The sequence below is a fragment of the Actinosynnema sp. NPDC023794 genome (assembly GCF_040639675.1).
Lineage (GTDB): Bacteria > Actinomycetota > Actinomycetes > Mycobacteriales > Pseudonocardiaceae > Actinosynnema > Actinosynnema luteola.
The window spans coordinates 172,058-283,876 of the sequence record NZ_JBFAFR010000006.1; the positions used below are offsets into that span (position 1 = coordinate 172,058).

Annotated in this window: 118 protein-coding genes and 4 tRNA genes (1 of these 122 running past the window's edge); 28 read left to right on the forward strand and 94 right to left on the reverse strand. The window is 70.3% G+C overall.

The window, feature by feature from the left end:
* Positions 1–3: 3 nt before the first annotated feature.
* The 10 genes from glmM to eccCa form a co-directional block, all read right to left on the reverse strand.
* Complete coding sequence (glmM, locus tag AB0H12_RS16250; protein WP_230566542.1) at positions 4–1,338, reverse strand: phosphoglucosamine mutase; 1,335 nt, start codon at positions 1,336–1,338, stop codon at positions 4–6.
* 116 nt (positions 1,339–1,454) lie between these two features.
* Complete coding sequence (gene rpsI / locus AB0H12_RS16255; RefSeq protein WP_372470447.1) at positions 1,455–2,042, reverse strand: 30S ribosomal protein S9; 588 nt, start codon at positions 2,040–2,042, stop codon at positions 1,455–1,457.
* A gap of 26 nt (positions 2,043–2,068) precedes the next feature.
* The gene (rplM, locus tag AB0H12_RS16260) at positions 2,069–2,512 is read right to left on the reverse strand and encodes a 50S ribosomal protein L13 (RefSeq protein ID WP_033436749.1); all 444 of its coding nucleotides are present in this window, start codon (positions 2,510–2,512) and stop codon (positions 2,069–2,071) included.
* 291 nt (positions 2,513–2,803) lie between these two features.
* The gene (locus AB0H12_RS16265) at positions 2,804–3,100 is read right to left on the reverse strand and encodes a WXG100 family type VII secretion target (RefSeq protein ID WP_230566518.1); all 297 of its coding nucleotides are present in this window, start codon (positions 3,098–3,100) and stop codon (positions 2,804–2,806) included.
* 77 nt (positions 3,101–3,177) lie between these two features.
* A complete protein-coding gene (locus tag AB0H12_RS16270; RefSeq protein ID WP_499623666.1) occupies positions 3,178–3,489 on the reverse strand; it encodes a WXG100 family type VII secretion target in 312 nt (103 codons plus the stop codon).
* Between the two features lie 146 nt (positions 3,490–3,635).
* Positions 3,636–4,058 carry a hypothetical protein gene (locus AB0H12_RS16275; RefSeq protein WP_230566517.1) on the reverse strand — a complete coding sequence of 141 codons (423 nt, stop codon included), beginning with the start codon at positions 4,056–4,058 and terminating at the stop codon, positions 3,636–3,638.
* 16 nt (positions 4,059–4,074) lie between these two features.
* Entirely contained in the window at positions 4,075–5,886 is a 1,812-nt protein-coding gene (locus tag AB0H12_RS16280; protein WP_499623667.1) for a type VII secretion-associated protein, read from the reverse strand.
* A gap of 104 nt (positions 5,887–5,990) precedes the next feature.
* Positions 5,991–8,783, reverse strand: a complete 2,793-nt coding sequence (locus AB0H12_RS16285) for an AfsR/SARP family transcriptional regulator (protein ID WP_499623668.1) — start codon at positions 8,781–8,783, stop codon at positions 5,991–5,993.
* Between the two features lie 717 nt (positions 8,784–9,500).
* The gene (locus AB0H12_RS16290; protein ID WP_499623669.1) at positions 9,501–12,260 is read right to left on the reverse strand and encodes an AfsR/SARP family transcriptional regulator; all 2,760 of its coding nucleotides are present in this window, start codon (positions 12,258–12,260) and stop codon (positions 9,501–9,503) included.
* A gap of 188 nt (positions 12,261–12,448) precedes the next feature.
* On the reverse strand, positions 12,449–16,453 hold the full coding sequence (gene eccCa, locus AB0H12_RS16295) for a type VII secretion protein EccCa (RefSeq protein ID WP_499623670.1): 4,005 nt from the start codon (positions 16,451–16,453) through the stop codon (positions 12,449–12,451).
* 307 nt (positions 16,454–16,760) lie between these two features.
* On the opposite strand from eccCa, the gene eccD reads away from it, so the two are divergent.
* Together eccD and mycP are read left to right on the forward strand one after the other, a co-directional pair.
* A complete protein-coding gene (eccD, locus tag AB0H12_RS16300) occupies positions 16,761–18,155 on the forward strand; it encodes a type VII secretion integral membrane protein EccD (RefSeq protein WP_499623671.1) in 1,395 nt (464 codons plus the stop codon).
* Between the two features lie 7 nt (positions 18,156–18,162).
* On the forward strand, positions 18,163–19,596 hold the full coding sequence (gene mycP, locus AB0H12_RS16305; RefSeq protein WP_499623672.1) for a type VII secretion-associated serine protease mycosin: 1,434 nt from the start codon (positions 18,163–18,165) through the stop codon (positions 19,594–19,596).
* A 211-nt stretch (positions 19,597–19,807) separates the two neighbouring features.
* Here mycP and AB0H12_RS16310 read toward each other — a convergent pair whose 3' ends face one another.
* The 3 genes from AB0H12_RS16310 to eccB form a co-directional block, all read right to left on the reverse strand.
* A complete protein-coding gene (locus tag AB0H12_RS16310) occupies positions 19,808–20,869 on the reverse strand; it encodes a WXG100 family type VII secretion target (RefSeq protein WP_499623673.1) in 1,062 nt (353 codons plus the stop codon).
* Entirely contained in the window at positions 20,869–21,225 is a 357-nt protein-coding gene (locus AB0H12_RS16315) for a hypothetical protein (RefSeq protein ID WP_499623674.1), read from the reverse strand. Before AB0H12_RS16315 ends, AB0H12_RS16310 begins: the two co-directional genes overlap by 1 nt.
* A 72-nt stretch (positions 21,226–21,297) precedes the next feature.
* A complete protein-coding gene (gene eccB / locus AB0H12_RS16320) occupies positions 21,298–22,938 on the reverse strand; it encodes a type VII secretion protein EccB (RefSeq protein ID WP_499623675.1) in 1,641 nt (546 codons plus the stop codon).
* Between the two features lie 130 nt (positions 22,939–23,068).
* Between eccB and eccE the strand changes: the two genes are divergently transcribed.
* The 5 genes from eccE to AB0H12_RS16345 all read left to right on the forward strand — a co-directional run bounded on the left by eccE (position 23,069) and on the right by AB0H12_RS16345 (position 27,725).
* A complete protein-coding gene (gene eccE, locus AB0H12_RS16325) occupies positions 23,069–24,406 on the forward strand; it encodes a type VII secretion protein EccE (RefSeq protein WP_499623676.1) in 1,338 nt (445 codons plus the stop codon).
* Between the two features lie 65 nt (positions 24,407–24,471).
* The gene (locus tag AB0H12_RS16330) at positions 24,472–25,125 is read left to right on the forward strand and encodes a hypothetical protein (RefSeq protein WP_238598838.1); all 654 of its coding nucleotides are present in this window, start codon (positions 24,472–24,474) and stop codon (positions 25,123–25,125) included.
* A 247-nt stretch (positions 25,126–25,372) separates the two neighbouring features.
* Positions 25,373–26,935, forward strand: coding sequence for a S8 family peptidase (locus AB0H12_RS16335; RefSeq protein ID WP_499623677.1), 1,563 nt, complete (start codon positions 25,373–25,375; stop codon positions 26,933–26,935).
* Between the two features lie 257 nt (positions 26,936–27,192).
* Entirely contained in the window at positions 27,193–27,603 is a 411-nt protein-coding gene (locus AB0H12_RS16340; protein WP_499623679.1) for a Uma2 family endonuclease, read from the forward strand.
* Entirely contained in the window at positions 27,525–27,725 is a 201-nt protein-coding gene (locus AB0H12_RS16345) for a hypothetical protein (protein ID WP_499623822.1), read from the forward strand. Before AB0H12_RS16340 ends, AB0H12_RS16345 begins: the two co-directional genes overlap by 79 nt.
* A gap of 3 nt (positions 27,726–27,728) precedes the next feature.
* On the opposite strand, the gene AB0H12_RS16350 is transcribed toward AB0H12_RS16345, so the two are convergent.
* Entirely contained in the window at positions 27,729–28,796 is a 1,068-nt protein-coding gene (locus AB0H12_RS16350) for a glycosyltransferase family 4 protein (RefSeq protein WP_499623680.1), read from the reverse strand.
* A 49-nt stretch (positions 28,797–28,845) separates the two neighbouring features.
* Between AB0H12_RS16350 and AB0H12_RS16355 the strand changes: the two genes are divergently transcribed.
* A complete protein-coding gene (locus AB0H12_RS16355) occupies positions 28,846–29,583 on the forward strand; it encodes a PIG-L deacetylase family protein (protein ID WP_499623681.1) in 738 nt (245 codons plus the stop codon).
* A complete protein-coding gene (locus AB0H12_RS16360) occupies positions 29,580–30,518 on the forward strand; it encodes a lysylphosphatidylglycerol synthase transmembrane domain-containing protein (RefSeq protein WP_499623682.1) in 939 nt (312 codons plus the stop codon). Before AB0H12_RS16355 ends, AB0H12_RS16360 begins: the two co-directional genes overlap by 4 nt.
* Here AB0H12_RS16360 and truA read toward each other — a convergent pair.
* From truA to rpsL, 39 genes are all read right to left on the reverse strand, one after another.
* Positions 30,484–31,299, reverse strand: a complete 816-nt coding sequence (gene truA / locus AB0H12_RS16365) for a tRNA pseudouridine(38-40) synthase TruA (protein ID WP_499623683.1) — start codon at positions 31,297–31,299, stop codon at positions 30,484–30,486. The two genes, AB0H12_RS16360 and truA, sit on opposite strands and share 35 nt — an antisense overlap.
* A gap of 59 nt (positions 31,300–31,358) precedes the next feature.
* Positions 31,359–31,943, reverse strand: coding sequence for a 50S ribosomal protein L17 (gene rplQ / locus AB0H12_RS16370; RefSeq protein ID WP_499623684.1), 585 nt, complete (start codon positions 31,941–31,943; stop codon positions 31,359–31,361).
* A gap of 58 nt (positions 31,944–32,001) precedes the next feature.
* Entirely contained in the window at positions 32,002–33,054 is a 1,053-nt protein-coding gene (locus AB0H12_RS16375) for a DNA-directed RNA polymerase subunit alpha (protein WP_230566498.1), read from the reverse strand.
* Positions 33,055–33,196: 142 nt separating this feature from the next.
* Positions 33,197–33,802, reverse strand: coding sequence for a 30S ribosomal protein S4 (gene rpsD, locus AB0H12_RS16380; RefSeq protein ID WP_053718426.1), 606 nt, complete (start codon positions 33,800–33,802; stop codon positions 33,197–33,199).
* A gap of 23 nt (positions 33,803–33,825) precedes the next feature.
* Positions 33,826–34,233: a 30S ribosomal protein S11 gene (rpsK, locus tag AB0H12_RS16385; RefSeq protein ID WP_033436732.1), complete on the reverse strand. Its 408-nt coding sequence runs from the start codon at positions 34,231–34,233 to the stop codon at positions 33,826–33,828.
* 37 nt (positions 34,234–34,270) lie between these two features.
* Positions 34,271–34,651 (reverse strand): 30S ribosomal protein S13, encoded by a 381-nt coding sequence (rpsM, locus tag AB0H12_RS16390; RefSeq protein ID WP_073885904.1) that lies wholly within the window; start codon positions 34,649–34,651, stop codon positions 34,271–34,273.
* Positions 34,652–34,873: 222 nt separating this feature from the next.
* Positions 34,874–34,987, reverse strand: a complete 114-nt coding sequence (gene rpmJ, locus AB0H12_RS16395; RefSeq protein ID WP_010148647.1) for a 50S ribosomal protein L36 — start codon at positions 34,985–34,987, stop codon at positions 34,874–34,876.
* A gap of 53 nt (positions 34,988–35,040) precedes the next feature.
* Positions 35,041–35,262 carry a translation initiation factor IF-1 gene (gene infA / locus AB0H12_RS16400; RefSeq protein ID WP_005166804.1) on the reverse strand — a complete coding sequence of 74 codons (222 nt, stop codon included), beginning with the start codon at positions 35,260–35,262 and terminating at the stop codon, positions 35,041–35,043.
* A gap of 161 nt (positions 35,263–35,423) precedes the next feature.
* Positions 35,424–35,843 carry a DUF1707 SHOCT-like domain-containing protein gene (locus tag AB0H12_RS16405; protein ID WP_499623685.1) on the reverse strand — a complete coding sequence of 140 codons (420 nt, stop codon included), beginning with the start codon at positions 35,841–35,843 and terminating at the stop codon, positions 35,424–35,426.
* A gap of 42 nt (positions 35,844–35,885) precedes the next feature.
* On the reverse strand, positions 35,886–36,359 hold the full coding sequence (locus tag AB0H12_RS16410) for a DUF1707 SHOCT-like domain-containing protein (protein WP_499623686.1): 474 nt from the start codon (positions 36,357–36,359) through the stop codon (positions 35,886–35,888).
* A gap of 350 nt (positions 36,360–36,709) precedes the next feature.
* Positions 36,710–37,483 carry a type I methionyl aminopeptidase gene (gene map / locus AB0H12_RS16415; RefSeq protein ID WP_499623687.1) on the reverse strand — a complete coding sequence of 258 codons (774 nt, stop codon included), beginning with the start codon at positions 37,481–37,483 and terminating at the stop codon, positions 36,710–36,712.
* Positions 37,484–37,533: 50 nt separating this feature from the next.
* A complete protein-coding gene (locus tag AB0H12_RS16420) occupies positions 37,534–38,085 on the reverse strand; it encodes an adenylate kinase (protein WP_230566493.1) in 552 nt (183 codons plus the stop codon).
* The gene (gene secY, locus AB0H12_RS16425) at positions 38,085–39,395 is read right to left on the reverse strand and encodes a preprotein translocase subunit SecY (RefSeq protein ID WP_230566492.1); all 1,311 of its coding nucleotides are present in this window, start codon (positions 39,393–39,395) and stop codon (positions 38,085–38,087) included. Before secY ends, AB0H12_RS16420 begins: the two co-directional genes overlap by 1 nt.
* Positions 39,396–39,648: 253 nt before the next feature.
* The gene (locus AB0H12_RS16430; protein ID WP_499623689.1) at positions 39,649–40,245 is read right to left on the reverse strand and encodes a LysE family translocator; all 597 of its coding nucleotides are present in this window, start codon (positions 40,243–40,245) and stop codon (positions 39,649–39,651) included.
* A gap of 184 nt (positions 40,246–40,429) precedes the next feature.
* Positions 40,430–40,873, reverse strand: coding sequence for a 50S ribosomal protein L15 (gene rplO, locus AB0H12_RS16435; protein ID WP_230566490.1), 444 nt, complete (start codon positions 40,871–40,873; stop codon positions 40,430–40,432).
* The gene (gene rpmD, locus AB0H12_RS16440; RefSeq protein ID WP_053715223.1) at positions 40,870–41,055 is read right to left on the reverse strand and encodes a 50S ribosomal protein L30; all 186 of its coding nucleotides are present in this window, start codon (positions 41,053–41,055) and stop codon (positions 40,870–40,872) included. The genes rplO and rpmD overlap by 4 nt, the downstream gene beginning before the upstream one ends.
* Positions 41,056–41,057: 2 nt before the next feature.
* Entirely contained in the window at positions 41,058–41,663 is a 606-nt protein-coding gene (rpsE, locus tag AB0H12_RS16445) for a 30S ribosomal protein S5 (RefSeq protein WP_037329520.1), read from the reverse strand.
* Positions 41,664–41,697: 34 nt separating this feature from the next.
* Positions 41,698–42,096, reverse strand: coding sequence for a 50S ribosomal protein L18 (gene rplR / locus AB0H12_RS16450; protein ID WP_499623690.1), 399 nt, complete (start codon positions 42,094–42,096; stop codon positions 41,698–41,700).
* Between the two features lies 1 nt (position 42,097).
* A complete protein-coding gene (rplF, locus tag AB0H12_RS16455; RefSeq protein ID WP_053715225.1) occupies positions 42,098–42,637 on the reverse strand; it encodes a 50S ribosomal protein L6 in 540 nt (179 codons plus the stop codon).
* A gap of 17 nt (positions 42,638–42,654) precedes the next feature.
* Positions 42,655–43,053, reverse strand: a complete 399-nt coding sequence (rpsH, locus tag AB0H12_RS16460; protein WP_033428586.1) for a 30S ribosomal protein S8 — start codon at positions 43,051–43,053, stop codon at positions 42,655–42,657.
* A 127-nt stretch (positions 43,054–43,180) separates the two neighbouring features.
* The gene (locus AB0H12_RS16465) at positions 43,181–43,366 is read right to left on the reverse strand and encodes a type Z 30S ribosomal protein S14 (protein ID WP_033436724.1); all 186 of its coding nucleotides are present in this window, start codon (positions 43,364–43,366) and stop codon (positions 43,181–43,183) included.
* 2 nt (positions 43,367–43,368) lie between these two features.
* Positions 43,369–43,932: a 50S ribosomal protein L5 gene (gene rplE, locus AB0H12_RS16470; RefSeq protein ID WP_123745278.1), complete on the reverse strand. Its 564-nt coding sequence runs from the start codon at positions 43,930–43,932 to the stop codon at positions 43,369–43,371.
* Positions 43,932–44,246 (reverse strand): 50S ribosomal protein L24, encoded by a 315-nt coding sequence (rplX, locus tag AB0H12_RS16475; RefSeq protein WP_499623691.1) that lies wholly within the window; start codon positions 44,244–44,246, stop codon positions 43,932–43,934. The genes rplE and rplX overlap by 1 nt, the downstream gene beginning before the upstream one ends.
* Positions 44,247–44,248: 2 nt before the next feature.
* On the reverse strand, positions 44,249–44,617 hold the full coding sequence (rplN, locus tag AB0H12_RS16480; protein ID WP_033436721.1) for a 50S ribosomal protein L14: 369 nt from the start codon (positions 44,615–44,617) through the stop codon (positions 44,249–44,251).
* Positions 44,618–44,684: 67 nt separating this feature from the next.
* A complete protein-coding gene (gene rpsQ / locus AB0H12_RS16485; RefSeq protein WP_230566487.1) occupies positions 44,685–44,966 on the reverse strand; it encodes a 30S ribosomal protein S17 in 282 nt (93 codons plus the stop codon).
* Positions 44,963–45,211, reverse strand: a complete 249-nt coding sequence (rpmC, locus tag AB0H12_RS16490) for a 50S ribosomal protein L29 (protein ID WP_033428581.1) — start codon at positions 45,209–45,211, stop codon at positions 44,963–44,965. The genes rpsQ and rpmC overlap by 4 nt, the downstream gene beginning before the upstream one ends.
* Positions 45,211–45,630, reverse strand: a complete 420-nt coding sequence (gene rplP / locus AB0H12_RS16495; RefSeq protein WP_053715230.1) for a 50S ribosomal protein L16 — start codon at positions 45,628–45,630, stop codon at positions 45,211–45,213. The genes rpmC and rplP overlap by 1 nt, the downstream gene beginning before the upstream one ends.
* Before the next feature lie 3 nt (positions 45,631–45,633).
* Positions 45,634–46,452 (reverse strand): 30S ribosomal protein S3, encoded by an 819-nt coding sequence (gene rpsC, locus AB0H12_RS16500; protein WP_053715231.1) that lies wholly within the window; start codon positions 46,450–46,452, stop codon positions 45,634–45,636.
* Positions 46,452–46,868 carry a 50S ribosomal protein L22 gene (rplV, locus tag AB0H12_RS16505; RefSeq protein WP_053715232.1) on the reverse strand — a complete coding sequence of 139 codons (417 nt, stop codon included), beginning with the start codon at positions 46,866–46,868 and terminating at the stop codon, positions 46,452–46,454. The genes rpsC and rplV overlap by 1 nt, the downstream gene beginning before the upstream one ends.
* A gap of 35 nt (positions 46,869–46,903) precedes the next feature.
* On the reverse strand, positions 46,904–47,185 hold the full coding sequence (gene rpsS, locus AB0H12_RS16510; protein ID WP_033384221.1) for a 30S ribosomal protein S19: 282 nt from the start codon (positions 47,183–47,185) through the stop codon (positions 46,904–46,906).
* A gap of 18 nt (positions 47,186–47,203) precedes the next feature.
* Entirely contained in the window at positions 47,204–48,040 is an 837-nt protein-coding gene (gene rplB / locus AB0H12_RS16515; protein ID WP_053715233.1) for a 50S ribosomal protein L2, read from the reverse strand.
* 22 nt (positions 48,041–48,062) lie between these two features.
* The gene (rplW, locus tag AB0H12_RS16520) at positions 48,063–48,362 is read right to left on the reverse strand and encodes a 50S ribosomal protein L23 (RefSeq protein WP_053715234.1); all 300 of its coding nucleotides are present in this window, start codon (positions 48,360–48,362) and stop codon (positions 48,063–48,065) included.
* The gene (gene rplD / locus AB0H12_RS16525) at positions 48,359–49,051 is read right to left on the reverse strand and encodes a 50S ribosomal protein L4 (protein ID WP_230566486.1); all 693 of its coding nucleotides are present in this window, start codon (positions 49,049–49,051) and stop codon (positions 48,359–48,361) included. Before rplD ends, rplW begins: the two co-directional genes overlap by 4 nt.
* 2 nt (positions 49,052–49,053) lie before the next feature.
* A complete protein-coding gene (rplC, locus tag AB0H12_RS16530) occupies positions 49,054–49,704 on the reverse strand; it encodes a 50S ribosomal protein L3 (RefSeq protein WP_230566485.1) in 651 nt (216 codons plus the stop codon).
* Positions 49,705–49,756: 52 nt separating this feature from the next.
* Positions 49,757–50,062: a 30S ribosomal protein S10 gene (gene rpsJ / locus AB0H12_RS16535; protein ID WP_003938093.1), complete on the reverse strand. Its 306-nt coding sequence runs from the start codon at positions 50,060–50,062 to the stop codon at positions 49,757–49,759.
* Positions 50,063–50,388: 326 nt separating this feature from the next.
* Positions 50,389–51,582, reverse strand: a complete 1,194-nt coding sequence (gene tuf / locus AB0H12_RS16540) for an elongation factor Tu (protein ID WP_230566484.1) — start codon at positions 51,580–51,582, stop codon at positions 50,389–50,391.
* Positions 51,583–51,721: 139 nt separating this feature from the next.
* Positions 51,722–53,824 (reverse strand): elongation factor G, encoded by a 2,103-nt coding sequence (fusA, locus tag AB0H12_RS16545; protein WP_499623692.1) that lies wholly within the window; start codon positions 53,822–53,824, stop codon positions 51,722–51,724.
* 97 nt (positions 53,825–53,921) lie between these two features.
* The gene (gene rpsG, locus AB0H12_RS16550; protein ID WP_053715239.1) at positions 53,922–54,392 is read right to left on the reverse strand and encodes a 30S ribosomal protein S7; all 471 of its coding nucleotides are present in this window, start codon (positions 54,390–54,392) and stop codon (positions 53,922–53,924) included.
* Complete coding sequence (gene rpsL / locus AB0H12_RS16555; RefSeq protein WP_030473471.1) at positions 54,392–54,766, reverse strand: 30S ribosomal protein S12; 375 nt, start codon at positions 54,764–54,766, stop codon at positions 54,392–54,394. Before rpsL ends, rpsG begins: the two co-directional genes overlap by 1 nt.
* A gap of 535 nt (positions 54,767–55,301) precedes the next feature.
* Between rpsL and AB0H12_RS16560 the strand changes: the two genes are divergently transcribed.
* The 4 genes from AB0H12_RS16560 to AB0H12_RS16575 all read left to right on the forward strand — a co-directional run bounded on the left by AB0H12_RS16560 (position 55,302) and on the right by AB0H12_RS16575 (position 57,467).
* Positions 55,302–56,171, forward strand: a complete 870-nt coding sequence (locus AB0H12_RS16560; protein WP_499623693.1) for a phosphotransferase — start codon at positions 55,302–55,304, stop codon at positions 56,169–56,171.
* 38 nt (positions 56,172–56,209) lie between these two features.
* Positions 56,210–56,494: a TFIIB-type zinc ribbon-containing protein gene (locus AB0H12_RS16565; RefSeq protein WP_268995990.1), complete on the forward strand. Its 285-nt coding sequence runs from the start codon at positions 56,210–56,212 to the stop codon at positions 56,492–56,494.
* A gap of 98 nt (positions 56,495–56,592) precedes the next feature.
* On the forward strand, positions 56,593–57,033 hold the full coding sequence (locus tag AB0H12_RS16570) for a hypothetical protein (protein WP_499623694.1): 441 nt from the start codon (positions 56,593–56,595) through the stop codon (positions 57,031–57,033).
* A gap of 158 nt (positions 57,034–57,191) precedes the next feature.
* A complete protein-coding gene (locus AB0H12_RS16575; RefSeq protein WP_499623695.1) occupies positions 57,192–57,467 on the forward strand; it encodes a hypothetical protein in 276 nt (91 codons plus the stop codon).
* A gap of 201 nt (positions 57,468–57,668) precedes the next feature.
* Here AB0H12_RS16575 and AB0H12_RS16580 read toward each other — a convergent pair whose 3' ends face one another.
* The 16 genes from AB0H12_RS16580 to rplJ form a co-directional block, all read right to left on the reverse strand.
* Positions 57,669–58,070 carry a hypothetical protein gene (locus AB0H12_RS16580; RefSeq protein WP_499623696.1) on the reverse strand — a complete coding sequence of 134 codons (402 nt, stop codon included), beginning with the start codon at positions 58,068–58,070 and terminating at the stop codon, positions 57,669–57,671.
* A 299-nt stretch (positions 58,071–58,369) separates the two neighbouring features.
* Positions 58,370–62,266, reverse strand: coding sequence for a DNA-directed RNA polymerase subunit beta' (locus tag AB0H12_RS16585; RefSeq protein WP_499623697.1), 3,897 nt, complete (start codon positions 62,264–62,266; stop codon positions 58,370–58,372).
* 100 nt (positions 62,267–62,366) lie between these two features.
* Positions 62,367–65,849 carry a DNA-directed RNA polymerase subunit beta gene (rpoB, locus tag AB0H12_RS16590; RefSeq protein WP_498776534.1) on the reverse strand — a complete coding sequence of 1,161 codons (3,483 nt, stop codon included), beginning with the start codon at positions 65,847–65,849 and terminating at the stop codon, positions 62,367–62,369.
* Between the two features lie 469 nt (positions 65,850–66,318).
* On the reverse strand, positions 66,319–67,326 hold the full coding sequence (locus tag AB0H12_RS16595; RefSeq protein WP_499623698.1) for a hypothetical protein: 1,008 nt from the start codon (positions 67,324–67,326) through the stop codon (positions 66,319–66,321).
* Positions 67,327–67,335: 9 nt separating this feature from the next.
* On the reverse strand, positions 67,336–67,848 hold the full coding sequence (locus tag AB0H12_RS16600) for an Rv1363c family protein (RefSeq protein WP_499623699.1): 513 nt from the start codon (positions 67,846–67,848) through the stop codon (positions 67,336–67,338).
* A 12-nt stretch (positions 67,849–67,860) separates the two neighbouring features.
* A complete protein-coding gene (locus tag AB0H12_RS16605; protein ID WP_499623700.1) occupies positions 67,861–69,096 on the reverse strand; it encodes an MCE family protein in 1,236 nt (411 codons plus the stop codon).
* Complete coding sequence (locus tag AB0H12_RS16610; protein WP_499623701.1) at positions 69,093–70,250, reverse strand: MCE family protein; 1,158 nt, start codon at positions 70,248–70,250, stop codon at positions 69,093–69,095. The genes AB0H12_RS16605 and AB0H12_RS16610 overlap by 4 nt, the downstream gene beginning before the upstream one ends.
* Positions 70,247–71,416, reverse strand: a complete 1,170-nt coding sequence (locus tag AB0H12_RS16615) for an MCE family protein (RefSeq protein WP_499623702.1) — start codon at positions 71,414–71,416, stop codon at positions 70,247–70,249. Before AB0H12_RS16615 ends, AB0H12_RS16610 begins: the two co-directional genes overlap by 4 nt.
* A 1-nt stretch (position 71,417) precedes the next feature.
* Positions 71,418–72,428 carry an MCE family protein gene (locus AB0H12_RS16620; RefSeq protein WP_499623703.1) on the reverse strand — a complete coding sequence of 337 codons (1,011 nt, stop codon included), beginning with the start codon at positions 72,426–72,428 and terminating at the stop codon, positions 71,418–71,420.
* A complete protein-coding gene (locus tag AB0H12_RS16625; protein WP_499623705.1) occupies positions 72,425–73,453 on the reverse strand; it encodes an MCE family protein in 1,029 nt (342 codons plus the stop codon). The genes AB0H12_RS16620 and AB0H12_RS16625 overlap by 4 nt, the downstream gene beginning before the upstream one ends.
* A complete protein-coding gene (locus tag AB0H12_RS16630) occupies positions 73,450–74,778 on the reverse strand; it encodes an MCE family protein (RefSeq protein ID WP_499623706.1) in 1,329 nt (442 codons plus the stop codon). Before AB0H12_RS16630 ends, AB0H12_RS16625 begins: the two co-directional genes overlap by 4 nt.
* A gap of 34 nt (positions 74,779–74,812) precedes the next feature.
* The gene (locus tag AB0H12_RS16635) at positions 74,813–75,652 is read right to left on the reverse strand and encodes an MlaE family ABC transporter permease (RefSeq protein ID WP_498776515.1); all 840 of its coding nucleotides are present in this window, start codon (positions 75,650–75,652) and stop codon (positions 74,813–74,815) included.
* A 1-nt stretch (position 75,653) separates the two neighbouring features.
* Positions 75,654–76,385 carry an MlaE family ABC transporter permease gene (locus AB0H12_RS16640; RefSeq protein WP_230566541.1) on the reverse strand — a complete coding sequence of 244 codons (732 nt, stop codon included), beginning with the start codon at positions 76,383–76,385 and terminating at the stop codon, positions 75,654–75,656.
* A gap of 50 nt (positions 76,386–76,435) precedes the next feature.
* The gene (locus AB0H12_RS16645) at positions 76,436–77,524 is read right to left on the reverse strand and encodes an ABC transporter ATP-binding protein (RefSeq protein ID WP_230566467.1); all 1,089 of its coding nucleotides are present in this window, start codon (positions 77,522–77,524) and stop codon (positions 76,436–76,438) included.
* 268 nt (positions 77,525–77,792) lie between these two features.
* A complete protein-coding gene (gene rplL, locus AB0H12_RS16650) occupies positions 77,793–78,179 on the reverse strand; it encodes a 50S ribosomal protein L7/L12 (RefSeq protein WP_230566466.1) in 387 nt (128 codons plus the stop codon).
* Positions 78,180–78,240: 61 nt separating this feature from the next.
* Positions 78,241–78,798 (reverse strand): 50S ribosomal protein L10, encoded by a 558-nt coding sequence (gene rplJ / locus AB0H12_RS16655; RefSeq protein WP_230566465.1) that lies wholly within the window; start codon positions 78,796–78,798, stop codon positions 78,241–78,243.
* A 261-nt stretch (positions 78,799–79,059) separates the two neighbouring features.
* Between rplJ and AB0H12_RS16660 the strand changes: the two genes are divergently transcribed.
* Positions 79,060–79,830: a hypothetical protein gene (locus AB0H12_RS16660; protein WP_499623707.1), complete on the forward strand. Its 771-nt coding sequence runs from the start codon at positions 79,060–79,062 to the stop codon at positions 79,828–79,830.
* A gap of 81 nt (positions 79,831–79,911) precedes the next feature.
* On the opposite strand, the gene rplA is transcribed toward AB0H12_RS16660, so the two are convergent.
* The 5 genes from rplA to AB0H12_RS16685 form a co-directional block, all read right to left on the reverse strand.
* Entirely contained in the window at positions 79,912–80,628 is a 717-nt protein-coding gene (gene rplA / locus AB0H12_RS16665; protein ID WP_230566464.1) for a 50S ribosomal protein L1, read from the reverse strand.
* 75 nt (positions 80,629–80,703) lie between these two features.
* Positions 80,704–81,138: a 50S ribosomal protein L11 gene (rplK, locus tag AB0H12_RS16670; protein WP_106616850.1), complete on the reverse strand. Its 435-nt coding sequence runs from the start codon at positions 81,136–81,138 to the stop codon at positions 80,704–80,706.
* Between the two features lie 98 nt (positions 81,139–81,236).
* Entirely contained in the window at positions 81,237–82,100 is an 864-nt protein-coding gene (nusG, locus tag AB0H12_RS16675; RefSeq protein ID WP_499623708.1) for a transcription termination/antitermination protein NusG, read from the reverse strand.
* 65 nt (positions 82,101–82,165) lie between these two features.
* Positions 82,166–82,570 carry a preprotein translocase subunit SecE gene (secE, locus tag AB0H12_RS16680; RefSeq protein ID WP_230566462.1) on the reverse strand — a complete coding sequence of 135 codons (405 nt, stop codon included), beginning with the start codon at positions 82,568–82,570 and terminating at the stop codon, positions 82,166–82,168.
* 31 nt (positions 82,571–82,601) lie between these two features.
* Positions 82,602–82,674: transfer RNA gene (locus AB0H12_RS16685), tRNA-Trp, on the reverse strand.
* Between the two features lie 187 nt (positions 82,675–82,861).
* On the opposite strand from AB0H12_RS16685, the gene AB0H12_RS16690 reads away from it, so the two are divergent.
* The 3 genes from AB0H12_RS16690 (at position 82,862) to AB0H12_RS16700 (ending at position 85,310) form a co-directional block, all read left to right on the forward strand.
* A complete protein-coding gene (locus AB0H12_RS16690; RefSeq protein WP_499623709.1) occupies positions 82,862–84,103 on the forward strand; it encodes a pyridoxal phosphate-dependent aminotransferase in 1,242 nt (413 codons plus the stop codon).
* 125 nt (positions 84,104–84,228) lie between these two features.
* The gene (locus AB0H12_RS16695) at positions 84,229–84,822 is read left to right on the forward strand and encodes an MmpS family transport accessory protein (protein WP_499623710.1); all 594 of its coding nucleotides are present in this window, start codon (positions 84,229–84,231) and stop codon (positions 84,820–84,822) included.
* A gap of 95 nt (positions 84,823–84,917) precedes the next feature.
* Positions 84,918–85,310: a hypothetical protein gene (locus AB0H12_RS16700; protein ID WP_499623711.1), complete on the forward strand. Its 393-nt coding sequence runs from the start codon at positions 84,918–84,920 to the stop codon at positions 85,308–85,310.
* On the opposite strand, the gene AB0H12_RS16705 is transcribed toward AB0H12_RS16700, so the two are convergent.
* The 7 genes from AB0H12_RS16705 to AB0H12_RS16735 form a co-directional block, all read right to left on the reverse strand.
* The gene (locus AB0H12_RS16705) at positions 85,307–85,729 is read right to left on the reverse strand and encodes a MaoC family dehydratase (RefSeq protein WP_499623712.1); all 423 of its coding nucleotides are present in this window, start codon (positions 85,727–85,729) and stop codon (positions 85,307–85,309) included. The two genes, AB0H12_RS16700 and AB0H12_RS16705, sit on opposite strands and share 4 nt — an antisense overlap.
* Positions 85,726–86,175, reverse strand: a complete 450-nt coding sequence (locus AB0H12_RS16710; RefSeq protein WP_230566457.1) for a MaoC family dehydratase N-terminal domain-containing protein — start codon at positions 86,173–86,175, stop codon at positions 85,726–85,728. Before AB0H12_RS16710 ends, AB0H12_RS16705 begins: the two co-directional genes overlap by 4 nt.
* Before the next feature lie 73 nt (positions 86,176–86,248).
* On the reverse strand, positions 86,249–86,413 hold the full coding sequence (gene rpmG / locus AB0H12_RS16715; RefSeq protein ID WP_015105301.1) for a 50S ribosomal protein L33: 165 nt from the start codon (positions 86,411–86,413) through the stop codon (positions 86,249–86,251).
* An 84-nt stretch (positions 86,414–86,497) separates the two neighbouring features.
* A tRNA-Met gene (locus tag AB0H12_RS16720) sits at positions 86,498–86,570 on the reverse strand.
* Between the two features lie 45 nt (positions 86,571–86,615).
* A tRNA-Thr gene (locus AB0H12_RS16725) sits at positions 86,616–86,688 on the reverse strand.
* Positions 86,689–86,754: 66 nt separating this feature from the next.
* Positions 86,755–89,358 (reverse strand): putative bifunctional diguanylate cyclase/phosphodiesterase, encoded by a 2,604-nt coding sequence (locus AB0H12_RS16730; protein ID WP_499623713.1) that lies wholly within the window; start codon positions 89,356–89,358, stop codon positions 86,755–86,757.
* Between the two features lie 175 nt (positions 89,359–89,533).
* Positions 89,534–90,301: a PhzF family phenazine biosynthesis protein gene (locus AB0H12_RS16735; protein ID WP_499623714.1), complete on the reverse strand. Its 768-nt coding sequence runs from the start codon at positions 90,299–90,301 to the stop codon at positions 89,534–89,536.
* Positions 90,302–90,339: 38 nt separating this feature from the next.
* Here AB0H12_RS16735 and AB0H12_RS16740 point away from each other — a divergent pair, with 38 nt between their 5' ends.
* Both AB0H12_RS16740 and AB0H12_RS16745 read left to right on the forward strand, forming a co-directional pair.
* Positions 90,340–91,131, forward strand: coding sequence for a GNAT family N-acetyltransferase (locus tag AB0H12_RS16740; RefSeq protein WP_499623715.1), 792 nt, complete (start codon positions 90,340–90,342; stop codon positions 91,129–91,131).
* 234 nt (positions 91,132–91,365) lie between these two features.
* Positions 91,366–91,608 carry a hypothetical protein gene (locus AB0H12_RS16745; RefSeq protein ID WP_230566453.1) on the forward strand — a complete coding sequence of 81 codons (243 nt, stop codon included), beginning with the start codon at positions 91,366–91,368 and terminating at the stop codon, positions 91,606–91,608.
* Between the two features lie 286 nt (positions 91,609–91,894).
* On the opposite strand, the gene AB0H12_RS16750 is transcribed toward AB0H12_RS16745, so the two are convergent.
* Positions 91,895–91,975 (reverse strand) — tRNA-Tyr (locus AB0H12_RS16750).
* 122 nt (positions 91,976–92,097) lie between these two features.
* Here AB0H12_RS16750 and AB0H12_RS16755 point away from each other — a divergent pair.
* Positions 92,098–92,589 carry a YajQ family cyclic di-GMP-binding protein gene (locus AB0H12_RS16755; protein WP_499623716.1) on the forward strand — a complete coding sequence of 164 codons (492 nt, stop codon included), beginning with the start codon at positions 92,098–92,100 and terminating at the stop codon, positions 92,587–92,589.
* On the forward strand, positions 92,586–93,458 hold the full coding sequence (gene rfbA, locus AB0H12_RS16760; protein WP_499623717.1) for a glucose-1-phosphate thymidylyltransferase RfbA: 873 nt from the start codon (positions 92,586–92,588) through the stop codon (positions 93,456–93,458). Before AB0H12_RS16755 ends, rfbA begins: the two co-directional genes overlap by 4 nt.
* Positions 93,459–93,468: 10 nt before the next feature.
* Here the strand turns inward: rfbA and htpX are convergent, their stop codons facing one another.
* The 4 genes from htpX to AB0H12_RS16780 are packed head-to-tail and all read right to left on the reverse strand — an operon-like array spanning position 93,469 to position 95,820.
* Positions 93,469–94,332 (reverse strand): zinc metalloprotease HtpX, encoded by an 864-nt coding sequence (gene htpX / locus AB0H12_RS16765; protein WP_499623718.1) that lies wholly within the window; start codon positions 94,330–94,332, stop codon positions 93,469–93,471.
* 18 nt (positions 94,333–94,350) lie between these two features.
* Positions 94,351–94,827: a 4Fe-4S binding protein gene (locus AB0H12_RS16770; protein ID WP_499623719.1), complete on the reverse strand. Its 477-nt coding sequence runs from the start codon at positions 94,825–94,827 to the stop codon at positions 94,351–94,353.
* Positions 94,820–95,404: an NADH-quinone oxidoreductase subunit C gene (locus AB0H12_RS16775; protein ID WP_499623720.1), complete on the reverse strand. Its 585-nt coding sequence runs from the start codon at positions 95,402–95,404 to the stop codon at positions 94,820–94,822. The genes AB0H12_RS16770 and AB0H12_RS16775 overlap by 8 nt, the downstream gene beginning before the upstream one ends.
* A complete protein-coding gene (locus AB0H12_RS16780) occupies positions 95,401–95,820 on the reverse strand; it encodes an NADH-quinone oxidoreductase subunit B (RefSeq protein WP_230566447.1) in 420 nt (139 codons plus the stop codon). Before AB0H12_RS16780 ends, AB0H12_RS16775 begins: the two co-directional genes overlap by 4 nt.
* Positions 95,821–96,062: 242 nt before the next feature.
* Here AB0H12_RS16780 and AB0H12_RS16785 point away from each other — a divergent pair, with 242 nt between their 5' ends.
* Positions 96,063–97,100 (forward strand): LysR family transcriptional regulator, encoded by a 1,038-nt coding sequence (locus AB0H12_RS16785; RefSeq protein ID WP_499623721.1) that lies wholly within the window; start codon positions 96,063–96,065, stop codon positions 97,098–97,100.
* 9 nt (positions 97,101–97,109) lie between these two features.
* Here AB0H12_RS16785 and AB0H12_RS16790 read toward each other — a convergent pair whose 3' ends face one another.
* A complete protein-coding gene (locus AB0H12_RS16790) occupies positions 97,110–97,277 on the reverse strand; it encodes a hypothetical protein (RefSeq protein WP_499623722.1) in 168 nt (55 codons plus the stop codon).
* Positions 97,278–97,378: 101 nt separating this feature from the next.
* Positions 97,379–98,140, reverse strand: coding sequence for a DUF6597 domain-containing transcriptional factor (locus tag AB0H12_RS16795; RefSeq protein ID WP_499623723.1), 762 nt, complete (start codon positions 98,138–98,140; stop codon positions 97,379–97,381).
* Between the two features lie 63 nt (positions 98,141–98,203).
* Between AB0H12_RS16795 and AB0H12_RS16800 the strand changes: the two genes are divergently transcribed.
* Positions 98,204–98,773: a TIGR03086 family metal-binding protein gene (locus tag AB0H12_RS16800; protein ID WP_499623724.1), complete on the forward strand. Its 570-nt coding sequence runs from the start codon at positions 98,204–98,206 to the stop codon at positions 98,771–98,773.
* 54 nt (positions 98,774–98,827) lie between these two features.
* Here the strand turns inward: AB0H12_RS16800 and ddaH are convergent, their stop codons facing one another.
* The gene (ddaH, locus tag AB0H12_RS16805; RefSeq protein ID WP_499623725.1) at positions 98,828–99,706 is read right to left on the reverse strand and encodes a dimethylargininase; all 879 of its coding nucleotides are present in this window, start codon (positions 99,704–99,706) and stop codon (positions 98,828–98,830) included.
* Positions 99,707–99,781: 75 nt separating this feature from the next.
* On the opposite strand from ddaH, the gene AB0H12_RS16810 reads away from it, so the two are divergent.
* From AB0H12_RS16810 to AB0H12_RS16825, 4 genes are all read left to right on the forward strand, one after another.
* A complete protein-coding gene (locus tag AB0H12_RS16810) occupies positions 99,782–100,222 on the forward strand; it encodes an Lrp/AsnC family transcriptional regulator (protein ID WP_230566443.1) in 441 nt (146 codons plus the stop codon).
* 10 nt (positions 100,223–100,232) lie between these two features.
* Entirely contained in the window at positions 100,233–100,994 is a 762-nt protein-coding gene (locus AB0H12_RS16815) for an enoyl-CoA hydratase (protein ID WP_499623726.1), read from the forward strand.
* A 218-nt stretch (positions 100,995–101,212) separates the two neighbouring features.
* Positions 101,213–103,114, forward strand: coding sequence for a 2-oxoacid:acceptor oxidoreductase subunit alpha (locus AB0H12_RS16820; RefSeq protein WP_499623727.1), 1,902 nt, complete (start codon positions 101,213–101,215; stop codon positions 103,112–103,114).
* The gene (locus AB0H12_RS16825) at positions 103,111–104,166 is read left to right on the forward strand and encodes a 2-oxoacid:ferredoxin oxidoreductase subunit beta (RefSeq protein WP_499623728.1); all 1,056 of its coding nucleotides are present in this window, start codon (positions 103,111–103,113) and stop codon (positions 104,164–104,166) included. The genes AB0H12_RS16820 and AB0H12_RS16825 overlap by 4 nt, the downstream gene beginning before the upstream one ends.
* Positions 104,167–104,250: 84 nt before the next feature.
* Here AB0H12_RS16825 and AB0H12_RS16830 read toward each other — a convergent pair whose 3' ends face one another.
* Complete coding sequence (locus AB0H12_RS16830) at positions 104,251–106,218, reverse strand: sunset domain-containing protein (RefSeq protein ID WP_499623729.1); 1,968 nt, start codon at positions 106,216–106,218, stop codon at positions 104,251–104,253.
* A gap of 257 nt (positions 106,219–106,475) precedes the next feature.
* On the opposite strand from AB0H12_RS16830, the gene rarD reads away from it, so the two are divergent.
* Positions 106,476–107,339 (forward strand): EamA family transporter RarD, encoded by an 864-nt coding sequence (rarD, locus tag AB0H12_RS16835; protein WP_499623730.1) that lies wholly within the window; start codon positions 106,476–106,478, stop codon positions 107,337–107,339.
* 147 nt (positions 107,340–107,486) lie between these two features.
* On the opposite strand, the gene AB0H12_RS16840 is transcribed toward rarD, so the two are convergent.
* The 4 genes in view from AB0H12_RS16840 to nuoL are tightly spaced (at most 21 nt apart) and all read right to left on the reverse strand, a layout consistent with a single transcriptional unit that may run on beyond the window.
* Positions 107,487–108,488, reverse strand: coding sequence for a polyprenyl synthetase family protein (locus AB0H12_RS16840; RefSeq protein ID WP_499623731.1), 1,002 nt, complete (start codon positions 108,486–108,488; stop codon positions 107,487–107,489).
* A gap of 21 nt (positions 108,489–108,509) precedes the next feature.
* Positions 108,510–110,135: an NADH-quinone oxidoreductase subunit NuoN gene (gene nuoN, locus AB0H12_RS16845; protein WP_499623732.1), complete on the reverse strand. Its 1,626-nt coding sequence runs from the start codon at positions 110,133–110,135 to the stop codon at positions 108,510–108,512.
* A 1-nt stretch (position 110,136) separates the two neighbouring features.
* Positions 110,137–111,699 (reverse strand): NADH-quinone oxidoreductase subunit M, encoded by a 1,563-nt coding sequence (locus AB0H12_RS16850; RefSeq protein ID WP_499623733.1) that lies wholly within the window; start codon positions 111,697–111,699, stop codon positions 110,137–110,139.
* On the reverse strand, positions 111,696–111,819 hold the final stretch of the coding sequence (gene nuoL / locus AB0H12_RS16855; RefSeq protein WP_499623734.1) for an NADH-quinone oxidoreductase subunit L. 1,811 nt of this gene lie beyond the right edge of the window; only the last 124 of its 1,935 coding nucleotides appear in the window; the start codon falls outside the window, past its right edge; the stop codon is at positions 111,696–111,698. Before nuoL ends, AB0H12_RS16850 begins: the two co-directional genes overlap by 4 nt.

Below are 111,819 nucleotides of genomic sequence, written 5' to 3' on the forward strand. Positions count from 1 at the left end.
CGGTCAGTGCACCGAGGAAACCACACCGGCGAGCCGCTGCGCGGCGGACTCCGCGAGCTCGGGCGTGGCCGCCTCGACCATGACCCGCACCAACTGCTCGGTGCCGGACGGTCGCAGCAGCACCCGGCCCGTGTCGCCGAGCTCGGCCGTCACGGCGGCGACCGCCTCGTTGACGGCCGCGTCCTTCGCCACCGCCGCCTTGTCGCCGACGACCACGTTGATCAGCACCTGCGGCAGCCGGTGCATCACGCCCGCCAGCTCGGCCAGCGGCTTGCCGGTCTCCGCCATCCGCGACATCAGCCGCAACGCGGTCAGCAGGCCGTCGCCGGTGGTGGCGTGCGCCGGGAGGATCACGTGCCCGGACTGCTCGCCGCCCAGCGCGAACCCGCCCGCGCGCAGCTCCTCCAGCACGTAGCGGTCGCCGACGGCGGTGGTCTTGAGGGCGATGCCGTGCTCGCGCATCGCCAGGTGCAGGCCGAGGTTGCTCATCACGGTCGCGACCAGCGTGTTGTCGGTCAGCTCGCCGGCTTCCTTCATGCCGAGCGCCAGCACCGCCATGACCTGGTCGCCGTCGAGGTCGTTGCCGTCGGCGTCGACCGCGACGCAGCGGTCCGCGTCGCCGTCGTGGGCGATGCCCAGGTCGGCGCCGTGCTCGACCACGGCGGCACGCAGCTTCGCGACGTGGTTGGAGCCGCAGGCGTCGTTGATGTTCAGCCCGTCGGGCGCGGTGTGGATCTCCACGACCTCGGCGCCCGCGCGGCGGTAGGCGTCGGGTGCGGCCACGGACGCGGCGCCGTTCGCGCAGTCCACCACGACTTTCAGGCCGTCCAGGCGGTGCGGCGTCACCTTCAGCAGGTGCTGCACGTACTGGCCCTCGGCGTCCTCGATGTCGTGGACGCGGCCGATGCCCGCGCCGGTCGGCCGGTGGTCGCGGTCGCCCAGCTTCTGCTCGATCTCGTCCTCGACCGCGTCGGGCAGCTTGTGCCCGCCCGCGGCGAACAGCTTGATGCCGTTGTCGGGCATCGGGTTGTGCGAGGCGGAGATCATCACGCCGACGTCGGCGCCGAGCGCCGACACCAGGTAGGCGACCGCCGGTGTCGGCAGCACGCCCGCGCGCAGCACGTCCGCGCCCGCCGATGTGAGGCCGGCCACGACGGCCGCCTCCAGCATCTCGCCGCTGGCCCGCGGGTCGCGGCCGACGACCGCGACCGGCCGGTGCGAGCGGTCGTGCTCGGCCAGCACCCGTGCCGCCGAGGCGGCGATGGACAGCGCGAGTTCAGGGGTCAGGTCCGCGTTGGCGAGACCGCGTACGCCGTCAGTGCCGAACAGCCGAGCCATGATCGCCGTGACCTCCATGCACACAGGACGATGAGGGGGAAAAACACTGCGGGAGCAGCAGTTCGACGAAGAACTGACTGCTCCCGCAGGATGGTGCTCGCTCGACCAGGGAAAGGTCAGCGCTTGCTGTACTGAGGCGCCTTGCGGGCCTTCTTGAGACCGTACTTCTTCCGCTCCTTGACCCGGGGGTCACGGGTGAGGAAGCCGGCCTTCTTCAGCACCGGGCGGTCCTCGGAGTCGACGGCGATGAGCGCACGCGCGATCGCGAGGCGCAGCGCACCGGCCTGGCCGGTGGTGCCGCCGCCACGCAGGGTCGCGATGACGTCGAACGTCTCCGGCTTCTCCGTCGTCACCAGGGGCTCGCGGATGAGCTGCTGGTGCACCTTGTTCGGGAAGTAGTCGTCCATCGACTTCCCGTTCAGGGTGAACTTGCCGGTGCCGGGGAGGAGACGCACGCGGACGATGGCCTGCTTGCGCCGGCCGACCGTCTGCGCGAGGTGGTGCGCACCCGCGTTGAGGGTGTGCCGCACGACGGGCGTGCCCTCGACCTCGGCGTCCTCGGCTTCGGGGGTCTCGCCTTCGGTGGCGTCGGCTTCGGCGGCTTCCGCCTCCGGGGCCTCGGCCTCGGTGGCCTCCGCCTCGACGGCGTCGGTCTCCACGGCGTCGGTCTCGACCGCGTCGAGCTCGGCCTCAGGGGTCGTCACGTCGATGTCCTCGGTCTGGTGCTCGGTCACTGGGCGACCTTCTTGATCTCGAACGGCTGCGGCTGCTGCGCAGCGTGCGGGTGGTTCGGGCCCGTGTAGACCTTGAGCTTGCCCGCGATCGCGCGGCCGAGGCGGTTCTTGGGCAGCATGCCCTTGATCGCCTTCTCGACCAGCCGGTCGGCGCGGGTGTCGAGCACCTCGCCGAACGAGCGCTGGCTCAGGCCGCCCGGAAAACCGGAGTGCCGGTACACGAACTCCTGATCACGCTTCTTGCCGGTCAACGCCACCTTGTCCGCGTTGATGACGATGACGAAGTCACCGGTGTCAACGTGAGGTGCGTAAGTCGGCTTGTGCTTGCCGCGCAGCAGCGTCGCGGCCTGGGTGGCGAGCCGACCGAGCACCACGTCCTGGGCGTCGATCACGTGCCAGGTTCGGGTCACCTCGCCGGGCTTCGGGCTGTACGTGCGCACGGGTCTACCTCGTCGTCACTTGCGTCTGGGGTCATTGCGGCGGCTGCTCAGGCCAGAGACCCCAGGTGGGCAGAGGACCAGAACACGAGGTACGCATAGTGCGCACCAGTTACCGCACAACAACGTAGGAAGATACCGGTTGGGGTCGGCGCGGGTCAAAACGACCCCTCCCGAACCCCTCCGGACCTGCCTCGACCGACCCGGACCGCACCCTGGCGGACCGGCCGAAACACGTACGCGGGCCCCGGATCCTCGAGGATCCCGGGGCCCGCGGGGGGTCGTGCGGCCGAATCAGGCCCAGCGGCCCTGGTTCTTGGCCTCAGCGGCCTGGTACGCGTCGGTCGCGGACTGGACGGCCGTGCCGATCTGGGCCAGCACCTGCTGGAGACCCGCGGCCGACTCGTCCCACGCGCGCTGCGCCTCCTGGTAGCTCGCCGACGCGCCACCGTCCCACTGCGCGATGACGGGCGTGAGGCGCGACTTCAGGTTGTCGAGCTCGGACTGGATCTTGCCGGCCTGGCTGCTGATGTCGCCCGCTGCGCTGCTCAGCTGCCCGAAGTCAACCTTGATGTTGTTGGCGTCGACCATGATCTCCCCTTGGAAGTGAAGTCAGAAAGAAGAAAGAAAGCGAAAAGATGTGGAACGCGACCTGAATTCGGGATGGATCAGCCGCCGAGCCGGTTGGTGATGGCCGACATCTCCTGCGCCTGCTCCTCTTCCTGCTGGATGTAGGTCGCCGCGCTGCCGTCCATCTGCTCGGCGATGTCCAGCAGGGCCTTCTGCAGCTTGTCGGCGTCCTCGCGGAAGCGCTCCATCAGCTTGTTGAAGGCGATCGCCGCGCCACCCTGCCACGCGCTCGACAGGCCGTCGATCGTGTTGCCCAGCTGCCCCAGGACGCCCTGGACGTTGCCGTTGGTGCTGACGATGTCCTTCGCTGCGCCGACGAGCTCTTCATGTCCGGTCGAGTAACCAGCCATTGGGTGCGACCCCCTTGGTCGAAGTGATCAGGCGTTCTCGGTTCGTACGCCTGTTACGACGCAGACCTTGCCACGTCCGGTTCCACGCTGTCGCGACTTCTCCGGAAGTAGTTGCGGTTGTAAACGCGACGGGTCCCGGAACGGGGTCAGTAGAGGATTCGCGCTTGCGAAAAGTCCTCGTCATCGCCCCTTTCGGGGGGAAGTTGGCCGCTCGGGCCGGCTACCGCGCGGGAACCGAGCGCCGGGCGTGGCGGAACTGCATTTGCATTCGCGTCCGTTTGCTCTCGCGATTTCTCCGGCGCGAGCAGTTCCTGCGCGGGGGGCAACTCCTCCACCGGCAGGCCGCGGTGGTGGCGGAACCCGGTGGCGACCCGCTGGACGTCCGGTGACGTGGGCGCGTGCCGGTCGGGCTGGACCTGCCCGGCCTTGGCCTGCTCGGCGAGCCGCTTGTTGCGGTCGCGCTGGGCCGCGTTCTTCGCGCCCGCGGCGTCCGCCGCGCGCCGGCCCCTGGTCACGGCGGCGTCGAGGTCCGAGCGGAACCGGGCGAAGGCCTCCGGGATGCCGGTCATCACATTCCCCACAAAGTCAGCTGGTCACGGTCAGCGTGCGGACGACCTGCTCGCACGCGGGGCGGACCCGGTCGTGCCCGTCCTGCGGGTACTGGCACCCCACGCTGACCTGCACGTCGTCCTGGAACAGCACGTACCAGTCGATGACGGCCGACTCCACCACTTCCCGGTAGTAAACGACATCCTTGGTGGCGAAGTCGGCGGAAGCGTCGAAATCGGACACGTTCGCCCGCTGGTCGTACTGCTCGCGCAATTCGGTCTCGGCCCGTGCCGGGTCCTGGGTGGCGTTGTAGTTGAGCCGCCGCTCCTCCACCGCGATGACGTCCCGGGTCGACTCGGGCGCCTCGGGCTTGAGCAGCACCTTGCGGCTCTCGACCTGGCCGCCGGTCTGCTGCCACCCGCCCGGCACGGTGAAGCTGTAGTCGTACTGCGCGATGATCTTGCCCTCGGTGTCGCCGGACGTGGTCGTGGAGGACGGGGCGGGCGTGGTCGGGTCGCCGGTCGTGGCGTCGCCCCGGCTCAGCACGTACGCCGTGGACGCGGCGACGGCGACGGCCACGACGGCGGCCACCACGAGCAGCGGCACGCGGCTGCGGCGCGGTGGGGCCTGCACGGGCGCGGGGGTGGGCGGCGGGAAGTACGGCGGCTGGGGGAACCCGGCGGGCGGCGACGCCGTGATCCGCCGGGTGATCTTGCGGGTGTGGTCCTCGGTGATCTTGCGGGTGACGTCGCCCGTGCCGGTGGGCAGCGCGCCGGTGCGCAACGGGTCCACGCTCACCGCTCTGAGCGCGCCGCGGGCCACCACGGTCTCCGGCTGGTCGATGCTCGTCGGCACCACGCCCGACTGCTCCAGCACCAGGCGGGCCACCAGCGGGATGCGGCTGGACCCGCCGACCAGGAACACGCCGGCGAGGCCGCGCGGGTCGAGCCCGGCGTCGCGCACCGCCGTCACCACCAGCGCGGCGGCCCTGGTGAGCGGCGTGCCGATCAGGCGTTCCAGGTCGGTGCGGGTGACGTGGGCGTCGGGGAACGGCGGCGGCATCGGCACGTCGGTGTAGGCGTGCCGGGACAGGGTCTCCTTCGCGCCGCGCACGTCCTGGCGCAGCACCCGGCGCTTGCGGCGGTCGGACAGCTCGCGGCCCTCCACGAACTGCCGCCACGCGTCCGGGTCGCCGGGCGAGACCAGCGAGCCGACGTGCTCCAGCAGCGCCTGGTCGACGTCCGCGCCGCCGAAGCCGGGGTCGCCCTTGGTGGCCAGCACGCGGAACGCGCCGCCCTGGCGGGCCACCACGCTGGCGTCGACCGTGCCGCCGCCGAGGTCGAGCACGGCCAGCGCCGCGCCGTCCGGGATGGCGTGGGTCGCCGAGTGGAACACCGCCGCCGCGACCGGCTCGGGCACCAGCCGCAGCTCCTGGCCGAGCCCTCGTGCCGCGTGCAGGAGCACCCTGGTGCGGATCGCGCCCCAGTCGGCGGGGTGGGTGAGCACGAGCAGGTCGACCCGGGCGCCGCCGGCCACGCGCCGCGCCTCGTCCACCGCCCTGGTCAGCACGGCCCGGACGACGTCGACCACCGGCAGCACGCTGGTGCCGAGCAGCAGCTCGCCCTCGTCGACGCGGCGCTTGGGGTGCGGCTCGTAGCGGGACGGGTCCACCGCGGCCTGCCGTTCGGCCTCCTGGCCGACGAACAGCGTGCCGTCGGCGGCGGCGAACACCGCGGAGGGCACGATCGGCTGGCCGTCGACCACGACGACCTGCGGTTCCCGGCCGTGCAGCGACATCGCGACGCAGGTGCTGGACGTGCCGAAGTCCACCGCCACGTGCAAGCTCATCCGTCATCCCCCTCGTCGGCCGGGGCGGGCCTGCATATGCATACCTCACCGGACCGACGATCCGCCGCCGGGTCGCCGAGCCGATACCCGATGCCCGGCCGGGGTCAGCCGCCGTCCCCCGCGAGGGCCCTGAGCTCCGCCGCGCGGTCGCTGCCGAGCCGTTCGTAGAGGTCGATCGCCCGCCTCCGGTGCTCGGCGGCCGTCACCCGGTCGCCCCGGCGGTCGAAGACGTCCGCCAGGCCGGCCAGCGCGGCGGCGTGCTCCCACGGGATCGTGGCCTGGTCGAGGATGCCGAGCGTGCGCCGGAAGTAGTCCAGCGCCTCGTCCAACCGTCCTGCCTTCAGGTGGATCTCCGCCGCGACGATCGCCGCCTCGGCGGTGCCGGTGGCGTCGGCCAGCCGCTCCAGGACCGCCAGCGCCCTCATGGCGCTGTCGAGCGCTTCGTCCTCCCGGCCGAGCGCGCTCAACGGCCGGGCGACCTCCATGAGCGCGGCGGCCTCGGTGTGCTCGTCGTCGACCTGCGCGCACGCCTCGATCGCTTCCCCGTAGCGCTCGATCGACTCCTCGTACCGACCCAGCTTCATCAACGACGACGCCGTGTTGCACAGGGTCAGCGCGAGGTGCCCCGTGAAGCCGCGCTCCCGCTGGATCCGGACGCCGCGCTCCCCGTGCTCCAGCGCCTCCTCGTGCCGCCCGAGGTGGTCGAGGCAGGCGCAGATGTTGCCGAGCAGCACGGCAGCGGGCGCGTGCTCGCCTGCCGCCTCCATCAGGGCGTGCGCCTCGCGGAACTGGTCGAGCGCCTCCTCGTTCCGCCCGCACGCCCAGTAGCCGCCGGCCAGCCCGCTGAGGATGCGCGCCCGCGCCCGGTCGTCGCCCCGCCGCACGGTGGCGTCGAGGGCGATCTCGTGGGTGGAGATCCAGTCCGAGACGTGGCCGCCGTGGTAGTAGAAGCCCCAGAGCAGGTAGGGCAGCTGCCACGCGTGCTCGTCGAGCCCGGTGCGGGCGGCGTGGCGCACGGCGGCGGCGATGTTCTCGCGCTCCGCCTCGAACCACTCCACGGCCGGGCCGGCGGTGTCGAACCCCGGCAGCTCCAGCGACCCGTCGGTGGTGCGCACCGGCCGCCGCGGCCGGTGCGGGTAGAGCGCCTCGTCGCCCGCCTTCACCACGGCGAGGTAGTAGTCGAGCAGCCGGACGATCGCGACGTCGTCCGGTCCGGCGGTGCCCTGTGCGTACTGGCGGACCAGGTCGTGCAGCCGGAACCGGCCCTGGCGCGGTTCCTCGACCAGGTTCACCTCGACCAGCGCGCCGAGCACCTCGTCCACCACCTGCGCGGGCAGGCCCGACAGCGCGGCGCCGGAGTAGCGGTCCACGTCCTCGCCGATGTGGCGGCCCAGCGCCCGGAACACGCGCCGCTGCACGTCGTCCAACGTCCGGTAGGACACGGCGAACGCCGACGCGACGTCCCGGTCGCCCGCGGCGAACTCGCGCAGCCGCCGCCGCTCGTCGCGCATCCGGTCGATCAGGTACTCGGCGGTCCACGACGCCCGGTGGTTGAGCCTGGCCGCCGCGAGCCGGATCGCCAGCGGGAGGTGGCCGCACAGCTCCACCAGCCGGGTCAGCGCGGCGAGGTCCAGCGTGGTCCGGCCCGCCACCTGCCGGAAGAGGTCGACGGCGACCGGTCCGGGCAGGACCGGCAGCGACAGCGCGTGGCTGCCGTCCAGGCCGACGAGCCTGCGCCTGCTGGTCACGATCACCAGGCAGCCGGGCGTCGACGGCAGCAGCGCCCGGACCTGGAGCGCGTCGAACGCGTTGTCCAGCACGACCACCGCGCGCAGCCCGGCCAGCTCCGAGCGCCACAACGCCACCCGCTCGTCCAGCCCGACCGGGACCCGCTCGCGCGGCACGCCGAGCGAGTACAGCAGCACGGCGAGCGCGTCGAGCGGCTCCCGCGGCTCCTGGCCCTCGGTGTAGCCGTGCAGGTCGATGTAGAACCGGCCGTCGGGGTACCGGTCGGACAGCAGGTGCGCGGCGTGCACCGCGAACGCCGTCTTCCCGACGCCGGCCATCCCGTCCACCGCGCAGACCAGCCCGCGTTCGGCGACCTTCGCGACCGCCGCCAGCTCGTCGGCCCGCCCGGTGAAGTCGGGCAGGTCGCGGGGCAGGTGGTCGCGCAGGCGCACGGCCGGCGCGCCGCCGTCGTCCTCGGTCAGCAGGGCCGCGTGCAGCGCCCGCAGCTCCGGCCCCGGTTCGACGCCCAGCTCGGTGGTGAGGACGGTCCTCATCTCCGCGTAGGCGGTCAACGCCTCGGCGCGGCGGCCGGAGGCCCGCAGCGCGGTCATCAACTGCGCCCAGAACCGCTCGCGCAGCGGGTGCTGCTTGGTCAGCGACCGCAGCTCGCCCACGAGACCGCCGCCGTGACCGGCCGCCAGCTCGGCGTCGAAGCGGCGCTCCAGCACGCCGAGGCGTTCCTCCAGCAGCGGTTCGACCTCGTCCTGGTGCAGCGAGTCCGACGACACGTCCGACAGCGGCGTGCCGCGCCACAGCTCCAGCGCCTCGGCGAACCGGCCCTGCGCGGCCAGGTCGCGGAACTCGTGCAGGTCCAGCGCGTGCGGCTGGAGCTCCGCCAGGTAGCCGCCGGTGGTCGTGCGCACGACGTTCGCCTCGCCCAGGGCTTGGCGCAGGCGCCGCACCACCATCTGCAACGTGGCCTTGGCCCGGTCCGGGTTGGGCGCGCCGCCGTCCCACAGCCGGTCGACCAGCTCGTCGGCCGTCACCGGCTGGTTCGCCCGCAGCAGCAGGACCGCCAGCAGCACCCGGGCCCGCCCGGCGGGAATGGGCACCAGCGCGTCGCCGTGCCGCACCTCGAGCGGTCCGAGGACGTTGAACGTGGTCGTCATGTCCCTCCTCGCCGCGGTCGGACCGGTTCTTCGAGCTCGTCCCGCGCCCGGAACGGGCCGAGGCTTCCCGACTCGATCACCGGGCTCCCCGGACCACTCGGCGGCGACGATCGTTCACGACACGTTCCAGCCGGCTACCCGGTTGCCCCGGCGTCGAGCAATCGCGCGAAGTCGGCAGGCGCGAACCCGACCGGCCGCACGCGGTCGGGCGCCGGAAGCGGCGGGGGCCTTCGCACGCGGCGTCGGCGTCGGCGGCAGGGCGCGCGTGCCCGCCGGGGCGAGGACGAGCCGGCCCGCGTGCCCGGCCTCCCGGCGGTCCGAGCACCCTGAACTCAGTCGTCACCAGGCTCCCCCTGCACGGTGACGAGTGTACGGCGTCGATCACGCGCCGTGACGTGCCGACGACCGTCGGCCCGCACCCACCCCCGACGACCCGATTCTTGGTGAGCAGGCAGTGAGGGGACTGTGAGGCGCTTCTTGCACAGTGAGGACGTTCACCGCCGCGACCCCCAGCGGGCGCGGGACCGGAGGTGCGCACCTGGGGGGATCCGGTCACGGTGGCAGGTGCTCGTCGAGGGGGACGACGCCTGCCCGGCCCACGCCGCGGTGACGACCGGACCCGCGGGCTCCTCCGCTCTCCCCGCCGAGGAGCCCGCGGTGTCGGAGCGGGCGGGGCCGTCACCGCGTCACACCGACGGCGAGCCCGGTCACCCGCCGTCACGGCAGACCGGCCGCCTTCGCCCGCAGCGCCTCGGCCGTGCCGTGGCCGAGCTCGTCCAGGATGCCCAACGCCGCCTGCCACACCTCTCGTGCCGCGTCGTGGTCGCCCGCCAGCACGTGCGTGTCGCCGAGCCGTTGCAGCGTCGCGGCCTCCTCGTAGCGGTCGCCGCTCTCCCGGTAGCGCGGCAGCGCCTCGCGGTAGCAGCGGACCGCCTCGTCCAGGTCGTGCAGGCGGTGGTGGACGTAGCCGAGGCTGTCCCACGTCGCCGCCTCCGCCAGCACGTCGTTGACCTCGCGGAACAGCGCCAGCGCCCGGCCGCAGTCGGCCAGCGCCCGGTGCAGGTCCTCGCCGAGCATCGCGCGGGCCCAGCCGACGGCGTTGAGCGCGCGGGCCGTGCCCGCCCGGTCGCCCAACTCCTCGAACAGCGCCAACGCCCGTTCGGCGTGGTGCAGGGCCTCCGGCAGCATCTCCCAGCCCTCGTACAGCCCCGCCAGGTGGCGGTGGATGTGGGCCCGGCTCTGCCGGTCGCCCAGCTCGCTCGCCAGGTCGAGCGCGGCGGTGAGGTAGGCCGCCGACTCGGCGAACCGCCGCAGCGTGATCAGGATCCGGCCGAGGGCCCGGTTGGTCGTGGCGAGCGCGACCCGGTCGCCCAGCCGCCGGGCCGCGGCCAGCGCGACCTCCAGGCACCGCGCCTGCTCGTGCCAGAACGACCGCAGGCGGGCGAACGCCGTGGTCGTCCACGCCAGCTGCCAGGCGTGGGTGTCGAAACCGTGCGCCGCGGCGTGCCCCACCGCGGCGAACAGCGACGCCTGCTCCAGGTCGAACCAGGCCAGCGCGTCGGCCCGCTCGGTCAGCTCCGTGACCACCGCGCCGGGGGCCGGCTCGGCGATCGGCACCTCCTCGCGCTGCGAGTACAGCAGCCGGTCGGCCGTGTTCGCGGTGTGCAGGTAGTGGTCGAGCAACCGCCGCAGGGCTTCCCGCAGACCGCCCTGGTCCCCGTGCGCGGCGACCAGGTCACGCGCGAAGGCGTGCACCAGGTCGTGCAGCGTGAAGCGGCCCGGCACCGGCTCCGCGATCAGGTGCAGCCTGCTCAGCTCGCCCAGGTTCCGGCGGGCGACGCGCAGCGGCACGCCGGCCAGGCTCGCCGCCGCCGGGATCGACACCTCGGGCCCGGGGTGCACGCCCAGCAGCAGGAACATCCGGGCCGAGGCCGGGCTCAACCGCTCGTAGGACCAGGAGAACACCGTCTTGACGCTGGTCGTCGCCTCACCGGTGTCGAGCGCCTCCAGCCTGGTCCGCTCGTCGGCCAGCTCGCCGGCCAACGCCCGCAGCGCGAAGTCCGGGTGCGCCGCCGCACGTGCCGCGACCACCGACAACGCCAGCGGCAGCCCCGCGCAGTGCGCGATCAGCTCGCGCACCGCGTCCGGCTCGGCGCCGACCCGCTGCGCGCCGAGCTGCCGCACCAGCAGCGTGGTCGCCTCACCGTCGGTCAGCACGCCGAGCGGCAACGGCTGCGCGCCCTCGCGCACCACCAGCCCGTCGAGCTGGTTGCGGCTGGTCACCAGGGCCAGGCAGCGGGAGCCGCCGGGCAGCAGCGGCCGCACCTGCTCGCTGTCCGCCGCGTTGTCCAGCACCACCAGCACCCGGCGCTCGGCCAGCAGGCTGCGGTACAGGCCGACCTGCTCGTCCAACCCGGACGGCACGCGCTCCGGCGCCACGCCCAACGCGCCGAGGAAACCGCGCAACGCCTCGTCCGGGCTCATCGGCTCGCCCGTCGGGTCGAAACCGCGCAGGTTCACGTAGAGCTGGCCGTCCGGGAAGCGGTGCGCGCTCTGGCTCGCCCAGTGCAACGCCAACGCCGTCTTGCCGACGCCGGCCGCGCCGTTGATCGCCGCGATCACCACCGCGCCCGCGCCGCCCGCCGCGGCCGAGTCGAGCAACGCCCACAGCGCGGCCAGCTCGCCGTCACGTCCGACGAAGAACCGGGTGTGCAGGGGGAGCTGCCTCGGCGTGCTCGGGGTGTCCTGCTTGTCCGTGCGCACGGCCACCGGCGCCGCGGTGAGGATCCGCTGGTGCAGCTCCTGCAACCGCGGGCCCGGGTCGACGCCGAGCTGCTCGGCCAGCAGCCGGCGCACCGACCGGTAGGCGGCCAGCGCCTCGGCCTGCCGGTCCGATCGGGAGAGCGCTTCCATCAACTGGCCCCAGAACCGCTCGCGCAGCGGGTGCTCGCGGGTCAGCGACCGCAGCTCGGGCACGACCTCCGCGGACCTGCCCGCCGCCAGGTCCGCGTCGAGGCGCCGTTCCAGCACGTCGAGGCGTTCCTCCAGCAGCGGCGCCACGTCCTCGCCGTGCAGCACGTCGGACGGCACGTCCGACAGCGGCGCGCCTCGCCACAGGTCCAGGGCCTCGGCCAGCCGGTCGCGGTCGACCAGCTCGCGGAACCGGTGCAGGTCGAGCGCGTCCGGCGGCACGTCCGCCGCGTACCCGCCGGTGGCGGTGCGGACCACGTTCGCCGGGCCGAGCGACTGGCGCAGCCGGGTCACCACCATGTGCAACGTCGCCCTGGTGCGGGCCGGGTTCAGCGACCGGCCGTCCCAGAGCCGGTCGACCAGGAGGTCCATCGGCACCACGCTGCCCGCGCGCAGCAGCAGGCTGGCCAGCAGCACCCGCGCCTTGCCCGTCGGCAGCGCCACCTGCGTGCCGTCGTGCCAGACCTCGAGGGGCCCGAGCACCTTGAACTCAGTCTCCACCGCCACCCCCCATTTCGTGCGGGGCGAAGCATAGGACAACGCACCGACACTCCCCGGACACCGAGTGTCAACTTCCCACCACCTTCCCGGGGTGGGCCGGCGAATTCAGGGCGGGCCGGACGGTGGCGCGGACGCTGCCGGACACACGGAAGGCCCCACCGGAGCGGGGCCTTCCGTCGTTCGCGCGGGACCGGTCAGTCCGGGTCGATCCACGCCAGCTGGATGCGCTGCTGCCCCAGCTTGCGGGTGACCAGCGTGCCCCGGCCGGGAGGCTGCGGCGACGCCTTGAGGTTGCCCACGATCGCCCCTTCCTCCTTCGAGCCCGAACCCACCATGATCGGCGCCGAGATCTCCTTCAGCTTGCCCAGGATCGGGTCGTACATCGCCCGCGACGCGCCACCCATGCGCCGCACCGCGACGATGTGCAGACCCACGTCCTTGGCCTGCGGGATGAACTCCGCCAGCGGCTGCAACGGGTTCGGTGAACCCTGCGGCGCGACCAGGTCGTAGTCGTCCACGACCACGAACAGCTCCGGACCCTTCCACCAGGACCTGTTCTTCAACTGCTCCTGGGTGACGTCCGGGCCGGGCAGTCGGTTCGCCATCGAGCCGCGGACGTCCTTGATCATGTCCGTGAGCTGCGCCGAGGACACCGCGTAGGACAGCAGGTGGTCGGTCTCGATGTAGCCGAGCATGGTGCGCCGGTAGTCGACCAGCATGATCAGCGCCTCGGACGAGGTGTAGCCGGTCATGATGCCGCGCACGATGGTGCGCAGCAGGTTGGTCTTGCCCGCCTCGCCGTCGGCCAGCGCCATGAAGTGCGGGTCGGCGTCGAAGTCCAGGTACACCGGCGCCAGCTCGTCCTCGTTGACGCCGATCGGCACCAGGTGACCCCGGTTCGGCCGCTGCTGCTGCACCTGGGCCATGAAGTCGTGGTACGGCAGCAGGTCGGGCAGCAGGCGGACCTGCGGCGCGCGCTGGCCGCGCCACGCGGCGCTCACCTTCGCGATCATGTCCTGCACGCCCGCCGCCACGTTCTCCGCGTCCGACGAGGCGTCCACGCGCGGCAGCGCGGTCAGGAAGTGCAGCTTCTGCGGCGACAGACCGCGACCCGGACGGCCCGGCGGCACGTTGACCGCGACCTTCCGGTCCACCTCGGACTCGCTGACGTCACCGAGGCGCAGCTCGAACCGCGTGCCGAGCAGGTCCTTCATCGCGGGCCGGATCTCCGCCCACCGGTTCGCCGCCACGACCACGTGCACGCCGTAGGACAGACCCTGCGCGGCCAGCGCCTGGACCATCGGCTCCAGCGCCTCGAACTCCTGCCGGAAGTTCATCCAGCCGTCCACGATCAGGAACGCGTCACCGAAGTCGTCGTCGCGGATCTCGCCGCGCCGCCTGCGGTTGCGGAACTCGACCATCGAGTCGATCCCCTGCGCGCGGAACCGCTGCTCGCGCTCGGCGATCAGGCCGGACAGCTCGGCCACCATCCGGCGCGCCTTGTCCACGTCCAACCGGCTGGCGAACCCACCGACGTGCGGCAGGTTCTCCAGCGACGCGAGCGTGCCGCCACCGAGGTCGAGGCAGTAGAACTGCACTTCCTGCGGCGTGTGCGTCAACGCCATGGACGTGATCAGCGTCCGCAGCATCATCGACTTGCCCGACTGCGGACCGCCGACGATCGCGCCGTGGCCCGCGGCGCCGGAGAAGTCCGCCCACAGCAGGTCTCGCCGCTGCTCGAACGGCTTGTCGACCACGCCGAGCGGCACCTGGAGCTTGCCGTTGGAGAAGAAGCCGGGCGCGGTCAGGCCGCGGTCCTCGGTCGCCTGCAACGGCGGCAGCAGCGTGTCCAGCGACGGCGGCTCGTTCAACGGCGGCAGCCACACCTCGTGCGCCGGCGGGCCCTGGCCCACCAGCCGCTCGACGATGACCTCGAGCTCCGAGGGCTCGTTGGAGTCCTCTTCCTTCTTCGCCTGCTTGACCGGCTCGACCGGCTTGATCGGCTCCTTGGGGATCTCGATGTAGTCCGGCACGAAGTAGCGCGGTCGCTTGTCGCTGGTCACCGGCGCGGACGGGCCCGCGACCTGCAACCCGGCGGGCCGGTACGGACCGGACACGTACAGCGCCTTGAACCGGGTCAGCGGCGAGCCCTGCACGCCCAGGTAGCCCGAGCCCGGGATGGGCGGCAGCTCGTAGGCGTCCGGCACGCCGATCGCGGCGCGCGACTCGGCGGCGGAGAACGTCTTCAGACCGATCCGGTAGGACAGGAACGTGTCCAGGCCGCGCAGCTTGCCCTCCTCGAGCCGCTGCGACGCCAGGAGCATGTGCATCTGCAGCGACCGGCCGACGCGGCCGATCTGGAGGAAGATGTCGATGAAGTCCGGCTTCGCCGTCAGCATCTCGGAGAACTCGTCGATGCAGATGAACAACGCCGGCAGCGGGTCGAGGTCGGCGCCGTTCTCGCGCGCCTTCTCGTAGTCCCACACGTTCTTGTAGTTGCCCTTGGCCAGCACTTCCTGGCGACGGGACACCTCACCGGCGATCGCGTCCTTCATGCGGTCGACCAGGGTCAGGTCGCCCGCAAGGTTGGTGATCGTCGCGGCGACGTGCGGCGCCTTGTCCAGGCCGAGGAACGTCGCGCCACCCTTGAAGTCGACCAGGATCATGTTGAGCGAGGTCGACGAGTGCGTCGCCAGCATGCCCAGCACGAGCGTGCGCAGGAACTCGGACTTGCCGGAACCGGTCGCGCCGATGCACAGGCCGTGCGGGCCCATGCCCTCCATCGCCGCTTCCTTGATGTCCAGCTCGACCTGCTGACCGAACTCGCCGATGCCGAACGGCACCCGGTAGCGGTCGCGCACCGGCCGGGGCCGCCACGCCGCCTGCACGTCGAAGGTCATCGGGTCGCCGGGGATGCCCAGGAACTCCAGCAGCGGCGGGTTGTTGCTCATCGACAGCGGGTCCTCGTCGCTGCCGCCCGCGTCCACGCCGCCGATCCGGTACGGCGACAGCCGCCGGGCCAGCGCCTCGGCCTCGACCACGCTCAGCCAGTCCGGCGCGCCGAACCACTCCACGCCGCTGGCGCTGCGCGCGCCGAGCTTGCCGTCCTCGATCACCAGCCGCAGGCCGCGGCGGGCGGTGAGGTTGCCCAGCGACTCGGACAGGTCGAACAGCGTGACGCCGACCAGGCCCTCTTCGAGGATGATCTGCTCTTCCCGGGTGACGTCGCCGTCGTCGATCAGGATCACGATGTGCGGCTGGTCGGCGGGCGGCGGCGCGTTGCGGGTGAACCGCTGCCGGTCGCGCAACTGCTCGTCCAGCATCTGCTCGACCTCGGCCAGCGAGCCCGCCATCATCCGCATCTGCCCGATGCCGTCGACGATCGCCGGGTGCTGCACGTGCGGCAGCCACTTCATCCACTCCCACTCGGCCTTGGTGCGGCCGGTGGTGACGACGGCGACCAGCAGGTCGTCCGGCGAGTGGAAGGTGACCATCTGGGCCAGCAGGGCGCGGGCCAGGCCGCGCTTCTCCTCGATGTCGCCGAGCAGGCCGACGGCGGCGAAGCCGCGCAGCGCGATCGAGATCGGCAGGTCGGGCACCAGCGAGTGGGCGCGCACGAACCGGCGCAGCGCCAGCGTCGCGATCGGCTCCAGCTCCTCGACGGGACCGGTCTGCGGCGGCACGAGCCGCGTGGCCAGCCGCTGCGAGCCGCGGCCCGCGCGCAGGTGGCAGAAGTCCGGGTCGTTCTGCCGGCGCTCCCACATGCGCCGGGTGGTGGCCAGCGACCACAGCATCTGCGGGTCGGGGTGGACCCACTCGCGCTCGGCGCGCTGCTCGTTGGCGGCCTCGCGGGCGCGGTCGCGCATCTGGCCGAGGTAGCGCAGGTAGTCCTTGCGGTCCTCGTTCATCTCGGCCTTCTTCTGGCCGCGCCCGCCGCCCATGCCACCGGCCATCATGCCGATGGTCGAGACCAGCATCATGCCGGGCATGATCATCGCAGCGGGGCTGCGCCCGCTGTAGCTGAACATCAGCACCATCATGCCGACGGACGACACGATCATGACGACGGGCATCGCCTTCATCATGATGTTGCCGGGGATGACCCGCGGCACCTCGGGTGGCGGTTCGAGGTGGACCTCACCGCCGGGTGGGCGGGGAGCAGCGAGGCGTGCCGTGCGCTTGAACTGCAGCGTGCTCACCTAACAGGCACCTCTTCAGCGTCGATCCGTAAACGATCAGCCCGACTGCGCTCGAATCCCGATCGGGGCGCGCGGGCCCGCCACAGTCGCACCGACACTATGGCGCATCGGAACCCCGAACGACGGGGGGTCGGGCAAATCCGCGGCCAACGTGTTGTGACGTGTTGCGCGGAACGGCCCAGCCGGGACGCCCGCTGCCCCCATACTGGGTCCGCTCCTCTCCAGGGGCGGGCCGAAGCGCGTCCGGCCGGACCAATAGGGTCGGGGCGGACCACAGCACACACTCATCAGGACTTAGGGGGCGCTGGTGGCGACCGGAACGACGGTGTTCAGCCGGGTGACGGTGGTTGCGCCGCGAACGCGTATCGACGTCGCGCTGCCCGCCGACGTCGCGGTGGCCGACCTGCTGCCGATGCTGCTGGACATGGCCAAGGAGGCCACTCCGGACGGTGGCGTGCGACACGGCGGCTGGGCGTTGGCCAAGCTGGGTGAGGGCCCGCTGGACCCGAGCCGCACGCTGGCCTCGCTCGGCGTGGTCGACGGTGAGCTGCTGCAGCTGCGCAAGCGCAACGAGAACCCGCCGCCCCCGCTGTACGACGACGTGGTCGACGCGATCGCCGAGTCCGATCCGGACAGCTTCCGGCCGTGGACCAAGGACACCGCACGCCGCTACGGCCACCTCGCGGGCGCGTTGGCGCTGATCACGGCCGCGATCGCGGTGCTGATGGCCGGTCCGCTCGCGGGCGGCGGCAACCTCGTGCCGGCGATCTGCGCGGGTGTGGTGGCCATCGCGTCGCTCATCGCGGGCGCGGTCGTGGCGCGGTCCTACAACGCCGTCGGCACGGGCGTGCTGATCGCCGCGGCGGGCGGGCTGCCGATGGCCTACGTCGCGGGCCTGTACATCGTGCCCGGCGAGATCGGCCGGCCGAGCCTGCTGCTGGGCAGCGTGCTGGTGCTGATCTTCGCCTCGGCCTCGATCATGCTGATCGGCCGCGGCATCACGGTGTTCATCGCCGCCGCGACGGCGGGCGCGCTGAGCGGCCTCGCGTTCCTCATCGGCATCTTCGTGGACCACCCGGTGCAGGGCATCGCGGCGGGCACCGCGGCGGTCTCGCTCGCCGCCCTGTCCGTGCTGCCCCGGTTGACGATCCAGCTGGCCAAGCTGCCGCTGCCGACCGTGCCGGGCAGCGCCGAGGACCTCAAGGAGGACACCGGTTTCCCGGAGTACTCCGTGATCGAGCGGCGCACCGCCAACGCGCACGAGTACCTGACCGGCATGATCATCGGCTGCGGCGGCGTCGCCGCCCTGTTCGCCGTCATCGCGGCGGGCGACGGCTCCATCTGGGGCCCGCTGCTGGCGATCGTGGTGACGCTGGTGCTGCTGCTGCGCGGCCGGGCCTACGCCAACGGCGCGCAGGCGGTGGCGCTGCTGGCCAGCGGCATGGTCGCGGGCACCGGCGTGCTGCTCGGGTGGCTGGTGCAGTCCTCGCCCGGCGACCGGCTGCTGTACGTGTTCGGCACCCTCGTGGTGGTCGGCGCGGGCGCGCTGGTGCTCGGCGTGATCTTCCCCAACCAGAAGTTCTCCCCGGTGCTGCGCCGGACGGTCGACGTGCTCGAGGCCATCCTGATCGCCGCGGTGCTGCCGCTGGCGCTGGCGGTGATGGACCTCTACGTGGCCATGCGCCAGCTCATCCCCGCGTGAGGCCGTGATGCGCATCCGCAAGATCGCCGCGCTCGCGGCGGCGGCCGTCACCCTGGTGACCGCGCCCGGCGCGTACGCCCAGCCGGCGTCGACGACGACCACCCCGGACGCCCGGCCGAACTCGCAGCCGCCGCCGGTGGACCGGTCCTTCCTGCGGCCGCCCGAGTCGCCGAAGGAGGACGTCGACTACAAGCCGAAGCAGGGGTGCATCACCTCCAGGACCGAGGACCGCCCCATCCCGAACAAACCGTGGGGCCAGATGCAGCTGCGGCTGGAGGAGGCGCACCGGTTCGCCACCGGCAAGGGCATCAAGCTCGCCATCATCGACACCGGTGTCAACAAGAACCACCCGCGACTGGAAGGCCGGGTCGTGGAGGGCGGTGACTACGTGGAGACCGAGAAGCGCGGTGTCCACGACTGCGACGGCCACGGCACCGAGGTCGCGGGCGTCGCGGCGGCCAGCCGGGACGAGGCGACCGGGTTCGTCGGCGCCGCGCCCGAGGCCACGGTGCTGGCGTTCCGGCAGACCAGCAACAGCTTCGAGTACGACGACCCGACCAACGCGGACGACCGGCCGTCCGCGGGCAAGGTCGGCACGCTGGCGAAGGCCATCGTCTCCGCGGTGGACCAGGGCGCGCGCGTGATCAACATCTCGCTGACCGCGTGCGCGCCGCCGGCCGCGCCGAGCAATCAGGAGCGCGAGCTCCAGGCCGCGATCGACTGGGCGGTGAACGACAAGGACGTCGTCATCGTGACCGCCGCGGGCAACATCGACGCGAAGAGCGGCTGCCAGGCCCAGAACGACGGCCAGGCCACGGACAACGTCAACGTGGTCGCGTCGCCGCCGTGGTACGCCGACAACGTGCTGTCCGTGGCGTCGATGAACGCGGAGGGCGGTGTCTCGCCGTTCTCGGTGTGGGGCCCGTGGATCAGCGTGGCCGCGCCCGGCGAGAACATCGTGACGCTCGACCCGGCGGGCAAGGGCCTGACCAACGCGAACTTCGAGAACGGCAGGCCCGTCGCGATCCAGGGCACCAGCTTCGCCTCGCCGTACGTCGCCGGCGTGGTCACGCTGGTGCGGGAGCGGTTCCCGAAGCTGACGGCGAAGCAGGTGATGGACCGCATCAAGGCGACCGCGCAGCACCCGGGCAACCCGAACGGCCGGGACCACAAGGTCGGCTACGGGATGATCAACCCGGTGGCCGCGCTGACCGCCGAGCTGCCGTTCGAGCAGCCGGGCGCGAAGCCGGTGGAGCCGGAGCAGCTGATGACCGACCTGGGTCCGCTGAACCCGCCGAGCAGCACGCCGATGATCGTGGCGCTGTCGGGCACGGGCGCGGGCGTCGGCCTGCTCCTGCTGACGATGTTCATCGTCCACACCGTGAACCGCAACCGCGACCGCGCCAAGCGCCTCCCGACCCCGAGGCGCTCCGTCATCTAGCTGTGTTGGATCGCCGCTGCTCCGCAGACGGCGGCTCGGTCGCCTGGAAGTCGGTCATCCGCCGCTGATCCCGCGGCAATCGGAAAGCGTGATCGCCGCGGGATGAGCACCGGATGACCGACGCGACCTCGCGCGTGTCCAACGTCCGGAACGCGCGTGTCCTACGTTCAGGACCCCCGAGTTCAACGCTGGAGAACACGCGAGCGAGCACCTAATCCTCGCCGAGCACCGGCGGGGCGGACTTCTTGGGCTTGCCGAAGACCTGCTCGGTCGAGCCGGCCAGCTGGACCTTCGACTTGTGCTCCTTGTCGCCGCCCTGCTGCCCGCCGGCGCCCATGCCGCCCATCATCCCGGCGCCCATCATCCCCGCGCCGCCCGCCGCCGGACCGGACGGACCGCCCGCCGCGGCAGCCGCCGGACGCGGGCCGGGCTCCGCCGGACGAGGCTCGGACACACCCGTCGACCCGCCCGGCTGCATCCGCTCCGGCGACTCACCGCCGGGGATCCCACCGCCGGGCACACCGCCGCCACCACCGGGCACACCGCCACCGCCGCCACCAGGCACGCCCCCGCCGGACCCGCCGCCGGACGCGGCCGGCTTCGTCTCGGCGGGCGGTGCGGTCGGCGGCTCCGGCGCGACCGGCTTCGCGGGCGCGGTGAACGACCAGTTCTGCTCCGGGTACTTGTGCTCCATCTTCACGTCGGCGAAATCGTCCGAACCGGACACGCCGTCGCACAGCCGCAGGAACGCCTCCAGCACGTCCCGCACCGACTCGTGCAGCTCCTTCGCCGGGTCGTGCAGCTCGTCCAGCGCCTCCACCACGCGCCGGTCGCCGTCCACCGGCAACGCCGCCGCGCCGGACACCGCGTCGGCCGTCTCGGCGAACACCCGGGACATGTCCTCCACGATCCCGCGGATGCCCTCGGCGGTCTGGTCCAGCGCCTCGCCCATCGCGTGCATCGCGTCGGACATGTCGTGCCCGGCCAGGCCGACCTTCTGCATGTGCTCCACGAACGCGTCCGCGTCCTTGCCCTGCCACGCCGAGTCCAGCTTGCCCAGCGGCTTGGTCAGGTCACGCGTCACGTGCTCGGCGACGAGCCCGGCCTTGCGCCAGCGCTCGGCCTCCTCGTTCAGGTCGTTCCAGTCGCCCAGCACGGGCGCGAAGTAGTCCGCCACGAGGTCGCGCACGCCGAGCCGCCTGCTGATCCCGGACAGGTAGTCCAGCTCCGGCCCGACCTCGGCGGCGATCTGCTTGCCGTCCTTGCCCCGCATCAGCCCAACCCCGCCCGCCGGTCGACCGCCTTGATCAACGCCACCGCGTCGTCGTCCTGGGCGCCGTAGTGCTCAGCCACGTCGTGCAGGCCCTTCGCCGCGGACGTCAGCACCTCGCACGCCCGGTCGAGCTGCTGGTTGAGCAGCCCGGCGGCCCGGCCGTACGCCTCCGCGTTGCGCAGCGTCCGCCCCAGCTCGCCGAAGCTCTGGGGGCGCATCGGCGCCTCCCGCAGCTCGGACCGCGCGCGGGTCAGCTCCTCGGCCGCCTCGTCGACGCGCTTCGCGTACAGCTCCAACCAGCGCGGGTCGACCGAAACCTGCCGCCCGCCCGCCGGCCCGCGTGTGACCTCGTTCACCCGGACACCTCCTGCACCCTCTGACGGGAACCGGCCCACGCCGGTTCCCCCAAAGGGCTCAGCATTACGGGCTCAGCTGCCCTGCTTCTTGGCCTTCTCCTCGGGCAGCAGGCCGCTGTCCTTCGGCACCGGGATCGCGTCCCAGCTGCGCGAGGCGTCGTTGCGGTTGAGCTGCGGCCCGTTGGGCAGCAGCCGCAGGATCGACTCCGGTCCGGGCGAGAACCCGTCCGCGCCCAGGCCGAGCGCGCCGCTGGTGGTGACGTCCGGGATGCCGTACTTCACCCCGCGGCCGGTGATCAGGTGGATCGGGCCGCTGTCGAAGTCCTGGGTGGACGTCGCACTGCGCACCACGGCCGACTTGCCCGGCGCCATCACGAACTGGCTGACGACCTCGCGGGTCGCGCCGACCTGGTTGATCTCCACCGGCACCACGTTCGACGGGATCGGCAGTGACGGCGCGAAGGTCACCTTGGTGTGCTGCGACTTGTTGTCCGAGGTCACGTTCTGCGCCTGCCAGCCGAGGCAGATCACCCGGTTGTTCTGGTTCGGGTCCAGGACCTCGGGCACGTCCGGCGGGTAGTCGGCGAAGTCGAGCTGCTCGACGGTCGGCGCGCTGTTGGTCCGCGCGATGTCGACCAGCTTCGGCTCCGCGCCCTGCGCGTAGGCGGCGCGCAGCAGGTCGGCCGCGGCCCGGCTGATCTTCTGCAGGCCGTCCTTCAGCGCCACGTGGAACTCGGAGTCCGCGCCGGAGCGGCGGACCTCGATCACGGCGCCGATCCGCAGGTTCTCGCCCTGGACGTAGGTCACGCTCTGGCCCCGGCCCGGGATGTCGGGCGCCACCAGCGGCTTCGCCTCGGGGATCGCGTTGAGCAGGCCCGTGCTGATCGCACGCGGCTTCTTCTGGCTCAGGTTCAGCGCGGTGCGGACCTCGGCGTTGGTGAGGTCGACCTTGGCGCGCACAGTGGACGTCGAGGTGATCTTGGAGTTCACCGGCGCCTTGTAGATCAGGTACGCCTGCTTGTCGTCGGTGCCCGCGCGCACCAGCAGGGCGCGGTTGTCGTCGAGCAGCTCTCCGCCGCCGCTGTACCCCGCGAGGACGGTGGTGGTGAACTTGCCCGGCGCGGACGGGTCGTTCAGCGACTCGTCCAACGTCAGCGTGTCGCAGACCGACCAGTCCGGCCCGACCCGGTCGGCGGGCTTCGGCAGCACGTCCGGCCCGTCGGGGATGCCGGTCAACCGACCCTTGGGCAGCTTCGCGAGTGCCTTCTCGCTGACCAGCTTCGGGTCGCCGCCCGCGACCTGCGGCCCGGCGTTCACCTGGCCCGCCGCCGCGTCACCGCCCGCGACCGCCGCCTGGCCCGTGTCCGGGTTGGACCGCTGCAGCAGCAACAGCCGCGCGGACGCGAGGTTCGTCATCGGGATCAACGTCTTCGTCGTGCCGACCGTGTGCACGACGTAGACCTGGCCGGTCTCCTTGGAGATGGCGATCTGCGTCTGGTCGTCGACCTGGGGGTCCGGCGAGAAGAAGCCGAAGATGAGGAAGCCGATCAGTCCGATGACGCCGAGCAGGACGCCCACCGCGGTGGCACGGGAGTGCGTGCGCATCGGGTCGTGCAGCATCACCGCGTCCCTGCGCACTAGGGCGGACTGCATCCTGCGCAGCACGAAGCGGTAGGCCTGGACCTGTGACTTGGTGGTGGGTGTTGATGCCATTCTCGGCTCGCTGCTCTCCCAGTCGCGGTACGGTCTGCACGATAGCCGGACGGCGGGTGGTCCGTGTGCGGGTTGGTCAGACCCGGTCGGTCCCACCCGGCGCACGCCGACGGAAAGAGAACCAGAGCGGATGTCCGTGACCACCCCACATCCGGGCCAGCCCAACCCCGCCATGGCGCGCGCGCAGGCAGCGGGCGGCGCCGTGCGCGCCGCACTGCTCCGGGCGCGTCGCCGGACGGCGGGCGCGAGCCTGGGCTCCTTGCCGGTCGCCAACCTGGTCGTGCTCGAGGTCGGCGTCGCCATCGGACTGGTCCTGCTGGCCGTCGGCGCCACCGGCGACGAGGTCGCACCCGTGCCGATGTACGTCGCGGGCGGCATCGTGCTGATCGCGTTGATCATCGCGTTCACCAGGTCACGGGGTCGCTGGCTGACCCAGTGGATCGGCCTGGTGGTGCGCTACAGCTTCCGCTCGCACGGCCGCACGGCCAAGCGCACCGGCCCGGTGGAGATGAAGCCGCCGTCGGAGGAGGAGTCCTCGGTCATCGGCCCGGACGACCCGCGGGTGGCGTTGCTGCGCCTCGCGGTGCCGGACCTGGTGGTGGCCCGGGGCGTCGACCACGAGCGCCGCCCGCTCGGCATGGCCTGGCACCAGGGCGCGTGGACCGCCGTGCTGCTGGTCGACCCGGCGCCGGGTCTGATCACCGCGGTGGGCAGCGCGCCGTCGTTGCCGCTGGGCGCGCTCGCGCCGACGTTGGAGGACCGCGGTGTGGTGCTCGACGCGATCTCGGTGATCTGGCACTGCTACCCGGGCAGCGCGGCGCTGCCGACGAACTCGCCCGCGCTCAACTCCTACATGGAGGTGCTCGGCCCGCTGCCCGCGGCGGCCCGCCGGACCACGTGGATCGCGGTGCGGCTCGACCCGCGGCGCTGCGCGGCGGCGATCCGGGAACGCGGCGGCGGCGTCGTCGGCGCGCACCGGGCGCTGATCGGCGCGCTGTCCCGCGTGCGCAACGCGTTGGAGTCGACGGGTGTGTCGATCCGGCCGCTGGACCCCGACGAGCTGATCCGGGCGGGCATCTCGGCGGCCGAGCTGACCTCGGTGGCCGGGTCGAACAACTCGGTGTCGCTGCGGGAGAAGTGGTCCGGTGTGACGGCGGGCGGCGTCGGCCACGCCAGCTACGCGATCACCGGCTGGCCGTCCAAGGGCATGCGCAACAACCTGAACGCGCTGACCGGCGTGCGGGCCCTGTCCTCGACGCTGTCCATGACGATCTCGCCGAGCAGCGAGCAGGGCCAGGTCGGCCTGCGCGGCATGGTGCGGGTGAGCGCGCGGACCCCGTCCGAGCTGAACCGCGCCGACGACCGGCTCAAGGCGCTGGCCGACAAGCTCGACATCACGCTGACCCCGTTGAACGGCCTGCAGGTCGCCGGGCTGGCCGCGACGCTGCCGCTCGGAGGTGTGGCGTGAGCAACTCCCGCTTGCTGGACTCGCAGGGCAGGGGCGTGGCGCCGGAGTTCCTGGTGTCGCCGCAGATGCTGGACGTGGTGAGCCCGTCGGGCGACCGCGGCGGCATGGTGCTCGGCTCGGGTCTGCAGGGCGAGCCGCTGACGATCTCCGTGCTGCGGTCCGCGCCGACCCGCATGGTCGTGGTCGGCGGGCTGTACCTGGCGCGGCAGATCGCGTTGCGGGCGATGGCGACCGGCGCGTGGATCACCATCGCGACGGGTCGCCCGGCGGCCTGGCAGCCGGTGGTGCGGGCGGCGGGCGCGGGCGCGGACGGCCGTCCCTCGCCGCTGGTGCAGCTGCGCAGGCTGAGCCCGGTCGAGCTGCCGCGCCCGTCGGAGGACAGCCCGCTGCTCGTCGTGCACGACGGCGGCCACGTGCCGCAGGAGTTGTTCCCGCCGCGGTCGCCGTGGCAGACCACGATGTACGTGTTGCCGTATTTGCACCCCCAGGCGGCGACCACCGCGAATTCCGCGGACCTCGTGCTGCTGCAACGGCTGCCGGTCGGGCAGGCCCAGTTGGCGTCCCAGATCTGGCGGCTGCCGCCGCAGATGGCGCACCAGCTCACCACGCTCAAGGACGACCAGGTGATCGCGCTCGGCACGAACCTGTGGCGGCCGTTGCGACTGGTCACCACCCCCGGTGAGCAGCAGATCCTCGGTGCGGTCCGGCGCGGCGACTGACCCGCCCGCCACCTCGCGTGCCCCTGGACGATTGTCCGGGGGCATGTTTTCTGCCCGGGGTCCAGTCACCCACGGCAACGATTCGTTCACAGCACGAATAAAACTGTGTACGAGCCGTTCGTCGGTTATTCCGGGCAAATTCTTGCGCCTCACCGGCGAGGCGAACTAGGAACAACTCACCGTGTCCGTTCGGTCTCGGGGGCGACGCCGACCGGACACCCACCCTGCGAAGAGGAGACCCCCTGCCATGGGAGACGTTCGCGCGTCCTGGACGAAACGGTTGGCCGGTGTCGGGCTGGCCACGGGCACGGCGTTCGCGGTCACGGCCGCACTGACCACCTTCACCTCGGCCGCCGCCGAGGGGGAGATCATCGGGTACGCCGCGCCCAACGCGATCAAGGACAGCTACATCGTCGTGCTGAAGGAAGCGAGCACGAGCAGCGTCGCCACGTTGAGCGACAAGTACCGGGCGAACGTCAAGCACACGTACACGAACGCGCTGCGCGGCTTCTCGGCGACGATGACCGAGCTGCAGGCCCGCAGGCTGGCCGCCGACCCTTCGGTGTCCTACGTGCAGCAGGACGGCGAGGTGAAGATCTCCGCCACGCAGGCGCCGACGCCGTCGTGGGGCCTGGACCGGATCGACCAGGCCGCGCTGCCGCTGGACAACTCCTACACCTACCCGAACGAGGGTGAGGGCGTCACCGCCTACATCATCGACACGGGCATCCGGTTCTCGCACAGCGACTTCGGCGGCCGTGCCGCGACCGGTCGCGACACCGTCGACAACGACGCCGACGCCACCGACTGCAACGGCCACGGCACGCACGTCGCGGGCACGGTCGGCGGCACGAAGTACGGCGTGGCGAAGAAGGCCAAGCTGGTCGGCGTCCGGGTGCTGAACTGCGCGGGCTCCGGCACGTACGCGGGCGTCATCGCGGGCATCGACTGGGTGACGGCGAACGCGGTCAAGCCGGCGGTCGCGAACATGTCGCTCGGCGGCGGCGCGGACGCCACGGTCGACCAGGCTGTGCGCAACTCCATCGCGTCGGGCGTGACCTACGGCCTCGCGGCGGGCAACGAGAACGGCGCGAACGCCTGCAACGTGACGCCGGCGCGCACCCTGGAGGGCATCACGGTCGGCTCCACGACCAACACCGACGCCCGGTCGTCGTTCTCCAACATCGGCACCTGCCTGGACATCTTCGCGCCGGGCTCGTCCATCACGTCGGCCTGGTACACCAACGACACCGCCACCAACACCATCAGCGGCACGTCCATGGCGACGCCGCACGTGGTCGGCGCGGCGGCCGTCTACCTGGCCGCGAACCCGACCGCCACGCCGGCGCAGGTGCGCGACGCCCTGGTCAACGGCGCGACGAACGGCGTGGTCGGCAGCCCCGGCACCGGTTCGCCGAACAAGCTGCTGCGCCTCGTCGGCTCGACCACCCCGCCGCCCGGCGGCTGCGCGGCCAAGACCAACGCGACCGACGTGGCCGTGCCGGACCTGGGCACCGCGTCCAGCCCGATCGCGGTGACGGACTGCGCGGGCAAGGCCGGCGCGTCGGCCACCGTCGAGGTGCACGTCAAGCACACGTACCGGGGCGACGTCGTGGTCGACCTGATCACGCCGAGCGGCGCGGTCAAGCAGCTGAAGGTGCAGTCCGGTTCGGACAGCGCGGACAACGTCGACGCCACGTACACGGTGAACCTGTCGGCGGAGAACGCCAACGGCACCTGGCAGCTGCGCGTGCGTGACGCGTACAGCCAGGACACCGGTTACATCGACAGCTGGACCCTCGACCTGTAAGCGGTCACCTGCTCCAGTCGCGTCACCGCGGCCCCTCGCCACTTCCGCCGGCGAGGGGCCGCTTCGCGTTTCACCTGCTCAGGGCCGGTGTCGCCCCAGTGGGACTGTGGCAGGGTCGTCATCAAGTCGATCGTGGAGGTCGAACACGTCCGCAGCGCTACAGGAAGAAGCCCGGCGCGACAGGAAGAAGCCCTTCCGCGGAAGGAACGGGAGATGGTTCTGCCGAACCCGCTGATCGGCCCACACACCACTGAGGAATGGCTCGAGCTGCCCTCTCCGGAGGACGGGTCGAGCGTCGAGCTGATCTTTGGACACTTCCACGTGAATCCCCACCTTCCGGCGAGCACCAACTCGCAGTCACCCGCCTGATCCGGCCGTTCGAGGATTCGATCTCCGCTGCCGGCCGGACCGACCTCTACGCGGTGATCGGCGTGGGGGTCAAGATCTCGTCGACCCTGCGCACCGGCCTCATCCCGGACGTGGTGGTCATGGACAGGATCCCGGCGGGCGCGTCGTTCCCCGCCGAGGCGCTGGTCCTCGCGGTCGAGGTCTGGTCTCCGGGAACACCCGGAACGAACGCGAGGCGAGGATGGTCGCCTACGCCGCCGCCGGCGTGCCGCTCCTCTGGACCATCCGCCGCAAGGGGAACGACCCCGGGCTGGAGCTGACCGCGCACCGGCTGCACGAAGAACCAGTACGTCGTGGAGAACACCGTGGAGTCCGCCGGACCACGACCGTCACCGCCGCACCGGTCCCGATCACGCTCGACCTCGCGGACCTCGTCTTCTAGCCCTCACACCCGGGCCGCGCACGACCGGAGGGCCGCCAGCACCCGTGGCCACGTGCAGTGGGTCGGCTCCGTGGAACGGTTGTGCGCGGCGATCCTCAACCGTTCCTCCCGGTCGTTCACGAGACGGGTGATCCCCGCGGCCAGGTCGTGCGTCAGCACCCCCTCCACGCCGTCGCGCACGAAGTCCGCCACCCCCGTCCCCGGCCGCGCGACCACCGGCACCCCCGCCGTCCGCGCCTCCAGCGCCGCCAGCCCGAACGCCTCCTGCGACGCCGGGTTCACGAACACGTCCGCACCGGCCAGCAGGTGAGCCACCCCCTGCCGGTCGAGCCGCCCCGGCAGGCTCACCCACCCCATCCCGTGCCGCTCGGCGTACCGCCGCAGCACGGCCATCTCCGGTCCCGCGCCTGCCAACGTCGCCCGCAGCGGCACGTCGGCCGACACCGAGCGCAACGCCCGCAGCAACGCGATCGGCTCCTTCCGCGCCGCGAGCCGACCCACCGACACCACGTGCACCGCGTCGTCCCGCCGCTGCGTCGGCACCCCCCGCCACGCCGACGGCACGATCCCGTTCGGCACGACCCCCACCGACAGCCCCGGCACGACCGCGCGCACCCGCTCCGCCGCCGCACGGCTCACGGCCGCCACCGCCACCGGCGCGGAACTCCACGACGCCAGCCGGTCCAGCGCCCGGTAGCACCACTGCACCGCCGGGTCCCACATGCTGTGCACCACGACCACCGTCGGCAGTCCCAGCCGCGCCGCCGACCTCACCCCCGACCACCCGAACGGCGAGATCGCGCCGACGTGCACGTGCACCACCGACGGCGACAGCGAGGTGATCACGCGGTCGAGGTGCGACCCCGCCCGCGGGTGCACGGGCACGTCCCGCGGCAGCCGCACCGCGATCCGGTGCACCGAGTACCCGTCACCCGGCGACGCGCTCCTGGTGGCCGTCACCACGTGCACGTCCTCACCGGAGCGGGCCTGCGCCGCGGCCAGCCCGGCGACTTGGACCTCGATCCCGCCCAGGCGCGGCAGGAAGCAGTCGGTCACGTGGATGATGGACAAGTGCGCTCCCGTCAAGCCGCCGAACGGACCAACTGACACTCTTGCACCCGTGAGCCGAACGTGCGTCTTCTTCCACGCCCACCCCGACGACGAAGCCCTGCTGACCGGCGGCACGATGGCGCGCCTCGCCCAGGAGGGGCACCGCGTCGTGCTGGTCGTCGCCACCGCCGGTGAACGAGGTCTGAGCGCGCACCGGTCCGACCTCGGCGCCGTCCGCACCAAGGAGGCGCACGCGTCGGCCCGCGCGCTCGGCTGCGCACGCGTGGAGTTCCTCGGCTACCCGGACTCCGGCCTGGACGGGCGGCACGGGTTCGCCCGCGCCGACGTGGGCGAAGCGGCCGAACGGCTGGCCGAGCTGCTGCACGAGGAACACGCCGACCTGCTCACCGCGTACGACCCGCACGGCGGCTACGGGCACCCAGACCACGTCCAGGTGCACCGGGTCGGCACGCTGGCCGCCGAACTCGCCGGCACACCCCGCGTCTGGGAGGCGACGGTCGACCGCACGTGGCTGCTGCGCGGCCTCCGGCTCGCCCGGCTCGTCCGCAGGTTCGACCTGACCCCGTTCGAGCAGGCCTACACCGCCCGCACCGAGATCACCCACTCGGTGGACGTCCGGCGGTACGCGCACGTGAAGCGGGCCGCCATGGCGGCGCACGCCACGCAGAGGACCGGCGGCGAGTCGACCCGCACCCTCGCCGCGCTGCTGACACTGCCGCCACCGCTGTTCAAGGTGGTCCTGGGCACCGAGTGGTACGTCGAGCGCAAACGGTTGCGGGCACGATGAACCGCTGGTCGCGCATCGCCGCGTCGCTGACGTCGCTCGGTCTGGCGGCGTGGCTGGTGGTCGCGCTCGTGCCCGCGGTGGGCGGCGTGGCGTGGTCGGCGGTCGGCGCGCAGCTGCGAGCCATCGGACCCGGCACCGCGCTCTGGCTGACGGCGCTGTGGCTGGCCGGCCTCTGGGCCTACACCTACGTGCTCACCGGCTCCCTGCCCGGCCTGCGCCACACCCAGGCGTTCAGCCTCAACGCGGCGGGCAGCGCGATCAGCAACGTGCTGCCGTTCGGCGGCGCGGCCGGGGTGGCGGTGACCGCGGTGATGGCGTCGAGCTGGGGCCACTCCGCGCGGGCGATCACCGCGTCGACGCTCGTCAGCGGACTGTGGAACGCCCTGGTCCGGGTCGCCCTGCCACTACTCGCGCTGGCCGTGCAGGGCGCGGCGGTCATCGGTGACGGCGTGCTGATCGCGGCGGTGGCGACAGCGGTCGGGTTGGGCGTGGCCGTGGTCGTGGTCGTGCGGCTGAGGTGGCTGTGCAAGCTCCTCGGCGGCCGGGCCGCCCGGTTCGTGCTGCGGTTGCGCCGGCAGACCGGTCAGGTCGTCCGGACCGGCTGGCGACGGATGACCCTGGGCATGCTCGCCTACCTGCTGCTCCAAGGCGTCCTGCTGTGGTGGTGCCTGGCCGCCGCGGGCGTCCACCTCGGACTCGGGCCGGCGGTGTCGGCGTTCGCGGTGAGCAGGCTGCTCACGCTGGCCGTGGTCACACCCGGCGGTGTCGGCGTCACCGAGAACGGCACCATCGCGCTGCTGATCGGCCTGGGCACGCCCGCCGCACCGGCCGTCGCGGGCGTGCTGCTGTTCGCGTTCTTCACGTACCTGGTGGAGATACCGCTGGGCGGCGCCGCCTGGCTCAGCTGGTCGGCGCGCCGCGCTCGGGCGCGGTGACGGCGGCGCGCACGTTCCGGGTGACGGCGGCGCGCGCGGCGAGCTCGTCGTCGGCCGGGTAGTCGACCCGGACCAGCGACAACCCGTGCGGCGGCGCGACGGTGACCTCGCTCGACCGCGCGGTCAGCGACAGCAGCGACGCGGGCCAGCCCACCGGCTTGCGGCCCTCGCCGACGGCCAGCAGGGCGCCGACCAGGCTGCGCACCATCGAGTGGCAGAACGCGTCCGCGGACACGTGCGCGGTCAGCACGGCGCCCTCCCGCACCCACTCCAGGCGTTGCAGCTCGCGGATCGTCGTCGCGCCCTCACGCCGCTTGCAGAACGCGCAGAAGTCCCGTTCCCCCAGCAACAACCGCGACGCGGCGTTCAACGCGTCCAGGTCCAGCGGACGTGGCCAGGCCAGCGTGTCCAGCCGCCGCAACGGGTGCGCCCCGAAGGCGGCGTCGGTGACCCGGTACTCGTAGTGCCGGCGCAACGCGGCGAACCGCGCGTCGAACTCGGCGGGGACCACCCGTGCCGAGAACACCCGGACGTCCGCCGGCAGCGCGCGGGCCAAGCGCTTCGGCAGGCCCGCGACGTCCACCGCGGACGGCAGGTCGACGTGCGCCACCTGCCCCGAGGCGTGCACGCCCGCGTCCGTGCGGCCGGCCACGGTCAGCCGCACGTCCTCGCGCAGCACCGTCGACATCGTGTCCTCCAGCACACCGCACACCGTGCGGCGGTCGGGCTGGCGCGCCCACCCGGAGAACTCCGTGCCGTCGTAGGCCAGGTCGAGTCGCACACGAACGAGCCCGTCGTCCCCAGCGGGAACGACGGGCTCGTCGGTGAAGTTCGCGTCCGTCAGGACTCGTCCTTCTTCTCGGACTTCGGGGCGTCGGCAGAGTCGTCTGCGGCGGCCTCGTCCGAAGCGCCCTCGGCGGGCTCCTCGGCGGCGTCCTTGGTGGCGGACTCGGGCGCGTCGGCGTCCTGGTCGGCGTCCTCGACCTTGGTCTCCTCGGTCGTGGCCTTCGGGGCCTCGTCCTTGGCGAACTTGGTCTTGCGGGCGCGCTCCGCCTCGGAGGTGACGGTGGACTCCGCGACCAGCTCGATGACGGCCATGGGCGCGTTGTCGCCCTTGCGCGGCATCGTCTTGGTGATGCGGGTGTAGCCACCGGGGCGGTCGGCGAACTGCGGACCGATCTCGGCGAACAGCTTGTGCACGATGTCCTTGTCGCGGATCACCTTGAGGATCTCGCGACGGTTGTGCAGGTCACCGACCTTCGCCTTGCTGATCAGCTTCTCGGCGTACGGGCGCAGCCGCTTCGCCTTGGCCTCGGTGGTCGTGATCCGACCGTGGGTGAACAGGGACGTGGCCAGGTTGGCCAGCATCAGCCGCTCGTGGGCCGGCGAGCCCCCGAGACGCGGTCCCTTGGTGGGGGTGGGCATCGAATTGCTCCTCGGATTTCTTTCTGATCCTCTGCTCCGGCCCGGCCGCTAAGCGACCTCAGAGCTGCTCGGTCTCCGCGTAGTCCTGGCCGTCGTCGTGGGTGTCCACGGCGGTGTCCGTGCCCCAGCCTTCGGCGGGGTAGTCGGACGCGGCGGCCGACGGGTCGAACCCGGGGGGGCTGTCCTTCAGCGCGAGGCCGAGACCGACGAGCTTCATCTTGACCTCGTCGATCGACTTGGCGCCGAAGTTGCGGATGTCCAGCAGGTCCGCCTCGCTGCGCGAGACGAGCTCGCCCACGGTGTGGATGCCCTCGCGCTTGAGGCAGTTGTAGGACCGGACGGTGAGGTCCAGGTCCTCGATCGGCATCGCGAACGCCGCGATGGTGTCCGCCTCGGCGGGCGAGGGGCCGATCTCGATGCCCTCGGCGTCGACGTTCAGCTCGCGAGCGAGGCCGAACAGCTCGACCAGCGTCTTACCGGCCGACGCGACGGCGTCGCGCGGCGTGATGGACGGCTTGGTCTCGACGTCGAGGATCAGCTTGTCGAAGTCGGTCCGCTGCTCGACACGGGTGGCCTCGACCTTGTAGGTCACCTTCATGACGGGCGAGTAGATCGAGTCGACCGGAATGCGGCCGATCTCGGCGCCGGCCTGCTTGTTCTGCACGGCGGGGACGTAGCCGCGACCGCGCTCGACCACGAGCTCGATCTCCAGCTTGCCCTTGCCGTTCAGGGTGGCGATGTGCAGGTCGGGGTTGTGCACGGTGACACCGGCCGGAGGCACGATGTCGCCCGCGGTCACCGCGCCCGGCCCCTGCTTGCGCAGGTACATGGTCACCGGCTCGTCCTCCTCGGAGCTGACGACCAGCTCCTTGAGGTTGAGGATGATGTCGGTGACGTCTTCCTTCACACCGGGGACGGTCGTGAACTCGTGCAGCACACCGTCGATGCGGATGCTGGTCACGGCCGCGCCGGGGATGGACGACAGCAGGGTGCGGCGAATCGAGTTGCCGAGGGTGTAGCCGAAGCCCGGCTCCAGCGGCTCGATGACGAACCGGGAGCGGGTCTCGTTGACCGATTCCTCGCTGAGCGAGGGACGCTGGGAAATCAGCACTGGGTTCTTCCCTTCTAACCCCGACGCCCGCTATTTGACGTCGTGGAAGCCGGTCGCGGAGACCGGCAAACGCATGCGGCACACCATTCCGTGCCGCCGCGGGACCCGACTGGAGGGGCCGCGGACGGCCCCTCCAGGAGGATCACTTCGAGTAGAGCTCGACGATGAGCTGCTCGGTGACGGGCGTGTCGATCTGCGCCCGCTCCGGCAGCTGGTGGACCAGGATGCGCAGGTTGCTCTGCACGACCTGGAGCCACGCCGGGATCGGCCGGTCGCCGAAGGAAGCACGCGCGGCCTCGAAGGGCAGCGTGGGCAGCGACTTCGGCTTCACGTCGATGATGTCGAACTTCGACACCCGGAAGCTCGGGATGTTGACCTTCTGGCCGTTCACGATGAAGTGACCGTGGCTGACCAGCTGGCGGGCCTGACGACGGGTGCGCGCGAGACCCGCGCGGTACACCACGTTGTCGAGCCGGGACTCCAGGATCTGCAGCAGGTTCTCACCGGTCTTGCCGGGGCGACGAACCGCTTCCTCGTAGTAGCGCCGGAACTGCTTCTCCAGGACGCCGTACGTGTAGCGGGCCTTCTGCTTCTCCTGCAACTGCAGCAGGTACTCGGACTCCTTGATCCGACCGCGGCCGTGCTGGCCGGGCGGGTAAGGACGACGCTCGAACGCCTGGTCCCCGCCGACGAGGTCGACCTTGAGACGGCGCGAGATGCGAGTGGCCGGTCCGGTATAGCGAGCCATGTTGTCTTACTCCTCCCCGTGCCTCAGACCCGGCGCCGCTTGGGCGGGCGGCAGCCGTTGTGGGGCTGCGGGGTCACGTCCTGGATGGTGCCGACCTCGAGGCCGGCGGCCTGCAGCGAACGGATCGCGGTCTCCCGGCCGGAGCCGGGGCCCTTCACGAACACGTCCACCTTGCGCATGCCGTGCTCGGCGGCCTTGCGGGCGGCGTTCTCGGCGGCCATCTGCGCGGCGAACGGCGTGGACTTGCGGGAGCCCTTGAAGCCGACGTGGCCGGCGGACGCCCAGCTGATCACGTTGCCCATCGGGTCCGTGATGGACACGATGGTGTTGTTGAACGTGCTCTTGATGTGCGCCTGGCCGTGCGAGACGTTCTTCTTTTCCTTGCGCCGGACCTTCTTGACCCCGGCGCCCGTGCGGGACTTGGGTGGCATGTCTGGGTGAACTCCTACTTGCTAGAGACGCGAGGTCTTACTTCTTTCCGGCCTTCTTCTTGCCGGCGACGGTCTTCTTCGGACCCTTACGAGTGCGCGCGTTCGTCTTGGTGCGCTGCCCGCGGACGGGCAGGTTGCGACGGTGGCGCAGCCCCTCGTAGCAGCCGATTTCCATCTTCCGGCGGATGTCGGCCTGAACCTCGCGGCGGAGGTCACCCTCGACCTTGAAGTTGTTCTCGATGTAGTCCCGCAGCTTCGCCAGGTCGTCGTCACCGAGGTCCTTCACCCGGATGTCCGGGGAGATCTCGGTGGCGGTCAGCAGCTCCTTCGAGCGCGTCCGACCGATGCCGAAGATGTAGGTGAGCGCGATCTCCAACCGCTTTTCGCGGGGGAGGTCGACGCCAGCGAGTCGTGCCATACGGCGCTTGCTCCTAACAGTGGTGTCGCTCCAGGTCTGCTCCTCGCCCGATCCCGGGACTGACTCGCTGTGTCAGTTCCGGTCGCTCTCGCGACCGGTGTCCCGGCCCCGGCCTGGAGTCCGGGGGTGTGCCGCGCGTGGTGCTCGCTGCGCGGCAGGTGCGAGGAGGCTTACTCGTGGTCGCGTCCGGTGAAGACTCGACTCGTGCTGGTCGTGCTCCGCTCAGCCCTGGCGCTGCTTGTGGCGCAGGTTCTCGCAGATCACCATGACCCGACCGTGACGGCGGATCACCTTGCACTTGTCGCAGATCTTCTTGACGCTCGGCTGGACCTTCACGCCTGAGCTTCTCCTGCGTCAGCCGACGCGCCCGTGCTGGGGCGCGTCGGAGGTCACTTGTAGCGGTAGACGATGCGCCCGCGGGACAGGTCGTAGGGCGAGAGCTCCACGACAACCCGGTCCTCAGGGAGGATGCGGATGTAGTGCTGACGCATCTTGCCGCTGATGTGTGCCAGGACCTTGTGACCGTTCTCCAACTCGACGCGGAACATCGCGTTGGGGAGCGGCTCGACTACGCGGCCCTCGACCTCAATGGCCCCGTCCTTCTTGCCCATGTCCTCCGCGTTTCGTGACGGTGGGTGTTACTTCTGGAGTGCGGGCACGCGGCACCCCGACTCCTCCAGGCCCTTGCGAACCCTGGCCACCCTCGGGGAAGAGATCCCCGGGCATGGCGGAACCGGCGCGACGTGTGCGCCACCCGTCCATAGTACGCGGGTCAGCCCGAACGCCCAAATCGGGCCAGGTGACCGGCCAGCAGGACCAGGCCCCACGGTCCCGCGACCCAGATCCACCAGGGGTGAAGGGCCTCGCCCAGGGAGAGGCTGATGACGCCCCAGATGAGGAAGTTGACGGAGCTCGCGGCGAACCAGGCGCCGGACATGACCTTAGCCGCCGCGCCCGTCCGGCTTCGCACCCGCGGTGGTGGTGGCACGTGGAGGGCGTCACGCGGCAGGTCCGCGGTGAGCGGGCCGAGCTCGGCGTACGTGCGGGCCTGGTAGGCGGCACGGGTGCGCTCGTCGAACTCGACCGGCGTCAGCCTGCCCTCGGCGTGGGCGCGGGACAGCTCCTCGACGACGGCGGCGCGGTCCTTGTCCGCGGCCCGGAAGGTCCCGGTGGACTCGAAGGACTCGTTCACGTCGCCACCTCCCGGTCCTGCCCGCACACAATCGTAACGACGTTACCGTTTAGGGTCCGTGGCCCACCAGAGGACCCCGAGCACGGCTCCCGGCGGTACGGCGACCCAGAGGAACCACGGGTGCACCAGGCCTTCGCTACCGAGGAGGCTGACGAGCAGCCAGAGGGCGAAGTTCAGCACGCTGACGCTCAGCCAGATCGTGCCGAGCACCTTCAACGCCTTGCGCCCACCTCCCGCCTTCACCGGTTTGGGTGTCGGCAGCAACGGTGTGGGCAGCAGCGGTGGCGGCACGACCGAGGTCGGTGGCCGGGTGGACGCGTGCCCCACGTTCGGCAGGTCGATGGTGAGGGCGGCCAGTTCGCCCCTGGTCTTGGCCTCCCAGGTGCGCACCACGCGGGCGTCGAACTCGGCGAGGTCGAGGCTGCCGTCGGCGTGCGCGCGGTGCAGCCACTGCTGGACCAGTTCGCGTTCGGCGTCGGAGGCCCGCATGTCCTCGGGCCGCACAGGCTGGGTCACCCGTCAATCGTGACGGGGAGGCCGGGGTCGGAACAGGGGGCTAGCCCCCGTTTGCCTGCCGCCGAACGGTAGATGCGCCGGACTGGCGGTGCCGGGGCGGGGTACCTCCAAAGTTTCAAAGCCTCAAAGCTCGAAAGCACGTCCTCGCCGGACGGGCAGATCAGCAGGATGACGGGGCTTCGCGGTCAGGCGGCAGCTTTTCAAGCTCTTAAGAGCTTCTGCTCTTACGCCCGCGAAGCCCTCGGACCTCTCGAGCCCCGGGCCCTCGAACGCCAAACGCCGGTGGCCCGAGTAAGGGCCACCGGCGCAGGACGCGGTTCTACAGAGGTCGGTCGGCTATCCGGCCGGAGTCAGTCGTCCAGAGCCGTCAGCACCCAGGGCCCGTCGTCGGTGATGGCCACCGAGTGCTCCCAGTGCGCGGCCCTCGAGCCGTCCGCGGTGATGACGGTCCAGCCGTCGTCCAGCTCGACCGTCCGCTCGGTGCCGAGCGTCAGCATCGGCTCGATCGCGATCGCCATGCCCACCTTGAGGCGTGGCCCCTTGCCGGGCTTGCCGTGGTTCGGCAGGAACGGGTCCATGTGCATCTTCGTGCCGATGCCGTGGCCGCCGTAGCCCTCCACGATGCCGTACTCGACCCCGTGCTCCTCGCCGGCCAGGATGGTGGCCGACTCGATCGCGAACGAGATGTCGCCGAGCCGCCCGCCGGCCACCGCGGCCTCGATGCCGGCCAACATCGACGCGCGGGTCGCCTCGGACAGCTTCAGCTCCGCGTTCGTCACCTCGCCGACCGGCAGGGTGATCGCCGAGTCGCCGTGCCAGCCGTCCAGGATGGCGCCGCAGTCGATCGAGATCAGGTCGCCCTCGGCGAGCACCTGCGTCCGGCTGGGGATGCCGTGGACCACCTGCTCGTTCACCGACGCGCAGATCGACGCGGGGAACCCGTGGTAGCCCTTGAACGACGGGATGGCGCCCGCGTCGCGGATGCTCTGCTCGGCCAGCTCGTCCAGCTCGCCCGTGCTGACGCCGGCCTTCGCGTGCGACGCCAGCAGCGCCAACGTGCGCGCCACGACCAGCCCGGCAGCCCTCATGGCTTCGAGCTGGCCGCGGCTCTTGATCTCGATCATGCGGTCCCGACCGGGGACGACCCGACGCAGCGCATCGACAAGTCCACCGCTCACTTCAGGTCGCGCAGCGCGCGGAGAGCGCGCTCGCTGATCTCGTCGACCTCGCCGACGGCGTCGATGCTGACGACGATGTCGGCGTAGTAGTCGAGCAGCGGCGCGGTCTCCGTCCGGTACACCTGCTGGCGGTGCCGGATCACGTCTTCCTTGTCGTCCGTGCGACCCCGGGCGAGCAGGCGCTCGACCACGACGTCCTCGTCGATCCGGAACTCCAGCACCGCGTCGAGCTTCTGGCCCTCGGCCGCCAGCATCCCGCCCAGCACACCGGCCTGGGCGGTGTTGCGCGGGAAGCCGTCGAGCAGGAAGCCGCCGGCGGCGTCCGGCTGCGAGAGCCGGACGCGCACCATCTCGTTGGTCACCTCGTCCGGCACCAACTCGCCCGCGTCCAGGTACTCCTGGACTTCCTTGCCCAGATCGGTCTGCTCGCTGATGTGGGCGCGGAACAGGTCCCCGGTGGAGATGTGCGGCACGCCGAGCTCGCGGCTGAGCGTTTTGGCCTGGGTGCCCTTGCCCGCACCGGGCGGGCCGACGAGAACGAGTCGCACTAGCGGAGGAACCCTTCGTAGTTGCGCTGCATGAGCTGGCTCTCGATCTGCTTCACGGTGTCGAGACCGACACCGACCATGATCAGCACCGCCGTGCCGCCGAACGGGAAGTTCTGGTTCTGGCCCTGACCGGTGAGGTCGAGGAACAGGTTCGGCAGGATGGCGACGATGCCCAGGTAGAGCGAGCCCGGCAGCGTGATCCGCCCCAACACGAAGCGGAGGTACTCGGCGGTGGGGCGGCCCGGCCGGATGCCCGGGATGAACCCACCGAACTTCTTCATCTCGTCCGCGCGCTCGTCCGGGTTGAACGTGATGCCGACGTAGAAGTACGTGAAGAAGACGATCAGCAGGAAGTAGAGCGCGATGTGCACCGGGCTGGACTGGCTCACCAGGTGCGTCGCGACGAAGCTCTCCCACCAGTTCGGCGCCGCCCCGTCGGTGGACGCGGTCAGGCGCGAGATCAGGTCGGGCAGGTACAGCAGCGACGAGGCGAAGATGACCGGGATGACACCGGCCTGGTTCACCTTCAGCGGCAGGTAGGTCGACGTGCCGCCGTACATCCGGCGGCCGATCATCCGCTTCGCGTACTGGACCGGGATGCGGCGCTGCGCCTGCTCCACGTAGATGACGCTCGCGATGATCAGCAGAGCCGCGACGCAGACCAGGAAGAACGTCAGGCCACCGCGGTCGAGGATGATCTTGCCCTCGATCGGGATGCGCGCCGCGATGCCGGTGAAGATCAGCAGCGACATGCCGTTGCCGATCCCCTTCTCGGTGATGATCTCGCCGAGCCACATGATCACGCTGGTGCCGGCGGTCATCACGACCACGAGGACGACCAGGTTGAAGATGCTGTCATCGGGGATGACGGGCACTTCGCAGTTCTGGAACAGCTGCCCGCGCACGGCCAGGGCGATGATGCCCGTGGACTGCAGGACCGCCAGCGCGATGGTCAGGTAGCGGGTGTACTGGGTCAGCTTGCCCTGACCCGCCTGCCCTTCCTTCTTCAGCTGCTCGAACCGCGGAATCACCACGGTGAGCAGCTGGATGATGATGCTCGCCGTGATGTACGGCATGATGCCGAGCGCGAAGATCGACAAGTTCAGCAGCGCGCCACCGCTGAACAGGTTGATCAGGGAGTAGATCCCCTGCTGGTCGACCGACTCGACACACTGTTTGACGTTCTTGAAGGAGACGCCCGGCGCGGGCATGGTGGCGCCCAACCGGTACACCACGACGATCCCGAGTGTGAAGAGGATCTTCTTGCGTAGGTCCGGCGTCGCGAGAGCCGAGCGGAATGCGCCGAGCACGCGAACCTCCATCAGCGTTGCCGCCCCACTGGGGTCGGCATCCTGCGGTGCCGGCTGTGTTGCCGGCACAGTCTTGCGGACATGCCGTCGACCATCGCCGACGGTGGCGGAAGCGACGGGTAGCCGCGACCGACCCGGAGGGCATCCGGGTTCAGCCCGCGACTTTAACAGTCGCTTGGCCGATCGCCGTAGTCAGTCTTCCCTCACACTTCGTACCCGATCGACCACGGTCGCCGGCAAGCCCCCGAATGGATCAAGTTCGGCTGGTCGCCAGCACTCCGGCCATGCCGAGCAGGACCGCCGCCGTGCCCTTGTCCAATCGGGCCTTGGCACGCCTGGTCAGTCCCGCCTTGCGGATACCCGCCCCCAGCGCCACGTACGCCGTGCCCGCCAACGCCTCCGCGGCCAGGTAGACCGCGCCGAGGGTCGCCAGCTGCACCGGGATCGGGCCGCGCGCGGGGTCGACGAACTGGGGCACGAACGCCGTGAAGATCAGCAGCGCCTTGGGGTTGGTGATCGCCACCAGGAACTCCTTGCGCAGCGGGGTGCCGTTCCGGACCTGGCCCTCACCGGTTTCCTTGGTCGTCAGGATGCGCACGGCCAGGTAGACGAGGTAGGCGACGCCGGCCCACTTGATCACGGTCAGCGCGGTGTGGCCGGCGGCCAGGACGGGACCGAGCCCCGCGACGACCGCGCCGACCATCAGGGAGAAGGCCGCAAGACGCCCCAGGAGCGCCACCACGGCCCGCAACGGCCCGTGGTGGACCCCGTGGTGCATGCCCAGGAGGTTGTTGGCGCCCGGGGTCAGTGCGACCAGCACCGAGGCGCCGAAGAAGACGGCGAGCCACATGGGTGCACGCTAACCCCGCCGCCAACCGGTTTTACGCCCTGCGCGAACACCGTCTCATCAGCGTCGCGAGGGTGCCCCCGCTCGGCGGAACACCCCCCGCGGCGGCCGGCAACCGTCAAGAACCCGTGCACGCGAACGGCCCCGGAGCGGGAGGCTCCGGGGCCGTTCGGCAGTGCTTCGTGCGTCAGAGCACGGTGGTGGTGCCACCGGCGGCGGCGATCTTCTCGACCGCGCTGCCGGAGAACTTGTTCGCCACGACGTCGAGCTTGACGCCGTCCAGGTCACCGTTGCCGAGGACCTTCACGAGCTCGTTCTTGCGCACCAGGCCCGCGTGGATGAGAGCGTCCACGTCCACCCGACCGCCGTCCGGGAACACCCGGGCGATGTCGCCCACGTTCACGACCTGGTACTCGGTGCGGAACGGGTTGCGGAAGCCCTTCAGCTTCGGCAGGCGCATGTGCAGCGGCATCTGGCCACCCTCGAAGCGCGGGGAGACGTTCTTCCGCGCTCCGGTGCCCTTCGTGCCGCGACCGGCGGTCTTGCCCTTGGAGCCCTCACCGCGACCGACACGGGTCTTCGCGGTCTTGGCGCCGGGGGCCGGACGCAGGTCATGGATCTTGATGGTCACGACTGGACCTCCTCGACGACCACCAGGTGGCGCACGGTGTGGATCAAACCGCGCACCTGCGGCGTGTCCTCGCGGACCACCGACTGGCGGATCTTGCGCAGACCGAGGGTCCGGAGGGACTCGCGGTGGTTGCGCTTGGTACCGATGCTGCTCTTGACCTGCGTCACCTTGAGCTCAGCCATGGTCACACCGCCCCTGCGCGGGCACGGAGCATGCCGGCGGGAGCCACGTCCTCCAGGGGCAGACCGCGACGGGCGGCCACCTCCTCGGGACGCTGGAGGCCCTTCAGGGCCGCCACGGTGGCGTGCACGATGTTGATGGCGTTGTCGGAGCCCAGCGACTTGCTCAGCACGTCGTGGACGCCGGCGCACTCCAGCACCGCGCGGACCGCGCCACCGGCGATGACACCGGTACCGGCCGAGGCCGGACGGAGCAGCACGACACCGGCCGCCTTCTCGCCCTGGATCGGGTGAGGGATCGTGCCCGCGATGCGGGGGACGCGGAAGAAGTTCTTCTTCGCCTCCTCGACACCCTTGGCGATCGCCGCCGGAACTTCCTTGGCCTTGCCGTAGCCGACACCGACCATGCCGTCACCGTCGCCGACCACGACCAGCGCGGTGAAGCTGAAGCGACGACCACCCTTCACGACCTTGGAGACGCGGTTGATCGCAACCACGCGCTCCAGGTGCGGGGTCTTCTCCTGGGCCGCTCCGCCGCGGCCACCGTCACGGCGGTCGCGGCGCTCTCCGCGCTCGCCCCCGCCGCCTTCGCGACGCGTGCGTCCTGGCATCAGGCGTCCCTCTCAATTCGGTTCATGTGCATTGTCAGAACTCCAGCCCAGCCTCGCGAGCGGCATCGGCCAGAGCGGCGATCCGACCGTGGTAGGCGTTGCCGCCGCGGTCGAAGACCACCTTGCTGATCCCGGCGTCCTTGGCACGGGCGGCGGCCAGCTGGCCGACCTTCGCCGCACGGGCCTTCTTGTCGCCGTCGATCGACCGGACGTCCGCCTCGACGGAGGACGCCGCCGCAAGGGTGCGGCCGGCGAGGTCGTCGATGATCTGCACGGTGATGTGCTTCGACGAACGGTGCACGACCAGGCGCGGGCGCTCCGCCGTGCCGCTGACCTTCTTGCGGAGGCGGAAGTGACGGCGCGTCTTGGCGATGCGGCGAGTGGTCGAGATGTCCTTGCCCACCGGCTTGCGCTTCGTTGCAGTCTCGCTCATGTCACTTACCCGTCTTTCCGACCTTGCGGCGGATCTTCTCGCCCGCGTACCGCACGCCCTTGCCCTTGTACGGGTCGGGCTTGCGGAGCTTGCGGATGTTGGCGGCGACCTCGCCCACGAGCTGCTTGTCGATGCCGGCCACGGAGAACCGGGTCGGGGTCTCCACCGCGAAGGTGATGCCCTCGGGGGCCTCCACCTTCACCGGGTGGCTGTAGCCCAGCGCGAACTCCAGGTCGGAACCCTTCAGCGCCACGCGGTAACCGACGCCGTGGATTTCCATCTTCTTCTCGTAGCCCTGGGTCACGCCGACGACCATGTTCTGCACCAGGGTGCGCGACAGGCCGTGCAGCGAACGGCTGCGACGCTCGTCGTTCGGGCGCTTCACCTCGAGAGTGCCGTCGTCGGCCTTCTCGATGATGATCGGCTCAGCGATGTTGAGCGACAAGGTGCCCTTGGGCCCCTTCACGCTCACAGCCTGGCCATCGATGTTCACGTCGACCCCGGAGGGGACGGTGATCGGCAGTTTTCCGATGCGCGACATTGCCTAGTCCCCCTTCCTCACCAGACGTAGGCGAGGACTTCTCCGCCCACGCCCGACTTGTTGGCCTGGCGGTCGGTCATCAGACCGCCAGAGGTCGAAATGATCGCGACGCCCAGACCGCCCAGCACCTTCGGCAGGTTGGTCGACTTCGCGTACACGCGCAGGCCCGGCTTCGACACGCGGCGGAGGCCGGCGATGCTGCGCTCCCGGTTCGGGCCGTACTTCAGCTCGATAACCAGGTTCTTGGCCACGTCGCCCTGCTCATCGCGGTAGCTCGCGATGTAACCCTCGCGCTTGAGGATCTCGGCGATGTTGGCCTTCAACTTCGAGTGCGGCATCACGACCTTGTCGTGGTAAGCCGAGTTCGCGTTCCGCAGACGCGTCAACATGTCTGCGATCGGGTCGGTCATCGTCATGGTGACCTGGTCAACCTTTCTCGCTGCGGTTCCCCAGCCAGGGTCCGAGCCGGCGTTGCCACCGGCTGGTCGTGGACGGGCCTACAGCGAAGTGATGAGACTAGAAAAACCTGCCGCCGAGCCGGACTTACCAGCTGGACTTGTTCACACCGGGCAGCTCGCCCCGGTGCGCCATCTCGCGGAGGCAGATCCGGCACAGGCCGAACTTGCGGAACACCGAGTGCGGGCGACCGCAACGCTGGCAGCGGGTGTAACCCCGCACCTTGAACTTCGGCTTGGCCGCGGCCTTGTTGATCAGCGCCTTCTTGGCCATGATCAGTTCTCCTTGAACGGGAAGCCCAGGAGCTTCAGCAGCGCCCGGCCCTCTTCGTCGTTGGTCGCGGTCGTCACCACGGTGATGTCCATACCGCGGGGGCGGTCGATGGCGTCCGGGTCGATCTCGTGGAACATCGACTGCTCGTTGAGGCCGAACGTGTAGTTCCCGTTGCCGTCGAACTGCTTGCCCGACAGACCGCGGAAGTCGCGGATACGCGGCAGCGCGATCGTCAGCAGGCGGTCCAGGAACTCCCACATGCGGTCGCCGCGCAGCGTGACGCGCGCGCCGATCGGCATGCCCTCGCGCAGCTTGAACTGCGCGATGGACTTGCGGGCCCGGCGGACCTCGGGCCGCTGGCCCGTGATGATCGACAGGTCCTTGACGGCGCCCTCGATCAGCTTGCCGTCGCGGGCGGCGTCGCCGACACCCATGTTGACGACGACCTTCACCACGCCCGGGATCTGCATGACGTTGGCGTACTCGAACTGCTCGCGCAGCGAGGCGACGATCTCCTCGCGGTAGCGGACCTTCAGCCGCGGCAGCGTCTTCTCAACGGTGGTCATCAGATGTCCTTCCCGTTACGACGGGAAATGCGGACCCGCTTGCCCTCGTCGTTCGTCCGGTAGCCCACACGGGTCGGCTTCCCGTCCGCGTCGACCACCATCACGTTGGACACGTGGATGGAGGCCTCCTGCGTCACGATGCCGCCCGACTGCGCGCCGCGCTCGGTCTGCGAGATCCGGGTGTGCTTCTTGATGCGGTTGACGCCCTCGACCAGGACCCGGCTCTCAGCGGGGTAGGCCTGGATGACCTTGCCGCGAGCGCCCTTGTCCTTGCCGGCGATTACGACGACCGTGTCGCCCTTCTTCACCTTCATGGTCAGAGCACCTCCGGCGCCAACGAGATGATCTTCATGAACTTCTTGTCGCGCAGCTCCCGACCGACCGGGCCGAAGATGCGGGTGCCCCGCGGCTCGTTGTCGTTCTTGATGAGCACCGCGGCGTTCTCGTCGAACCGGATGTAGGAGCCGTCGGGACGACGCTTCTCCTTCACGGTCCGGACGATGACCGCCTTGACGACGTCGCCCTTCTTGACGCCGGCACCCGGGATGGCCTGCTTCACCGTCGCGACGATGATGTCCCCGATGCCCGCGTAGCGGCGGCCCGAGCCACCGAGAACACGGATGCAGAGGATTTCCTTCGCACCGGTGTTGTCGGCGACGCGCAGCCGCGACTCCTGTTGGATCACTTACCTGCTCCTTGACCATTCCTGGCCCGCCAGATTTCCGACCTGACGGGCTCGGTCGTACGACTGGCTACTTGGCCTTCTCGAGGACCTGCACGAGGCGCCAGCGCTTCGTGGCCGACAGCGGCCGCGTCTCCATCAGCAGGACGCGGTCGCCGACGCCGGCGGTGTTCTGCTCGTCGTGCGCCTTCACCTTGGTGGTGGAGCGCATGACCTTCGAGTACCGGCGGTGCTTCTTGCGGTCCTCGACCGCCACCACGATCGTCTTGTCCATCTTGTCGGACACGACGTAGCCCTCGCGGACCTTGCGGTCGTTGCGAACCTCGGTAGTCACTTCGTTGTTCTCGCTCATGCCGCACCCTCACCAGTGGAAACCGCGTCGGGAGAGGCCGAGAGGCCCAGCTCCCGTTCCCGCATCACGGTGTAGATCCGGGCGATCTCGTGCCGGACCGTGCGCAGGCGGCGGTTGTTGTCGAGCTGCCCGGTGGCCATCTGGAAGCGGAGGTTGAACAGCTCCTCCTTCGCCTCCCTCAGGCGCAGCACGAGCTCTTCCTCGGTGAGCTCACGCAGCTCGGAAGCGGTGGTACCCGCTGCCATCAGAACTCACCACCCTCACGCGTAACGATGCGGCACTTCATCGGGAGCTTGTGGATCGCGCGACGCAGCGCCTCGCGGGCCACAGCCTCGTTCGGGAAGCTCATCTCGAAGAGCACCCGACCCGGCTTGATGTTGGCCACCCACCACTCCGGCGAGCCCTTGCCGGAACCCATGCGGGTCTCGGCGGGCTTCTTGGTCAGCGGGCGGTCCGGGAAGATGTTGATCCAGACCTTGCCACCACGGCGGATGTGCCGGGTGATCGCGATACGAGCCGACTCGATCTGCCGGTTGGTCACGTAGGCGGGCTCCAGAGCCTGGATGCCGTACTCGCCGAAGGTGACCCTCGTGCCGCCCTTGGCAGCACCGGACCGTCCGGGGTGGTGCTGCTTGCGGTGCTTAACCCTGCGCGGGATGAGCACGACTCAGCCCTCCGTCTTCTCTTCGGTCGGCGCGGCGGCCTGGTCGCCCGCAGCGGCCCGGCCGGCCTCGGTGCTCGTCGCGGTGGTGCCGCTGGCGCCGGAACGACGCGCCCGGTTCGGGCGGTCGGCGCGGTCGCGGCGCGGTGCGCGGTCGGCCGCCGGAGCGGCGTCACGCTCGCGCTTGGCGCTGATGCCACCGACGATGTCGCCCTTGTAGATCCACACCTTCACGCCGATCCGGCCGAACGTGGTGCGGGCCTCGAAGAAGCCGTAGTCGATGTCGGCACGCAGCGTGTGCAGCGGAACCCGGCCATCGCGGTAGTGCTCGGAGCGGGACATCTCGGCGCCGCCGAGACGGCCGCCGCACTGCACGCGGATGCCCTTCACCTGGGGGGAGCGCATGGCCGACTGGATGGCCTTGCGCATCGCGCGGCGGAACGCCACGCGGTTGGACAGCTGCTCGGCCACGCCCTGCGCGACCAGCTGGGCGTCCGACTCCGGGCTCTTCACCTCGAGGATGTTGAGCTGCACCTGCTTCTTGGTGAGCTTCTCCAGCTCACCGCGGATGCGGTCGGCCTCGGCGCCGCGGCGGCCGATGACGATGCCCGGCCGGGCGGTGTGGATGTCGACGCGGACCCGGTCACGGGTGCGCTCGATCTCCACCTTGGAGATGCCGGCCCGCTCCATGCCCTTGGAGAGCAGCTTGCGGATCTTGACGTCCTCCGCCACGTACTCCGCGTACTGCTTGTCGGCGTACCAGCGGGACTTCCAGTCCGTGGTGATACCAAGTCGGAAGCCGTGCGGGTTGATTTTCTGGCCCACTACCGAGCCCCCTTCCTGTCAGCGCCGGCCTTCGCGCTGGTCTTCTTCGGACGGCTCTCCACCTCGACGGTGATGTGGCTCGTCCGCTTGCGGATCCGGTAGGCGCGGCCCTGGGCGCGCGGGCGGAACCGCTTGAGGGTCGGGCCCTCGTCCACGTAGACCTTCGACACCCACAGGGTGTCGGGGTCGAGGGACAGGTTGTTCTCGGCGTTGGCCACGGCGCTCTGCAGCACCTTGCGGACCGGCTCAGATGCCGCCTGCGGCGCGAACTGGAGCACGGCCAGGGCCTCGCTGGCGCTACGACCCCTGATGAGCTCGACGACGCGACGCACCTTCATGGGCGTGTCACGGACGTAGCGAGCCCGAGCCACGGCGCGCGGGAACTCCGGCGCTTCGGCTTCGTTACGGGCGTTCATCGCTGCTTCCCCTTGCTCTTCCTCTAGTTCGTCGCCTAGCGACGGCGCGACTTCCGGTCGTCCTTGATGTGGCCCTTGAACGTGCGGGTCGGGGCGAACTCGCCGAGCTTGTGCCCGACCATCGCCTCCGAGACGAACACCGGCACGTGCTTGCGGCCGTCGTGCACCGCGATCGTGTGGCCCAACATGTCGGGGATGATCGTCGACCGGCGGGACCAGGTCTTGATGACGGTCTTCTTGCCCGATTCGTTGAGGGCGTCCACCTTCTTGAGCAGGTGGTCGTCCACGAAGGGGCCCTTCTTAAGGCTGCGAGGCATCCTTCACTCCCTCCCTGCTCAGCGCTTCTTACCGGTGCGACGACGCCGGACGATGAGCTTGTCGCTTGGCTTGTTGCGGCGGCGGGTGCGACCCTCGGGCTTGCCCGCCGGGTTCACCGGGTGGCGACCACCGGAGGTCTTGCCCTCACCACCACCGTGGGGGTGGTCGACCGGGTTCATCGCGACACCACGCACCGTGGGCTTGCGGCCCTTCCAGCGCATGCGGCCGGCCTTGCCCCAGTTGATGTTCTGGTGCTCGGCGTTGCCGACCTCGCCGACCGTGGCGCGGCACCGGACGTCCACGTTGCGGATCTCGCCCGAGGGCATCCGCAGCTGGGCGTAGGGGCCGTCCTTGGCGACGAGCTGCACGCTCGCGCCCGCGGACCGGGCGATCTTCGCGCCGCCGCCGGGGCGGAGCTCGATCGCGTGGATCACGGTGCCGACCGGGATGTTGCGCAGCGGCAGGTTGTTGCCCGGCTTGATGTCAGCCTTCGGGCCGTTCTCCACCATGTCGCCCTGCTGCAGCTTCGACGGGGCGATGATGTAGCGCTTCTCGCCGTCGAGGTAGTGCAGCAGCGCGATGCGCGCGGTGCGGTTGGGGTCGTACTCGATGTGAGCGACCTTGGCCGGCACGCCGTCCTTGTCGGTGCGGCGGAAGTCGATGAGGCGGTACGCCCGCTTGTGGCCGCCGCCCTTGTGCCGCGTCGTGATCTTGCCCGACGCGTTGCGGCCACCGCGGCCGTGCAGCGGGCGGATCAGCGACTTCTCCGGCGTCGTCCGAGTGATCTCGGCGAAGTCGGAGACGCTCGCACCGCGACGACCGGGGGTCGTCGGCTTGTACTTGCGAATGCCCATCTCTACGCAGTCCTCGTCGTCATCAGGCGGCCGGGCCGCCGAAGATCTCGATCGGCTTGCTCTCGGCGGACAGCGTCACGATGGCGCGCTTGGTGTCCTTGCGCTTGCCATAACCGGTCCGGGTCCGCTTGCGCTTGCCCTGGCGGTTGAGCGTGTTGACGCTGACGACCTTGACGCCGAAGACCTTCTCCACGGCAATCTTGATCTGGGTCTTGTTCGAGCCGGGAGCCACCACGAAGGTGTACTTGTTCTCCTCGAGCAGCCCGTAGGACTTCTCGGAGATGACCGGCGCGAGCAGGATGTCCCGGTGGTCGGGGATCACTTCGCGGCCTCCTCGTCACCCTCGGTGGACGTCGCGGTCGCCTCGGCGGAGCCCTGCCCGTGCTGGGCCTTGCTCGCCAGGAACACGTCGAGCGCGTCCTTGGTGAACACCACGTCGTCGTTGACCAGCACGTCGTAGGTGTTGAGCTGGTCCGGCGCGATGATGTGCACGTGCGGCAGGTTGCGCAGGCTGACCCACGAAACCTCGTCGGTGCGCAGCAGCACGGCCAGCACGCGGCGGGCCTCGGTCACCGACTCCAGCACCTTGCGGGCGGCCTTGGTCGACGGCGTGTCGCCCTCGACGAAGCTCGTCACCACGTGCACCTGCTCGGCGCGCGCCCGGTCGGAGAGGGCGCCACGCAGGGCAGCGGCCTTCATCTTCTTGGGGGTGCGCTGGCTGTAGTCACGCGGCTGCGGGCCGTGGACGACGCCACCACCGGCGAACTGCGGCGCGCGGGTCGAGCCCTGACGGGCGCGGCCGGTGCCCTTCTGCCGGTACGGCTTCTTGCCACCACCGCGGACTTCGCCGCGGGTCTTCGTGGCGTGCGTGCCCTGGCGAGCCGCGGCCAACTGGGCCACGACCACCTGGTGCAGCAGGGCCACGTTCGCCTGCGCGTCGAAGATCGCGGCGGGCAGCTCGACGGAGCCGTCGGCCTTGCCCGCCGGGGTGCGGATCTCAACGGAAGTCATGATCAGGCACCACCCTTCGCAGCGGTCTTGATGAACACGGTGCCGCCCTTGGGACCGGGCACGGCGCCCTTGATGAGCAGGAGGCCGGACTCGGCGTCCACGCGGTGCACCTTGAGGTTCTGGGTGGTCACCCGCACGTTGCCCATCCGGCCCGCCATCCGCAGGCCCTTGAACACGCGGCCGGGCGTGGCGCAGCCGCCGATGGAACCCGGCGAGCGGTGCTTGCGCTGCGTGCCGTGGCTGGCGCCGAGGCCCTTGAACCCGTGGCGCTTCATGACACCCGCGGTGCCCTTGCCCTTGCTGGTGCCGACCACGTCGACCACCACGCCGGCCTCGAAGACCTCGGCGGTGATTTCCTGGCCGACCGTGTACTCGGCCGCATCCGTGGTGCGCAGCTCCGCCAGGTGGCGGCGGGGCGTGACGCCCGCCTTGGCGTAGTGGCCCGCGACGGGCTTGTTGACCTTGCGCGGGTCGATCGCGCCGAAGGCCAACTGCACGGCCGAGTAGCCGTCGATTTCCTGGGTCCGAACCTGGGTGACCACGTTCGGCTCGGCCTTGACGACGGTGACCGGAACGATCCGGTTGTTCTCGTCGAAGACCTGAGTCATGCCGAGCTTGGTGCCCAGGAGGCCCTTAACCTGCCTGTCAGACATGGGTCTCGTTACTCTCCGCCCCAAATGGGATCAACACTGCCGCGTCCAACGCTTACTGGATGTTGACGTCGACGCTCGCCGGCAGGTCGATGCGCATGAGCGCGTCCACCGTCTTCGGCGTCGGGTCGAGGATGTCGATCAGACGCTTGTGCGTGCGCATCTCGAAGTGCTCGCGCGAGTCCTTGTACTTGTGCGGCGAGCGGATGACGCAGTAAACGTTCTTCTCAGTGGGCAGCGGCACAGGCCCGACGACCCGAGCGCCGGTGCGCGTCACGGTCTCGACGATCTTGCGCGCGGACGCGTCGATCGCCTCGTGGTCGTAGGCCTTGAGCCGGATGCGGATCTTCTGTCCCGCCATGATGGCTTGCCGTTCCTCTGCTTCTAGTACCGCTGCGGTGCGGGCACCTTGCACGAGGTCACGGGACCTCCGGCGCGCTCCGCCCCCTATTCAGGATTGACACCGAGCGGTGTCACGGTGCCCGGTCCACGCGGTCGGGCGTGTCGCGCCCCAACGCACAGACCGGTCCCACTGATGAAACCTGTGGGATTGTCTTGCTCGATCAAACCCCACTCGTGACGGGGCGGCCGAGTCCAGACTCGAACCGGCCGCCCCGACGAGCAACCCGTCAATGGTCGCACACGCGGGTGCGCAGACCAAATCGGGGGGTGAGAATTAGAGCCAGGTCACTTGATGATCTTGGTGACCGAGCCCGCGCCGACGGTGCGGCCACCCTCGCGGATGGCGAACCGCAGGCCCTCGTCCATGGCGATCGGCTGGATCAGCTTCACGGTCATCGACGTGGTGTCGCCCGGCATGACCATCTCGGTGCCCTCGGGGAGGGTCACGACGCCGGTCACGTCCGTGGTGCGGAAGTAGAACTGCGGGCGGTAGTTGTTGAAGAACGGCGTGTGGCGGCCACCCTCGTCCTTCGACAGGATGTAGACCTGCGCCTCGAACTCGGTGTGCGGGGTGGTGGTGCCCGGCTTCACGATCACCATGCCGCGCTCCACCTCCTCGCGCTTGATGCCGCGCAGCAGCAGCGCGGCGTTGTCGCCCGCGCGGCCCTCGTCGAGGAACTTCTTGAACATCTCGATCGAGGTGACCGTCGTCTTCTTCGAGGTCTCCTTGATGCCGACGATCTCGACCTCTTCGTTGACCTTGATGATGCCGCGCTCGATGCGGCCGGTCACCACGGTGCCACGACCGGTGATGGTGAACACGTCCTCGACCGGCATCAGGAACGGCCGGTCGACCTCGCGCTCGGGCTCCGGGATGTTCTCGTCCACGGCGTCCATCAGACCGATGAGCTTCTCGCCCCACTCGGCGTCGCCCTCCAGCGCCTTCAGCGCGGAGACGCGGACGACCGGCAGGTCGTCACCGGGGAACTCGTACTCGGAGAGCAGCTCGCGGACCTCGAGCTCGACGAGCTCCAGGATCTCCTCGTCGTCCACCATGTCGGCCTTGTTCAGGGCCACCACGATGTAGGGCACACCGACCTGGCGGGCCAGGAGCACGTGCTCCTTGGTCTGCGGCATCGGGCCGTCGGTCGCCGCGACCACCAGGATGGCGCCGTCCATCTGCGCCGCACCGGTGATCATGTTCTTGATGTAGTCGGCGTGACCGGGGCAGTCGACGTGCGCGTAGTGGCGCTTGTCGGTCTGGTACTCGATGTGGGCGATCGAGATGGTGATGCCGCGCTGCTTCTCCTCCGGCGCCTTGTCGATCTGGTCGAACGGCGTGAAGGGGTTCAGGTCCGGGTACTTGTCGTGCAGGACCTTGGAGATCGCCGCGGTCAGCGTCGTCTTGCCGTGGTCGATGTGACCGATGGTGCCGATGTTGACGTGCGGCTTCGTCCGCTCGAACTTCGCCTTCGCCACTGGATTGTCCTCCTGGACTTCTATTGCTTAGCCCGGCGGGCGGATTGCCGCCCGCCGGGCGTCACGTCAGGGTCGGTTGTGCGGACCCCGGGGCATCCCCCCGGAGAGCCCGCGTGGTGCTGCGGTGCTCCGGTTGGGGTTACTCGCCCGTAGCCTTCGCGATGATCTCCTTCGCGACGTTCGCGGGAACCTCGGCGTAGGAGTCAAAGGTCATCGAGTAGTTCGCGCGACCCTGGGTCCTGGACCGCAGGTCGCCGACATACCCGAACATCTCCGACAGCGGGACCAGTGCCTTGACGACACGGGCGCCACTGCGCTCCTCCATGGCCTGGATCTGGCCACGGCGGGAGTTCAAGTCGCCGATCACGTCGCCCATGTAGTCCTCGGGCGTGGTGACCTCGACCGCCATCAACGGCTCGAGGATCGCCGGGCTCGCCTGGCGAGCGGCTTCCTTGAGCGCCATGGAGCCCGCGATCTTGAACGCCATCTCCGACGAGTCGACCTCGTGGTAGGCGCCGTCGACCAGCGTCAGCTTGACGCCCACCAGCGGGTAACCCGCCAGCACGCCGTACTGCATCGCGTCCTGGGCGCCCGCGTCCACCGACGGGATGTACTCCCGGGGGATGCGGCCACCGGTGACCGCGTTGACGAACTCGTAGAGAGCGCCGTCCTCGGTCTTCTCCAGCGGCTCCAGGTCGATGAGGACCTTCGCGAACTGGCCGGAACCACCGGTCTGCTTCTTGTGGGTGTAGGAGTACTTCTCCACCTTGCGGCGGATCGTCTCCCGGTACGCCACCTGCGGCTTGCCGATGTTGGCCTCGACCTTGAACTCGCGGCGCATGCGGTCCACCAGGATGTCCAGGTGGAGCTCGCCCATGCCGGCGATGATCGTCTGGCCGGTCTCCTGGTCCAGGTTGACCCGGAACGTCGGGTCCTCCTCGGCCAGCTTCTGGATCGCGGTGCCCAGCTTCTCCTGGTCGGCCTTCGTCTTCGGCTCGATCGCCACCTGGATGACCGGCTCGGGGAAGGTCATCGACTCCAGCACGATGGGCGCCTGCGGGTCGCAGAGCGTCTCACCGGTGGTGGTGTCCTTCAGGCCGATGACGGCGTAGATGTGGCCCGCCATGGCCTCTTCGACCGGGTTCTCCTTGTTGGCGTGCATCTGGAAGATCTTCCCGATGCGCTCCTTGCGGTCCTTGGTCGAGTTGATGACCTGGGTGCCGGAGGCCACCTTGCCCGAGTAGACCCGGATGTAGGTGAGCTTGCCGAAGAACGGGTGCGCGGCGATCTTGAACGCGAGCGCGGCGAACGGCTCGTCGGTCTTCGGCGCGCGGAAGGCCGGCGTCTCGCCGTCCTGCAGCGTGCCCTCGACCGGCGGGAGGTCCAGCGGAGCCGGCAGGTAGTCGATCACCGCGTCGAGCATGGGCTGGACGCCCTTGTTCTTGAACGCCGAGCCGCACAGCACCGGGTACCCGGCGCGGTTCTTGACGATCGCGCGGATGCCCGTCTTGATCTGCTCGACGGTCAGTTCCTCGCCCGCGAGGTAGGACTCCATCAGGTCGTCGTCGGTCTCGGCGACGGCCTCGATCAGCTGCTCGCGGTACTCGGCGGCCTTCTCGGCGAGGTCGGCCGGGATCTCCTCGACCGTGTAGTCCTCGCCCTTCTGGACCTCGCCGCGCCAGGTCAGCGCGCGCATCTCGACCAGGTCGACGACGCCGATGAAGTCGCTCTCCGACCCGATCGGGAGCTGGATCGGCAGCGGCTTCGCGCCGAGGCGCTCCTGGATCGTGCGGACGGTGAAGTAGAAGTCCGCGCCGAGCTTGTCCATCTTGTTGACGAAGCAGATGCGCGGGACGTCGTACTTGGTCGCCTGGCGCCAGACCTGCTCGGACTGGGGCTCGACGCCTTCCTTGCCGTCGAACACGGCAACGGCACCGTCGAGGACGCGGAGGTTGCGCTCCACCTCGACGGTGAAGTCGACGTGGCCCGGCGTGTCGATGATGTTGATCTGGTGGTTCTTCCAGAAGCAGGTCGTCGCGGCCGACGTGATCGTGATGCCGCGCTCCTGCTCCTGCTCCATCCAGTCCATCACCGCGGCGCCGTCGTGGACCTCGCCGATCTTGTAGCTGATCCCGGTGTAGAACAGGATCCGCTCGGTCGTCGTGGTCTTGCCCGCGTCGATGTGGGCCATGATCCCGATGTTGCGGACCTTGGCCAGGTCGGTGAGCACGTCCTGTGCCACGGGTGTCTTCCCCTGTCTTGAGCTAGCTGGTAGCAGGCTCACTAGGGCCGGGAGGCGCTCGGCGGGGCTGCTCGGGGCGGCCCCGCCGGGCGGCACGTCACCAGCGGTAGTGGGCGAAGGCCTTGTTCGACTCGGCCATCTTGTGCGTGTCCTCGCGGCGCTTGACGCTCGCGCCCAGGCCGTTGCTCGCGTCGAGCAGCTCGTTCATCAGGCGCTCGATCATGGTCTTCTCACGGCGCTGCCGGGAGAAGGTGATCAGCCAGCGCAGCGCGAGCGTGGTCGAGCGGCCCGGCTTCACCTCGACCGGCACCTGGTAGGTGGCGCCACCGACGCGGCGGGACTTCACCTCGAGGGCGGGCTTGACGTTGTCCAGAGCGCGCTTGAGCGTGACGACCGGGTCGGTGCCCGTCTTGTCGCGGGCGCCTTCGAGGGCGCCGTACACGATCCGCTCGGCCACGGAGCGCTTGCCGTCGACCAGCACCTTGTTGATGAGCTGGGTCACCAGCGGAGAGCTGTAGACCGGGTCGGAGATCAGCGGCCGCTTCGGGGCCGGTCCCTTGCGGGGCATCAGCTCTTCTCCTTCTTCGCGCCGTACCGGCTGCGAGCCTGCTTGCGGTTCTTCACGCCCTGCGTGTCGAGCGAACCGCGGATGATCTTGTAGCGGACACCGGGGAGGTCCTTCACACGACCGCCGCGCACGAGCACCATCGAGTGCTCCTGCAGGTTGTGGCCCTCACCGGGGATGTAAGCCGTGACCTCGATACCGCTCGTGAGCTTCACGCGGGCGACCTTGCGCAGCGCCGAGTTCGGCTTCTTGGGCGTGGTCGTGTAGACGCGGGTGCACACACCGCGCCGCTGCGGGCTGCCCTTGAGCGCCGCGGTCTTCTGCTTGGCGACCTTGTCCTGCCGGCCCTTGCGGACCAGCTGCTGGATCGTTGGCATACGCCGGCTGCTTCTTCCCTTTACGTGCCCGCCGCGTGGGCGACGAGCCCTGTTTACTTGGTCCCTCTCTGCACCCGAGGTCGGGCGTGTCGCCGCTCTCGGCGGTGCCGAAAGTGCTGCACAGCGGCCCCAGGTCCGCAGGCGACATCCCAGGATGCCCCTACGCGTGGAGGTCACCGCGGCCGGCTTTCCAGCACCACTGGCGCGTAGGCACGCGGAGCGGCCCGACATGGGTCGGGCACGAGTACCAAAGATACCCCGCCTGGTTCCCACGGGTCAAAACGGATCCGCTGCCGAGGCCGACCGAGCGGACACGCGCCGCGTGCCGATCAAGTGCGCGGGTGGATTTGTGACGGTCGTCGCAACCGTTCGCTCGGAGGACCGGCCGCAGGACCGAGGAGCGACTCACCGGTTATCAGAACACGAATACGAGGAACGCGCAGGTCGACGTGACCACCCATTCACTCGATCGAGTGGGAGTGCGGTCACGTCGACCGTGGCCGGGGCCGGGCCGGACGCCGGTCACACTGGTCGGGTGAACTCCGAACTCATCGCGGGCATGGCCGCGCTGGTGGCGGCCGACGGCCCACCCGAGGTGCTCGCGGTGCGTGGCGACGTCGTGGTGGTCCGGGTCTCGGACGTGGTGCTCAAGGCGCACGAACGGGGCACGGACCTGGCCGTGCTCACCGCGCGGCTCCGGCTGGCCGCCGACCCTCGGCTGGACGAGCTCCTGCTCGCGCCGCGCTCGGCGCCCGCGGTGGTGCTGGGACGGGCCGTGACGGCCTGGCCGATGGGCACGCCGGTGCCGCAGAGCGAGCCCGAGGACCTGCCCATGGAAGCGGCGGGGCGGATGCTGGCCGCGTTGCACCGGTTCACCGCGGCGGACTTCGCGCCGCCCGTGCCCCTGGCCGGCGCCCGGCCCCGGATGGAGCGGGCGGTGCGCGACCTGACCCTCGACACGCCGGCGGCCGACCTGGTGCGGCGGGCGTTCGCGACGTTGCCGGAGTTCGGCGACGGCGGCGTCACGCTCATCCACGGCGACTGGCACCTCGGCCAGCTGGTGTGGCGGGACGGGTACCGGCTGATCGACGTCGACGACCTCGGCGTCGGGGACCCGGCGTGGGACCTGGCGCGGCCGGCCGCGTTGCACGCGGCGGGGGTGCTCGACCCGGACGCGTGGGGGCGGCTGCTCGGGTCGTACCTGGACGCGGGTGGCGTCGGCGTGCCGCGGGACGACCCGTGGTCGGTGCTCGACGCGCCCGCGCGCGCACTGGTCGTGCAGATGGCGGCCCGTGCCCTTTCCGCTGCGGAGCGCGACGGAACCGAGTTGAACGACGCTCAAGAAGCGCTGATCGAGACGTGCGCGCGGATCGTGTCGACACACGAACCCATTCGGCGCGGCTAATATCGGGACCATCGCGTCAAGAGCAGGAGGCTCACACGATGCAGTGTCCCAAGTGTCATGCGAACATGCGCACCTTCGACCGCATGGGCGTGCACATCGAGCAGTGTGATGGCTGCCGCGGGGTCTTCCTCGACTACGGCGAGCTGGAGGCCATCACCCGGCTCGAGCAGCAGATGGCTCCCCCGCCGCCCGTCGCGCCGCCGCCCGCGCAGGTGCACTACGTCCAGCAGCCGGTGCAGCCGGGCTGGGGCGCCGCGCCCGGTTACGGCCACCACGGGCACCGCAAGCACCGCGGCCTGGGCGGGTTGTTCTTCTCGTCCTGATCTTCGTGGTGGGTGGCCCCGCGCCGGGTGGTGCGGGGCCACCGTTGTCACTACCGAGAATCCGGGTGATAATCGGTAGTGATCCGAGGAGGTCCGTCATGTCCGTCGCCACGGAGGCTGCGCAGATCCGCGACCTGTTCGACCAGATCGAGGAGATCGAAGAGGTCGCGTCGAGCTTGTCGGAGGACGACGAGCGGCGGCGCAAGCTGCACGGCGTGGTGGCGAAGGCCCTGCGCAAGGCCCCGCCGGTGCGACCCGTGGTGGCCGGTGAGCTGCTGGAGCTGACCGAGAAGACGGTCAAGGCGTGGGCGCGCGAGGGCGTGCTCGCCATCCACAGCCAGGAGCCCCGGATGTTGTTGGACGCCGTGCGGCTGCACGAGGTGCTGCACGTCGTGTCGGACCTGAGGCGGGCGGGCAAGAACCGGGCGTTGCTGGACGAGGTGCACCGGCGGTTGAGCGACGCGACGCTGCTCGACCGCGACGACCTCGTCACCAGCCTGGAGCAGATGCACCGCGGCGAAGGACGCGTAGTTCGCTGATCACCGTCGTCGAAACGCCCGTCGCGGCCGTACAGGCCGCCGGCCTGCGCGGCGCCGCCAGGGTCGCCTACGACAGGTTCCTGGACGAGCTGGCCCACAGCGGCTGCCTGGCGCTCGGCTACCGCGTCACGGGGCCCGAGCCCCTGCCCCGCCTCTGCGTGAAGCACCTCCGCGGCGCCGACCGCGTGGTCGTCGCGTTCCCCGCCCCGCGCACCGCGTGGATCCTGCTGGTCGGCCCGCACGACGACGACCCCGGCCGCGACCTCTACGAGACGCTGTACGAACTGGCCGGCGTCCGCCCGAAGCTGACCGAGAAGCGCACCAAGCCACCGTGCTGCTCGGACCTCACACCCCCGGTCGCGGACGCGGACCTGGTCGACGACCTGGTCGCCCGCGCCCGCTCCCTGGCCAAATCGCGCCGGCGCACCACCTGACGAACCCGCGTGTCGAACGCGTTGCCGAACCACCCGGGCCTGAACGCCGTCAGCGCTTGTTGACCCACGCGATTCGGTCTGAGCTGAATCGGAAGGTCGGGTCGAGGAGCACCACGTACTGCCCGACGGCGGAATTCCCCTCCGGAGCGTCGAAGCACACATCGGCGGTCATGTTCCCGCCTGGCGCCAACTCGCCTGACTTCAGCAGGTTGTCACTTCCGGTGAAGGTGTTCGAGAGAATCGCCCGTTCGGACTTTGCAACTTCCAGTCGAAACCGCCGTTGAAGGTGGCGGGTCGACCGGACTGGTTGTCGTAGGTCACCGTGGTGCACAGGGTCGGACCGCGGGTGCCTTCACCAGGGACGAGGCTGGTGGTGGTGACCCTCAGCCCGTCGGCGTCCACGGTCTCGCCGGCTCGCGCTACGGCGTCCTTGTTCGTGGCGCCGGGAAACGCGGGCTGCGCAGCCGATTCCTGTCCGGCTGGAGGGTTGTCCTGCGACACCACGGCCGGCCTGTCACCTGACCCACCACCACTGTTCACGATGATGACGACCACGATGACGAGAAGAGCCAACCCGAAGATGAAGCGCTTTTCTTGTACCACGGGCGTTGAGCTTTGCGGTAAGCCTTGTCGGCCTTGGCACGAGCTCTGGCTTCACCCGGGTTCTGGAATGTGGGTGACGAACCCTCTGGCTGAGACACGACGATCACTTCAACCTGGATACCGGTCGAGCATGGGCGACAAGCGTACTGCCGGTCCACGCGACCCGCTGGCTCTCCGCACGCGGCAGCGGCGAACCCGGTGATCGACGCCGGGCGCGTTCGTAGGCCGCTTTCTCGCGAGCCCACGCGAAAGGCCCCCGGAGCGGGAGGCTCCGGGGGCCTTTCAGGCGGCTATCTGCTTCAGCGGTAGTCCCGGCCGAAGTCGTAGTCGTCCAGCGGGACCGCGGCGCCCGTGCCCGTGCCGAAGACGTCCGGCGTGTAGTAGCCGTCGTCGTAGCTCGGGATGGCGTACGCCGCCGCACGCGCTTCCTCGGTCGGCTGCACCTGGATGTTCCGGTACCGGTTGATACCGGTGCCGGCCGGGATCAGCTTGCCGATGATCACGTTCTCCTTCAGGCCGATGAGCTTGTCCGAACGCCCGTTGATGGCGGCGTCCGTCAAGACCCTCGTCGTCTCCTGGAAGGAGGCCGCCGACAGCCACGAGTCCGTGGCCAGCGACGCCTTCGTGATGCCCATCAGCACCGGACGGCCGGCGGCGGGCTCGCCACCCTCGGCCACCACGGCCCGGTTGCCCGACTCGAACTCCGCGCGCTCGACCAGCGAGCCCGGCAGGAACTCGGTCGCACCCGAGTCGATGATCGTCACCCGGCGCAGCATCTGCCGGACGATGACCTCGATGTGCTTGTCGTGGATCGCCACACCCTGGGCCCGGTAGACCTTCTGGACCTCGCCGACCAGGTGCAGCTGGGCCTCGCGCGGGCCCATCACGCGCAGCACCTCGTGCGGGTCGGGCGTGCCCTCCAGCAGCTGCTGGCCGACGCCGACGTGGTCGCCGTCCTGCAACGGGCCGGTGGCCGTGTTCGCGAGCCGCTGACGCTTGGACAGCTTCTCGAAGAGGATCTCCTCGGACCCGTCGTCCGGGATGAGGGTGATCTTCCAGAACCGGTCGCCGTCCTCGATGCGCACCCGGCCGTCGACGTCCGCGATGGGCGCCTTGCCCTTCGGCACGCGAGCCTCGAACAGCTCCTGCACACGGGGCAGACCGGTGGTGATGTCGTCACCGGCCACACCACCCTGGTGGAACGTGCGCATGGTCAGCTGCGTGCCGGGCTCACCGATGGACTGCGCGGCGACGATGCCGACGGCCTCGCCGACGTCGACCAGCTTGCCGGTCGCCATCGAACGGCCGTAGCAGGACGCGCACACACCGACCGCGGACTCGCAGGTCAGCACCGAGCGGACCTTGACCCTGGTCACGCCCGCCTCGACGAGCGTCGCCAGCGCCGGGTCGCCCAGGTCGTCACCGCGGTTGAGCACGATGTTGCCATCGGCGTCGGTGATGTCCTCGGCGATGGTCCGCGCGTACACGCTGGTCTGCGCGAACTCGGCCAGCACGACCTTGTCGCCCAGCCGCTCGCCGACCGTCATGTTCACGCCGCGCGTGGTGCCGCAGTCGACCTCGCGGATGATGACGTCCTGCGAGACGTCCACCAGACGACGGGTCAGGTAACCCGAGTCGGCGGTGCGCAGCGCGGTGTCGGCCAGGCCCTTGCGGGCGCCGTGCGTGGCGATGAAGTACTCCAGCACCGACAAGCCCTCGCGGAACGAGCTCTTGATCGGCCGCGGGATGTACTCGCCCTTCGGGTTGGTCACCAGACCGCGCATACCCGCCAGCGAGCGGACCTGGGTCATGTTGCCCGCCGCGCCCGACATCACGATCATGCGGATCGAGTTGTCCTCGGGGAAGTTGGCCTCCATGACCTCGGCGACCTCTTCGGTGGCCTTGGTCCACACCTTGACCAGCTCGTTGTTGCGCTCCGTGTGGGAGAGCTGACCGCGCTGGTAGCGCTTCTCGACCGCGTCCGCGAGCTTCTCGTACTCGTCCAGGATGCCCTGCTTGGCAGCCGGCACGAGCACGTCGGAGATCGCGACCGTGACGCCCGACCGGGTGGCCCAGTAGAAACCGGCGTCCTTCAGCTTGTCCAGCGTCCGGGCGACGGTGACCATCGGGTACCGCTCGGCGAGGTCGTTGATGATCGTCGCCTGCCGCTTCTTGGGCATGACGTCGTTGATGAACGGGTAGTCCGCCGGCAGGACCTCGTTGAACAGCACGCGACCGAGGGTGGTCTCGGCCAGCCACGCCTGACCCGGCTCCCAGCCCTCGGGCTCCTGGCCCTTCGGCGGGTTCTTGTCCGTGATCCGGATCTTGACCATGGACTGCAGGCCGAGGACCTTGCGGTCGAACGCCATCAGCGCCTCGGCGGGCGAGGAGTAGGCCTGGCCTTCGCCGAGGTCACCCTTCTTGTGCCGGGTCAGGTGGTACAGGCCGGTCACCATGTCCAGACGCGGCATGGCCAGCGGCTTGCCCGACGCGGGCGAGAGGATGTTGTTCGACGACAGCATCAGCACGCGCGCCTCGGCCTGCGCCTCGGCGGACAGCGGCAGGTGGACCGCCATCTGGTCACCGTCGAAGTCGGCGTTGAACGCTTCACAGACCAGCGGGTGCAGCTGGATGGCCTTGCCCTCGACCAGCTGCGGCTCGAAGGCCTGGATGCCCAGCCGGTGCAGCGTGGGCGCGCGGTTCAGCAGCACGGGGTGCTCGGTGATGACCTCTTCCAGCACGTCCCACACGGCGGGGCGCGCGCGCTCCACCATCCGCTTGGCGGACTTGATGTTCTGGGCGTGGTTGAGGTCGACCAGCCGCTTCATCACGAACGGCTTGAACAGCTCGAGCGCCATCTGCTTGGGCAGGCCGCACTGGTGCAGCTTCAGCTGCGGGCCGACCACGATGACCGAACGGCCCGAGTAGTCGACGCGCTTGCCGAGCAGGTTCTGGCGGAACCGGCCCTGCTTGCCCTTGAGCAGGTCGGACAGCGACTTGAGCGGCCGGTTGCCCGGGCCCGTCACCGGCCGGCCGCGGCGGCCGTTGTCGAACAGCGCGTCGACGGCCTCCTGCAGCATCCGCTTCTCGTTGTTGACGATGATCTCGGGCGCGCCGAGGTCGATCAGTCGCTTGAGGCGGTTGTTGCGGTTGATGACGCGGCGGTACAGGTCGTTCAGGTCGGACGTGGCGAAGCGGCCACCGTCGAGCTGCACCATCGGGCGCAGGTCCGGCGGGATGACCGGGACGCAGTCCAGCACCATGCCCTGCGGGTTGTTGCGGGTCGCCTGGAAGGCGGCCACGACCTTCAACCGCTTGAGGGCGCGCAGCTTCTTCTGGCCCTTGCCGCTGCGAATGGTCTCGCGCAGCACGTCGGCCTCGGCGTCGACGTCGTAGTCACCCAGGAGCCGCTGGATGGCCTCCGCGCCCATGGCGCCGGTGAAGTAGTCGCCGTAGCGGTCGTACAGCTCGCGGTAGAGCAGCTCGTCCGCGATCAGCTGGGCGCGCTCCAGCTTGGTGAAGGTGGACCAGATCTCGTCGAGCCGGTCCAGCTCGCGCTGGGCGCGGTCGCGGAGCTGGCGCATCTCGCGCTCGCCGCCCTCCTTGACCTTGCGGCGGACGTCGGACTTGGCGCCCTCCGCCTCCAGCTCGGCCAGGTCGGCTTCCAGCTTCTGCGCACGGGCCTCGACGTCGGCGTCGCGCCGGTTCTCGACCCGCTTGCGCTCGACCTGCATCTCGTTCTCGAGCGTGGGCAGGTCGTTGTGGCGCAGCTCGGTGTTCACGCCCACGATCACGTAGGCCGCGAAGTAGATGATCTTCTCGAGGTCCTTGGGCGCCAGGTCGAGCAGGTAGCCCAACCGGCTGGGAACGCCCTTGAAGTACCAGATGTGCGTGACGGGCGCGGCCAGTTCGATGTGGCCCATCCGCTCACGGCGCACCTTGGCGCGGGTCACCTCGACGCCGCAGCGCTCGCAGATGATGCCCTTGAAGCGGACGCGCTTGTACTTGCCGCAGTAGCACTCCCAGTCCCGGGTGGGACCGAAGATCTTCTCGCAGAACAAGCCGTCCTTCTCCGGCTTGAGCGTGCGGTAGTTGATGGTCTCGGGCTTCTTGACCTCGCCGAAGGACCACTGGCGGATGTCGTCCGCGGTCGCGAGACCGATGCGAAGCTCATCGAAGAAGTTGACGTCGAGCACGTCTACTCTCTTCCCCTTTTTGGTTCGGTGCTGCTTGGGGTGCTGGTGGCTTGGTCACCCGGGGGGACGCGGGAGGCATCCCCCCGGGTGACGGCGAGCGTCAGTTGACGACGTCGTCCACGGACGGCGACTCGGTCCTCGACAGGTTGATGCCGAGGTTGGCCGCAGCGCGTTCGAGGTCTTCGTCGTCGCCGTCGCGCATCTCGATCGCGGCGCCGTCCGAAGACAGCACCTCGACGTTGAGGCACAGCGACTGGAGCTCCTTGAGCAGCACCTTGAAGGACTCCGGGATACCCGGCTCCGGGATGTTCTCGCCCTTGACGATGGCCTCGTAGACCTTCACGCGGCCGAGCACGTCGTCGGACTTGATCGTGAGCAGTTCCTGGAGCGTGTACGCGGCGCCGTACGCCTGCATCGCCCAGCACTCCATCTCACCGAACCGCTGACCACCGAACTGCGCCTTACCACCCAGCGGCTGCTGCGTGATCATCGAGTACGGGCCGGTCGAGCGGGCGTGGATCTTGTCGTCGACCAGGTGCAGCAGCTTCAGGATGTACATGTAGCCGACGGACACCGGGAAGGGGTAAGGCTCGCCGCTGCGCCCGTCGAGGAGCACCGCCTTGCCGTTCTCCTTGACCATCCGCTCGCCGTCGCGGTTCGGGATCGTCGAGCCGAGCAGGCCCGTGATCTCGTCCTCCTTGGCGCCGTCGAAGACGGGCGTGGCGGTCTTGGTGCCGGGCTCGACGTCGTACAGCTCCGCCGGCAGGTTCTTCGCCCAGTCCGGGTCGCCGTTGATGCTCCAGCCCTGCTTGGCGATCCACCCGAGGTGGGTCTCCAACACCTGGCCGATGTTCATACGACGCGGCACGCCGTGCGTGTTCAGCACGATGTCGACCGGGGTGCCGTCCTCGAGGAACGGCATGTCCTCGACCGGGAGGATCTTGCCGATGACGCCCTTGTTGCCGTGGCGGCCGGCGAGCTTGTCGCCGTCCTGGATCTTGCGCTTCTGGGCCACGTAGACGCGGACCAGCTCGTTCACGCCGGGGGGCAGCTCGTCGTCGTCCTCGCGGCTGAACACGCGGATGCCGATGACCTTGCCGTACTCGCCGTGCGGCACCTTCAGCGACGTGTCGCGCACCTCGCGCGCCTTCTCGCCGAAGATCGCGCGGAGCAGGCGCTCCTCCGGGGTCAGCTCGGTCTCGCCCTTGGGCGTGACCTTGCCGACCAGGATGTCGCCGGGCTGGACCTCGGCGCCGATGCGGATGATGCCGCGCTCGTCGAGGTCGGCCAGGACCTCCTCGGAGACGTTCGGGATGTCCCGGGTGATCTCCTCGGCGCCCAGCTTGGTGTCCCGCGCGTCGATCTCGTGCTCCTCGATGTGGATCGAGGTCAGGACGTCGTCCTGCACGAGGCGCTGCGACAGGATGATCGCGTCCTCGTAGTTGTGGCCCTCCCACGGCATGATCGCGACGAGCAGGTTCTTGCCCAGCGCCATCTCGCCGTTCTCGGTGCACGGGCCGTCTGCCAGCACCTGGCCCTCGTGCACCCGGTCGCCCTCGTTCACGATCGGCTTCTGGTTGATGCACGTGCCCTGGTTGGACCGGCGGAACTTGTGCAGGCCGTAGGTCTGCCGCGAGCCGTCGTCGGCCATGACCGTGACGTAGTCGGCGGAGATCTCCTCGACCACACCGGTCTTCTTGGCCACCACGACGTCACCGGCGTCGACCGCGGCGCGCAGCTCCATGCCCGTGCCGACCAGCGGGGACTCGCTGCGCAGCAGCGGCACCGCCTGGCGCTGCATGTTCGCGCCCATCAGGGCGCGGTTCGCGTCGTCGTGCTCGAGGAACGGGATCATCGCGGTCGCGGCCGACACCATCTGCCGCGGCGAGACGTCCATGTAGTCCACGTCGGCCGGGTCGATCTGCTCGACCTCGCCGCCCTTCTTGCGGACCAGGACCTTGTCCTCGAGGAAGTTGCCCTCGTCGTCGATCTTGGCGTTCGCCTGCGCCTTGACGTAGCGGTCCTCTTCGTCGGCCGTCAGGTAGTCGATCTGGTCGGTGACCCGGCCGTCGACGACCTTGCGGTACGGCGTCTCGATGAAGCCGAACGGGTTGACCCGCCCGTAGGAGGACAGCGAGCCGATCAGGCCGATGTTCGGGCCTTCCGGCGTCTCGATCGGGCACATGCGGCCGTAGTGCGACGGGTGGACGTCGCGGACCTCCATGCCGGCGCGCTCACGGGACAGACCACCCGGGCCCAGCGCCGACAGGCGGCGCTTGTGGGTCAGGCCCGCGAGCGGGTTCGTCTGGTCCATGAACTGCGACAGCTGGGACGTGCCGAAGAACTCCTTGATCGCCGCCACCACCGGGCGGATGTTGATCAGGGTCTGCGGCGTGATGGCCTCGACGTCCTGGGTCGTCATGCGCTCGCGGACGACGCGCTCCATGCGGGAGAGGCCGACCCGGATCTGGTTCTGGATCAGCTCGCCGACGGTGCGCAGGCGGCGGTTGCCGAAGTGGTCGATGTCGTCGACCTCGACGGGCACCTCGGTGTCGCCGGGCTGCATCGTCGTCTCACCGGCGTGCAGGCGGACCAGGTACTCGATCGTCGTGACGATGTCGTCCTCGGTCAGCACACCCGTGGAGATCGGCGTGGCCAGGCCCAGCTTCTTGTTGATCTTGTACCGGCCGACCTTCGCCAGGTCGTAGCGCTTGTCCTTGAAGAACAGGTTCTCCAGCAGCGCCTGCGCGGACTCCTTCGTCGGCGGCTCGCCCGGACGCAGCTTGCGGTAGATGTCGAGCAACGCCTCGTCGGTGCCCGCGGTGTGGTCCTTCTCCAGCGTCGTCAGCAGCGTCTCGCTGAACGAGAAGCGCTCGCGGATCTGCTCGGTGGTCCAACCCAGCGCCTTCAGCAGCACGGTCACCGGCTGGCGGCGCTTGCGGTCGATGCGGACACCGACGGTGTCGCGCTTGTCCACGTCGAACTCCAGCCAGGCACCCCGGGACGGGATGATCTTGACGCTGAAGACGTCCTTGTCGGTCGTCTTGTCGATCGCGGTGTCGTAGTAGACACCCGGCGAGCGGACGAGCTGGGAAACCACGACCCGCTCGGTGCCGTTGATGATGAACGTGCCCTTGTCGGTCATCATCGGGAAGTCACCCATGAACACCGTCTGGCTCTTGATCTCGCCGGTGGTGTGGTTGGTGAACTCCGCCGTGACGAACAACGGGGCGGCGTACGTCATGTCCTTGTCCTTGCACTCCTCGGTCGAGGCCTTGACCTCGTCGAAGCGCGGGTCGGAGAAGGAGAGCGACATCGAGCCGGAGAAATCCTCGATCGGGGAGATCTCGTTCAAGACCTCCTCGAGGCCGCCCGTCGGCGCCTCGTCACCTTCGTCGACGCGGCGCTGGAACCACGCCTCGTCGCCGGTGAGCCATTCGAACGACTGGATCTGCAGGTCGAGCAGGTTGGGCGTCTGAAGCGGTTCGTGGATCTTCGCGAAAGAGACTCGCTTCGGCGCTCCGGGAATCCCCGACGTGGAGTTGGTCGCAGCAGTGGCCTTGGTCGCGCGAGAGATCGCCAAGATGCGTCCTTCCAGGGACAGGTAGCTGGCTAGTCAGCGGAACTAGCACGGCTGTCAAGGGTGCGGCGATGCCCGGCAATCCAGCTCTCGGCGAAGGGCAAACGGAAAGAGGGCAGCGCAAAGGAGCAGTCTAGCCACGCGCGCGGCAACTGTCGAGAGGCACCTGGAAGGACCTTTCTCGTGCTCACCGACAGAGTGACCCCGCCGACGCCCACAGTCAAGATGCCACGCGGCGATCACTCCACTGGCGCAAGGCGCGATAACGCGGAGTTACCGCTGTGACCTGCGAAAATACATGGACGTGAGCAACCGTGACCTTTCGCGGGCGTTCAGACCCCGAAGGGAGACCATGGCGATCTCGTTCGGTCACCGAGGAAAAAATGTGACCCAGATCACGTTGTGTTGAGGCATGAAACCGGGTCCGCAGTCCTGAGTGGACGTCCCGCGACGCCGTCCGGACGCCGCCCGGTCAGCACTTGGCGGTTTCGGCCGCCTGGTCGCCGCTCTGGCCGAACATCTCCATGTTGTCGACCTTCCACCGGCCGTCGACCTTCTGCGCGCCGACCCGCATCATCGCGATGCCGCCGCCGCTCTGGTTGTCGGTCGTGCGGGTGGTGACCTGGTCGAGGAACAGCAGCACGGTGGCGCGGTCGCCGTCGAGCGAGGTCACGCCGCTGGACACGGCCTTCACCGTGACCACGAGCTTCTGCTCGGGCGCGAGCGTGCGCACCGGGCCGAAGATCGCGTTGTACTGGCACTTGGCCTTGCCGACGAGCAGCTCGTTGGCGGCCTCCTCGGTGGCCGACACGTCCGCGTAGTTGTAGGAGAACGCCTTCTCGACCGCCTCGCGCGTCTGGCCGGCGACCTCGGTCGTGCCCGCGCTGTCCACCAGGGCCTCGTTGTAGCGGACCTCGCCGGCCCGGCCCTGGAACCACACACCGAGGCCGACCAGGAGCGCGGCCACCACGACCAGGGCGATCGGCAGGACCGGGCCGGACCCGCCGAGGCGGGTCGAGCGGTCCGCGGGCTCGTTGTGCCGGGCGGCCCAGGCGTCGGCCTCGGACTTCGGGTGCTCCGCGGCGGGCTCGGTCAGGACGCTGGGCGCGACGGCCTCGCCGGTGCGCCTGCGGCGGCCGGTCGGGCGGGGGCGCGGTGCGGGCTCGGTGGTCTCGCCCTCCGCGTCCTCGTCGTCCTCGCGGGGCGCGATCAGGCCCGTGACCTCGGCCGGGCGCATGATGTCGCGGTCGGAGGGCAAGGTGTCGGCGCGGTCCGCGCCCGGTTCGGCGGCGGTCGGTTCGGCGCCCTCACGCCCGGGGCGCGCGTCCTCGACCGGCGCTGCGGCGTCGACGCCGTTCACCGGCGCGTCGGTCCCGGGCGCGGCACCCGGCTCGGGGCGTTTGCGCAGGCCGGCGACGCGAGGCCGGGTGGTCGGCGTGGTCGGGACCGGGCGGCGGCGGGACGGTGGCACTGACGTCATCTCCTCGGTTCACGCGCCGCCGGCCGCGACCGGCCCCAGCGCGCTGAGCTTCCAACCGGCGTCGGTGCGGGCCAGGTCCGTCTGGTACCGGTTGACCTTCTTCACCGCCTGCCCGCCCTCCGGCGTCACCGTGGTCTCCACGACCGCGATGAGGTGCGCCTTCCCTGCCCGTGCGTCGAGCTCGGTGACGGCCGCGTCCAGCACCCGGCTCACGGTCACCGTCTTGGCGTCCTCGATCTGCTTCTTGCGGTCGGCCCGGCCGTCCTCGATCTCGGAGCGCAGCTCGCCGGTGGACGAGTCCAGCCACCGATCCAGGTCCTCGTCCACCTTCTTGTAGTCGAGGGTGGTGAAGTTCGCGATCCCGACCTGCCCGACCCGCAGCACCTCGTCCCGCTCGCGCGAGAACGCGACCGAGTCGCTGGACGACGCGCTCCACCACGACACCCCGGCCCACACCGCGTAGCCGGCGGCCAGGACCGCGAGCACCGCCGCGACCGGCAGCGCAAAACGTCGAACGTCCATCCGTCCCTCTCCTCAGCCCGGCAGACCGAGCAACTGCCCCAGGCTGGTCAGCAGCGGCGCCTCGGCGGCGGTCTCGCCGGTGGTCGGTTCCCGGCCCGGCTGCGACGTCGCGTCGCCGGTCGGCGTCGTGACCGGGAGCCCACCGTAAGGCGCGTTCTGGGCGCCCCGCACGCCGGTGGCGCTGCCGCGGGCCAGCGCGCAGTAGGCCTGCGTGTTGAACTCGGCCGGGGTGGTGTCGGTGCCCTGCCGGATCGTGGTGCTGTCGTAGCCGACCGTGCACGGCGGCGGGTCGAACACGTTCAGGGCGAGCCCGAAGTGCGCGCCCGTGCCGTCGCCCTTGGCCACCGTGAAGCCGCCGCCGACGATGATCGGGTAGGTGACGGCGATCTGCTCCAGCCCGTCCAGCCGCGTGACCAGGATGTTCCCGGTGGTCAGCAGGTTGGCCAGCACGACGCCCAGGTTGGGCCCGGTCTCCCGCAGCAGCGCCGACACCTGCTCGGCGGCCTGCGGGGAGACGCCGATGAGCCGTCGGAGGTCGCCGTCGGAGTTCTTCAGCTGCTCGGCGAGCGACCGCAGGTCCGCCGAGAACGACTTGATCGCGCCGCCCTGCGCGGCCTGCGTGTTCAGCACGACCAACCCGCTGTCGATCAACGCCTTGGTCTGCGGCAGGTGCTCCGTCGCCGCCTGGGTGAACACCTTCGTGTTGTCCAGCAGCACCTGGAGGTCCGGCCCGGTGCCGTTGAACGCCAGGTCCAGCTCGTCCACCACGGTCCGCAGCGACTCGGTCGGCACCGACTTGGCGAACGCGTCGAGGTTGGTCAGCAGGGTGTCCACCGGCGGCGGCGTCCTGGTGGCCGACCGCGGGATGACCGACCCGTCCGCCAGGTACGGCCCGTCCTCGCCGCGCGGGCGCAGGTCGACGTACTGCTCGCCCACCGCGGACCGGTTGGCGACCACGGCCTCCAGGTCGGACGGGATCGACGGCGCGCTCGGGTCGATGTCGAGGTCGATGTCCAGTCCGTCCGCGGTCAGCCGCATCTGCCCGACCCGGCCGACGGCGACGCCGCGGTAGGTCACCTCGGCGTTGGTGAACACGCCGCCGGACTCGGCGAGCTGCATCGTCACCACGTACCCGGACGCGCCGAACACGCGGCCGAGCCCGACGTACCGCGCGCCGACGTAGCTCACGCCGACCAGCGCGATCAGCACGAACGCGCCGATCTGGAGCTTGATCCGACCGGGGATCACCGCCCACCCCCGAGCAGTCCGCCGAGCAGGTCGCCGAGCCCCGATTCGCCCGACACGCCGGGCAGCGGCAGGTTCGGCAGGGGCAGCGGCAGGGACGGCGCGGTGCCGTCGACGCCGGGCAGCCCGGGCAGGCTCGGCAGCGGCGATTGCCGCGACCGGCCGAGGTTGTCCACGACCGAGCCCAGGTTCAGGTCGATGTCGGCGTACAGGTTCGTGTAGTCGCCCTTGATGGCGTCCACCGCCGAGTCCGGGAACGGGTAGGTGAGCAGCAACTCGAAGGCGTTGGGCAGGTTCGTGCCCGACTCGACCAGCTTCTGCAGCGTCGGCGTCAACGCCTTCAGGTCGGCCACGATGTCGTCCTTGGACTTGTTCACCGTGTCCACCGCGACGTCGGACAGCGCGTCCAGCGACTGGAGCAGCGTGACCAGCTGGGTGCGCTGCTCGCTGAGCACCTTCAGGCCCGGTTCCAGCCCGTCCAGCACGCCGGTGATCTGGTCGCGCTGGGCGTTGAGCGTGCCGCCGAGCCGGTTGAGGCCGTCCAACGCGCGGGTGATCTCGCCCTTGTGCGCGTCGAGGTCCCCGACCAGCTTGTTCAGGTTGTCCAGCAGCGACCGGATCTGCGGCTCGTTGCCCTCCAGGGCCGCGTTCAGCTCCCGGCTGATGTCCTGGAGCTGGGCGATGCCACCACCGTTGAGCAGCATGGACAGCGCGCCGAAGACCTCTTCGACCTCGGGGTTGCGGTTGGTGCGCTCGACCGGGATGACGGAGCCGCCGGTCAGGGCGCCCTCCTCGCGCCCCTCGGCGGGACCGGCCAGCTCGACGTACTTCTCGCCGAGCAGCGCGGACTGGCGCAGCCGGGCGACCGCGTTGCCCGGCAGCTTCACGTCGCCGTTGACCAGCACCGTCACCTCGGCGGTCCAGCCGTCCGCGCCGAGGTCGATCCGGTCGACCCGGCCGACCGGCACGTCGTTGACCTTCACTCCGGCCTGCGGCACCAGGTCGAGCACGTCCTTGAACCGGACCTTCACCTCGTACGGGCGGTCGCCGACGTCCGCGCCGCCGGGCAGCGGCATGTTGTAGACGCCGTCGAAGCCACCCGAGCCGCAGCCGGTCAGCACCAGCGCGCTCGCCACGAGCACCGCGAACCGCCTCACCGGGGCACCCCCGCGAGCGGCAGGGGCAGCGGCAGCTTGCCCTGGGCGAGGTCGGTCGCGATCTCCTGGGGCGTCTTCAACGGCACCGCGCCGCTGAGCAGCGGCTCCAGCCCGCGGCACGTCTCGGCGAGCACGCCCGGCACCCGGCCCGGCTCGACGCCCTGGACGAGCTTGCAGATCAGCACGATCGGCGGCTGGCTCAGCTCGTTCAGGTCGGCCCTGGCGTCGAGCGTGCCGGAGGCCGCGTTGTAGGCGTTCTGCAGGTTGTTCAGCGCCAGCGGCCCGACGTCCAGCGCCTCCGCCAGCGACGCGCGCTGGTCGACGAGGACCTGGGTGATGCCGGCGAGCTTGTCGACGTTCGACTTGAGCACGGCCCGGTTGTCCTGGATGAAGCCCTGCACCTGGCCGAGCGCGGTGGCCAGCTCGGTGAGCGCGGCGCCCAGGTTCTCCCGCTCGTCGGCGAGGAAACCGGCGACCTCGGCCAGCTGCCGGTTGAAGTCGCGCACCTGGCTGTCGTTCGCGGCCAGCATCCCGGTGAACTTCTGCAGGTTGTCCACGGTGCCGAACAGGTCGTCCTTCGAGCCGGACAACGTGCGGGTGGCGTCACCGAGCTGCTTGACGGTGTCGCCGAGCGCCTGCCCGTTGCCCTGGAGGTTGTTCGCGGCCGAGTCGAGCAGCTCCGACAGCGCGCCGTCCTTGTTGGCCCCGTTCGGGCCGAGCGCGGTGGTCAGCTTGTCCAGGCTCGCGTACAGCTCGTCCAGCTCGACCGGGGTGGCGGTGCGCTCACGCGGGATGGTCGCGTTCTCGCCCAGCACGTCGCCGCCGGTGTAGGCGGGCGCGAGCTGCACGTACCGGTCGCTGACCACGCTGGGCGCGACCACGACCGCTTGCGCGTCCGCGGGCACCTTGACCGCGCGGTCGAGCGACATCACCACCTTGACCAGCGCGCCCCGCGGCTCGACCTCCTCGATCGTGCCGACCCGCACGCCGAGCACCCGCACGTCGGAGCCCGGGTAGACGCCGACGGCCGCGCCGAACAGCGCGGTCACCCGGCGGCTGTCCGCACCCGCGAACACCCACCACATCGCCACCGCGGCCACGATCGCGAGCACGCACGCGATCGCCACCGCGCGGACCAGGTCGCGGCCCGTCCTCGTGGTCGCCACGTCAGTTCCCCCTCTGCACGCCGGGAGGGAGGCAGCCCTCTTCGTTGAAGCCGACCACGCCGAGGTTCACCGACGGCGGCAGCAGGCCGCAGATGTAGACGTCGAACCAGCGGCCGTTGCCCAGGGTGTTGGCGAAGACCCGGAAGAACGGGCCCATCAGCGCCAGGCTGCGGTCGAGCGAGTCCTGGTTGCGCTGCAACATCGTGGTCACCCGCTCCAGCTGCTCCAGCGCCGGCCGCAGCTGCGCGGAGTTGTCGGCGACCAGGCCGGACAGCTCCTTGGACAGCTCGCGGGTGCCCCTGAGCAGCGCCCCGATCGCGTCCCGCCGCTTGCGCAGCTCCTCCAGCAGCAGGTTGCCGTCCGCGAGCAGCTTCTCGAACTGCTCGTTGCGGTCGGACAGGGTCTTGGTGATCTCGTTGGTGTTGGCCAGCAACCGGGCCAGCTGCTCGTCGCGCGAGGAGATCGTCTTCGACAGCGCCGACAGGCCGTCCAACGCGCCGCGCACGCTCTCCGCCGAGCCCTGGAACGTCTCCGACAGCACCTGGAAGCTGTCCGCGAGCTGCTGGGTGTCGATCTGACCGACCGTGGACGCCAGGCCGTTGAACGCCTCCTGCACGTCGTACGGCGACAGCGTGCGCTCGCGCGGGATCGGGTCGCCCGGGTCCAGCGGCTGCGAGCCCTGCGGGTCGAGCGCCAGGAACTTCTGCCCGAGCAGCGTCTTGATCCGGATCACCGCGGTCGTGCGGTCGCCGACCCAGGCGTCCTTCACCCGGAACGACACCTTCACCTTGTCGCCGTCCAGCTCGACCTTGGTCACCTTGCCGACCTTGACCCCGGCCACCCGCACCTCGTTCGACGGGATCAGGCCCGCGGCCTCGGTGAACTCGGCGGAGTAGGTGGTGCCGCCGCCGATGATCGGCAGGTCGTCGGAGTTGAAGGCGGCGAGCAGCAGCAGGGCGATCACCGTGAGGCTCACGACGCCGACCGTCACCGGGTTGCGCTGGGGCTTCATCGGCGGCACCTCGGCTGCGTGACCGGCAGAGCCGTGATCGGGATCGGGTCGTTGATGATCGGGGGCACGGCGACCTGCCCGGAGCCCTCGCACAGGAAGAAGTTGAACCAGGACCCGTAGGACGCGGTCCGCGACATCGCCTCGATCTTGGTCGGCAGGCGCCGGATGACGCTCTCCACGATCGCCTCGTTGTCCGCCAGCGTCTTCGACACCAGGCCGAGGTTGGCGATGTCGTCCTTCAACGGCTGCCGCGACTGGTTGAGCAGGTCGGCCGTCGTCGTGGTCAGCTCGCCCATGGCGCTGATCGCGTCACCGATCGGCCGGCGGTCGCCCGCCAGGCCCGTCGTCAGCTCCTGCAACGTGGTGACCAGCGTCGACACCTGCTCGGTCCGCGAGTTCACGGTGTCGAGCACGGCGTTCAGGTTGGTGATCACCTCGCCGATCACCTGGTCGCGGCCCGCCAGCGTGGACGTCAGCGACGCGGTGTGGCGCAGCAGGCTGTCGATCGTGCCGCCCTCGCCCTGCAGCACCTGGATGATCTCGCTGGACAGCTGGTTCACGTCCTCCGGGTTCAGCGCCTGGAACAGCGGCTTGAAGCCGTTGAACAGGACGGTCAGGTCCAGCGCCGGCTTCGTGCGCTCCAACGGGATCACGTCACCGGGCTTCAGCGCGGACGCGTCGCCCACGCCGTGCTCCAGCGAGATGTACCGCTGGCCGACGAGGTTGCGGTACTTGATCGTCGCGGTGACCGACGCGGGCAGCGTGCGGTCGCCCTCCAGCGAGAACTCCACCTCCGCCAGCCGCCGGTCGACCACCCGGATCTCGTCGACCTGGCCGACCCGGACGCCCGCGATGCGGATGTCGTCGCCCTCGTTGAGCGCCGTGACGTCGGTGAACCGGGCGGTGTAGCCGGTGGCGCCGTTGAAGTTGACGTTCGAGATGGTCACCGCGAGCAGCGTGGTCGCCAGGATCGTGATCACGGCGAACACGGCGAGCTTGATCAGCGGCGCGGCCAGGGACCTCATGCCGTCACCTCCGCGCCCCGGTACAGGGGTCCGAGCAGCAGCGCGGTGAAGCTCGGCATCTCGCGCTTCTCCACCCCGAACTGCGGCGCGAGCAGCGCGGCCAGGAAGTCCTGCTCCTCCGGCGAGTTCGCCAGCGACGGCACGCCGCCGAACGACGACACGACCGTGCCGTCCGGCCGGATGGTCCCCGTGTTCGGCGGCAGCACGCCGTCGGTGGCCGAACGCGCGGGAGGCGGCGACGTCGAGCCGTCCTTGACCGGGCCCTCCGGCGGGTACTGCGGGAACGGGTCCGGCCGCGGCACGATGTCGTAGCAGCGCGGGCCGCGCTTGTCGGCGTACTCCGGGTCGTCCTTGCCCGCCTCGTACTTGCCGCGGTTGGCGGTGATCTCCAGCGTGATGTGCAGGCCGGGCTCGTCCGTGCCCTTGCCGAACACCTGGTCCATGATCGGCTTGAACTCCGACAGGCCCTTGAGCAGGCACGGGTACTCGGGCGAGTACTTGGCCAGCAGCTCCAACGTCGGCCTGCTGACGTCGGCCAGCTGGATGAGGTTGTTCTTGTTCACGGCGAGGAAGCTGTTCAGGTCGAGCGACGTGGTGGTCAGCGTGCCGTACAGGGCGAGCAGGTTGTCGCGCTGCTCGACCAGCGTGCGGCTGGTGGTGGTGGCGTCCGTCAGCGCCTGCACCAGGTCGGGCGCGGCGTCGGCGTAGACGTTCGAGACGTCGGCGAGGCGGCTGATGCCGTCCTTGAGCTTGGGCAGCTGCGGGTTGAACTCGCCCAGGTAGGCGTCCAGCTGCACGAGCGTCTCGCCCAGGGGCTTGCCCCGGTTCTCCAGCGCCTGCGACATCGCGGTCAGCGTGGTGGCGAGCTTCTCCGGCTGCACGGCCTGGAGCACCGGCATCAGGTCGTCGAGCACGCGTTCCAGCTCGATGGCGCTGCTGGAGCGGTCCTGCTCGATGACGGCCCCGTCCGTGAGCGGGTCCTCGCGTTCCTCGGGCAGCACGAGGTGCACGTACCGCTCGCCGAACAGGGTCTTCGGCAGCAGGCGCGCGGAGACGTTGGCGGGGATGTGCCTGACCTGCTCCGGTTCCAGCGCCAGTTCGAGCTCGGCGCCGTCGCCGGAGGTCCGGATGTCCTTCACCTGGCCGACGATCATGCCGCGGACCTTGACGTCGGAGTCGACGAGCAGCTGGTTGCCGACCCGGTCGGTCTTCAACGTCACCTTCACGACCTCGGTGAACGCGTCGTTGTACATCGCCACCGTGATGGAGAGGAAGAGGGCGATGACCGCGATGAACACGACGCCCAGGAGTCGCCGCTTCAGCATGTCGCCGCCTCCGCTGAGAAGAACACGTCGGCGGTCATCCCGCGATCCTCACCGTCGTCGTGGTGCCCCAGATCGCCATGCTCAGGAAGAAGTCCAGCAGGCTCGTCGTGACGATCGCCGTGCGCACCGCGCGGCCCACCGCGACGCCCACGCCCGCCGGGCCGCCGCTGGCGCGGTAGCCGTAGTAGCAGTGCGTCAGGATGATCACGACGGCGAAGACGAGCACCTTGCCGAAGGACCAGAGCACGTCCACCGGTGGTAGGAACAGGTTGAAGTAGTGGTCGTACGTGCCCGCCGACTGCCCGTAGAACTCGACCGTGATGAACCTGGCCGCCAGGTACGAGGTGAGCAGGCCGATCACGTACAGCGGGATGATCGCGATGAAGCCCGCGATGATCCGCGTGGTGACCAGGTACGGCAGGCTGGGGATGCCCATGACCTCCAGCGCGTCGATCTCCTCGGAGATCCGCATCGCGCCCAGCTGCGCGGTGAAGCCGGAGCCGACGGTCGCGCTCAGCGCCAGGCCCGCGACCAGCGGCGCGATCTCGCGGGTGTTGAAGTACGCGGACACGAAGCCCGCGAACGCCGACGTGCCGATCTGGTTCAACGCGGTGAAGCCCTGCAGGCCGACGACCGTGCCGGTGAACACCGACAGGCCCACCATCACGCCGATCGTGCCGCCGATGACGGCCAGCGCGCCCGAACCGAAGCTCACCTCGGCCAGCAGCCGCAGCGTCTCGCGCAGGTAGCGGGTCAGCGTGCGCGGCGTCCAGCACAGGGCGCGGATGTAGAACCACAGCTGGTCGCCGAACGTGTCCAGCACGGACAGCGGGGCGTTCGCCGCCTTGCGGAACCGGTCGTTGATCGCGGCCATCTCAGCTCCCCTTCGCCGGGACGACCTGGAGGTAGATCGTGGTCAGCACGAAGTTCACGAAGAACAGCAGCAGGAACGTGATGACCACGGCCTGGTTGACCGCGTCGCCGACGCCCTTCGGCCCGCCCGCCGGGTTCAGGCCCCGGTAGGCGGCCACGATGCCCGCGATGAACCCGAAGATCAGGGCCTTGATCTCGGAGATCCACAGGTCCGGCAGCTGCGCCAGGGCGCTGAAGCTCGCCAGGTACGCGCCGGGCGTGCCGTCCTGCAGGATCACGTTGAAGAAGTAGCCGCCCATCACGCCGACCACGCTGACCATGCCGTTGAGCAGCACGGACACCAGCATCGCGGCCAGCACGCGCGGCACGACCAGGCGGTGGATCGGCGAGACGCCGAGCACCTCCATCGCGTCGATCTCCTCGCGGATCTTGCGCGAGCCGAGGTCCGCGCAGATCGCGCTGCCACCCGCGCCGGCGATGAGGAGGGCCGTCACGATCGGGCTCGCCTGCTGGATGATCGCCAGCACGCTCGCCGCGCCGGTGAACGACTGAGCGCCGATCTGCCTGGTCAGCGAGCCGATCTGCAACGCGATGACCGCGCCGAACGGGATCGACACCAGAGCCGTGGGCAGCACCGTCACGCTCACCACGAACCAGCACTGCTGGATGAACTCCCGCAGCTGGAACGGGCGGCGGAACGTGTTGCGCACGACGTCGACGCCCAGCGCGAACATCCGCCCCGTTTCGCGCAGCGCGCCGACGCCGGGGAACGTGGCCGGTGAGCTCACAGCACGCCCCCCTGACGGGGCCACGGGCTCGGGGTGGTCGGGTCGACGGCGATCGGGCCCGTCCGGTCGCCCGCGCCGGCCATCACCCGGTAGTGGCGCTGCTCCTCGGGCGTGAGGCTGGCGATGATGCTCTGCTGCGCCTCGGGCGGCAGCGTGTGCAGGATGGTCATCACCCGGTCCTTGCGCCGCCGAACGGCGCCCCTCGGCGGCAGGCCGGGCGTCGGTTCCAGCTGCGGCACCACGCCGCGCACGTCCTCGTCGGGCGAGCCGTCCGAGTGACCCGCTTCGCGGTGCGCCAGCTCGGCGGCCATCGTCGCCTGGTCCTTCTCCTCCGACATGCCGATCGGGCCGATGCGGCGGCCGTTGAGGAACTGCTCGACCACCGGCTCGTCGCTGGTCAGCAGCACCTCGCGGGGACCGAACATGACCAGTTCGCGGCGGAACAGCATGCCGAGGTTGTCCGGGACCGTGCGGGCCACGGTGATGTTGTGCGTGACGATCAGGATCGTCGCGTCGATCTGCGAGTTCAGGTCGATGAGGAGCTGGCTGAGGTAGGCCGTGCGGACCGGGTCGAGGCCGGAGTCCGGCTCGTCGCACAGGATGATCTCGGGGTCCAGCACCAGGGCGCGGGCGAGGCCGGCGCGCTTGCGCATACCGCCGGAGATCTCGCCGGGGAGCTTCTTCTCCGCGCCGACGAGGCCGACCATCTCCATCTTCTCGAGCACGATCCGCCGGACCTCGGCCTCGGTCTTGCGGGTGTGCTCGCGCAGCGGGAAGGCGACGTTGTCGAAGAGGTTCATCGAGCCGAACAGCGCGCCGTCCTGGAAGAGGACGCCGAACAGCTTCCGGATCTCGTAGAGCTTGTGCTCGGAGCAGCGGACCAGGTCGACGCCGTTGATGACGATCTTGCCCTGTTCCGGTTTCAGCAGCCCGACCAGGGACTTCAGGAAGACCGACTTGCCCGTGCCCGACGGTCCGAGCATCACGCTGACCTCGCCCGGGGGGAGGGTGAGCGTGACGTCCCGCCAGATGGTCTGCTTGCCGAAGGACTTGGTCAGGCCCTCGACGACCACCTCGACGCCCATCGCACCTCCAGGTCAGCGGCCGGTTTCGCCAGACCCCGGACAGGCCGGCGTCATACCGGTGCAACGAGGCCGCCCTGTCGTGGTTACTCACCAGTTGGGTTAAGGCGGTCTCGGGTGGGTAACGGTGTGAGCAGGGTCATCCCCGTCACCCCTCCGACCCCAGATGGTGGGCCACCCGCGAGGACATGGTCAAGATCGCCGGCCGCAGACAGCACGAAGGCGGACACCCGGTTCGGGTGCCCGCCTTCGCGGCAGCGGTAGCGCTAGATCACTTGAGCGAGATCTTGGCGCCGGCAGCCTCGAGCTTCTCCTTGGCGGCGTCGGCGACGTCCTTCGCCACGTTCTCCAGCAGCGGCTTCGGAGCGGACTCGACCAGCTCCTTGGCCTCCTTCAGGCCCAGGCCCGAGACGACCTCGCGGACGACCTTGATGACCTGGATCTTCTTGTCGCCGGCGCCCTCGAGGACGACGGTGAACTCGTCCTTCTCCTCGACCTCGGCGGCAGCCGGGCCGGCCGGGCCGGCAGCGGCAACGGCGACCGGAGCGGCGGCGGTGACCTCGAAGGTCTCCTCGAAGTCCTTCACGAACTTCGACAGCTCCAGGAGGGTCATCTCCTTGAACGCGTCGAGCAGCTCGTCGGTGCTGAGCTTCGCCATGATGGCGGTCCTTTCTTTCAACGCCCGAACTGCGGCCGGGACGCGGAGTGTCTGGGTGTGATCAGCTTTCGGCCGGAGCGTCGGACTCGGCGGCGGCAGGCGCCTCCGCGGCCTTCTTCTCCTGGAGGGCAGCAGCCAGGCGAGCGACCTGGGAAGCGGGGGCCTGGAACAGACCCGCGGCCTTCGCCAGGTTGCCCTTCATCGCGCCCGCCAGCTTGGCGAGCAGCACCTCACGGGTCTCGAGGTCCGCGATAGCGGTGACCTCTTCGACCGAGAGGGGACGGCCATCCATGTAGCCGCCCTTGATGACCAGGGCCTTGTTGTCCTTCGCGAAGTCACGCAGGGCCTTGGCCGCGTCGACCGGTTCGCCTTCGACGAAGGCGATCGCGGTCGGGCCGACGAGCAGGGCCTCGAGGCCCTCGACGCCGGCGTCCTCAGCGGCACGCTTGACCAGCGTGTTCTTCGCAACGGTGTACGTGGTGCCCGCGCCGAGAGCGCGACGCAGCGTGGTGAGCTGCGCCATGGAGAGGCCGCGGTACTCGGTCACGACAGCGGCCGAGCTTCCACGGAACTTGTCCGTGAGCTCGGCGACGGCCGAAACCTTGCTGGGCTTCGCCATGATCGCCTCCTCTCTGGGCTGGTGACAGCCGGTCGAGTGCGATCGAACCCGCGCAAAGCAAAAACGCCCCGGCGCAGCAGCACGGGGCGTGACGGGCGTGCGAGCACGCCTGGGTCTTCCTCGTTCTCCTGCGCGGGCCGCCCGCTTCGCGGGACCTTCGCTGCACGACCAAGTGCCGTGCACGACCAGCGGTCTTTGGTGAACCGTTGTCAACCCTAGCAGGGGAGCTGACGGCGACCCAAATCGGTCATGATGTGACGCGTGACCGAAGAGCCGCCGAGGAACCCGCCGCCACCGGACATCGACCCGGAACAGCTCCGGCAGTTCCAGGAGTTCCAACGGTTCCAGGAGTTCCAGCGCTTCCAGCAGGCCCAGGGCGCCAACCAGCCGAGCCTGCCCCCGGGCGCCACCCCGCCACTCGGCCTCCCACCCGGGACCACACCACCACCGGGAATCCCACCCGCCGCCCCACCACCACCGCCCGGCCCACGACGCAAGCCGCTGTGGCAGATCCTGCTGCGCAGCAAACTCGTCCGCCGCCTGGTGTACCTGGTGGTCGTGCTGCTCGTCGCCTCGTACTTCTACGAGCAGTACTTCGGCGGCGACGACCCGGGCAGCGTGGCGGTCGACAGCGGTGGCGTCGAGAACAACGTCATCGCGCCGCCCAACCCGTACGGCAGCAACGGCACGATCGGCCAGTTCTACAAGCACGTCGGCACCGGTGACGGCGGTCGCGCGTGCGCGTACTTCAAGAGCGACGGTCCGCAGAAGGCGTTCGCCGAGGCGTTCGGCGAGGCCGACTGCCCGGCGGCGGTGACGAAGCTGAAGAGCCAGGTCACCGACGTGAGCAGCTACCGGCAGCTCGGGTTCCCCCAGACGATGGTCACCCCGCCCGAGTCCGGCTCGGTCGAGGTCAGCTCCTGCGCGCTGGACGTGCGCAGCGGGCCGAAGCTGGGCAAGTTCGTGCTCACCAAGCAGACGAGCGGCGCGTGGGCGATCACCGGGTACGAGGCCGAGCCGACTTGCCGGTGACGACGCGAGTGCCCGTGACGACGCGAAGCGCCCCTCGGCGGGAGGCCGAGGGGCGCTTCGGGTGGTGCCGGCGAGCCGTGGTCAGACGGTGACCTCGTCGGACAGCAGGTTGCGCGTCCGGTTCGGGTCGACCGGGATGCCCGGGCCCATCGTCGTCGAGACGGTGATCTTCTTCAGGTACCGGCCCTTGGCCGCGGACGGCTTGGCGCGCAGGATCTCGTCCAGCGCGGCGGCGTAGTTCTCGACCAGCTTCTCCGGGTCGAACGACACCTTGCCGATGACGACGTGCAGGTTGGCCTGCTTGTCGACGCGGAAGTTGATCTTACCGCCCTTGATCTCGGTCACGGCCTTGGTGACGTCGGGCGTCACGGTGCCGGTCTTCGGGTTCGGCATCAGGCCGCGCGGGCCCAGGATGCGGGCGATGCGACCGACCTTGGCCATCTGGTCGGGCGTGGCGATCGCGGCGTCGAAGTCGAGCCAACCGCCCTGGATGCGCTCGATCAGGTCCTCGGAGCCGACCGCGTCGGCGCCGGCGGCCTCGGCCTCGGCGGCCTTGTCACCGGTCGCGAAGACGATCACGCGGGCGGTCTTGCCCGTACCGTGCGGCAGGTTCACGGTGCCGCGGACCATCTGGTCGGCCTTGCGCGGGTCGACGCCGAGCCGGATGGCGACCTCGACGGTCGCGTCCAGCTTCACCTTGGAGGTCTCCTTGGCGAGCTTGGCTGCCTCCAGCGGCGAGTAGAGCCGCTCACGGTCAACCAGCTCAGCAGCGTTCTTGTACGCCTTGCTGCGCTTCATGCTTCTGTCCTTAAAGTGGATCAGTTGTGGTGACGAGCCAGCGCGCGGCTCTCCCACGACTACGAAAGAGAAAGGTCAGCCTTCGACGGTGATGCCCATGGAGCGGGCGGTGCCGGCGATGATCTTCGCCGCCTGGTCCACGTCGTTGGCGTTGAGGTCGACCATCTTGTTCTGCGCGATCTCCCGCACCTGGTCCATGGTCACCTTGGCGACCTTGAGGCGGTGCGGCTCGCCCGAGCCCTTCTCCACACCGGCGGCCTTGAGCAGCAGCTTCGCGGCCGGCGGGGTCTTGAGCTTGAAGTCGAACGAGCGGTCTTCGTACACGGAGATCTCGACCGGCACCACGGTGCCGCGCTGCGACTCGGTCGCGGCGTTGTACTGCTTGCAGAACTCCATGATGTTGACGCCGTGCTGACCCAGCGCGGGACCAACGGGCGGCGCGGGGTTCGCGGCCCCGGCCTTGATCTGCAGCTTGATGATCGCTGCGAGCTTCTTCTTCTTGGGAGGCATCTCGGTTCCTTTATTGCGGTGTCCGCGCGCGGCCCTGCCAGCCGCAGCGTGGCTGCCGGCTCCCCCTGTTCAGGGGAGCCGGAGTCTTGTTGTCCTGGTCAGATCTTGGAGACCTGGCTGAACGACAGCTCGACCGGGGTCTCGCGGCCGAAGATAGACACCAGGACCTTCAGCTTCTGGCCGTCCGCGTTGACCTCGCTGATCGTCGCGGGCAGCGTGGCGAACGGGCCGTCCATGACGGTGACCGACTCGCCGACCTCGAAGTCCACCTCGACGGTCGACTTCGCGGGCGCCGCGGCGCTCTTCTTGCCGGCCGCGGGCTTCTGCTCGACCTGGGGCAGCAGGAACTTCAGCACCTCGTCGATGGTCAGCGGCGACGGCTTGGAGGTCGCGCCGACGAAACCCGTCACGCCGGGCGTGTTGCGCACCGCGCTCCACGACGCGTCGTTGAGCTCCATCCGGACCAGGATGTAGCCGGGCAGCACCTTGCGCTGCACCTGCTTGCGCTGGCCGTTCTTGATCTCGGTGACTTCCTCGGTCGGCACCTCGACCTGGAAGATGTAGTCCTCCATGTCCAGGGTCTGGATGCGCGTCTCGAGGTTGGTCTTGACCTTGTTCTCGTAGCCCGCGTACGAGTGCACGACGTACCAGTCGCCGGGCGCGCGCCGCAGTGCTTCGCGCATCTCCTCGGCGGGGTCCGCGGGCTCGGCGTCGATGTCGACGACGGCGGACTCGACGTCACTGCCCGACTCGACGTCGCCACCGGACTCGACGTCACCGCCCGACTCGACGTCACCGCCGGACTCGACGTCACCGCCGGGCTCGGCCTCGACGGGGGCGGACTCCTCGGTCTCCTCCGACGCCTCCGCCTGCTCGACGTCCTCGACGCCACCGTCGAAGTCCCGCTCGTCGGTCAGGTCGTTCAGCTCCTGGGCGTCAACGCCGCCGTTCTCGGAGGTCACTGTGGGTCTCGCTTCCTCTCATGCATCACATGTTCCGCCGCCACCCGGGGCGGCGAGTGATCGGCTCAGCCGAACACCCTGAACATGCCCCAGGCGAAGGCCGAATCCAGGCCGAACACCAACGCCACCATGAAGGCCACGAAGACCAACACGACTCCGGTGTAGGTGATCATCTGCTTGCGGGTCGGCCAGATGACCTTCCGCAGCTCGCTGACCACCTCGCGGATGTACCGGACGATGCGGGCGAAGAAACCGACCCGCTTCTCCGAATCCGCCCGCGAACGCGTGGGGCGGCCCTTCTTGGCCTCCTCGGCGTCGGAGTCGGCCTCGGCCGCCTTCTTCGCCTCCACGGAGTCCTTGCGGCCCGCCGGACGCGCGGAACCACGGCGCTCGCGCCGCGCTGCGGCGGTAACCGGCCGGGACGCGCCCTCGCGCTCTTCCGGCTGGTCCTGCTCGCGGCCCTCGCTCATGCCGTCCTCCGCTCACCATCGCGCTTCGACGCAGGGGCGACAGGACTTGAACCTGCAACCTGCGGTTTTGGAGACCGCTGCTCTGCCAGTTGAGCTACACCCCTTTGGCACCCGGAACCCCGGACACCCTGGCTGGAGACGCCCCGCACCCTCCTCACGTGGCTCGTGAGGCAGCGACTGGACGTTCCAAGACCGGAAGCATACGGCACCAAGTGCCCCTCCTTCCAACTGGCCCGGTCAGAGGGGGTGCCGGGCGCTTACCCGGTTGTGCGATCTGCCACGATTGGCGGCATGGGCACGCCTGAGACGACCACCGGGACCACCACCTCCGAGCACCCGCGGATCTCGCAGCGGATCGGCGGCATCGCCGAGTCCGCCACCCTCGCGGTCGACGCGAAGGCGAAGGCGCTCAAGGCCGCGGGCCGACCGGTGATCGGCTTCGGCGCGGGCGAGCCCGACTTCCCGACCCCTGACGCCATCGTAGCCGCAGCTCAGGCCGCGTGCGCGGACCCGAAGAACCACCGCTACACGCCCGCCGCCGGCCTGCCCGAGCTGCGGGAAGCCGTAGCCGCGAAGACCAAGCGCGACTCGGGCTACGAGGTCACCGCCGCGCAGGTGCTGATCACCAACGGCGGCAAGCAGGCCGTCTACCAGGCGTTCGCCACGATCGTCGACCCGGGCGACGAGGTCCTGCTGCCCGCGCCGTACTGGACCACCTACCCCGAGGCGATCACGCTGGCGGGCGGCATCCCGGTGCAGGTCACGGCGGACGAGTCGACCGACTACCTGGTCACGGTGGAGCAGCTGGAGGCCGCGCGCACCCCGAAGACCAAGGTGCTGCTGCTGTGCTCGCCGTCCAACCCGACCGGCTCGGTCTACACCCGCGAGCAGATCACCGCGATCGGCGAGTGGGCGCTGGAGCACGGGCTGTGGGTGATCACCGACGAGATCTACGAGCACCTGGTGTACGACGGCGCCGAGTCGGTGTCGCTGCCGGTGGCCGTGCCCGCGATGGCCGACCGCACGATCGTGCTCAACGGCGTGGCGAAGACCTACGCGATGACGGGCTGGCGGGTCGGGTGGCTGATCGGCCCGACCGACGTGGTGAAGGCCGCCGCGAACCTCCAGTCCCACCTGACCTCGAACGTGGCGAACGTGTCGCAGCGGGCCGCGCTGGAGGCCGTGTCCGGGCCGCTGGACGCGGCCCACGAGATGCGCGAGGCGTTCGACCGCCGTCGGCGCACCATCGTCGACCTGCTGTCCGCGATCCCCGGCGTGCAGTGCCCGACCCCGAAGGGCGCGTTCTACGTGTACCCGTCGGTGAAGGCGCTGATCGGCAAGACGCTGCGCGGCGCCGAGATCACCGACACGGTGCAGCTCGCGGCGCTGATCCTGGAGCACGCCGAGGTGGCCGTGGTGCCCGGTGAGGCGTTCGGCACCCCCGGCTACCTGCGGTTGTCGTACGCGTTGGGCGACGACGACCTGAAGACCGGCGTGACGCGGATGGCCGAGCTGCTGGCCGAGGTCGAGTAGCACACAGTTTCGACGCTCCGTCACGAAAGGCACCTCCGATCGGGGGTGCCTTTCGTCGTATTGAGACTGATTCGCGTCACGGCGGGTAGCTGTGATGTGTACCACCCTGACGGAGTGGAGGCGTCATGTCCGACCCGCGGCGGAACGGCCCGGGCACCGCGGGGTTCGTGCTGGGGCTCCTGGGCCTGGTGCTCAGCTTCATCCCGGTCGTCGGCCTCGTCGCGTGGCCGCTGGTCGTCGCGGGGCTGACCCTCGGGGTGCTCGGCCTGGTCCGGGTGTCCCGCGGGCGGGCCGACCGCAAGGGTCTCGCCATCGCCGGCGTCGCGCTGTCCGCGATCGGCCTGGTCGTCTGCGTCGCGTGGGTGGCGGTGTTCGGGCGGGCCTCGTCCGACGCCGAGAACGCGCTCGACGACCTCCAGGCGCAGGCCGACCGGGGTGCCGTGCTCCTCTACGAGGTGACCGGCGACGCGTCCGGTGCGACCGTCAGCTACTCCACCTTCGGCGACGGCGGCTCGGCCACCACCGCCGAGGAAGAGGTCGCCGCGTTGCCGTGGACCAAGGAGTTCACCGTCATGGGGACGCTCCACGGCGGGACCCTGGACGTCACGACCGGCGCGGACGGCGGCACGGTGACGTGCGAGGTGACCGTGGACGGCGTGGCGCGGAAAACCGCTACCGCGTCCGGCCCGAACGCGGTAGCGCAGTGTTCGGACTTCTGACGGATAACTCCTTTGGGTGACCGGTGTAACCGTCGGTAGAACTACACCGATGGTCCATTCAGTCCAACTGATCTTCACCCGGGGAGCGCAACCACATGGCGGAATCCGACCCACCCGAGCGTCAAAGCCGCCGCAAGTGGCTCGTGGTCACGGCCTCCGTGGCGCTCGTGGTGGGCGCGATCGCGCTCGTCGTGTGGACCACGGCGCCGGAACCGCCGGTCCGGGTCGTCTACCAGGTCAGCGGCACGGCGGAGCGGGCCACGGTCACCTACTCGACCTTCCGGGGCGGCGAGACGCGCCGGGAGGAGCTGACCGCGCTGCCCTGGCGGATGGAGCTGCTCGCCACCGGCGAGCCCGACCACGGCGTGCTGACCGTCACGATCGGGCCCGGCGGCGGTGACGTGGCGTGCGAGGTTCGGGTGGCCGAAGTCGAGCGGCGTTCGGCGACCGCCAAGGGCCCGCACACCAGCGCGCTGTGCGGGTTCTAGGCGCCGAGCCGGACGATGGCCGACGCGCCGCCGAGCACGGACTTGCCCTCGAACGAGGCGGTCACGTTGACCTTGACCGTCCCGTCGTCCAGGACCTTGGTCACCTTCGCGGTGACCTCCACCAACGCGCCCTTGTCGTCGTCGGGCACCGGGACGGGCCTGCCGAACCGCACGCCGTACTGGACGACGGCGCCGGGGTCTCCGGCCCACTCGGTGACGATCCGGACGGCCATGCCCATGGTGAGCATCCCGTGCGCGATGACGCCCGGCAGGCCGACCTCGCGGGCGAACCGCTCGCTCCAGTGGATCGGGTTGAAGTCGCCGGACGCGCCCGCGTACCGGACCAGGTCGGCGCGGGTGATGCGCAGCGACAGCGGCGGCAGCTCGTCGCCGACGGAGACCTCCGATGCGCGGATCACGCGTCCTCCCCCCGCACCACGAGCGTGCAGCGACCGGTCGTGACCGGCTCGCCGTCCTCGGTGCCCACCTCGGCCCGGATCGCCAGCATGTCGTTGCCCATCCGCGACGTGATGCCGTCCACGTGCAGCACGGTCGTGAGGCGGTCGCCCGCCACGATCGGGCGGTGGTGGACGAACGTCTGGTCGCCGTGCACCACGCGGGAGTAGTCGAGGCCCAGGTCGGGGTCCTCGACCAGCACGTCGTTCGCCTTCAGCGACACGATGATCGCGAACGTGGGCGGGGCGATGACGTCGCGGTAGCCGGCCGCGCGGGCGGCTTCGGGGTCGCGGTGCAGCGGGCTGGTCTCGCCGACCGCCTCGGCGAACTCGCGGATCTTCTCGCGGCCCACCTCGTAGGGCGGCGACGGCGGGTAGGAACGTCCGACGAAGGACTGGTCGAGAGGCACGCGCAGCAGGTTATACGCGACGAGGCCCGCCCCGGATCCCGGGACGGGCCTCGTCGTGCGACTGACTACCGGCTCAGCGGGTTTCCTTGTGAGCGCGGTGGGTCTTGCAGTTCGGGCAGAACTTCTTGATCTCCAGGCGGTCCGGGTCGTTGCGCCGGTTCTTCCTGGTGATGTAGTTCCGGTGCTTGCACTCCTCGCACGCGAGGGTGATCTTGGGGCGTACGTCGGTTGCAGCCACGGTCCTTGCCTTCCTAGAGCTCGTGTGCCCCGACCCGACCGGGCGACCAGTGCGGGCTTACCGCCTGGCGGGGATCTAGCTGAGTAGCGGTGGCCGGACTTGAACCGGCGACACAGCGATTATGAGCCGCTTGCTCTACCAACTGAGCTACACCGCTTTACACAACACGGCCGCGATGCTCGTGCACCGCGGCCAGTTGTTGAGCCCCTTTACGGAATCGAACCGTAGACCTTCTCCTTACCATGGAGACGCTCTGCCGACTGAGCTAAAGGGGCTTGCTCTTGCGGAGCCAAGAGAACTCTACAACAGGCGTGCCGCGGAAAGGAAATCGGGGCCCCCTCCTAGTGGACCAGGGTGAGCACCGTCTCATCCCGGGCGCCCCTGACCTGGACCGTCCGCGCCCGCAGCCACGCCTCGAAGCGGTCCTCGGACAGCGGCCGGGAGATCAGGTAGCCCTGCGCCACGTCGCAGCCCATGCCGACGAGCTGGTCGCGCGCGGCGTCGTCCTCGACGCCCTCGGCGACCACCGTGAGCCCCAGCGAGTGGCCGAGCTCCACGATCGACCGGACCACCGCCATGTCGCCGAGGTCGGTGCCCATGCCCAGGACGAAGCTCTTGTCGATCTTCACCTCGTCCACCGGCAGCTGCCGCAGGTACGCCAGCGACGAGTAGCCCGTGCCGAAGTCGTCGACGGCCAGCACGACGCCCATCTGGTGCAGCCGCCGCAGCACGGGCAGGGCGCGCTCGGGGTCGGCCATCACGCCGGACTCGGTCAGCTCGAACGTCAGCAGCTCCGGCGGCACCTCGTGGCGCTTCAACGCCGCCGCCACCCGGTCCGGGAACTCCTCGTCGGCCAGCGTCCGCACGGACAGGTTCACCGCGATGGACATCCGCAGCCCGCGGTCGATCCACAGCCGCACCCGCGCCAACGCCGTGTCCATGACGAAGTCCGTCAGCACGTCCACCAGGCCGGTCGCCTCGACGGCCGGCACGAACTCGTCCGGGTCCACGCGGCCGAACTCGGGGTGCTTCCACCGCACCAGCGCCTCGGCGCCGACCACCTGGCGGCTCGGCAGCGCGACCTTCGGCTGGTAGTGCACGGAGATCTGGCCGGTCTCCAGCGCCGACCGGAACTGCGTCACCAGCTGGAAGCGGCGCAGGAAGATCTGGCCCATGCTCGGCGCGTACTGGCGCAGCGGCTCGTTGTCGCTGGTCGCCCGGACCGCCACGTCGGCGCGTTGCAGCAGCGCGTCGGGGTCCGGCTCGTCGATCTCGCAGTCCGCGGTGGTGGCCCAGCCGACGACCGCGCCCGCCTCGACGGTGAGCCGGTCGACCGGGTACGGCACCGACAGCGCGGCGCGCAGCCGTTCGGCGATCTCCTGGATCTGCTCGGCCTGCCGGTCCAGCAGCAGCGCGGCGAACGCGCCGCCCTCCAGCCTGGCCAGCGGCACCTCGGGCCCCAGCTCGTCGCGCAGCCGGCGGCCGGCGGCGACGACCATCCGGTTGCCCCACGCCTGGCCGAGCGCGTCGGAGACGGTGGACAGCACGTCGAGGTCGATGCGGACCACCACGGCCGTGTTCGCCTCGCGCATGGGCTCGCCGGCCGCCTCGCGGAAGCCGGGCCGGTTGAGCAGGCCGGTCAACGGGTCGTGGTAGGCGTCGTGGCGCAGCCGGGCGAGCAGGCGGCGGTTGTCCACGGCGGTGGACAGGTGGCTCGCCAGCGTGCGCAGGAGCTGGATGTCGGCCTTGCCGAAGCCGCGCCACCGGCTGAGCCGGTCGTGCACCTCGACCGCGCCGAGCAGCTGGGTCGCCCCGCGCAGCGGCACGACCAGCGCTTCCTGCGCGTCCCGGCGGACCAGGGCCTCGGAGACCTCCTCGCCCGCGTCCACGATGCGGAAGTACCGCACCTGCGCGCCGGGCAGTTGGAGCATGGCGTCCTCGCGCAGCACGCGGGGGTCGTCGCGGCGCATGCCCGGCGGCAGCGGCTCGCCCGCGACCAGCGTGCGCATCGGGGCCTGCGGGTCGGTGCGCAGCCGCAGCACGACGCGGTTGGCGTTCAGCTGCTCGCGGATGCGCTCGGCGATGAGCTGCCAGTCGTCGTCCTCGTCGCTGCCGTCGTCCTCTTCCTGGTTGGCGCCGCGCGGTCCGGTGACGTGGCGACCCGAGCGGGCCACCCGCAACGAGACCTCGCTGAGCGCCTCCAGGTCGCGCTGCTCGCGCAGCAGACCGGAGTAGGCCAGGTAGATCGCGGTGATGCCGAGGAAGACCAGGCCGATCAGCAGGCCGCCCCACGGCGCCTTGTCGGCGATCTCGTAGCCGGCGAGGCCCGCGGAGGTGTTCAGCAGGGCCACCACGAGAGTCTGGAGCACCAGGCGCAGGCTCGGCGCGACCCGCATGCCCTTGCCCATGATCCGCAACGCGGTCAGGCCGAGCACGCTGGCCAGCAGCGGCACCGCGATCGTGCCGACGAACGCGCCCGCCCAGAACGGACCTTCCGCGCCGAGGAACCGCTTCACGAGCTCGGCGACCGCGAAGGCGACCGAGATCTCCATGAACATCAGGCCCGCGTTGTAGACGGCGCGGTCGAGCACGCGGCGGCCGAGCAGCGTGCCGACGCCCGCGACCACGTGCGCGGCGAGCACGATCTCGAACGGCGCCACCAGCAGGCCGAGCACGAGCGGGATCTCGGTGAACGAGATGGTCCAGGCCACTCCGCTGCGCACGTCGACGTTGATGGCCAACTGCTCGGCGAGCAGGAACCCGATCACCAGCAGCGGACCGGTCCACCAGAGGTCGACGTCGGGGGCCGTGTCGGGCAGCCAGGTGCCGACCAGGTACGCGGACAGCGCGCCCGCGACGAGGAGCAGGACCGCGAACACGCTGAACGCGCGGTTCGTGGACCGGGGCGGCGCGCTGGGCGCCGTGGCCGACGCGTGGTCGGACATCCAGCCTCCTCGTCGGCCGTCGTCGCGGTGGGCCGGGTCGCGGCCTACGGGCTCCGGGCGTGACTGAGGGGCCCCGAACACCGACCAGGACCCCTCCAAGGCTGCCAATGTACCCCGGTCGGGGGACGAAATGGCAGGTCGTGTAGCGCAACGCCACCAGAAGTAACAGATCGGATCACACGATCAGTCGGCCCTGGATGACCGTCACGGCCTGCCCGGCGAGGCGAACGCGATCTTGGTCCAGAGTGGTCCGGACCAGCCCTCCGCGGGCGGACGCCTGCTCGGCCAGCAGGTTCGCGCGACCGAGCCGCGGCACCCACCACGAGGCGAGCGTGCAGTGCGCGGAACCGGTTACGGAATCCTCCGGGACTCCGTAGGAGGGGTAGAAGCACCGGCTCACGACGTCGAGCCCCGGCCGGTCGCCCGGTGCGGTCACGATCACACCGCGGCCGGGCACCTCGGCGAGCGCGGCGAAGTCCGGGCGGAGCTCGCGGACCTCGTCGGCGGAGGCGGCTTCCACGAGGACGTCCGACACGGCCTGCGCGACGGCCCTCACCGTGACGCCCGGCAGACCCGCGCGCAGCGGCGTGGTCATCTCGATCGGCTCAGCCGGGTCGGCCGGGAAGTCCATCTCCACCCAGCCGTCCTCGGCCTCGCAGGTGAGGACGCCGCTGCGGGTGTCGAACCTGCGGCTGCCGCCGAGCACGTGCGCGGCGGCCAGGGTGGCGTGGCCGCACAGGTCCACCTCGGCGACGGGCGTGAACCAGCGCAGCGGCACCGGGTCCTCGTGGTCGATCCGGGCGAACGCCGTCTCGGCGTGCTTCATCTCGGCGGCGACGGCCTGCATCCACCGCTCGTCGGCCGGACCGTCCAGCAGCACCACGCCCGCCGGGTTGCCCGCGAACGCGCGGTCGGTGAACGCGTCGACCACGTAGAGATCCACGGCGGCAATCTACGTCGCGCACGGGTTAGCTGGCAGGTGTGGACCCTCTGCTGCCCGACATCGCTCCCGTCGACGACCCGTTCTCGTTCTCCGAGCTGTCCGCGGACGCCCTGAACGCCTCCTGGGGCGCGCTGCGCACGCACTCCCTGCACTGGCACCCCGGCGCGGACCTGGACGACCTGCTGCGCCGGTGGCCGTTGAGCGGGGCGGGCGATCACGACACGGCCGCGTTGGTGACCGTGCCCAGCCGTGCCGTCGAGGCCGCGGACGTGCTGGCGCGGCACGGTTACGCGCCGTTGCTGGTGACCGCCGCCCGGCTGCCCGGCCGGGGCTTCGACGGCCGTTCGACGGTGCGGATCGTGCCGTTGACGCCCGAGGACCTGGACGTGGCCGTGGAGGTGAACCTGGAGACGCTGCGGTTCGACAGCCTGTTCGGCATGGTCACCGCCCGGCCGTCCAGCGCCGAGCGGCTGCGCGAGCACATCGCGTCGCTGCTGGAGCGGCCGGAGCCGTGCGGGTGGTTGGCGGAGCGCGACGGGGAGGTCGTCGGGTTCGTCTACTACGACCTGCCCGGGTACTCGGACTGGATCGCCTCGCGGACGTCCGTGCGGCCGGTGGCGTACCTCGGGTTGCTCGGTGTGCGGGAGGACGCGCGTGGCGGCGGCATCGGCGCGGCGCTCGCGGACCACGCGCACAGGTTGCTGGACGAGGCGGGCGTCGGCGTGACGCTGCTGCACCACGCCCTGCCCAACCCGCTGTCCGCGCCGTTCTGGTACTCCCACGGCTACCGGCCGCTGTGGACGACCTGGCAACGCCGCCCCGCCCGTTAGGCGGCACCTGCGCCAACGGGCCGATCGGAGCACGGACCGGTCACAGGCGGCCCGGTGGGCCGAACGGAGCAACCACTCGGCGTGGCGTCGCCCTCCGAGCGGCGCAGGAGGGGACAGTGGGCGGCAGCCTCGTCCACCCGAGTGAACTTGTCCGGGCGGGGTACTCGAAGCGCAGGTCCAGACCTCTTACCAGACGAGGAAGCAGGTACGGGAAGGACGGGCGAGGGGGCCGCCATGAACGTTGCGAGGGAGTTGTCCGGGCGGGCGAAATCCATGCTCCGCGCCGTTGCCGCTGGTCGGGCTGAGCTGTCGGGGGGACGCGAGCCTGACCTGTACGTGGACGGGTTGCCGTGCTGCGACCAGATGGTCACGCACGACCTGGTCCACGCGGGGCTGCTGCGGGCCCGGCGGGCGGTGGGTCTGGACGAGCGCACGGACGCGGAGCTGACCGAGGCGGGCCGAGCCGCCATCGCGTAACCCTCGAACAAGCGTTCGATATGGGTTATGCTGCAGTCGAGGCCGGCACGCAAGCGAGAGGAAGCGCTTGCGCGCCGGCCTCACCTGCGTCCGGCCCCACGTCATCGCACCCAACGACCCCCGACCCGCCCCCTGCGACCGGGTACCCATCACCCGTCAACGCGACCATGCGCGAACCGGGGTCTCGGGGGCAGCGCCCGCCGGGCGGGACGTCCGAGGTTGCACCTCAGGACAAATAAAGCGAGGACCCTGCATGCGCTTTCGCAAGCAGGGTCCTCGACGAGCGTGGCGGGTAGAGGATTCGAACCTCTGTAGCTTTCGCGACGGATTTACAGTCCGCTCCCATTGGCCGCTCGGGCAACCCGCCCCGCGCCCGGTGGTGCCGGGTGCGGTGGAGACAATACATAAGCCCGTGGGGGCATGCGCAACCGGGTTCCCCGGTAGGCTTCCGGGCGGTTCCAGACCCACCTACGCGGAGGTACCGAGCACGTGGCAGACCCGTCGTTCGACGTGGTGAGCAAGGTCGACCGCCAGGAAGTCGACAACGCGCTCAACCAGGCCGCCAAGGAGCTGAGCACCCGGTTCGACTTCCGCGGCACGGGGACTCAGGTGTCCTGGGCGGGCGATGAGGCGATCACCTTCCAGTCCGAGACCGAGGAGCGCTGCCGGGCCGCGATCGACGTCTTCCAGGAGAAGCTGGTCAAGCGCGGCATCTCGATGAAGGCCTTCGAGATCGGCGACCCGGCCCTGTCGGGCAAGGTGTTCAAGGTGACCGGCAACCTGGTCCAGGGCATCTCGAGCGAGAAGGCCAAGGAGATCGCGAAGAAGGTCCGCGACGAGGGCCCCAAGGGCGTGCAGGCGCAGATCCAGGGCGACCAGCTGCGCGTCACGGGCAAGAAGAAGGACCACCTGCAAGACGTGATCGCCCTGCTCAAGAGCTCCGACTTCGGCATCGCCCTCCAGTTCACCAACTACCGATGAAGGGCATCATCCTCGCGGGCGGTAGCGGCACGCGGCTGCACCCGATCACCCAAGCGGTGTCGAAGCAGCTGCTGCCCGTCTACGACAAGCCGATGGTGTACTACCCGCTCTCGGTGCTGATGCTGGCGGGCGTGCGCGAGGTGCTGCTCATCTCGACCCCGATCGACCTGCCGCTGTTCCGGCGGCTCCTCGGTGACGGCTCGCAGTTCGGCCTGAGCATCTCCTACGCGGAGCAGGCTCACCCGAACGGGCTGGCCGAGGCGTTCATCATCGGCGCGGACTTCATCGGCGACGACGACGTGTCGCTGGTGCTCGGCGACAACATCTTCTACGGCCACGGCTTCTCCAAGGTCCTCCAGCACAACGCCGCCGAGCTGGACGGCTGCGTGCTGTTCGGCTACCCGGTGAAGGACCCGGAGCGGTACGGGGTCGGCGAGGTCGACGCGGACGGCAGGCTCATCAGCATCGAGGAGAAGCCGCCGCTGCCGAAGTCGAACAAGGCCATCACCGGCCTGTACTTCTACGACAACGGCGTGGTGGACATCGCCAAGTCGCTCGAGCCGTCGCCGCGCGGCGAGCTGGAGATCACCGACGTCAACCTCGCCTACCTGCGGGAAGGCCGGGCCAAGCTGGTCGACCTCGGCCGCGGTTTCGCGTGGTTGGACACCGGCACGCACGACTCGATGCTGGAGGCGGGCCAGTTCGTGCAGGTGCTGGAGCACCGGCAGGGCGTGCGCATCGCGTGCCTGGAGGAGATCGCGCTCCGGATGGGGTACATCACGTCCGAGCAGTGCTACGTGCTCGGCGAGCAGTTGGCGAAGTCCGGCTACGGCCAGTACGTGATGAACGTCGCACTGGAAGCCCACTAGCGCCGGCCGGCTAGTACCGGCGGGCCAGCTCCTCGAGCCGGCGCACGCGGTCCTCGATCGGCGGGTGGGTGGAGAACAGCCTGACCCGGTTCTCCCCCGCCCGGAACGGGCTCGCGATCATCAGGTGCGACTGCGCGACCACGGCGGGCTCCGGCGCCAGCGGCGCGGCACGCGTGCCGGCGTCGATCTTCCGCAACGCCGAGGCCAGCGCCAGCGGGTCGCCGGTCAGCTCCGCGCCGGACTCGTCGGCCTGGTACTCCCGGGACCGGCTCACGGCCATCCGCACGATGAACGCCGCGATCGGGCCGAGCACGGCGATGAGCAGGATCGCGAACGGATTGGGCCGGTCCTCGTCGCCCTCGCCGCCGAAGACGCTCGCGAAGACCGCCAGGTTCGCCAGCGTGCTGACCGCGCCGGCCAGCGCCCCCGCCACGCACGAGATGAGGATGTCGCGGTTGTAGACGTGCGACAGCTCGTGCCCGAGCACGGCGCGCAGCTCGCGCTCGTCGAGCAGGTCGAGGATTCCGGTGGTGCAGCAGACGGCGGCGTTGCGCGGGTTGCGGCCGGTCGCGAAGGCGTTCGGCGCGATGGTGGGGCTGAGGTAGAGGCGCGGCATCGGCTGACGCGCGGCCATGGCCAGCTCCCGGACGATCCGGTACATCGCGGGCTGCTCCACCTCGGACACCGGCCTGGCGCGCATGGCGCGCAGCGCGAGCTTGTCCGAGTTGACGTAGGCGTAGGCGTTCACGGCCAGCGCCAGCAGCAGGCCGATGACGAGCGCGGTGCGGCCGAACAGCGAGCTGATCGCCACGATCAGCCCGCTCATGGCAGCGAGCAGCAACGCGGTCTTCAACGCGTTGAAGTGCTTGTGCACGCTTGCCTCCGGCTGCTCCTACGTCCCCTCCCTCAACGCGCCCGGTCGGCGCGGGGTTCCGGTACCGGGGCGTGCCGGGCGTGTGGCGGTGGTCTCGGGCGCCGGTTCGGCGCCCTCGTCCAGCGGCGGTGGCGGCGGCACGTGCGTGGCCCACGTGGCCAGCACGTCGCGCTCGTGGACGAGTTCGGCCACCGCGCCGTCGCCGTCGAGGCCACCCGTGCCCGGGTAGGAGAAGTCCGGCGCCCAGTGCAGGGCGTCGAACGGGCACGCCTCCACGCAGATGCCGCAGTACAGGCACTGGCCGTAGTCGATGGCGAACCGGTCGAGCACGTTGCGCGCACGGGGCCGGGCCGAGCCGGGCTGCTGCTCGACCTCGGTGTGAGAGTCGATGTGGATGCACCAGTCGGGGCACTCGCGGGCGCAGATCATGCACACCGTGCAGTTGGCCTCCAGCAGCGCGATGACGCCTCGGGTGCGCGGTGGCAGCTCAGCCACTGGTGTCCTCCTCAGAGCGCTCGTAGCGCGGTCCCCAGGACGGGTCGGGCACGCCGGGTGGCGCGGCCCGCCTGCGGCTGGGCGACGACGTGCCGTCCTCGCCCGGTTCGAGCCGGCCCGGCCACGGGCGCACCACGCGGGAGGCCAGCACGAAGTCCTTGCGCAGCGGGTGGCCGCCGAAGCCGTCCGGCAGCAGCAGGTGGGCCGGTTCGCCGTCGGCGAGGGCGATGCCGAACATCTCCGCGGCCTCGCGCTCGTGCCACGCCGCGCCCGCCCACCGGTCGGCCACGCTCGGCAGCACGTCGTCCGGGCCGAGTTCGGTGCGCAGCAGCACGCCGTCCTTGGTGTCGGGGTCGAGCACGTGCAGCAGCACGGCGTGCCGCTGTCCCGCGGCGCCGGGACGTCCCGCGTCCTCGACGCCGAGCCAGTCGAACTGCGTGCAGCCCAGCTCCTCGCGCGCGCAGCGGGCGGCTTCGGACCACGCGTGCAGCGGCACGTGCGCGGTCGTCTGGCCGAACGCCGTCTTGACCTGGGCGTCGGGGATGCGCGAGGCCAGGGCCTGCGAGGCGGCGCTCACGACACCATCCGGTGCAGCGCGGCGAGGCCGTCGAGCAGGGCCTCGGGACGTGGCGGGCAGCCCGGCACGGCGACGTGCACCGGCAGCGCCTGGTCGATGCCCTTGGTGACGCTGTAGGAGTCCCAGTACGGCCCGCCGGTGTTGCTGCACGCGCCGACGGAGATCACGTAACGCGGTTCCGGCATCTCCTGGTAGGTCGCGATCACCGCGGGCAACATGGCGTCGGTGACGGTGCCGGAGACGACGAGCACGTGAGCTTCGCCCGCCGCGTGCACCGGATCGACCCCCAGGGCTTCGAGGTGCTCCGGGCGGTGGCCCTCGAGCGCCGCCATGACCTCGACGCCGCAGCAGGCCAGGCCGAGGTCGAGCACGGTGACCCGGTACGTCGTGCCCCAGTCCAAGGTGGAAACCGTCACACCGGTGAGGTTAATACGTGGGGGCCCGCCGGGCTGCTGCCCGGCGGGCCCCCAACCCCCCAATACTCCCCCTGATTGCACCCACGTGAACAAGCACCTGGTTGCGGCAGAAGTCTCTTACGGATCGCGTATACCTGTCCAGGGAAATCCATCAAGATCTTCGGATAATTTCAGCGCGAACTGTGGTCAAGTTCAGTACAACTAATCGGTAGAACATCACGCCCCGACCCGAGAGGCCCTGCATGTCGACCTCGGCCCAACTGCTCCTGCCAGCGGGCAACCAGCTCAGCAGGCTCCTGCACACCTCGCCCCTGCTGCTGGACACCACGTTGGACCAGCTCAGGACCTTGATCGCGGTGTACGAGACGCGGTCGGCCCTGCGCGCGGCCCGCGTGCTCGGCCGTGAGCAGTCCAGTGTGCAGAAGCAGATCGACACGCTCAACCGCAACTTCAAGTCGTTGTGCGGCGAGCCGCTGGTCGTCAAGCAGGGCCGGGGAAAAGACGTGCTGATCACACAGACCGGCGAGGCGCTGGTCGAATTGGCGCGCACCACCTTGGCCGAGTGGCTGGATTCGATTCACGAGTGCCGGCGCAAGCTCGGCACCACGGTCACCGTCGGCACGACGCGGTTCATGCTCGACTCGCTGGCCAAGGCGTGGCACCACGTGGCGGACGACTTCCGCCGGCGTGACGTGGAGCTGAAGGTCGTGCACATCCGCACCAAGGACATCTGGAAGAGCCTGGAGTCCAAGGAGGTCGACATCGTGTGCGGCAGCGTGGTCACGCACGCGGGCCGCAGCAGCGGGGTCGAGGACTTCGACGTGATCGAGTGGCGGCGCGGCGGGTTGGCGCTGCTCACGAACCTGCCGGAGAGCAGGCTCGGCGCGAGCGTCGGCACCGGGGAGTTGCCGAAGCTGCCGCTGGTCGTGCCCGGTGACGGGTTGATCGCGGAATTCCTGCGCGGCTGGTTCGGATCGGACTACCGGAACGAATTGGACATCGCGGCGGAAATCGACGAGATCCAGTACGGCATGTCGTTGCTGCGGTCCGGGCTGGTCGAGGGCTGCATGATCGTCACGTCGGGCCTCGGCGTGGTCGCCGCGAACAACGAGCTGCGCGAGGGGTCGGGCCTGCGGGTGGTCGCGCTGACGAACGACCGCAAACCGCAGCTGGAGCGCTTGGTCGGGGTCTTCGCCCGCAAGGACGAGCGGGCGAAGTTCCCGGCCGACCACCCGTTGAACCTGCTGTGGGCAGCGTTCCAGCGGGAGGTGTCGGACTAGCGGTGCGGCCTAACGCGCCGGGTCCGCCGGGCGTTCCTCACGGCGCCGTTGGGCTTGGCGCACCAGCCACTCCAGTCCGGTGAGAGGCTTCGGGACCTCGGGCTTCTGCCGTTCCACGGGCTCCTCCTGCTCCTGTTGCGGTTGGGGCGACGGACGCTGGGCGTCGAGGTGGTTCATGGCGCGCTCCCTACCTTGGTCGACAGCGAGTGCCGTCGATCGGAGCACCGACCGGGGTCGGTCCGCTAGAGCGATCAGCCCTATGGGTGACGACAGAAGGGTCAGCGCCGGCCGGTGGCGAAGGCGTCACCGTAGCGCTCGGCGTATCGGGTGGGCGTCTCGCCGACCATGGCCGTGAAGTCGCGGACGAAGTGCGGTTGGTCGGCGTAGCCGAGGTCGGCCGCCAGCGCGGCCCAGTCGATCCGGCCGCCGGCCTCCATGCGCTCGGTCACCTCGCGCAGGCGGTAGCGGCGGATCACCCACTTCGGGCCGACGCCGACGTGCTCGGCGAACAGGCGTTGCAGCTGCCGGACGCTGCCGCCGACCTCGCGGGCCAGCACGTCGACCCGCGTCAGCAGGGGGTCCCGGACGATCCGCTCGACGATCTCCACCGCCTCCGCCGCCCTCGGGTCGGGTGCGGGCAGGTTGCGGCGCAGCGCGGCTTCCACGCCGTCGAGGTCGGCGTGGGCGGGCAGGTGGTCGAAGACGGTCTCGGCGGGGACGGTCCGGTCGGTGAGCGACTGGACCGGCGCCCCGAGGAACGGTCGGAACGCGCCGGGGCGGAAGGCGACGCCGAAGACCCGGCCCGTGCCGTCGAGCTCCTTGAACACGTGCCCGCTGGACACGCCGGCGATCACGGCCGCGTCCTCGTGGAACGTCAGGTGCACGTTCGGGTAGGGCACGATCAGCTGGCGGTACGGCCGGTCGTAGCGCCACCGCACCACCCAGTACCGCGCCACGTGCGCGGTCAGGTCGGGCGACGGCTGGTGGAACTCGTGGCTCTGGTGCCGCCGCCACGCCAGCTCGCGCTCGTCCCTCGTCACGACCGCGAGGGTATGTCGCCTTTGTTCAATACACCCGCGACGGCCGTTCCTACGGTGGGCGGCATGTCCCGTGAGCAGTTGATCGACAAAGCCGTGGCGACCGCGTTGGAGGTCGTCGAGAACATCAAGCCCGACCAGCTGGACGCGCCGACGCCGTGCGCCGAGTTCGACGTCCGCAAGCTCCTCAACCACCTGCTGTTCTGGGGCCCGCCGCTGAACGCCGCCGCGCGCAAGGCGCCCGTGCCACCGCCCGCCGCCTCGGACGCGGACGTCGACCTCACCGCGGGCGACTGGGCCGCGGACCTGGGCGCGCTGCTGCGCGACCGCGCCGTCGCGTGGGGCGAGCCGTCGGCGTGGACCGGCACGACGACGCTCGGCAGCCCGCAGGAGATGCCGGCCGAGGTGATCGGCGCGATGGTGCTGGGTGAGACGGTCGTGCACACGTGGGACCTGGCCAAGGCCACCGGCCAGGCGCCGTCGTGGGACGGGGACCTGCTGGAGTTCGTCCACGCCGACCTCGTCCGGACGGCGCCGATGGGACGCGACATGGGCCTCTTCGGCCCCGAGGTGCCCGTGCCGCCCGACGCGCCCCTGATCGCGCGGATCGTCGGCCTCACCGGCCGCACGCCGTAGCGTTTCCGACGTTCGCGCTGGTCAGCCCGCCGACTGACCAGCGCGAAGGCGGGATCAGTCCCGGAGTTCCATCGTGCAGCACTTCGGGCCGCCGCCGGACTTGCGGAGTTCCGAGATGTCCACGAAGACCGGTTCGAAGCCCCGGTGCGCGACCTGGTCCGCCAGCGCGGTCGCCTCCACCGGCAGGACCACGTGGCGGCCGTCGGAGACCGCGTTCAGGCCCAGGCAGGCGGCGTCCTCGGCGGTCGCGATGACGGCGTCCGGGAAGAGGCGGCGCAGGACGCGTCGGCTGCCCGGCGAGAAGGCCTCCGGGTAGTAGGCGATCAGGTCGTCCGCCAGGACGAACAGGGCCACGTCCAGGTGGTAGTAGCGGGGGTCGGTCAGCTGCAGGGAGATGACCGGCACGCCCAGGGTCTCCTGGGCCTCCGAGTGGGCCAGGGGGTCCGTGCGGAAGCCCGTGCCGGCGAGGAGGTACTTGCCGGTCCAGGTGAAGTCGCCCTCGGCCTCGTTCGTGCGCTCCGGCATGACGACGTCGCGGTAGCCGTTGGCCAGGAACCAGCGGCGGAAGTGGTCGGCTTCCGCGGCGCGTTGGGGCGCGCGGAAGCGGGACCCGAGGACCTGGCCGTCGATGACGGTGCCGGAGTTGGCCGAGAAGACCATGTCGGGCAGCCCCGGTTGCGGCTCGATGGTCTCGACCTCGTGCCCGAGGCGCTCGTAGGTCTCCTTCAGGGCCGTCCACTGCTCCATCGCCAACGACGTGCTGATCGGCTGCGTGGGGTCCATCCACGGGTTGATCGCGTACTCCACGGTGAAGTACGCGGGCGGGCACATGAGGTACCGACGGGTGGTCGGCACGCGCACCTGCGCGGCGGGCGTGGCGACGTCGAGCACGATCGGCTCGTCACCGGGGCCCGCGAAGGAAACCGAGGTCATGGATCGAAATGTAGATTGCCGTCTGACCCACGAACAACGCCGCGATATTGCGTCTTCCAGGGCAGAATGTTGCGTGTGGACACGATCGACCAGCGAATCATTTCGCGCCTGATGGCCAACGCCCGCTCCAGCTACGCCGACATCGGCAAGGAGGTGGGCCTGTCCGCCCCCGCGGTGAAGCGGCGGGTGGACAAGTTGCTGGACACGGGCGTCCTGCGCGGCTTCACGGCCGTCGTCGACCCCGAGCAGCTGGGATGGGGCACGGAGGCGTTCGTCGAGGTGCACTGCCGGGGCAACGTGGCGCCGCACGACATCCAGCAGCGCCTGGAGCCGATGCCCGAGGTCCGCGCCGCCTACACCGTCTCCGGCGCGGCGGACGCCATCGTGCACCTGCGCGCGGCGAACATCCACCACCTGGAGACCGCGCTGGAACGGCTCCGGGCCGTCGAGATCATCGACCGCACCGTCTCGACCGTAGTGTTGTCCCGACTCTTGGACCGCCCGCCGGCACCTTAGAGTCCCGCGCATGGCCGAAGTGCTCCTGCAACGCTCCGACCGCGTGGCGGTCATCACCGTGCACGACCCCGAACGCCGCAACGCGCTCACGCTCGACCTCTCCGCGCAGCTCGTGGCCGCCGTCCGGACCTGCGAGGACGACGCCGACGTGCACGCCGTCGTGATCACGGGCGCGCCGCCGGCGTTCTGCGCGGGCGCGGACCTCACCGCGCTGGGCGAAGCCCGGGAAGAGGGCCTGCGGCGCATCTACGCCGGGTTCCTCGCGGTGGCCGGCTGCACGCTGCCCACGATCGCGGCGGTCGGCGGCGCGGCGGTCGGCGCGGGCCTCAACCTGGCGCTGGCCTGCGACGTGCGCCTGGTCAACGACAACGCGAAGTTCGACGCGCGGTTCCTCCAGCTCGGCATCCACCCCGGCGGCGGGATGACGTGGATGCTGCAGAGGCTCACCGGTCCCCAGACCGCGACCGCGATGACCCTGTTCGGCCAGGTTTTGGACGCGGACGCGGCGGTATCCCAAGGGCTGGCCTGGGCACGGGTCGACGGCGGGCACGACGAGCTGGTCGCCGCCGCGGTCGGGTTCGCGCGCCCTTCGGCCGACGCCTCGCGCGAGCTGGTCCGCACGATCAAGGCGTCCATGCGCACCACCGCGACCCTCGCCGACCACGCCCAAGCCGTGGACACCGAGCTGACGCCCCAGGTCGCCTCGATCGCGACGCCGGAGTTCCAGGCCAAGCTCGCGGCGGTGAAAGCCAGGATCCGCAGCCGCGACTGACCTGGACAGACCGCCCGATTAACTGTAACTTTGAGTAACAGTTACCGACCAGTACTACTCGGATACTGCCCAGTTCGCGCCCCGCGCACCTGGTGGGACGAACCGTCCCGCACAGTGGTACGGGAGAAACCGGCTCCCGCGCGGGCACGACTACCCTCGCGGAGGGGCACGGGGGCAGCAGCCCTCGGGCGTTGTGAGGAAAGGGATCGGCGTAGGACATGACTACCGACGTTGGTAACGGCGCCGCGCCAGGTGGCTCGCCCGACAAGACCGGCACGGTCCGCAAGCTCGACCGCGTGGTGATCCGGTTCGCCGGCGACTCCGGCGACGGCATGCAGCTGACGGGTGACCGCTTCACCTCGGAAGCCGCCGCCTTCGGCAACGACCTCGCCACCCAGCCGAACTTCCCGGCCGAGATCCGGGCGCCACAGGGCACGCTCCCCGGTGTCTCGAGCTTCCAGCTGCACTTCGCCGACTACGACATCCTCACCCCCGGCGACCGCCCCGACGTGCTGGTGGCGATGAACCCGGCGGCCCTCAAGGCGAACATCGACGACCTGCCCAAGGGCGGGATCCTGATCGTCAACACCGACGAGTTCACCAAGCGCAACCTGGTCAAGGTGGGCTACGCGGCCGACCCCCTCGAGGACAACTCCCTCACCGAGGCCTACCAGGTGCACAAGGTCGCGATGGCCACGCTGACCATCGGCGCCCTGGAGAACACCGGCCTCGGCAAGAAGGACGCGGAACGGGCGAAGAACATGTTCGCCCTCGGCCTGCTGTCCTGGATGTACCACCGGCCGACCGAGGGCACGGAGCGGTTCCTCCGCGAGAAGTTCGCGAAGAAGCCCGACATCGCCGAGGCCAACGTGCTGGCGTTCCGGGCGGGCTGGAACTACGGCGAGACCACCGAGTCCTTCGCGGTCACCTACGAGGTCGCGCCCGCCAAGCTCGACCAGGGCACGTACCGCCAGATCACCGGCAACACCGCGCTCGCCTACGGCCTCGTCGCCGCCGGCCAGCAGTCCGGGCTGCCCCTGGTGCTGGGCACGTACCCGATCACCCCGGCGTCGGACATCCTGCACGAGCTGTCCAAGCACAAGAACTTCGGCATCACGACCTTGCAGGCCGAGGACGAGATCGCGGGCATCGGCGCGGCGCTCGGCGCGTCCTACGGCGGCGCGCTCGGCGTGACGTCGACGTCCGGCCCCGGCGTGGCCCTGAAGTCGGAGACCATCGGCCTGGCCGTGATGACCGAGCTGCCGCTGATCGTCATCGACGTGCAGCGCGGCGGCCCGTCCACCGGCCTGCCGACCAAGACCGAGCAGGCCGACCTGCTCCAGGCGATGTTCGGCCGCAACGGCGAGTCGCCGGTCGCGATCGTCGCGCCGCGGTCGCCCTCGGACTGCTTCGACGCCGCGCTGGAGGCCGCGCGCATCGCGCTGGTCTACCGCACGCCGGTGCTGCTGCTGTCCGACGGCGCGATCGCCAACGGCTCCGAGCCGTGGCTCATCCCGGACGTGGCCGACCTCCCGGACCTGAGTGTGGCGTTCGCCACCGAGCCGAACGCGCCGGACGGCACGTTCTGGCCGTACCTGCGCGACCCGGAGACGCTGGCACGCCCGTGGGCGGTGCCCGGCACGGCCGGCCTGCAGCACCGCATCGGCGGGCTGGAGAAGGCCGACGGCACCGGCAACATCTCCTACGACCCGGCCAACCACGACTACATGGTGCGGCTGCGGCAGCGCAAGATCGACGGCATCGAGGTGCCCGACGTCGAGGTGGAGGACCCGTCCGGTGAGGCGCGCGTGCTCGTCGTCGGCTGGGGCTCGTCCTACGGCCCGATCGGCGCGGCGGCGCGGCGGGTGCGCAAGCTGGGCATGCCGGTGGCGCACGCCCACCTGCGGCACCTCAACCCGTTCCCCAAGAACCTCGGCGACGTGCTCGCCCGGTACGACCGGGTCGTCGTGCCCGAGATGAACCTCGGCCAGCTGGCGCTGCTGCTGCGCGCCAAGTACCTGGTCGACGCGATCAGCTACACGAAGGTGCAAGGCCTGCCGTTCAAGGCCGAAGAGCTTCAGGACGTGCTCGCCGACGTGATCAAGGGAGTGTCCGAATGACGGCGACGGAACTGGGCTTGCCGACCGTGGGTGGGCTGGTCGGCGTGCCAACGGCGGACGAGCCGCAGAAGGCCAAGGACTACAAGTCGGACCAGGAGGTCCGCTGGTGCCCCGGCTGCGGCGACTACGTGGTGCTCAACGCCGTGCAGTCGTTCCTGCCCACGCTCGGTCTCAAGCGCGAGAACATCGTGTTCGTCTCGGGGATCGGCTGCTCGTCGCGGTTCCCGTACTACATGAACACCTACGGCATGCACTCCATCCACGGGCGCGCGCCGGCCATCGCGACCGGCCTGGCCGTGGCCCGGCCGGACCTGTCGGTGTGGGTGGTCACCGGTGACGGCGACGCGCTGTCCATCGGCGGCAACCACCTGATCCACACGCTGCGCCGCAACGTGAACCTCAAGATCCTGCTGTTCAACAACCGGATCTACGGCCTGACCAAGGGCCAGTACTCGCCGACGTCCGAAGAGGGCAAGGTCACCAAGTCCACGCCGTTCGGCTCGCTGGACCACCCGTTCAACCCGGTGTCGCTGGCGCTGGGCGCGGAGGCCACGTTCGTCGGCCGGGCGGTCGACTCGGACCGGGCGGGGCTGACCGAGGTGCTGCGGCAGGCCGCCGAGCACCGCGGGTCGGCGCTGGTCGAGATCTACCAGAACTGCCCGATCTTCAACGACGGCGCGTTCGACGTGCTCAAGGACGCCGACGAGGCCGCGCGCCGGATCATCAACGTGGTCGACGGGCAGCCGATCACGTTCGGCAACGGCGAGTACGCGGTGGTCCGGGACGGCTTCGGCCTGGCCGTGGCCAAGTCGGCGGACGTCTCGCCGGAGGACGTCGTGGTGCACGACGCGTCGGACCTGAACCTGGCGTTCGCGCTGTCGCGGCTGTCGACGCAGGACCTCCAGCACACCGTCACCGGCGTGTTCCGCAACACCGCGCGCGCCACGTACGACGACGCGGCGCGGGCGCAGGTGGAGCAGGCCAAGGCCGCGAAGCCCGCGGACCTGCGCGCGCTGCTGCACGGCAAGGACACCTGGACCGTGGCCGGCTAGCGCCACCCCGGTACGACGAAGACCCCCTGTTCCGCCTCCCGGAACAGGGGGTCTTCGCGTTTTCCCTCCCCAGGGAACCCGTGGTTACGGCGCTTGGCGGAAGCCCGCCTTCTCCGCGTCCGTCGTGGTGCGGAACCAGACGTCGGCGCGCGTCTCGCGGAAGTTCGCCGACTCGTTGGTGAAGTACCGGCGGCCGGTCAGCGTGGCCTTGACCTGGAACTCCGGCGCGGGGGCCAGGCCGTCGGACTTCGGCAGCACGGAGCCGGGGCCGAACGGCGAGCGCGGGTTGAAGCCCTCCTGCTGGCCCTGGAAGCGGGTGCTGCCGGGCGCGGGCTGCCTGCCGCCGGTGCTCGGGCTGAACCCGACCGGGCGCGGGCGCACCGGGCGCGGCGGCGGCGGCGTGATCGGCTTCGGCGCGAGCGGTGCGGGCGAGGGCGTGCGCGGGGCGCCGGCGGGGCGGGTGGGCCGTTGCGGCAGGCCGGTCGGGTTCATCGGCAGCGGGTTGCCGGCCAGCAGCTCGGGCGAGAGCGTCGGCACGAAGGGCTGGTCGTTGCCGGACGACGCCGGCGCCGGGCGGGTCTGCTCGGGCTCCGGCTCGTCGTCGCTGTCCTCCAGCGGCTCGAACAGGCTGCGCGGCCGGGCCGGCTCGTCCTTCTTCGGCTCCGGCTTGGGCGCCGCGGCCTTCCCGGCCGACCGGGCGGGCAGGGGCTGCTCGGCCGGCGGGGGGACGAACGTCGGCTCGAACGCGGGCGGCTCCGCCACCTCCGGTTCGGCGGCGGTCGGCTGGGGCGTGGCTGCCCGGGGTGCGACGGGGGGCTCGGGGGTGGCGGGCTCGGGGGCCTGCGGCGGCTCGGGCCTCGGCTCCACCGGCGCGGCGCCGGCCACGGAGCGGATGACGTCGGTCTGCGGGCCGCCCTCTTCCTCGCGGACCTCGTCGACCGGATGCGCCGCGGGCTCGGCGAGGCGGGGGTCGACCGGGCGCACCTCGGTCTGCGCCTCGGCCTCGCGCGTCGGGCCCTCGCGCGCCTCGGTGTCGCGCGCGTCGGTGTCGCGCGCGTCGGTCCGCGACAGCTGGTTCAGGAACGCCTCGTCGCTGGACGTCGGGTTCGTGGCCGGCTCGGACAGCTCACCACGCGACGACTCGACGTCCACCGGCGTGAAGTGGCCGGTGAGGTCGTGCTCGGGCCACACCTGCGGCTCGGGCTCCTGGGACCGCCGCTGCTCGCCGTCCACCTCGGCGATGGCCTGCGCCAGCGCGGTGGCCGGGATGAGCGCCGTCTCCTCGGCGGGCCCGGGCCTGCGCTCCGGCTCGTCCTCCTCCTCGTGGCCGGCGGTGTCCACGTCCTCGTCGTAGACCTCCCGGACGGGCTCCTCGCGCCACACCTCGCGCGGCTGGAAGACCTCGACCTCCGGCGGCGCGGTCGGCTCCTCCTGACGCGGCGCGACCTCGGCGACCGGCGCGGCGGGCACCGCCGGCATCAGGTGCGTCGTCTCGGCGGGCAGCTCGGGCTCGTCGTCGGGCTCGTAGGACCGCGGCCGGGGCTTGGGCTCCAGCGTCTCCCGGGTGTCCTCGCCCGGCGTCAGCCGCTCGAACAGGCTGCGCGGCGGCTCGGCGTCGAACTCGGGGAAGTCGTGCTGCTCCTCGAAGTCGGACAACGGCCGGTGCTCGTCGTCCAGCTCCTCCAGCAGCGAGTCGCGCTGGTCGAGCTTCATGTTCGTCACGTCGTACTGGACCGGCTCGGGCGGCGCGTCGAACCTGGCGCGCTCGGCGGCGGGCTCGTACCGCGGCTGCGCCGGCGTCAGCACGTCGTCGGCCAGCGACCGGGACGCCTCGACGTGCCAGTTGTCGAACTCGTCACCCGCGTCGGCCCTCGGCGCGACCGCGCTGCCCGAGGTCGAGCCCGTGGCGGGGCGGGGCGACGTGAGGAGGCGTTCCTCCAGGTCTTCCAGCTCCCGCTTGGCCGGACGCACCAGGACCAGCCAGGTGAGTGCGACGCCTGCCACGAAGGACAGCAGGCTCCACAGCCACACCTGCCCGAAGAGCGAACTCACGGGAGACCCTCCCACTGCTGCTTGTCACACACCCCGACACGCTCCGCTTCCGAGCCTTCACCCGGTAGGGGAAGCGGTGCAAAACTACCCTGACCGCCGGGTTCGGCGCGTGGGGCCGGCCGGACCTGTGGCCAGGTGTCGATAGTAGGCCACCTGGAGCAACTGACCAGCCAAAACGGCCGCGTACAGTAGTCCGTGTGCCGCCGTTGACCTCTGCCTCCACCGCTTCGACGGATGTCGACCGCACGAGCCGTGGAATGGCGTTCGGCGTCGGCGCGTACCTCCTCTGGGGCATCGTGCCCGCGTACTGGCCACTGCTCCAGCCTGCCGGTTCCGTGGAGATCCTGGCACACCGGATCGCGTGGTCGCTGGTCGTGATGGTGGTCATCACCGCCGTGCTCGGCCGTTGGGCGGGCATCCGGAGGCTGTCGGCGCGCGGCTGGGCGATGGTGGCCGCGGCGTCCGCGCTCATCGCGGTCAACTGGGGCGTCTACATCCACGCGGTCAACACCTCGCACGTCGTCGAGGCCGCGCTCGGCTACTTCATCAACCCGCTGGTGAGCGTGCTGCTCGGGGTGTTCGTCCTGCGCGAGCGGCTGCGCCTGCCGCAGTACGCCGCGCTGACCATCGCGGTGGCCGCGGTCGTCGTGCTGGCCGTGGACTACGGCAGGCTGCCGTGGATCTCGCTGGTGCTGGCCTGCTCGTTCGGCGTCTACGGGCTGTTGAAGAAGACGGTGCCGCTGGACGCGACGGCCAGCCTGACCGCGGAGAGCATCGTGCTCGCGCCGATCGCGGTCGGGTACCTGGTCTGGCTGGGCCCGGCGGGGACGTTCCACTCGGGCGGCTGGGGCCACGCGCTGTGGCTGGCCTCGGCCGGGCTGGTGACCGCGGTCCCGCTGATCCTGTTCGGCGCGGGCGCCCGGCTCGTGCCGCTGGTGACCATGGGGATGCTGCAGTACCTGGCGCCCGTGCTCCAGTTCGCGTGGGGCGTGTTCGTGATGCGCGAGCCGATGCCGCCGTCACGCTGGTTCGGCTTCGCCCTGGTCTGGGCGGCCCTGGCCGTCTTCACCGCGGACGCCGTCCGCGCCCGCCGCCGCCTCCCCCTCCCCAACCTGACCTAACCGCGAGAGCCCTACGCCCAGGCCTCGAGAGTCCTACGTCCAGGACACCTGAATTCAACGCTCAGCCACTCGCCGCTCGTCGTGAGCGTTGAATTCAGGGTCCGTGAACGGAGGACTCTCGCGGCGCGAACGCAGGACTCTCGCGGGTCAGTGGGAGCGGGTGACGACGTAGTCGCTGACGGATTCGAGGGCGTCGCGGGCGGTGCCCGGGGGGAGGACGGCCAGGGTGGCGCGGGCGCGCGCGGCGTAGTCGTCCAGGGTCTGGCGGGCCCGCTGGAGGCCCGTGGAGGCGCGCAGCAGGGTCAGGGCCTCGTCCACCTCGGCGTCGTCGGTGATCGGGCCGGCCAGGAGCTTCGCCAGGCGCGAGTCCGGCTCGTCCTGCAGCGCGTAGAGCATGGGGAGGGTCTTCACGCCCTCACGCAGGTCCGTGCCCGGCGTCTTGCCCGACTCCTCCGACGGCGAGGCGATGTCGATGACGTCGTCGGAGATCTGGAACGCCGCCCCGATCACGTCGCCGTACGCTCGCAGCGCCTCGACCTGCTCCGGCGTGACGTCGGAGAACATCGCGCCGAACCGCGCCGCCGTGGCGATCAGCGAGCCGGTCTTCTCCGCGATCGTGGTCAGGTAGTGCGCGACCGGGTCCTCACCGGGGCGCGGACCCATCGTCTCGCGCATCTGCCCGGTCACCAGCTCGGAGAACGTCTCCGCGATGATCCGCGCCGCACCCGTGCCCAGGTCCGCGACCAGCGCCGACGCGTGCGCGAACAGGTAGTCGCCGGTCAGGATCGCGATGCTGTTGTCCCACTTGGCGTTGGCCGACTCCGCGCCGCGGCGCATGGTGGCCTCGTCCATCACGTCGTCGTGGTACAGCGTGGCGAGGTGGGTCAGCTCGACCACGGCCGCCGCCTTGATCACGCTCTCCCGGTCCCACGTGCCGCCGAACTGGGCGGACAGGATGGTGAACAGCGGGCGGATGCGCTTGCCGCCCGCGGACACCAGGTGCAGGGACGTCTCCATCACCGGGTGGAACTCGCTCTGCACGACCTTGTGCAGCAGCTCCTCCACCTCGGCCAGTCCGTCCTGAACCACCTCCGCGAGCACGGGGTCCGCAAACCGGAACCCCGTCCCCGCCCGCTCGCTACTGGTCACGCCTGCAGAGCCTACGTACCGCTAGAAGATGAACGCGCCGGTACCCGCCCATTCGAGCACGGGCGGCGGGTAGACGCCGAGCACCAGGGTCACCGCGGTGCCCAGGGTGATCGCGATGGTGGTGAACGCGCCGGGCACGCTCACCGTCGGGCCGTCCGGCGCGGGCTCGCTGAAGTACATCAGCACGATCACCCGCAGGTAGAAGAACGCGGCCACCGCGCTGGCCACCAGGGCGATCACCACCAGCGGTGTCATGTCGGCCTCGATCGCCGCCGCGAACACCGCGAACTTGCCGACGAACCCGCTGGTCAGGGGCAGACCGGCGAGCGCGAGCAGCAGGAAGGTGAACACCGCGGCCGTCACCGGCGAACGCTTGGCGAGCCCCGCCCACTGGGACAGGTGGGTGGCCTCGCCGTCGGCGTTGCGCACGAGGCTGATCACGCCGAACACGGCGATCGTGGTGAAGCCGTAGGCCATCAGGTAGAACATCGTGCCGGACAGGCCCTGGTCGTTCAGCGAGATCGCGCCGACCAGCAGGAAGCCCGCGTGCGCCACCGACGAGTAGGCGATCATCCGCTTCACGTCGGTCTGGGTGAGGCCGATCACCGCGCCGATCACCATGGACGCGATGGCCACGCCCCACAGCACGCCGTTCCACTCCCAGCTCGACCGCTCGAACGCGCCGTACAGCACGCGCAGGATGCCGCCGAACGCCGCCACCTTCGTGCAGGCCGCCATGAACGCCGTCACCGGCGTCGGCGAGCCCTGGTAGACGTCCGGGGTCCACGCGTGGAACGGGCCGACGGAGGCCTTGAACAGCAGGCCCACGATCAGCAGGCCGAAGCCCGCGTACAGCAGCGTGTCGGACCGGTCGTTGGCCGTGGTGGCGGTGGCGATGTCGGCCAGCTTCACCGAGCCCGCGAAGCCGTACAGCAGGGCCACGCCGTACAGGAAGAACGCCGACGCGAACGCGCCGAGCAGGAAGTACTTCACCGCGGCCTCCTGCGACAGCAGGCGGCGACGGCGGGCCAGGCCGCACATCAGGTACAGCGGCAGCGACAGCACTTCCAGCGCGATGAACATGGTGAGCAGGTCGTTCGCCGCGACGAAGGTCATCATGCCGCCGAGCGCGAACAGCGTCAGCGGGAACACCTCGGTCTGCATGCCGAGCCTGCCCGCGAACTCGCGCGCCCGCACGGCCGTGCCACCACCGGAGCCGGACGTCTTGTAGACGCCACCGCCGTACTGGGGGCCCTGGCCGGGCAGGATCGAGGCGTCCGCGACGAACGCGCCGCCCGGCTCGACCGACCGGTCCGCGATGAGCAGCACCGAGCCGAGGCCGAGCATGAGCAGGGTCGCCCACAGGAAGAGCACCGGCTGGTCGACCGCGATGGTGCCCGACAGCGTCACCTTGCCCTGCTCCGGGGTGTCGCCGCCGAAGCCGTACGCCACCAGCCCGGCACCCGCCGCGGCGAGCGTGAGCAGGGTCAGCACGACCTGCGCCCCCCACCGCTGCGCCTTGGGCAGGAACGCCTCGAACAGCACGCTGAGGCAGGCCGCGCCGAGCACGATCAGCAACGGTGCGACGGCCCCGTAGTCGATCTCCGGGGCTTGCAGCCGCTCCACTTGCGAGAGGAACGTCGTCACGTCACTTGCCTTCCTGCGCGACCGGGTCGGCCACCCCGACCTCGCTGAGCGTCGCCCCGACGGACGGGGTGATCACGTCCAACACCGGCTTCGGGTAGAAGCCGAGCACCAGGATCAGTGCCACCAGCGGCGCGAGCACGGCCAGTTCGCGCTTGTTCAGGTCAGGCACGGCGGCCTTCTCCGGGTCGACCGCCGCACCGGGGCCGCCGACCAGGTTGAGCATCGCGGTGCCGCGCACCGGGCCCTGGAAGACCCGCTGGTACAGCCACAGGACGTACAGCGCGGCCAGGACCATGCCGACGGCGGCCAGGACCGTGTAGACCGGCTCGTTCGGGTAGGAGCCGATGAGCACCAGGAACTCGCTCACGAACGAGTTGGTGCCCGGCAGCGCCAGCGACGACAGACCGGCCACGAAGAACAGCCCGCCGAGCACCGGGGTCAGCTTGGCCATGCCGCCGTAGTCCTCGATCAGGCGCGAACCACCGCGGGCCATCACCATGCCGACGACCAGGAACAGCATGCCGGTCGAGATGCCGTGGTTGACCATGTAGAGCACCGCGCCCGTGCCGGCCTGCGAGCTGAACGCGAAGATGCCCAGCGCGATGAAGCCGAAGTGCGCGATCGAGGTGTAGGCCACGAACCTCTTCATGTCGGACTGGCCGACGGCGAGCAGCGAGCCGTACAGGATGCCGACCACGGCCAGGACCAGCACCACCGGCGCGAGTTCCTTGCTGGCCGCCGGGAACAGCGGCAGGCAGTAGCGCAGGAAGCCGAACGTGCCGATCTTGTCCAGGATGCCGACCAGCAGCACGCCCGCGCCGACGGGCGCCTCCGCACCGGCGTCGGGCAGCCAGGTGTGCAGCGGCACCAGCGGCGCCTTGATCGCGAACGCGACGAAGAAGCCGAGGAACAGCCAGATCTGGGTGGACAGCGGCAGCTCGCGCGTCACCGTGACCAGCGTGGCCCAGTCGAACGTGCCCTGGCCGATCTTGTCCGCGCTGACCACGTACAGGCCGATCACCGAGGCCAGCATGATCAGGCCGCCGAGCAGCGAGTACAGGAAGAACTTCATCGCCGCGTACTGCCGGTTCGGCCCGCCGAAGCGGCCGATCAGGAAGTACATCGGGACGAGCACGGCCTCGAAGAACACGTAGAACACGAACACGTCGGTGGCCGCGAAGACACCGACCATGCCGGTCTGCATGGCCAGCAGCAGCGCGAAGAACCCGCCCGCGCTGCGGCCCTCGGGCAGCTTGTCCGCCCACGAGCCGCCGATGACGACCGGCACCAGGAACGCGATCAGCGCGATCATCACCAGCGCGATGCCGTCCACGCCGAACGACAGGTGCACGCCGAAGGCCGGGATCCACTCGGCCGAGCTGGTCAGCTGCAAACGGTCGCCGCCCGGGTCGAACGCCGTCCACGCCAGCACCGCCAGGGCCAGCTCCACCAGCGAGAACGCCAGCGCGACCGACTTGGCCAACCGGTCGTTGCCCCGCAGGAACGCCACCACCAGGCTGCCGACGAGCGGCAGCAGGAGCAGCGCGATCAGCGTCCAGCTCACGAGAACCTCACCATCAGCAGCGCGCCCAGGACGAAGACCGCACCCAGGAGCATGGAGAGCGCGTACGAGCGCACGAACCCGGTCTGCAGCCTGCGCAGCCGGCCCGAGCTACCGCCCAGC

Bases quoted from the DNA above. Each gene is read 5' to 3' on its own strand.
- glmM (WP_230566542.1), bottom strand. From the start codon at position 1,338: ATGGCTCGGCTGTTCGGCACTGACGGCGTACGCGGTCTCGCCAACGCG.
- AB0H12_RS16265 (WP_230566518.1), bottom strand. From the start codon at position 3,100: ATGGTCGACGCCAACAACATCAAGGTTGACTTCGGGCAGCTGAGCAGC.
- AB0H12_RS16270 (WP_499623666.1), bottom strand. From the start codon at position 3,489: ATGGCTGGTTACTCGACCGGACATGAAGAGCTCGTCGGCGCAGCGAAG.
- AB0H12_RS16275 (WP_230566517.1), bottom strand. From the start codon at position 4,058: ATGACCGGCATCCCGGAGGCCTTCGCCCGGTTCCGCTCGGACCTCGAC.
- AB0H12_RS16280 (WP_499623667.1), bottom strand. From the start codon at position 5,886: ATGAGCTTGCACGTGGCGGTGGACTTCGGCACGTCCAGCACCTGCGTC.
- AB0H12_RS16285 (WP_499623668.1), bottom strand. From the start codon at position 8,783: ATGACGACCACGTTCAACGTCCTCGGACCGCTCGAGGTGCGGCACGGC.
- mycP (WP_499623672.1), top strand. From the start codon at position 18,163: ATGCGCATCCGCAAGATCGCCGCGCTCGCGGCGGCGGCCGTCACCCTG.
- AB0H12_RS16310 (WP_499623673.1), bottom strand. From the start codon at position 20,869: ATGCGGGGCAAGGACGGCAAGCAGATCGCCGCCGAGGTCGGGCCGGAG.
- eccB (WP_499623675.1), bottom strand. From the start codon at position 22,938: ATGGCATCAACACCCACCACCAAGTCACAGGTCCAGGCCTACCGCTTC.
- eccE (WP_499623676.1), top strand. From the start codon at position 23,069: ATGTCCGTGACCACCCCACATCCGGGCCAGCCCAACCCCGCCATGGCG.
- AB0H12_RS16330 (WP_238598838.1), top strand. From the start codon at position 24,472: ATGCTGGACGTGGTGAGCCCGTCGGGCGACCGCGGCGGCATGGTGCTC.
- AB0H12_RS16335 (WP_499623677.1), top strand. From the start codon at position 25,373: ATGGGAGACGTTCGCGCGTCCTGGACGAAACGGTTGGCCGGTGTCGGG.
- AB0H12_RS16340 (WP_499623679.1), top strand. From the start codon at position 27,193: ATGGCTCGAGCTGCCCTCTCCGGAGGACGGGTCGAGCGTCGAGCTGAT.
- AB0H12_RS16345 (WP_499623822.1), top strand. From the start codon at position 27,525: ATGGTCGCCTACGCCGCCGCCGGCGTGCCGCTCCTCTGGACCATCCGC.
- AB0H12_RS16360 (WP_499623682.1), top strand. From the start codon at position 29,580: ATGAACCGCTGGTCGCGCATCGCCGCGTCGCTGACGTCGCTCGGTCTG.
- rplQ (WP_499623684.1), bottom strand. From the start codon at position 31,943: ATGCCCACCCCCACCAAGGGACCGCGTCTCGGGGGCTCGCCGGCCCAC.
- rpsD (WP_053718426.1), bottom strand. From the start codon at position 33,802: ATGGCTCGCTATACCGGACCGGCCACTCGCATCTCGCGCCGTCTCAAG.
- rpsK (WP_033436732.1), bottom strand. From the start codon at position 34,233: ATGCCACCCAAGTCCCGCACGGGCGCCGGGGTCAAGAAGGTCCGGCGC.
- rpsM (WP_073885904.1), bottom strand. From the start codon at position 34,651: ATGGCACGACTCGCTGGCGTCGACCTCCCCCGCGAAAAGCGGTTGGAG.
- infA (WP_005166804.1), bottom strand. From the start codon at position 35,262: ATGGGCAAGAAGGACGGGGCCATTGAGGTCGAGGGCCGCGTAGTCGAG.
- map (WP_499623687.1), bottom strand. From the start codon at position 37,483: ATGATCGAGATCAAGAGCCGCGGCCAGCTCGAAGCCATGAGGGCTGCC.
- AB0H12_RS16430 (WP_499623689.1), bottom strand. From the start codon at position 40,245: ATGTGGCTCGCCGTCTTCTTCGGCGCCTCGGTGCTGGTCGCACTGACC.
- rpmD (WP_053715223.1), bottom strand. From the start codon at position 41,055: ATGGCTGAGCTCAAGGTGACGCAGGTCAAGAGCAGCATCGGTACCAAG.
- rpsE (WP_037329520.1), bottom strand. From the start codon at position 41,663: ATGCCAGGACGCACGCGTCGCGAAGGCGGCGGGGGCGAGCGCGGAGAG.
- rplR (WP_499623690.1), bottom strand. From the start codon at position 42,096: ATGAGCGAGACTGCAACGAAGCGCAAGCCGGTGGGCAAGGACATCTCG.
- rplF (WP_053715225.1), bottom strand. From the start codon at position 42,637: ATGTCGCGCATCGGAAAACTGCCGATCACCGTCCCCTCCGGGGTCGAC.
- rpsH (WP_033428586.1), bottom strand. From the start codon at position 43,053: ATGACGATGACCGACCCGATCGCAGACATGTTGACGCGTCTGCGGAAC.
- AB0H12_RS16465 (WP_033436724.1), bottom strand. From the start codon at position 43,366: ATGGCCAAGAAGGCGCTGATCAACAAGGCCGCGGCCAAGCCGAAGTTC.
- rplE (WP_123745278.1), bottom strand. From the start codon at position 43,932: ATGACCACCGTTGAGAAGACGCTGCCGCGGCTGAAGGTCCGCTACCGC.
- rplX (WP_499623691.1), bottom strand. From the start codon at position 44,246: ATGAAGGTGAAGAAGGGCGACACGGTCGTCGTAATCGCCGGCAAGGAC.
- rpsQ (WP_230566487.1), bottom strand. From the start codon at position 44,966: ATGAGCGAGAACAACGAAGTGACTACCGAGGTTCGCAACGACCGCAAG.
- rpmC (WP_033428581.1), bottom strand. From the start codon at position 45,211: ATGGCAGCGGGTACCACCGCTTCCGAGCTGCGTGAGCTCACCGAGGAA.
- rplV (WP_053715232.1), bottom strand. From the start codon at position 46,868: ATGAACGCCCGTAACGAAGCCGAAGCGCCGGAGTTCCCGCGCGCCGTG.
- rpsS (WP_033384221.1), bottom strand. From the start codon at position 47,185: ATGCCTCGCAGCCTTAAGAAGGGCCCCTTCGTGGACGACCACCTGCTC.
- rplB (WP_053715233.1), bottom strand. From the start codon at position 48,040: ATGGGCATTCGCAAGTACAAGCCGACGACCCCCGGTCGTCGCGGTGCG.
- rplD (WP_230566486.1), bottom strand. From the start codon at position 49,051: ATGACTTCCGTTGAGATCCGCACCCCGGCGGGCAAGGCCGACGGCTCC.
- rplC (WP_230566485.1), bottom strand. From the start codon at position 49,704: ATGTCTGACAGGCAGGTTAAGGGCCTCCTGGGCACCAAGCTCGGCATG.
- rpsJ (WP_003938093.1), bottom strand. From the start codon at position 50,062: ATGGCGGGACAGAAGATCCGCATCCGGCTCAAGGCCTACGACCACGAG.
- rpsG (WP_053715239.1), bottom strand. From the start codon at position 54,392: ATGCCCCGCAAGGGACCGGCCCCGAAGCGGCCGCTGATCTCCGACCCG.
- rpsL (WP_030473471.1), bottom strand. From the start codon at position 54,766: ATGCCAACGATCCAGCAGCTGGTCCGCAAGGGCCGGCAGGACAAGGTC.
- AB0H12_RS16565 (WP_268995990.1), top strand. From the start codon at position 56,210: ATGCAGTGTCCCAAGTGTCATGCGAACATGCGCACCTTCGACCGCATG.
- AB0H12_RS16570 (WP_499623694.1), top strand. From the start codon at position 56,593: ATGTCCGTCGCCACGGAGGCTGCGCAGATCCGCGACCTGTTCGACCAG.
- AB0H12_RS16595 (WP_499623698.1), bottom strand. From the start codon at position 67,326: ATGACGTCAGTGCCACCGTCCCGCCGCCGCCCGGTCCCGACCACGCCG.
- AB0H12_RS16600 (WP_499623699.1), bottom strand. From the start codon at position 67,848: ATGGACGTTCGACGTTTTGCGCTGCCGGTCGCGGCGGTGCTCGCGGTC.
- AB0H12_RS16620 (WP_499623703.1), bottom strand. From the start codon at position 72,428: ATGAAGCCCCAGCGCAACCCGGTGACGGTCGGCGTCGTGAGCCTCACG.
- AB0H12_RS16625 (WP_499623705.1), bottom strand. From the start codon at position 73,453: ATGAGGTCCCTGGCCGCGCCGCTGATCAAGCTCGCCGTGTTCGCCGTG.
- AB0H12_RS16630 (WP_499623706.1), bottom strand. From the start codon at position 74,778: ATGCTGAAGCGGCGACTCCTGGGCGTCGTGTTCATCGCGGTCATCGCC.
- AB0H12_RS16635 (WP_498776515.1), bottom strand. From the start codon at position 75,652: ATGGCCGCGATCAACGACCGGTTCCGCAAGGCGGCGAACGCCCCGCTG.
- AB0H12_RS16640 (WP_230566541.1), bottom strand. From the start codon at position 76,385: ATGTTCGCGCTGGGCGTCGACGTCGTGCGCAACACGTTCCGCCGCCCG.
- AB0H12_RS16645 (WP_230566467.1), bottom strand. From the start codon at position 77,524: ATGGGCGTCGAGGTGGTCGTCGAGGGCCTGACCAAGTCCTTCGGCAAG.
- rplL (WP_230566466.1), bottom strand. From the start codon at position 78,179: ATGGCGAAGCTCAGCACCGACGAGCTGCTCGACGCGTTCAAGGAGATG.
- rplJ (WP_230566465.1), bottom strand. From the start codon at position 78,798: ATGGCGAAGCCCAGCAAGGTTTCGGCCGTCGCCGAGCTCACGGACAAG.
- rplA (WP_230566464.1), bottom strand. From the start codon at position 80,628: ATGAAGCGCAGCAAGGCGTACAAGAACGCTGCTGAGCTGGTTGACCGT.
- rplK (WP_106616850.1), bottom strand. From the start codon at position 81,138: ATGCCTCCCAAGAAGAAGAAGCTCGCAGCGATCATCAAGCTGCAGATC.
- secE (WP_230566462.1), bottom strand. From the start codon at position 82,570: ATGAGCGAGGGCCGCGAGCAGGACCAGCCGGAAGAGCGCGAGGGCGCG.
- AB0H12_RS16690 (WP_499623709.1), top strand. From the start codon at position 82,862: ATGGGCACGCCTGAGACGACCACCGGGACCACCACCTCCGAGCACCCG.
- AB0H12_RS16695 (WP_499623710.1), top strand. From the start codon at position 84,229: ATGTCCGACCCGCGGCGGAACGGCCCGGGCACCGCGGGGTTCGTGCTG.
- AB0H12_RS16700 (WP_499623711.1), top strand. From the start codon at position 84,918: ATGGCGGAATCCGACCCACCCGAGCGTCAAAGCCGCCGCAAGTGGCTC.
- AB0H12_RS16730 (WP_499623713.1), bottom strand. From the start codon at position 89,358: ATGTCCGACCACGCGTCGGCCACGGCGCCCAGCGCGCCGCCCCGGTCC.
- AB0H12_RS16745 (WP_230566453.1), top strand. From the start codon at position 91,366: ATGAACGTTGCGAGGGAGTTGTCCGGGCGGGCGAAATCCATGCTCCGC.
- rfbA (WP_499623717.1), top strand. From the start codon at position 92,586: ATGAAGGGCATCATCCTCGCGGGCGGTAGCGGCACGCGGCTGCACCCG.
- AB0H12_RS16785 (WP_499623721.1), top strand. From the start codon at position 96,063: ATGTCGACCTCGGCCCAACTGCTCCTGCCAGCGGGCAACCAGCTCAGC.
- AB0H12_RS16790 (WP_499623722.1), bottom strand. From the start codon at position 97,277: ATGAACCACCTCGACGCCCAGCGTCCGTCGCCCCAACCGCAACAGGAG.
- AB0H12_RS16800 (WP_499623724.1), top strand. From the start codon at position 98,204: ATGTCCCGTGAGCAGTTGATCGACAAAGCCGTGGCGACCGCGTTGGAG.
- ddaH (WP_499623725.1), bottom strand. From the start codon at position 99,706: ATGACCTCGGTTTCCTTCGCGGGCCCCGGTGACGAGCCGATCGTGCTC.
- AB0H12_RS16815 (WP_499623726.1), top strand. From the start codon at position 100,233: ATGGCCGAAGTGCTCCTGCAACGCTCCGACCGCGTGGCGGTCATCACC.
- AB0H12_RS16820 (WP_499623727.1), top strand. From the start codon at position 101,213: ATGACTACCGACGTTGGTAACGGCGCCGCGCCAGGTGGCTCGCCCGAC.
- AB0H12_RS16825 (WP_499623728.1), top strand. From the start codon at position 103,111: ATGACGGCGACGGAACTGGGCTTGCCGACCGTGGGTGGGCTGGTCGGC.
- rarD (WP_499623730.1), top strand. From the start codon at position 106,476: ATGGCGTTCGGCGTCGGCGCGTACCTCCTCTGGGGCATCGTGCCCGCG.